We start from the raw sequence: 113,144 nt of genomic DNA, 5'->3' as shown, positions 1-113,144 counted from the left end.
CGGTCGTGGGCGACGCCGCGGCCAGCGCAGGCCGCGGGGCGCGTGCGCAGCGGCTGGCGTTCGGGCGCAAGCTGTCGCAGCGCGAGCAGGCGATCCTCACGCGCCAACTCGCAAGCCTGCTGATCGCGGGGCTGCCGCTCGACGAGGCGCTCGGCGTGCTGACCGAGCAGGCCGAGCGCGACTACATCCGTGAACTGATGGCCGCGATCCGCGCCGAGGTGCTCGGCGGCCATTCGCTCGCGAATGCGCTGGGCCAGCATCCACGCGATTTCCCCGAAATCTATCGGGCGCTCGTCGCCGCGGGCGAGCACACCGGCAAGCTCGGCATCGTGCTGTCGCGCCTGGCCGACTACATCGAGCAGAGCAATGCGCTCAAGCAGAAGATCCTGCTGGCGTTCACGTATCCGGGCATCGTCACGCTGATCGCGTTCGGCATCGTCACGTTCCTGCTGAGCTACGTCGTGCCGCAGGTCGTGAACGTGTTCGCGAGCACGAAGCAGCAACTGCCCGTGCTGACGATCGTGATGATGGCGCTGTCGGACTTCGTGCGGCACTGGTGGTGGGCGATCCTGATCGCGGTCGCGCTGGTCGTGTGGTTCGTGAAGTCGACGCTGTCGCGCGACGGGCCGAGGCTTGCGTTCGACCGCTGGGTGCTGACCGCACCGCTCGCGGGCAAGCTCGTGCGCGGCTACAACACGGTGCGTTTCGCGAGCACGCTCGGCATTCTCACCGCGGCCGGCGTGCCGATCCTGCGCGCGCTGCAGGCGGCCGGCGAGACGCTATCGAACCGCGCGATGCGCGCGAACATCGACGATGCGATCGTGCGCGTGCGCGAAGGTTCCGCGCTGTCGCGCGCGCTGAACAACGTGAAGACCTTTCCGCCGGTGCTGGTGCACCTGATTCGCTCCGGCGAGGCGACGGGCGACGTGACGACGATGCTCGACCGCGCAGCGGAAGGCGAGGCGCGCGAGCTCGAGCGTCGCACGATGTTCCTGACGAGCCTGCTCGAGCCGCTCCTGATCCTGGCGATGGGCGGCATTGTGCTCGTGATCGTGCTGGCCGTGATGCTGCCGATCATCGAACTGAACAACATGGTGCAGTGACGGCCCGACGGTCGGTCAGGCCGGCGCCGTTCAGCGCATGTAGATCGCGGGGGACGGCGTGTTCGCGGGGAGCTGGATTTCGGCGCGGGCGCCGTTGCGGTCGACGATGATCGAGCGGCTGCGGACTTCGGCGAGTTTCGCGCCGGGCGTGACTTCCGCGCCGAGCGGCACCGCGCGCGGCGGCTCTCCGCCGACGCCGACGATCGCGGCGGCGCCGTGAGCGAGCGCGAGAATGCCGAACAGGTGGATGTCCTGCACGGGATTCTTGTCGAGCTGTCCGCCGAAGAGCGCGGCGGCGTCCTCGGTGCGGATCGGCAGCCGCGCGGCGGCGGCGGGCAGCGGCGCTTCACGGGCGGACAGCGTGACGACCCAGTAGGTGGCCGTCGCGCACAAACCCGCGAAGAGGGCGAGGGATAGGATCCGGATCGAGAGCGCGTTCATGCGCGCTATTGTACGGATGTATATGAAATTTGCGTTGGGTGAAAGCCCTCGGCAATGCGCGCCTTACAATGCGTGCTCCGTGCCCGGGGTGTCGGAAGCTTGTCGTCAGGCAAGCATTCCGGAATGCACACCGGGTGCGTCACTCAATCGACGACATTTTTTTGGAAAGAGGTAGTCAGTCATGCAAACGTGGATCACTCGCCGTAATGCGGCCGTGCGCCGTCAGCGCGGTTTCACGCTGATCGAGATCATGGTGGTGGTCGCGATCCTCGGGATCCTGGCGGCACTGATCGTGCCGAAGATCATGAGTCGCCCCGACGAGGCGCGCCGTATCGCCGCGAAGCAGGACATCGGCACGATCATGCAGGCGCTCAAGCTGTACCGTCTCGACAACGGCCGCTATCCGACCCAGGAACAGGGCCTGACCGCGCTGATCCAGAAGCCGACCACCGATCCGATCCCGAACAACTGGAAGGACGGCGGCTATCTCGAGCGCCTGCCGAACGATCCGTGGGGCAACGGGTACAAGTACCTGAACCCGGGCGTGCACGGCGAGATCGACGTGTTCAGCTACGGCGCCGACGGCAAGGAAGGCGGCGACGGCAACGACACCGACATCGGTTCGTGGCAGTAAGCGTGCGCTGACCGGCCCGACTTCCGTTCCCGTTCTTCATTTTCATGCCCGCCCTTCGCACGCCGTTGCGCTCAGCTCGCGACAGTCGCGCCGGCCATGTGCGGCGCGGCGCGGCCATGGCTGCCGCGCCAACGCGCGCACACGGCTTCACGCTGCTCGAGATGCTCGTCGTGCTCGTGATCGCGGGCCTCCTGGTGTCGCTCGCGTCGCTGTCGCTCACGCGCAATCCGCGTACCGACCTGCGCGAGGAGGCGCAGCGCATCGCGCTGCTGTTCGAGACCGCCGGCGACGAAGCACAGGTGCGCGCACACCCGATCGCGTGGCAGCCCACCGCACACGGCTTCCGTTTCGACGTGAGCTCGCCCGACGGCTGGCGCACGCTGCGCGACGACCTGCTGCGCCCGCGCGACTGGGACGGCGGCGTCACGAGCGCCGAGATCGACTATCCGGGGTCCGACACGCATGCGAGCCGCGTCGTGTTCGGCACCGAAAGCATCGACACGCCAGTGCGCGTGACGCTGCATTCGGCCGTCGGCAGCGCGACGATCGTCGGCACCGGCAACGGTCGTTACGAGGTGCAGTGACGATGCGTCGTCGTATGCCCTTCCCGCTTGCTTCGTTCCGCTTCTCGAAAGGGTTTCGCTCGGGGCGCGCCAACGGCACTTTCTCCGGCGCACGCGGCTTCACCATGATCGAGGTGCTCGTCGCGCTCACGATCATCGCCGTCGCGCTCGCCGCGTCGATCCGTGCGGTCGGCACGATGGCGACCAATGCGTCCGATCTCCATCGCCGGCTGCTCGCCGGTTGGAGCGCGGACAATGCGCTCGCGCAATTGCGGCTCACGCATGCGTGGCCGGAGGTCGGCGAGCAGAGTTTCGACTGTTCGCAAGGCAACGTGCAGCTCGTCTGCACGCAGCGTGTGAGCACGACGCCGAACCCCGTGTTCCGGCGCGTGCAGGTTTCGGTGAGCATGCCGGGGCGCGCCGGCGTGCTCGCACAGATGGTGACGGTGGTCGCGAATGAAACCAGCCGTCCGCTCTGACGCGCCGCCGCGGCGCCGGCCCGCGCGTTTCGTCGGCTCGCGCCGCGTGCGCGGCTTCACGCTGATCGAACTGATGATCGCGATCGCGATCCTCGCGGTGGTCGCAATCCTCGCGTGGCGCGGGCTCGACCAGATCATGCGCGGTCGCGACAAGGTCGCGTCCGCGATGGAAGACGAGCGCGTGTTCGCGCAGATGTTCGACCAGATGCGCATCGACGCGCGGCTCGCCGCGACCGACGACGAGGCCGGCCAGCCGGCGATCGGCGTCGCCGGCAACACGTTGCAGATCGTTCGCGAGCTCGACGTGCCGGGCGCCGCGCCGCGGCTGCAGGTGGTCCGTTACCGGATCGCCGGCGGGCGCGTCGTGCGTTATGCGTCGCCGCCGATCGACGATGCGAACCGGCTGCACGACGTGCTGAAGGACAGCAGCGTCGACGGCTGGAGCGGGGTCGCATTGATGGGCGGCGTCGGTGCGATCGACGCGAAACTGTACGTGCCGCGCGTGGGCTGGACCACCAATCTGCAGACGGCCAACGACGCGCTCGCGCAGAACAACGATGCGCTGAAGGTGCCGCAGATCGGCAACGCGCCGCCGACGCGCGCGGTGACGGGGCTGCAGGTCAGCATCGGCGCGACGTCGCTGCGCGTGCCCGTCACGCGTATCTTCCTCGTCGGGGAATGACGATGCCCGCGCGCCCTCCCCGTTTCCGGTTCGCCGCCCGCGCCGCCACGCGCGTGCCGGCGCGCGGACGCCGCGAACGCGGCGCGGCGATCATCACCGCGCTGCTTGTCGTCGCGCTGTCGGCGATCCTCGTGTCGGGCATGCTGTGGCGCCAGCAGGTGCAGATTCGCCGCATCGAGAACCAGCGCGTGCTTGCGCAGGCGCAGTGGGTCGCGCGCGGTGCGCTCGACTGGACGCGGATGATCCTGCGCTCCGAAGGCGACACGGCGCCCGGCATCACCTATCTCGGCGGGATCTGGGCCGTGCCGATCGCGAAGACCAAGCTGTCCGACTTCCTCGGCCGGATCGGCGCGCCCAACGACGGCGGTGGCGAAGACACCTACATCTCCGGATCGATCGAGGATGCGCAGGCGAAGTTCAACCTGCGCAACCTCGTGTCGTCGCCGGCGCCCGGCGTGCTGCAACTCAACGTGATGCAGCTCCAGGCGTTCCAGCGGCTGCTGGCGACGCTCGGCTACGACGGCGCGCTCGCGAAGCGGATCGCGCTGCAGATGCGCGCGGGCCTCATGCATTCGGCAACGCGTTTCCAGACGCCGACGCTGCCCGGCGCCGGGACGGCCGCCACCGCGCCGGTGCCCGGCGGCGACATGGCAGGCAACTTCACCGATGACCCGGGGATGTCCGGCGGCGACCGCGGGCCCGCCCCGCTCATGATGACGGGCGTCGACAGCCTGCTCGACGTCGACGGCGTGACGCCCGAGATGGTCGCGCGGCTGCGCCCGTTCGTCACCGTGCTGCCGACCACGACGCCCGTGAACATGAACACCGCGCCGGCCGAGGTGATCGCCGCACTCGTGCCGGGGATGAGCGTGTCGTCGGCGCAGGCGCTCGTGTCGCGCCGCGAGACCGTGTTTTTCCGCAACGTCGGCGACGTGCAGCTCGCGCTGCGCGGTGCCGGCGCGCCGAACGTGACGATCGACTCGAGCCTCGTCGACGTCAATTCGAGTTACTTCATCGTGCATGGCCGGATCCAGCACGATCGCGCGGAGGTCGATCGCACCTCGCTCGTGTATCGTGATCCGACCACGCACTCGACGCGGGTCGTGCGCATCCGCGACCAGCTATAACGACGCCATCCGGGAGAGGAGCTCTTGAGCACGCTGATTGTTTCTTTGCCGCCGCGCGAGCCGGCCGTGCCGTTACAGGAATGGCAGTGGCCCGAGCTGCCGTTTACGCTCGTCGACAAGGCCGGCCACGTGCAGCGTGCGGGCCGCGCCGCGCTCACGCTGTTGCCGCGCGCGAACGCGACGGTGCTGATCGTCGCCGCGCGCGACGTGCTGCTGCTGGCCGCGACCGTGCCGCCGCTCAAGGGGCCGAAGCTGCGCCAGGCGTTGCCCAACATCGTCGAGGATCAGCTGATCCAGGATCCGGCAGGCTGCCACATCGCGCTCGATCCGGCCGCACTGCCCGACGGGCGCCGTGTGCTGGCCGTCGTCGACCGCGCGTGGTTCCGCACGATCTGCGACGCGTTCACCGCAGCCGGCCACCGGCACCTGAGCGCGGTGCCGGCGACGCGCTGCCTTCCAGCGCCGCGCGCCGCGGCGGCGCAAGCTGCCCCGGACACGCCTGCCGACGGTGACACCGCGCAAGCCACCGCGATCACGGATGCGGCCGAGCCGCTCGCGCGCCCGACCGCGGTGGCCACTGTGCTTGGCCTCGCGACCGCAGTCGAACCGGTGCTCGTCGAAGCCGGCGCGCAGCCGGCCGCGGCCGGTGCGCCGCGCCTCGAACTCGCGATCGCGCGCGGCGCGCTCGGCGAAGGCTTTGCGGCGCCTGCCGCGCGCGCCAGCGGCACGCTCGCCGCGCTCTCGGGCGGCGGCGATGTCGAGCTGTACGAACTCGGCGAACCGGGCGCGGAGCCGCGGCTCGCATCGGTCGGCCCCAGCGACGGCCCGCTGCTGCCGGGTGCGCAGCCGCTGTCGTTCGACGCATTTGCGCGACGCGCGCTGAGCGAGCGCCTGGATCTGTGCCAGTTCGAATTCGAATCGCAGCCGTGGCGCTTCGACCGGGCGACGCTGAAGCGCCTGCGCGTGCCGATCGCACTCGCCGCGGCGACGCTCGGCGTCGCCGTGATCGGGATGAACCTGCACTGGTGGAAGCTGTCGCGCGAACGCGATGCGCTGTCCGCACAGATCACCGAGACGTTGCTGTCCGCATTCCCGAAGACGACCACGGTGCTCGATCCGCCCGCGCAGATGCAGCGCCAGCTCGATCAGTTGCGCCTCGCGGCGGGCGAGCTGTCGCCGAACGATTTTCTCGCGCTGTCGAGCGGGCTGTCGCGTTCGATGGGCGCGCTGCCGCTGAACGGGATCGCATCGCTCGATTATCACGACCGGCGGCTTGACGTCGGCTTCAAGCCGGAGGTCAAGGTGGACCCCGATTTCCCGCAGCGTCTCGCACGCAACGGGCTGGCCGGCGAAGTCGACAGCAGCACCGGCAAATGGACGATCCGGAGCCGCTCATGAACACCGAACAACTGAACCAGGCATTCGCGCAGTTCTGGGGCGAGCGCTCGCAGCGCGAAAAGATGCTGCTCGGCTGGGGCGGCGCCGTGCTGGCCGTCGCGATCGCGTATTCGGTGCTGTGGTCGCCCGCGCAGGAAGGCAGCGCGCGGATCCGCAACACGCTGCCGACGATGCGCCGCGAGCTCGCGGAGATGACCGCGCAGGCCAACGAGGCGAAGTCGCTGACGGCCGCCGCGCAAGGCGTCGCGCCGACCGGGCTGGCGCTGAAGGACGCGCTTGCCGCATCGCTGTCCGATCACGGGCTGCAGGGCGCGCAGGCGCAGGTCGTCGGCAACGGCGTGCAGATCCAGATGAAGAACGTGCCGTTCCCGGTGTGGACGCAGTGGCTCGACGACGCGCGCCGGCAGTTCAAGGTGCAGGTCGGCGAAGCGCACGTGACCGGGCTGAAAGAAGACGGCCAGGTCGACCTGACGGCCGTGATGCAACCCTCGATGCAGAAATGACGCAGTGGATGAAACACGCAGCAGTCGGCCGATGAGGCCGGGGATCAGGCGGCTCGTCGCCGCATTGCCGTGGGTGGCGGCAGGCGGGCTCGCGACGGCGGTGACGCTCGTCGCGCTCGCGCCGGCCGCATGGATCGCGCCGCAGTTCGCGCGCGCGACCGGCGGGCACGTGAATCTCGTCGATCCGGACGGATCGCTGTGGCAGGGTTCCGGCACGCTGATGCTCGCGCCGGGCGCGGACCAGAGCGCAGCGACGCTGCTGCCGGGCCGCGTCGAATGGACGACGCGCTTCTGGCCGCTCCTCACCGGCCGCGTGCGGATGCACATGCGGCAGACCGAGGCGATGCCCGATGCGGTCACGCTCGACGCGACGTGGCGCGGCGCGGTGCTGTCGGCGGGCACGATGGCCGTGCCCGCGTCGCTGCTCGCCGGGCTCGGCACGCCGTTCAACACGCTCGACCTGCAGGGCGACATGCGGCTCGGCTGGACCGACTGGCGCCTGCTCGGCAACAACGCGTACGGCCAGCTGACGGTGACGATCGATTCGATGAGTTCGCGCGTGTCGCGCGTGAAGCCGCTCGGGTCGTACCGTGCGGTGCTGCAGGCGAAGGGGACGGGGGCCGATCTCGACCTGTCGACGACGCAGGGGCCGCTGTTCCTCGAGGGGCACGGCAGCTTCGGCCCCGGTCAGGGATCGTTCCGCGGCACCGCGCATGCGGCGCCGGAGCAGCAGGCGAACCTCGCCGGGCTGCTGAACCTGCTCGGTCATCCGATCGGCAACAACCAGGTGTCGCTGATCTTCGGCGACGCGATGCGCTGACGCGCACAGCAGCGTCGCCTTTTCCGTTCCTGCTTCTACTCTACTTCTGCGCGAGCGGCGCGGTGGCCACTGGCGCGGTTGCAGCCGGCAACGCGGCCCCCGACGCCGGTGCCGGCGCGGCCATGTCGCCGGTTTCGCGCGCCATCTCCGACGTATTCCAGCCGCCGCCGAGCGCCTTCACGAGCCCGACCGACGACACCATCCGCTGGCCGGCGATCGTCGCGAGCTTCTGCTGCGCGGTGAACGCCGTGGTCTGTGCGCTCAGCACGTTCAGATACGCGACCGTGCCGGCCTTGTACTGGTTCGTGACGATCGCGAGCGAGTGCTCGGCGCTGTCGACGGCCTGCCGCTGCACGTCCACTTCCTGCGCGAGGATGCGTTGCGACGCAAGGTTGTCCTCAACGTCCTGGAATGCGGTGAGCACCGCGAGGCGATACGCGGCGACGTTCTCGTCGTAGGTCGCGCGGGCGGCGTCGGTCTGCGCGGCGCGCAGGCCCGCGTCGAACAGCGTCGCGGCGAGTTGCGGGCCGACCGTCCAGAACCGTGCGGGCAGCGTGAACAGTTGCGACCACACGGAGCTCTGGAAGCCGCCGCTCGCCGACAGCGTGAGCGTCGGGAAGAACGCGGAAATCGCGACGCCGATCTGCTCGTTCGCGGAGGCCGCGCGGCGTTCGGCCGCCGCGATGTCGGGCCGGCGCTCGAGCACTGCGGACGGCACGTCGACCGGCGTGATCGGCGGTTCGGCCGTGAGCGGGGCCGGTGGCAGCGAGAACGTGGACGCAGGTTCGCCGACCAGCGTCGCGATCGCATGCTCGTACTGCGCGCGTGCGACGCCGTTGTCGATCGACGCCGCCTGCGCGCTCTGCAGCTGCGTCTGCGCCTGGATCACGTCCGCGCGCGCGGCCACGCCTTGCGCGTACTGGTTCTGCGTGAGCTTCAGCGATTCGCCGTACGACTTCACGGTGTCGTCGAGCAGTTTCTGCAGCGCATCGGACGTGCGCAACTGGAAATAGGTTTGCGCGAGCAGCGCCTGCTGCGACAGCCGCGCGTTCGCGAGATCGGCCGCGGCGGCCGCTTCGCCGGCGCGCTGCGCGCTGACGGTGCGGCTCACCTTGCCCCACAGGTCAGGTTCCCAGCTCGCATCGAGGCCGACACTGTAACTGTTGCTGATCGACGAGCTGCTGCTGAAATTCGACGACGTGCCCGACGACACCGACGTACGGCCCGCGCGGGAACGCGAGCCCGATGCGGTCAGCCCGACGGTCGGGAAATACGCGGCGCGCGCCTCGGTGACGAGTGCACGGGCCTGCCGGTACGCGGCGGCCGATTGTGCGATGGTCTGGTTCGACGCGTTGAGCTTGTCGATCAGCGCGTCGAGCTGCGGATCGTTGTAGACCGTCCACCACGGGCCGCGGTCGGTGCGGTCGGCAGGCTGCGCGACCTTCCAGCCGGCCGGCGCTTCTTTGTATGCGGCGGGGATCGACGTGTCGGGCCGATGGTAGTCGGGCCCGACGGCGCAGCCGGCGAGCAGCACGGCCGTCGCAACGGCGACGGCGGCGCTCAGCGGGCGAAGGGCGCGCGGGAGGGGGGCGTACGGCATCGTGGTTTTCCTGTCTGGGCGCGACGGCCGGCGAGCGGCGTCGCGCGATGCGGTCGTTGTGCCGCTGGCGGACAAATGGTAACTGACGGCGGGGTTGCTGCGCAGCCCCAAGGGTACGGTGTGCAACGGCACGAATGTGTTACCGGCGCGACCGGCCGGTTTACCGGCCATTACGGATCGCTTGCGGGTGTGACAGGCGCGCGGCGGGCACGACGACGGGCCGCGCATCGCGCGGCCGGTGCCCGGTCAGGATGGCGGGAGCGGCGTGATGACGGTGGCGTCAGTGGCAGCGCACGGGCACCGGGACGGATTCGGCGGCGGACCGCCATGACGACGGCTCCGTGGCCGACGGCTGGCCCGTGCGGCGGACGGCGCCCTTCGCATTGCGCTGCCGGCGATGATCGAACCATGCGAACCCGAGCGCCGCGAGCGACCCTCCCGGCACCACCAGCATCGTCACGTACAGCGCGATCTTCCAGCCGCGGTGCGGCCCGGAAACCACGTGATGAGCGGTATCGGTCAGGTTGCGGCGCAGCGCGCCGGCGGCATTTTTCAGGGACAGCATCGCGAACATCCTCGGGGTGCCCGGCAGCGCGGGCGAAGCGGTCAGAACATCGTCTCCGGCAGTGCAACATGCACGTCGTAACTGATTGACTGAAATAATATTGACTAAGCAATCATTTTTCAAGATACTGGGCGCGTTTTGACCTGAAACGCACTGTTGCTGCGCGCGCAAATCGCATGAACGGCGGCCTCTACGATCCCGACACCATCGCACTGGAAACGAGCCTCGGTTATTACCTGACCAAGGCCCGGCAGGCGCTCGTCGAGCGGATGGACCGCGCGCTCGAGCCATTCGACCTCACCGCGCAGCAGATCGGCGTGATCCTGCTGTTGTCGCGCGGCTATGCCCGCACGCCGTTCGAGCTGTCGCGCAAGATGTCGTACGACAGCGGATCGATGACGCGGATGCTCGACCGCCTCGAGCGCAAGGGCCTGGTCGCGCGCTCGCGCAGCGAACAGGACCGCCGGATGATCGAGCTGACGCTCACCGAGCGCGGCGCCGACGCGGCCCGCGCGCTGCCGTCGCTGATCGCCACCGCGCTGAACGCGCAACTCGCCGGCTTCTCGGCCGACGAACTCGCGATGCTCACCGGCCTGCTGCAACGCTTCATCGCGAACGGGCCCGGCGACGCGGGCTGTCCGACTCCCGACGACCCCGATCGCTGAGCGCACGGAGACACGATGTCTAGGTTAAGCATTCGCTTATTTATCTGTCTGGGCAGAAGATGACGAGGCACGTGGTCTTTCGCTTCCCTGCTACCCTGTTCCATCCGGACGGGCCGCGCGGTATCGCGCGCCCGTGCGTTGTGCCGGCGCGTCGCGCGCGCCGCGTCTAGGAGATTCCGATGTCCGCCACCACGGCATCCGCCGCGCCGTCCGCGGCCGAACCCGCACCGCTCACCGGTGGCGCGCTCGCGCTGCTTACCGTCGGGCTCGCGCTCGGTACCTTCATGGAAGTGCTCGACACGTCGATCGCGAACGTCGCGGTGCCGACCATCTCGGGCAGCCTCGGCGTCGCGACGAGCGAAGGCACGTGGGTGATCTCGTCGTATTCCGTCGCGTCCGCGATTGCGGTGCCGCTCACGGGCTGGCTCGCCCGGCGGGTCGGCGAGGTGCGCCTGTTCACGTTGTCGGTGCTGGCGTTCACGATTGCATCGGCGCTGTGCGGCTTCGCGTCGAACTTCGAGACGCTGATCGCGTTCCGGCTGCTGCAGGGTCTCGTGTCGGGCCCGATGGTGCCGTTGTCGCAGACGATCCTGATGCGCAGCTATCCGCCCGCGAAACGCGGGCTCGCGCTCGGGCTATGGGCGATGACAGTGATCGTCGCGCCGATCTTCGGCCCGCTACTGGGCGGCTGGATCAGCGACAACTACACGTGGCCGTGGATCTTCTACATCAACCTGCCGATCGGCATCTTCTCCGCGGCCTGCGCGTATTTCCTGCTGCGCGGCCGCGAGACGAAGACGACCAAGCAGCGGATCGACGCGATCGGCCTCGCGCTGCTCGTGATCGGCGTGTCGTGCCTGCAGATGATGCTCGACCTCGGCAAGGACCGCGACTGGTTCAACTCGACCTTCATCGTCGCGCTCGCGCTGATCGCGGTCGTGTCGCTCGCGTTCATGCTCGTTTGGGAAGCAACGGAGAAGGAGCCGGTGGTCGACCTGTCGCTCTTCAAGGACCGCAACTTCGCACTCGGCGCGCTGATCATCTCGTTCGGCTTCATGGCGTTCTTCGGCTCGGTCGTGATCTTTCCGCTGTGGCTGCAGACGGTGATGGGCTACACGGCCGGCAAGGCGGGCCTCGCGACCGCGCCGGTCGGGCTGCTCGCGCTGGTGCTGTCGCCGTTGATCGGGCGCAACATGCACCGGCTCGACCTGCGGATGGTGGCGAGCTTCGCGTTCATCGTGTTCGCGATCGTGTCGGTCTGGAACTCGACGTTTACGCTCGACGTGCCGTTCAACCACGTGATCCTGCCGCGGCTCGTGCAGGGTATCGGCGTCGCGTGCTTCTTCGTGCCGATGACGACGATCACGCTGTCGAGCATCCCGGACGAGCGGCTCGCGAGCGCGTCGGGGCTGTCGAACTTCCTGCGCACGCTGTCGGGCGCGATCGGAACCGCGGTCAGCTCGACGTTCTGGGAGAACGACGCGATCTACCACCACGCGCGGCTGTCGGAATCGGTGAGCGTCTACGCGCAGAACACGACCGACTACCAGGGAGCGCTCGCGCAGCTCGGCATCGTCGGGCAGACGGCCAATGCGCAGCTCAACCAGCTCGTCACGCAGCAGGGCTTCATGATGGCGACCAACGATTTCTTCCACCTGTCGGCGGGCGTGTTCATCGTACTGGCGGCGCTCGTATGGATCACGAAGCCGAAGAAGGGCGCGGGGCCGGCGATGGGGCATTGAACGCGCGGCGGGCGGGCGCTCCCCGTCCGTTCGCCGCCGCGCTCGCCCGCCCGCGTGGCCGGCATCACTCCCTCGCGCGCAATCCCCCGAACGCGAGATCGTCGCCCGACGCGATCGGCAGCGTCGCCCGCGCGACCTCGAGCCATGCCCGCGCCGCGTGCGACAGATACCCCTTCTTCAGCCAGCCGAGCGCGATCGCCCATGTGATCTCCGGCTCGACGATCGGCCGGCACGTGAACTGCCGCGTGTCGAGCCGGCGGCAGTACGGCTCCGGCAACAGCGCGATGCCGACGCCCGCATGCACGAGCGCCGCCATGAAATCCCAGTGACCGCTGCGGCTCACGATCGACGGCGTGAAGCCGGCCTGCCGGCACGCGTCGAGCACCGCGTCGTGCAGCGCGAGGCTTTCCGCATAGAACACGAACGACTCGCGGGCGAGGTCGGCGAGCGGCACGGCCGCGTGATCCTCCCAGCGCGACTCGCGCGGCGCAACGAGCCACAGCGGTGCATGCACCATCGGCAGCCGGTCGAATGTGCCGGGGTCGACCGGCTCCAGCAGCCCGCCGAGTTCCAGCTCGCCCGACGTCAGCGCGGCCTCGATCATCCGCGCGCCCTGCTCGAACAGCTTCAGCTCGATGTTCGGATAGCGCTGCTTGTAGGCGGCGATGATCGGCGTGAACAGCGACCCTCCGAGCGGCGGAATGCCGATCGTCAGCTCGCCGCGCCCTAGCGTGCCGAGATCGTTCAGCTCCGACTGCAGTTGCGCCTGCGCGGCGAGCACGTCCTGGCCGCGCTGGAACACGATCCGCCCCGCGTCGGTCAGCACCATCTGCCGGCCGTCGCGCAGCAGCAGCGGCGAGCCGATCTCGTCCTCGAGCGCCTTCACCATCTTGCTGATGGTCGGTTGCGTGACGAACAGGCGGTCGGCGGCCGCTGTGAAGCTCTGCTGACGGACCACCTCGACGAAGTACCGCAGCGCGCGCAATTCCATCGATCACTCCCCAGATTGGTGCGGCAAGCCGCAACTGAATTCCGAATTGGAATGACAAGGATAGAGACAAGTCATTTTATTTATGGTTAGGGGAAACCCTATACTGAGGCCATCGACAGACTTATCCGTATGGAGCCCGCCATGAACAAGCCGACCGCTACGACCGTCGCCCGCCCCGCCGCTTCAGGCAACGTTGCGCGCACCGGCCGGATCGTGCTGCAGGCCGCCGCGCTCGGCGTGCTGTGGATGGGGGTCGACTGGGCCGTGCGCGCGGTCGGGCTGCCGGTGCCGTCCGGCGTAATCGGTCTCGCGGTGCTGCTCGCGCTGCTGTTCTCGGGCCGCGTTGCGCCGGCATGGGTGAAGGACGGCGCGAACTGGCTGCTATCCGACATGCTGCTGTTCTTCGTGCCGGCCGCCGTCGCGGCGGTCCAGTACGGCGGGCTGTTCCGCGAGGACGGCTGGCGCATCGCGCTGGTCATGCTTGCTGGCACCGCATTCGTGATGGTCGCGGTGGCCGTCGCGGTCGACCTCGCCGCGAAGCTCGAACGCCGGCTCGCCGCGCAGCGCGTGTTTGCCGAACGCCGCCGCGCCCGCCTCGCCGCCGTGTCGGTCCACTGAGCCGGAGCCCGCGATGTTTACGCTGCCGTCGAACCTGTCCGCCGACCACGTGAATACCGCGATCTCCGTCGGCTGCTTCGTGCTGACGGTCGTGCTGTATTTCGCGTCGAAGCGGCTCTACGCGTACAAGAAGACGCTGCTGTTCTCGCCGCTCGTGTTCGTGCCGGGCGTGCTGGTGCTGCTCGTCCTGCTGACCGGCACGCCGTATTCGGTCTATTTCCGCGACACGCGCTGGCTGATGTGGCTGCTCGGCCCGGCGACGATCGCGTTCGCGGTGCCGATCTACGAGTATCGCGACCTGATCCGCCGCCACTGGCTGTCGCTGTCGGTCGGCGTCGCGGTCGGGATCGGCGCGGGCGTGTGCGGGTCGCTGCTGCTCGCGAAGCTGCTGCATCTGTCGCCGGAGCTGCAGCGCTCGCTGATGACGCGTTCGGTCTCGACCCCGTTTGCGCTCGCCGTGTCCGACAAGATCCACGCGCCGAAGGACCTCACCGCGCTGTTCGTGATCGCGACCGGCATCTGCGGGATGCTGCTCGGCGAAATCGTGCTGGCGCTGGTGCCGATGCGCACGCGGCTCGCGCGCGGTGCGCTGTTCGGCGCCGCTGCCCACGGCGTGGGCACTGCGAAGGCGCGCGAGATCGGCAGCGAGGAAGGCGTCGTGTCGAGCCTCACGATGATGATCGCGGGTGTCGCGATGGTGCTGATCGCGCCGCTGCTGTCGTTGCTGCCGACCTGACGATGTCCGGGCGGGCGCCGTTGCCGGCCCGGCCCGCCGTTTCCATTCGCAGCCCGGGCGCCCGCCGGCCGTGCCGCGTTCCGCATGGCCGCTTCCCCGCCGCTGCCACCCTGCATCGAGCCGACACCCGGCCGACAATCGGCTGAGATAGCCGCAAATCCCCCCTCTTTTCCACCCATCGCGCCCGGCCCGGATGCCGAACAATGCATGCTACGAGATATCACGCAAGCATTCACATGGCCTCCACGACCGCAAACCCGACTGCCGACAAGCCGGCTTCGTCGGGCAAGTTCAAGCGCATCGCGCTCATCGCCGTCATCGCGCTGGGCGCTGCCGCCGCTGCCGCCGCCGGCATGTACGTGTTCATGAGCAAGGCAGGCGTCGGCCATCCGGGCACGCACGCCGAGCCTGCGCCGCTCGCCGCGCCGGTGTTCTTCCCGCTCGACCCGCTGACCGTGAACCTGCAGTCGGACGACGGCATGCAGCACTACCTGCGCGTGGGCCTGTCGCTGAAGCTCACCGACCCGAAGGCGCAGGAGCAACTGACCGCGCGGATGCCCGAAATCCGCAGCCGGATCCTGCTCGCGCTGTCGAACAAGCATCCCGAGGATCTCGCGACGCCGGACGGCAAGCGTGCGCTCGCGAAGGAACTGCGGGATCTGATCGGGCAACCGACGCAGCCGGGCAACGAGCGCGCGAAGGTCGACGACGTGCTGTTCACCGAATTCGTCGTCCAGTAACGCGGCCGAAAAAGGAGCGCGCATGGGCCACCAGGAGTTCATGTCCCAGGAGGAGGTCGACGCTCTCCTCAAGGGCGTCACGGGCGAAACCGATACAGTCGACGAGCAGCGCGACACGTCGGGCGTCCGCCCCTATGACATCGCGACGCAGGAACGGATCGTCCGCGGCCGGATGCCCGGCCTCGAGATCATCAACGACCGCTTCGCGCGGCTGCTGCGGATCGGCATCTTCAACTTCATGCGGCGCACGGCGGAAATTTCCGTGAGCCAGGTGAAGGTGCAGAAGTACAGCGAGTTCACCCGCAACCTGCCGATTCCGACCAACCTGAATCTGGTGCACGTGAAGCCGCTGCGCGGCACGTCGCTGTTCGTGTTCGATCCGAACCTCGTGTTCTTCGTCGTCGACAACCTGTTCGGCGGCGACGGGCGTTTTCACACCCGCGTCGAGGGCCGCGATTTCACGGCAACCGAGCAGCGGATCATCGGCAAGCTGCTGAACCTCGTGTTCGAGCAGTACGCGAGCGCGTGGAAGAGCGTGCGGCCGCTGCAGTTCGAATTCCTGCGCTCGGAGATGCACACGCAGTTCGCGAACGTCGCGACGCCGAACGAGATCGTGATCGTCACGCAGTTCTCGATCGAGTTCGGGCCGACCGGCGGCACGCTGCACATCTGCATGCCGTACTCGATGATCGAGCCGATCCGCGACGTGCTGAGTTCGCCGATCCAGGGCGAGGCGCTCGAAGTCGACCGCCGCTGGGTGCGCGTGCTGTCGCAGCAGGTACAGGCCGCCGAGGTCGAGCTGAGCGCGGATCTCGCCGAGATCTCGACGAACTTCGAGAAACTCCTGAACCTGCGTACGGGCGACGTGCTGCCGCTGGAAATCGCGGACACGATCGTCGCGAAGGTCGACGGCGTGCCGGTGATGGAGTGCGGTTACGGCATTTTCAATGGTCAATATGCGTTGCGCGTGCAGAAGATGATCAGCGCAAGCGACACGATGAAGGAAGGTGGATATGAGTGAGCTGAACCAGACGCCCGATCTCGACCCGCAGGCGCTCGCCGACGCCGCACTCGCGGAATCGGCCGCCGCCGCGCAGGCAGATCCGGGCATGGACGACTGGGCCGCCGCGCTCGCCGAGCAGAACCAGCAGCCGGTGCAGGCAGGCGCGACGGGCGCCGGCGTGTTCCAGCCGCTGTCGAAGGCCGCGCCGAGTTCGACGCACAACGACATCGAGATGATTCTCGACATCCCGGTCAAGATGACCGTGGAGCTGGGCCGCACGAAGATCGCGATCCGCAACCTGCTGCAGCTCGCGCAGGGGTCGGTCGTCGAGCTCGACGGCCTCGCCGGCGAGCCGATGGACGTGCTCGTGAACGGCTGCCTGATCGCGCAGGGCGAAGTGGTCGTCGTCAACGACAAGTTCGGCATCCGGCTGACCGACATCATCACGCCGGCCGAACGCATCCGGAAGCTGAATCGATGAAAGCCGCGCCGTTCGGCCGGCGCATGTGCCGCGCGACTGCAGCGGCGGCGGCCGGCGCCGCATCGCTCGCCTGCGCGCCGGCCGGCGCGGCCGACATGAACGCGGTGAACCACGCCGGCGCGATCGCGTCGGGCGTGATCGTCGGTTCGGCCGCACCGTCGCTCGGTGTCGGCGCGGTGCTGCAGACGCTCGTCGGGCTCGCGGTCGTGATCGGTCTCGTGTTCGGCTGCGCGTGGCTCGCGCGCCGCTTCGGGTTCCAGCCCGCGCGACGCGGCGGCCCGCTGAAGGTCGTGTCGAGCGTCGGGCTCGGCGCGAAGGAAAGCGCGACGATCGTCGAGATCGGCGACACCTGGCTCGTGCTCGGCGTCGCGCCGGGCAACGTGCGGCTGCTGCATACGCTGCCGGCCGGCTCGGCCGCCGCATTGACGGCGGCGTCGGCCCCGGCCGATGCACCCGCCGGCGCCGCACCGGCCGACCGCGGACTGCCCGGCACGTTCGGCGCGCGCTTTCGCGACGCGCTCGCGGGCGAAGCCGCGAAGCGACTCGGGCGCGGCAAGGACCGCTGACATGCCGCCGTGCCCTCTTTCCGTTCCTGCATTCCGATGAAACACGAATTCCTGCGCTGCACGGCGCGCTTCGCGCCCGTGCTGATCCTCGGCCTCGCCCCCGCGCTTGCCTGCGCGCAGGCGGCCGGCCTGCCCGCGTTCAACACGAGCCCGGGCCCGAACGGCGGCACCACCTATTCGCTGAGCGTGCAGACGATGCTGCTGCTCACGATGCTGTCGTTCCTGCCGGCGATGCTGCTGATGATGACGAGCTTCACGCGCATCATCATCGTGCTGTCGCTGCTGCGCCAGGCGCTCGGCACCGCGACGACGCCGCCGAACCAGGTGCTGGTCGGCCTCGCGATGTTCCTTACCTTCTTCGTGATGTCGCCGGTGCTCGACCGTGCCTACACCGACGGCTACAAGCCGTTCTCCGACGGCGCGATGCCGATGGAGCAGGCCGTGCAGCGCGGCGTCGCGCCGTTCAAGACCTTCATGCTGAAGCAGACCCGCGAGACCGATCTCGCGCTGTTCGCGAAGATCTCGAAGGCCGCGCCGATGCAGGGCCCGGAAGACGTGCCGCTGTCGCTGCTGGTGCCCGCATTCGTCACGAGCGAGTTGAAGACCGGCTTCCAGATCGGCTTCACGATCTTCATCCCGTTCCTGATCATCGACATGGTCGTCGCGAGCGTGCTGATGTCGATGGGGATGATGATGGTGTCGCCATCCACCGTGTCGCTGCCGTTCAAGCTGATGCTGTTCGTGCTGGTCGACGGCTGGCAGCTGCTGATCGGCTCGCTCGCGCAGAGTTTCATGTGAGCGGCGGAGGAATCGCGCGATGACACCCGAACAAGTGATGACGCTGGCGCACCAGGCGATGATGGTCGGCCTGCTGCTCGCCGCGCCGCTGCTGCTGGTCGCGCTCGCGGTCGGCCTGGTCGTGAGCCTGTTCCAGGCCGCGACGCAGATCAACGAATCGACGCTGTCGTTCATCCCGAAGCTGCTCGCGGTGGCCGCGACGCTCGTGATCGCCGGCCCGTGGATGCTGACGACGATGCTCGACTACCTGCGGCAGACGCTGCTGCACGTCGCGACGCTCGGCGCCGGTTGACCGGCAGGCCAGGCCCGGTTCCACGGCGATGTTCTCGGTTACCTACGCGCAGCTCAACGGCTGGCTGACCGCCTTCCTGTGGCCGTTCGTGCGGATCCTCGCGCTCGTCGCGACGGCCCCCGTCGTCGGTCACGCGTCGGTGCCGGTGCGCGTGAAGATCGGCGTGGCCGCGTTCATGGCGCTGGTCGTCGCGCCGACGCTCGGTGCAATGCCCGGCGTCACCGTATTCTCCGCGCAGGGCATCTGGATCATCGTCACGCAGTTCCTGATCGGCGCGGCGATGGGCTTCACGATGCAGATCGTGTTCGCGGCCGTCGAGGCGGCCGGCGACTTCATCGGGCTGTCGATGGGGCTCGGCTTCGCGACCTTCTTCGACCCGCATTCGAACGGCGCGACGCCGGTGATGGGCCGGTTCCTGAACGCGATCGCGATGCTCGCGTTCCTCGCGGTGGACGGCCACCTGCAGGTCTTCGCGGCGCTCGCCGCGTCGTTCCAGTCGCTGCCGGTGTCCGCCGGCCTGCTGCACGCGCCCGGCTGGCGCACGCTCACCGCCTTTGGTGCGACCGTGTTCGAGATGGGGCTGCTGCTCGCGCTGCCGGTGGTCGCGGCGCTCCTGATCGCGAACCTCGCGCTCGGGATCCTGAACCGCGCGGCGCCGCAGATCGGCATCTTCCAGATCGGCTTTCCGGTCACGATGCTGGTCGGACTGTTGCTCGTGCAACTGATGATCCCGAACCTCGTGCCATTCGTGTCGCATCTGTTCGACATCGGGCTCGACGCGATGGGGCGGGTGCTGCTGGGCTGGCGCTAGGCGCGGGTCATTCGACCCGAGATACAGGCGCAACCGAGTCATCACGATTTCGTGCGAGTTCAGGGCCTATCGAACCGGCCGATTGGCGACGAATCCATCGATCGACCCGGGGATGATGCATTCATGTCAGATAAGGAAACTTGCTAGCGTGTTGCGGGCAGCGTGGGCGGTGGCGATCACCAAAAAGGGATGGCCACCGGGGTAATCACGCAGCACGAAGACCGTTGCGAAAGTCAGCCCTCCCCATAACAGGCCGTTGAAATCCCCCCGCCGATCCGTCACGATGTAGCGAACCCGATCCCAAGGCACGAAGGCAGCATGCGAGGCACCGACAGCTACAACGAATCCCTGTTCAGTACAGTCAGACTGGAGGAGTTCGTACCGCAAACGCATCCGCTGCGCCCGATCCGGACTTGGATGAACGAGGCGCTGTCGAATATGGATGCCAAGTTCTCGGCGATGTACGAAGCGGACATCAAAGGCGGTCGGCCGAGCATTGCGCCGGAGAAGCTGATGCGGGCGATGCTACTTCAGGTGCTATACAGCATTCGCAGCGAGCGGCAACTGGTCGAGCAGATCTCGTACAACCTTTTGTTCCGTTGGTTCGTCGGCCTGTCGATCGAAGACGCGGTGTGGAATCACTCGGTGTTCAGCAAGAACCGGGATCGACTGATCGAGTTCGACGCAGTGACTGACCTGTTCAACGCGACGGTGGAAACGGCGCATAAACGCGGCTTGCTGTCGGGCGAGCACTTCAGTGTGGACGGCACCTTGATCCATGCGTGGGCCAGCCACAAGAGCATCCGGCGCAAGGATGGCGGGGACGATGATCGTCCGCCTGACAATTGGCATGGCGAATCGCGCAGTAATGAAACGCACGAATCGAAGAGCGACGGTGAGAGCCGGCTCTATCGCAAGAGCAATGCCGCGCCAGCCTTGCCGAGTTACCTGGGCCATGTGCTGACGGATAACCGGCACGGTCTGGTCGTGAACGTTCAGGCCAGCGAGGCGAATGGCCGAGCGGAACGCAAAGTGGCGACGGACATGCTGCGCGATGTGTCGGGTTCGGACGTGCGTATTACGGTGGGCGCAGACAAGGCGTACGACACGCGTGGATTTGTGAAGGCCTGCCGCGAATACAACGTGACGCCGCACGTCGCACGCAACACGAAGCGCACCGGCGGAAGTGCAATCGATGGTCGGACGACGCGGCATCTCGGTTACGCACTGAGCCAGCGCAAACGGAAATGCATCGAACAGTGCTTCGGCTGGGGCAAACGGATCGGGCCGATCCGGCAGGTGATGGTGAGAGGCTTGGAGAAAGTTGATCAGTTGCTCACGCTGACGATGGCGGCCTACAACCTGACGCGGCTGAGAACGTTGGGATTCGTGCGTCCGCAGGGCGCGTAATGCAGGAAATCTGGCGGGAAATACCTTCGCCGGCCGGGCTCTACCGCTGAACCCGGCGTGACGCAACAAAATTGCCGAGCCGTTGAGCGAATTCATGTCATTTGCGAGAGTGGTCTGAATCCGGTCGATGGGTATTTCAACGGCCTATTAGACTCATTGGATCATCGAAGTGAAATATCAAGGCAGAAGGCGAATCGAACAGATCACGAGGAACCAAAGGCGGCAAGTTGCCAACGCGATGAGTCCTCGTCGGCCACGGCTTTTGCCGTGGAGCTGTACTTCCGTAGTCGGCCCGGGCTCAGCTCAATGAATAATTCTCTTCGTGCTTGCCAAAGCGTAATGCTGAGAAATCAGCATAGATAGGCCTGTTGCCATTCAAACCTGCGGCGCAATCCGGCTGGGGGGCGCTCTTCGGGCATTCGCGTCGGATTCGTGGAAAACCCCTAACTGATCCGCCCCCCCGCGAAAGGTTGCAGAAGGTTTCGTGTCCCTATACTCGTCAGGACGATGCAGCAAGCATCGCGCCATACGATTACAACGAAGGAGACGACCCGATGCGACCCATCCTGCGCACCCTCGCCGTGGCAGCCAGCCTGAGCTGCGCGCTCGCCGCTCACCCCGCTTTCGCCGACGACGGCGGCAAGATCACGATCATGGTCGGCGGGATCGCGAAGCTGATCTACCTGCCCGCGCGGCTCACGCAGGAGCTCGGCTACTTCAAGGACGAAGGGCTCGACGTCGAACTGCTGTCGCAGCCGGCCGGCGTCGACGCCGAGAACGAGCTGCTGGCGGGCGCCGTGCAGGCCGTCGTCGGCTTCTACGACCACACGATCGACCTGCAGAGCAAGGGCAAGGACGTGAAGGCGATCGCCGTGTTCGGCCAGGTGCCGGGCGAAGTCGAGATGGTGTCGACCAAGGCGGCGCCGACCTTCAGGTCGATGGGCGATGCGAAGGGCAAGACGCTCGGCGTGACGGGCCTCGGCTCGTCGACGAGCTTCCTCACGCAGTACCTCGCGCTGCAGCACGGCGTGCCGTCGACGCAGTACACGATGCTGCCGGTCGGCGCCGACGCGAGCTTCATCGCCGCGATCAAACAGGGTCGCATCGACGCCGGGATGACGACCGAGCCGACGGTGTCCGCGCTCGAGAAGATGGGCGACGCCAAGGTGCTGGTCGACATGCGCACCGTCGACGGCACGCGCGCCGCGCTCGGCGGCACCTATCCGGCCGCGAGCCTGTACGTGCAGTCGGCCTGGGCCGATTCGCACAAGGCGCAGGCGACCAAGCTCGCGCATGCCTTCGCAAAGACCATGCAGTTCATCCACACGCACAGCGCCGAGGAAATCGCCGCCAGGATGCCGGCCGACTACCAGAAGGACAAGGCGCTGTACGTGGCCGCGCTGAAGGCGTCGCTGCCGATGTATACAGCCGACGCGAAGATGCCGGCCGACGGCCCGGCGACCGTGCTCAAGGTGCTGTCGGCGTTCAACCCGTCCGTGAAAGGCAAGCACATCGACCTGGCGCGCACCTATACGAACGACTTCGTGAACGCGAAGTAACCCACATCGGTACCGGCGCCGGCGGCGGCGATCCCGCCGCCGTGCGTGCCCCGTTCCGGCCCGGCTGACCGGCCCGGCGTCGCCACGATGCGGCGCCCTCTTCACCCGCAGGACGAATGCGATGAACCAGGCAGTCTCCCCGAGCACACCGGCGATCGAGTTTCGCAACGTGTCGTGCCGCTTCATTTCGCCGGAAGGCAAGGCCACCGTCGCGCTGCGCGACTTCAGCATGAGCGTCGCGCGCGGCGAGTTCATCGCGATCGTCGGGCCGACCGGCTGCGGCAAGTCGACCACGCTGAACCTGATCACCGGGCTGCTCAAGCCGGTGTCCGGCGAAGTGCGCGTGATGGGCCGCCCGGTCGACGGGATCGACCCGCGCATCGGCTTCGTGTTCCAGGCCGACGCCGTGTTCCCGTGGCGCAACGTGATCGACAACGTCGCGGCCGGCCCCCTGTTTCGCGGCCGCTCGAAGGACGTCGCGTATGCGCAGGCCGAGGAATGGATCCGCAAGGTCGGCCTCGACAAGTTCACCAAGCACTACCCGCACCAGCTCTCCGGCGGGATGCGCAAGCGCGTCGCGCTCGCGCAGACCTTCATCAACCAGCCGGAAATCCTGCTGATGGACGAGCCGTTCTCCGCGCTCGACATGCAGACGCGCACGCTGATGCAGGACGAACTGCTGCAGCTGTGGTCCGCCAACAAGGGTTCGGTCGTGTTCGTCACGCACGATCTCGAGGAGGCGATCGCGCTCGCCGACCGCGTGTTCGTCCTGACCGCGCGCCCCGCGACGCTCAAGCGCGTGTACGAGATCGACCTGCCGCGCCCGCGCGTCATGTCGGAAGTGCGCTACGACCCGCGCTTCATCGAAATTTCCAAGGACATCTGGCACGACCTGCGCGAAGAAGTGCAGATCGGCTGACCGCACGAGCCGCACGGCAGGCCATGGCAACAAACAGCAAGGACAGGAGCATGACCGACATGACGCTTCCCACCACCGCCCTTCCGGCGACCACGCTCGAGGACGACGAGCGCGCCGCGCAACGCCGGCTGCGCCGCCGGCGCAACCTGATCGTCGGGCTGCGGATCGCCGTGCTCGTCGTCGTGCTGGGCGGGTGGGAACTCGCCGCACGGCTGAAGTGGATCGATCCGTTCTTCTTCTCGATGCCGTCGCTGATTTTCGAGCAGATCCAGGACTGGTTCGTGAACGGCACGTCGCAGGGCCCGCTGCTCACGCAGGTATGGGTCACGCTCGAGGAAACCGCGATCGGCTTCCTGATCGGCTCGGTCGCCGGCGTGATCTGCGGGATCGTGCTCGGCCGCAACAAGCTGATGGCCGACGTGTTCGGCCTGTACATCCAGATCGCGAACTCGATTCCGCGCGTCGTGCTCGGCTCGATCTTCGTGATCGCGCTCGGCCTCGGGATGGCGTCGAAGATCGCGCTGGCCGTCGTGATGGTGTTCTTCGTCGTGTTCGGCAACGCGTTCCAGGGAGTGCGCGAAGCCGACCGCTACCTGATCGCGAACGCGCAGATCCTCGGCGCGTCGCGCCGGCAGATCACCACGGCCGTCGTGATCCCGTCCGCGCTGAGCTGGATTCTCGCGAGTCTGCATGTGAGCTTCGGCTTCGCGCTGGTCGGTGCGGTGGTCGGCGAATTTCTGGGTTCCAAGCAGGGCATCGGCCTGCTAATCTCCACCGCCCAGGGCGCGTTCAACGCGAGCGGCGTGTTCGCGGCGATGATCGTGCTGGCCGTGGTCGCGCTGGCCGCCGACTACCTGCTGACCTGGGTCGAGAAGCGCTTGCTGAAGTGGCGTCCCGCCGCGTTCTGAGCACCGCCCGCATCACATGACACGCCCGAACCGCGCCGGCCGCCCCCGGCGCGGTTCGGCATTGAGGAGAAGGCATGGCGCACAGCCTGCGCGGGCGGCTTCTGTGGTGGCTGCTGCTGCCGCTCGCGGCTTTCGTGCTGATCGCGGGCGCGATGTCGTACGACACCGCGCGGCGCACGGCCGGGCTCGTGCAGGACAGCGCGCTCGTCGCATCCGCGCGCACCATCGGCGAGGACGTCGAATGGCGCAACGGGCTGCCCGTCGCCGACGTGCCGCCGGCCGCGCTCGAGATCTTCGAATCGCCGTCGCGCGATTCGGTGTTCTACAAGGTGATCGACAGCCACGGACGCCTGCTCGCGGGTAACCCGGCGCTCGAGGTGTCCGGGCAGCACGGCGTCGAGCCGACGCTGTACGACACGTCGCTCGACGGTGTGCCGCTGCACGCCGCAGCGTACGATCGCCAGCTGTACGACGAAGGGCAGATCGAGACGGTGACGGTGGTGGTCGCGAAGACGACGCGTTCGCACGATGCGATGGTGGCGACGATCTGGCGCCCGCAGCTCATGCGCCTGTCGCTGATGCTGGTGCTCGCGGTGGTGCTGGTCTATCTGGGCCTCACGCTCGAACTGCGGCCGCTGATGAAGCTGAAGGACGACGTCGCCGATCGCGGACCGATGGAGCTCGAGCCGATCCGCCCCGAGCGGCTGCAGCACGAGTTGCGGCCGATCGTCGATGCGATCAACCAGTGCATCGCGCGGCTGAATACGCACACGGCCACGCAACGCCGCTTCATCGCGGACGCCGCGCACCAGCTGCGCACGCCGATCGCGGTGCTCGACACGCAGATCCAGTACGCGCAGCAGCGCGGGCGCGACGATCCGGCGCTCGCGTCGGTGCTCGACAGCATGCAGCGCAGCAGCCGCAAGATGGCCGACGTGACCGACAAGCTGCTGCTGCTCGCGCATGCGGAAGCGACGCCGTCGACGCTGCTCACGCATCGCGTCGATCTCGCGGCCGTGGTGTCGAGCGTGCTGGAGGAGACGATCGTGCTCGCGCAGCGGCGCGACATCGATCTCGGCGCCGATCTCGGCGAACGGCTCGACGTCGCGGGCAGCGACAGCCTGCTGACCGCGCTGGTGATGAACCTCGTAGACAATGCGGTGCGTTACACGCCGTCGGGCGGCTGCGTGACGGTCGCCGCGCAACGCCACGGCGATGCGATCGTGCTAGACGTGATCGACAACGGCCCGGGCATTCCGGCCGAAGCCCGGCCGCACGTGTTCAAGCGGTTCTACCGCGTGTCGGCCGACACCGAAGGCTCAGGCCTGGGCCTTGCGATCGTGCGCGAGATTGCGCAGGCGCACGGCGGCAGCGCGTCGCTCGCGCTGGGGCCGGGCAATCGCGGCGTCGTCGTGACCGTACGGCTGCCCGCTTATGATTGAGAACGTGATGCCGTCATGAAACTTCTATTGGTCGAAGACAACGCCGAACTCGCGCACTGGATCGTGAACCTGCTGCGCGGCGAGGATTTCGCAGTCGACTGCGTCGGCGACGGCGAGCGCGCGGACACGGTGCTGAAGACCGAACGCTACGACGCGGTGCTGCTCGATATGCGGCTGCCCGGCATCAGCGGCAAGGAAGTGCTCGCGCGGCTGCGGCGCCGCAACGACAACGTGCCGGTGCTGATGCTGACCGCGCACGGCTCGGTCGACGACAAGGTCGACTGCTTCGGCGCGGGCGCCGACGACTACGTGGTCAAGCCGTTCGAATCGCGCGAACTGGTTGCGCGGATCCGCGCGCTGATCCGCCGGCAGGCCGGCGTCGGCACGACCCGGCTTGTATGCGGCGATCTCGTCTACGCGTTCGGCACGCGCGAATTCCGCTGCGGCGACGCGGTACTCGCGCTGCGCCGCCGCGAGCATGCGATCCTCGAGACGCTGATGCTGCAGCAGAACAGGACCGTGTCGAAGGCGCGGCTGATGGACAGCGTATTCGCGCTCGACGACGAGCCGAGCGCCGACGCGATCGACATCTATATCCACCGGTTGCGCAAGCATCTGGCCGGCAGCACGGCCGAGATCATCACGCTGCGCGGGCTGGGCTATATCCTGCGCGCGAAGAGCGTGCAGGACTGACGCGGTCGCACTCCCCGCCTTCGTCAATCCCTTCGCATGACGAACTTTCTCTGAAACCCCGACGGCCGTCCGCCGGGTTAGCGGCCGTTCGTCCGCCCGGTTCGTGATCGTCGCGCGTTCGGTGTTTTCACCAATCCGATTCTTGCGGCCGGGAAAGCGGCATGAAGGATTGCACCCCCTACCATGCTACGCGTCGGCCCTCTCGCTGTGGCCGGCAACAGCCGGCATACATTACGTAGTGCCAATGAACATTTCAATGCGGCAGCCAGGAGGAGACGATCTTGAAACGAAAAACCCTTGCCCTTTCCATCGCGGCGGCGGGCCTCTGTGCCGGCACCCAGGCGCAGGCGCAGTCGAGCGTGCAGCTCTACGGCCTGATGGACCTCAGCTTTCCGACCTACCGGACCCACGCCGATGCGAACGGCAATCACGTGATCGGGATGGGCAACGAAGGCGAGCCGTGGTTCAGCGGCAGCCGCTGGGGCCTGAAAGGCGCCGAGGACATCGGCGGCGGCACGAAGGTCATCTTCCGCCTCGAAAGCGAATACGTGGTCGCGAACGGCCAGATGGAAGACAACGGCCAGATCTTCGATCGCGACGCATGGGTCGGCATCGAGGACGAGCGCTTCGGCAAGCTGACGGCCGGGTTCCAGAACACGATCGCGCGCGACGCGTCGGCGATCTACGGCGACGCATACGGCTCCGCGAAGCTGTCGACTGAAGAAGGAGGCTGGACCAACTCGAACAACTTCAAGCAGATGATCTTCTACGCGGCCAGCCCGACCGGCACGCGCTACAACAACGGCCTCGCGTGGAAGAAGCTGTTCAGCAACGGCATCTTCGCGAGCGCCGGCTACCAGTTCAGCAACTCGACAGCGTTCGCGACCGGCTCCGCATACCAGCTCGCGCTCGGCTACAACGGCGGGCCGTTCAACGTGTCCGGCTTCTACAACCACGTGAACAACGGCGGCTACACCAACCAGACGTTCTCGGTCGGCGGCAACTATACGTTCGGCATCGTGCGCCTGAACGCCGGCTACTTCCGCTACAACGGCGACCAGGGCTCGCTCGGCCAGCGTCACGACGACGCATGGACGGTGTCGATGAAGATCCAGCCGAAGGGCGTGCTCGACTACGAGCTCGGCTATCAGCAGATGCGGGTCAAGAACGCCGCGTACACCTCGGACGGCTTCATCCCGAACGCGAACCTCGGCGCGTTCAGCCTGACCAGCGGTGTCGGCAACGGCTTCAAGGAAACGCTCTACGGGTCGGTGTTCTACCACCTGAGCAAACGCACCGAGCTTTACCTCGCCGGCGACTACATGAAGCTGCACGGTGGTTACACGGTGTCGTCGACGTTCGGTGCGAAAAACCAGCTCGAGCTGACGACGGGCGTCCGTACGCGTTTCTGATTCGGCGGCCGGGGCGCGCCGCGCCCCGCCGTTTTCTTCGTTCGGGACTTCTCCATGCGGGCACGCCGCCGCATTGCGCTGACCGTGCCCTTTTTTTCGTCGTTTTCGGCGGGCGCCGGTGCCCCGGGAAACGCCTGCCGGCCGGCCCTGCGACAACCGGCCCGAAGCCGCTTGCGGCCCGTCTGGCGGGCGATCGCGGCCGATGTGCGCACGCTCGCCTTGCATCGGTGCTTGACCTGCGCCGACCGACTCGCTAGCGTTTCGGGTTTGCCCGGGTGGCCATTGCCGCCGGAGCCGTGAGTGCGCCCGACGTCCTGGCGCACGCGGCCGGGTTCCGATGGAAAAAACGATGCAGAAACTCGATGCGGCGAGCCCGCAGGCGATGTCGACGGATTTCACCGCCGACAACGTCGCGCGCCTGAAGGCGCTGTTCCCCGAACTCGTGACCGAAGGCCCGAACGGCGCGTCGGTCGACGTCGACGTGCTGAAGGCGCTGGTCGGCGAGCGCACCGTCGGCGACGCCGACGAGCGCTACGGCTTCCACTGGCACGGCAAGCGCAGCGCCCGCCAGGCCGCGCTCACGCCGTCGACAGGCACGCTGCGCCCGTGCCCCGACGACAGCGTCGCCTGGGACGACACGCGCCATCTCGTGATCGAGGGCGACAACCTCGACGTGATGAAGCTGCTGCACAAGAGCTACGCGGGCAAGGTGAAGCTCGTCTACATCGACCCGCCGTACAACACCGGCAGCGATTTCGTCTATCCGGACGACTTCAGCGACAGCATCCGCCACTACCTGGCGATGACGGGCCAGACCGACGCCGGCGTGAAGCGCAGCACCAATACCGAGGCGAACGGCCGGTTCCACACCGACTGGCTGAACATGATGTATCCGCGCCTGAAGCTCGCGCACGCGCTGCTGTCCGACGAAGGGCTGATCGCCGTGCACATCGACGAGCACGAAGTGCATGCGCTCGTGCTGATGCTGCGCGAGATCTTCGGCGAGGAGAACGAGCTCGGCGTCGCCGTGTGGGACAAGCGCAACCCGAAGGGCGACGCGCGCGGCGTCGCGTACCAGCACGAATCGCTGGTGCTGTTCGCGCGCAACGCCGAGACGCTGCTCGAACAGGCGCCGCTCAAGCGCCCGAAGCGCAACGCGCAGCGCATGCTCGACGCCGCGCACGACGCGATGTACCGCAGCGGCAACGCGAAGGACGCGCAGAAGGCGTACCGCGCGTGGATGAAGGCGCAGACCAACCTGTCAGGCGGCGAGGTGATGTACGACCGGCTGTCGGAAGAAGGCCGCGTATACCGCCTCGTATCGATGGCGTGGCCGAACAAGAAGAAGGCGCCGGAAGAGTATTTCACGCCGCTGATCCACCCGGTCACCGGCAAGCCATGCGCGATGCCGGCGCGCGGCTGGCGCAATCCGCCCGCGACGATGCAGGCGTTGATCGAGCGCGGCCAGATCGAATTCGGCCCGGATGAAACCACGCAGCCGCAGCGGATCTACTACCTCGACGAGAACATGTACGAGAACGTGCCGTCGGTGCTGCCGTTCGCCGGCTCCGACGACGCGCTGCTCAAGACGCTCGGCATCCCGTTCGACCTGCCGAAGCCCGTCGATTTCGCCGCGGCCGTGATCGGCTGGTGCACACGCGGCGACGACATCGTGCTCGACTGCTTCGCCGGCTCCGGTTCGACCGGCCATGCGGTGATGCAGGTGAACGCGACCGACGGCGGCGCGCGCCGCTACATCCTCGTGCAGCTGCCCGAGGCGCTCGATCGCCGCGACAAGACGCAGCTGGCCGCCGCCGATTTCTGCGCGAAGCTGAAAAAGCCGCTGACGCTCGCCGAAGTCACGAAAGAGCGCCTGCGCCGCGCCGCGCAGCAGGTTGCGCGCGACTATCCGGAAAGCTATGGCGACCTCGGCTTCCGCGTGTACAGGCTCGACACGACCAACGTGATCGAGTGGGATCCGCGCCGCGACGACTTCGACCATGCGCTCTTCGCGTCCGTCGAGCACGTGAAGACCGGCCGCACCGAGGACGACCTGCTCGCCGAACTGACGCTGAAGCTCGGGCTCGACCTGTGCACGCCGGTCGAGCATCACCGGGTCGCCGGCAAGACCGTGCACCTGATCGGCCGCTCGATCGTCGCGTGCTTCGATGCGCGCATCGCGCGCGACGACGCGGGCCCGCTCGCCGACGGTATCGTCGACTTGCTCGACGCGACCGGCGCGACGCGCGACGTCACCTGCCTGTTCCGCGACAGCGGCTTCGTCGACGACGTCGCGAAGCTCAATCTCGCCGCGCTGCTCGAACAGCACGGCGTGAAGCGCGTGCGGAGCCTGTGATGCGGCTGCATTTCGAAGCGGATCTCGACTATCAGCGCGAGGCGATCGACGCCGTCTGCGACCTGTTTCGCGGTCAGGAATCGTATCGCGGCGACTTCAGCGTGCTCGCGAACGCCGCGCCCGGCACGACGGCCGCCGCGCAAGGCTCGCTCGGCTTCGCGGTGTCGGAGCAAGGCGTCGGCAACCGGCTGTCGCTGACCGACGACGCGCTCGCGCGCAATCTGGCCGACGTGCAGCTGCGCGGCGGGCTGCCGCCGTCCGGCCTGCCCGGCTCGCGCGATTTCACCGTCGAGATGGAGACCGGCACCGGCAAGACCTACGTGTACCTGCGCACGATCTTCGAGCTGAACCGCCGCTACGGCTTCACGAAGTTCGTGATCGTCGTGCCGTCGATCGCGATCAAGGAAGGCGTGCACAAGACGCTGTCGATCACCGAGGACCATTTCCGCGCGCTGTACGCGGGCGTGCCGTACGACTACTTCCTGTACGACTCCGCGAAGCTCGGCCAGGTACGCCATTTCGCGGCGAGCGCGGCGATCCAGATCATGGTGATGACGGTTGCCGCGATCAACAAGAAGGAGATCAACAATCTCTACAAGGACAGCGAGAAAACCGGCGGCGAGAAGCCGATCGACCTCATCCGCGCGACGCGGCCGATCGTGATCGTCGACGAGCCGCAAAGCGTCGACGGCGGTCTCGAGGGGCGCGGGCGCGAAGCGCTCGCCGCGATGGCGCCGCTCTGCACGCTGCGCTATTCGGCCACGCACGTCGACCGGCACCACATGGTGTACCGGCTCGATGCGGTCGACGCGTACGAGCGCAAGCTCGTCAAGCAGATCGAGATCGCGTCGGCGATCGTCGAGGATGCGCACAACAAGCCGTATGTGCGGCTCGCCGGCGTGTCGAACCGGCGCGGCGCGATCAGCGCGCGCATCGAGCTCGACGTCGCGACGGCGGCCGGCGTGAAGCGCCAGATCGTGTCGGCCACCGACGGCGACGATCTCGAGCGCCTGACCAAACGCGCGTTGTACGCCGGGATGCGGATCGGCGAAGTCCACGCGGTGAAGGGCGCCGAATACGTCGAGCTGCGCCATCCCGAAGGCGAGGCATTCCTGTCGCTCGGCGAAGCGTTCGGCGATATCGACACGCTCGCCGTGCAGCGCGAGATGATCCGCCGCACGATCCGCGAGCATCTCGACAAGGAATTGCGCCTGGCGGAGCGCGGCGTGAAGGTGCTGTCGCTGTTCTTCGTCGATTCGGTCGAGCGCTATCGCCGCTACGACGAGAACGGCGTGCCCGTGAAGGGCGACTACGCGCTGATCTTCGAAGAGGAATATGCCCGCGCGGCGCGCGTGCCGGCCTACCGTGCGCTGTTCGACGGCGTCGACGTCGCGCTCGAAGTCGAGCGCGCACACAACGGTTACTTCTCGATCGACCGCAAGGGCGGCTGGACCGACACGAGCGAGAGCAGCGCCGCGGCCCGCGAGAACGCAGAGCGCGCATACGGCCTCATCATGCGCGAGAAGGAAGCGCTGCTGTCGTTCGACACGCCGCTGAAGTTCATCTTCTCGCACTCGGCGCTGAAGGAAGGCTGGGACAACCCGAACGTGTTCCAGATCTGCACGCTGCGCGACATCCAGACCGAACGCGAGCGCCGCCAGACGCTCGGCCGCGGGCTGCGCCTCGCCGTCGACCAGGATGGCGAGCGCGTGCGCGACCCGGGCGTGAACACGCTCACCGTGATCGCGACCGAGCGCTACGAGTCGTTCGCCGAGAACCTGCAGAAGGAAATCGAGGCCGACACCGGCATCCGTTTCGGGATCGTCGAGGAGCACCAGTTCGCGGCGCTGCCGGTGCAGGAAGGCGATGGCCCCGCGCATGCGCTCGGCATCGAGCTGTCGCGCGTGCTGTGGACGCATCTGCACGAGCAGGGCTACGTCGACGCGCAAGGCAAGGTGCTCGACCGGCTCAAGGATGCGCTGCGCCAGAGCGCGCTCGTGCTGCCCGACGCGTTCGAGACGCTGCGCGCGCCGATCGTCGCGACGCTGCGCAAGCTGTCGGGCCGCTTCGCCGTGCGCAATGCGGACGAGCGCCGCGCGATCGCATTGCGGCGCGACGCGTCCGGCAAGGCCGTCGTGTTCGGCGACGACTTCCGCGCGCTGTGGGACCGTATCCGCCATCGCACCGTGTACAGCGTCGAATTCGACAACGCGAAGCTCGTGCGCGACTGCACGGCCGCGCTGCGCAACGCGCCGGACATCGCACGCGCACGGTTGCAATGGCGCAAGGCCGAGATCGACATCGGCAAGGCCGGCATCGAGGCGATCGAAGTGGGCGGCGCGGGCACCGTGCTGATCGACGAAGGCGAGCTGCCGCTGCCCGATCTGCTCACCGAGCTGCAGGACCGCACGCAACTCACGCGCCGTTCGCTCGCGACGATCCTGGCCGACAGCGGCCGGCTCGACGATTTCCGCGTGAATCCGCAGCAGTTCATCGCACTCGCGGCCGATGCGATCAACCGCTGCAAGCGGCTCGCGCTGGTGGCGGGCATCGCGTATCGCAAGCTCGGCGAGCGCCACGTGCATGCGCTCGAGTCGTTCGAGAGCGAGGCGCTGACCGGCTACCTGCGCAACCTGCGGCCCGATGCACGGAAGGCGATCCACGAGGCAGTCGTGTGCGACACCGATGCGGAACGCGCGTTCGCCGACGCGCTGGAAGCGCACGACGGCGTGAAGCTGTACGCGAAGCTGCCCGCGTGGTTCCGCGTGCCGACGCCGCTCGGCAGCTATCACCCGGACTGGGCCGTGCTCGCGGAGCAGGATGGCGGCGAGCGGCTGTACTTCGTCGTCGATACGCCGAATGCGGATGGCGATGTGTCGAGCGAGCACGAACGTGCGAAGCTCGCGTGCGGCGAAGCGCATTTCCGCGCGCTGGTGGACGGCGGGGACGCCGCGCGATTCATGCGCATCCGGCAGGCCGATGCGTTGTTCGAGCCTGTCGCGTCCGTTGCGCCCTGTGCGAACGCGCGGCGCTGAAACGAAGGGCGGCCGATGAGCCGCCCTTTTTTCATGGTGCAGGCGCGATGCCTGTCTCTACGGAGGCGAATCCACCTGTCATTCGCCTGAAGGCGATTCGTATCCTCGCGCGTTCGTGCGTGCGGTTACGGCTGGTTGCAAATCCGCGACGAAGCGATGTTCGGGCGCGACACCCCACGACACGCCCTTTTCCCGCATGCGCGGCGTTGTAAATGATCGTAATGTTGCGCGTGGCGCGCGTTCGTCAGATCGATTCGCCCGGGTTCGGCTGCATGCGCGAACTGCGCAGCCGGCCGTCATGAAATCAGGATGATGAAAGGCGGAGCGGCGCCCTGGCGCCGCTCCGTCGATGAACGCACTACTGCGCCGGCTGCATGTCGTGTGCCGCCGCTGCCTTGCGCTGCGCTGCCAGCTCCTGCTCGTGCTTCTTCGCCATGTGGTGGCCGACGATACAGCCGCCGACCGCGCCTACTACCGCATGGTGTCCCGCGTAGTGGCCGGCGACGCCGCCTACTACCGCGCCTTTCATGCAGCCCGCCGCATGCGCGCTGCCGATCGTTGCCAGGGCAACGACGGCGGCGGCCGTGCACAGCCTGATGTGTCGAATGGGCTTCATGGATTCACTCTCCTGTTGTCGTGTTCATGCGAGTCGATCAGTTCCAGCGGTCGCCGTGTCCGCGCCACTCGTGCTCGCGCCATTCATGGCGACGCCACTCGTGTTCGCGCCACTGACGCGCGCGCCAGTCATCATAGCGATAGCCGACCGGCGCGACCATCACCGGCGGAGGCGGCGCCACATAGACGGGGGCCGGTGCCGCGTAGACGCCCGGCACGCCGATCCCGACAGACAGGTCGACGTGGGCCGATGCGACGCCCGAAGCTGCCAGCGCCGCTACACCGAGAACTGCACCGAGAAGGAATTTCTTGTTCATCTCGCGACTCCCTGCACGTGTCGTGCTTCATGTGAATACGGTTCGGAGTCTAGGCATCGGGCGCTGACACAGGTGAAACCGGTCTGCGAGACCGGTAACGGACGTTTACGGAGGGGCGCAGAGCCTTACCGGACAAGGGCGAGGACCGATTCGACACGCCGTTGCAACGGCGCATCGAATCGGCGAAGCGGTAAAGGCGGAATTTTTTGCCGGCATGCGATTCGCCGGCGGCGCGCTACGCGCGAATATCGTCGACGCTGCGCAGCCAGTGCACGCTGAACAGGCTGTCCGCGTCGGTCCACACGGTATCGGGCTCGAAACCCGCGCGGCGCGCGATTGCATGGAAGCCGTCGATCGTGAACTTGTGCGAGTTCTCCGTGTGGATGCGCTCGCCGGCCTCGAAGCGGAATGCGTGACCGCGCACATGCACGGTCTGCGCGACGTCGCTGACCAGATGCATCTCGATGCGTTGCCGCGCGGCGTCGTAGAACGCGCAATGCGAGAACGCGTCGAGATCGAAGTCCGCGCCGAGCTCAGCATTCGCGCGGGCGAGCAGGTTCAGGTTGAACCGCGCGGTCACGCCTTGCGCGTCGTTGTACGCGTGATGCAGCGTGCGCTCGTCCTTCACGAGATCCGCGCCGACGAGCAGTCCGCCGCCGCGCAACAGGCGCGCCGCATCGCGCAAGAACGCGTCGGCTTCCTCCGGCGAGAAGTTGCCGATCGTCGAGCCCGGGAAGAAGCCGATGCGCCGCCGCGGCGTCGCGGTCAGCTCGGCCAGTTGCTCGGCCTTCGTGTAGTCGGCCGCGATCGGCGCGACGTCGAGCCACGGATACGCGGTACGCAGCCGCGCGGCCGCACCGTGCAGATAGTCGGCCGAGATGTCGATCGGCACGTAGCGCGCCGGCGCGTTCGCGTAGTTGTCCGCGCACGCGTCGAGCAGCACGCGGATCTTTTCGAGCGAACCCGCGCCGAATTCGACGATGTCCGCATGCGGGCCGACGCGCTGCACGATCTCGGCCGCGCGATCGCGCAGGATGCCGAGCTCGGTGCGCGTCGGATAGTACTCGGGCAGTTCGCAGATGCGATCGAACAGCTCGGAGCCCGCCGCATCGTAGAAGTATTTCGGCGAAATGCTGCGCGGCGTACGCGACAGTCCGTCGATCAGGTCGCGCTCGAACGCGCTGGGCCGCGAATCGCGGGCGGGTTGCAGGCCACCTCTCGCGGCCCTGAGGTCAGACGTCTCGCGCAAGTCGCACTCCCGTGAATTGCCAGCGCGCGGCCGGCGGAAAGAAATTGCGGTACGTCGGCCGTTCGTGCCCCGGCGGCGTCGCGATGCTGCTGCCGCGCAGGACCTGCTGGCCGACCATGAACTTGCCGTTGTATTCGGCCGCAACACCCGCGAATGGCCGAAAGCCCGGATACGGCTCATAGGACGAGCGGGTCCACTGCCATACGTGCCCGAGCATCTGCCGAATGCCGTCCGCCCCGAATGCGGCCTCCCATTCGAATTCGGTCGGCAGGCGTGCACCCGCCCATTCCGCGTACGCGGCCGCTTCGTAGAAGCTCACGTGGCACACCGGCGCGTCGGGCGCGAACGACTCCACGCCGTGCAGGCCGAACGTGCGCCATGCGCGCGCGGTGCCGGCACCGATACCGTCGTCGTGCGGGATCCAGTACGCGGGTCCTTGCCACCCTTCCCGCTGCACCGTCGCCCAGCCCTCGGACAGCCAGTATTCGGGTCGCGCATAGCCGCCGTCCGCGATGAAGGCGGCGAATTCCGCATTCGTCACGAGACGGTTCGCGATCTCGCAAGGGCGCACGAGCGCCGTGTGGCGCGGCCGTTCGTTGTCGAACGAGAACGCGTCGCCGTCGTGCCCGATCTCGACGAGTCCGCCGGGCTGATACAGCCAGCGCAACGGGCCGGCGTCTCTCGCAGCCAGCGAGGCTTGCGTATCGGCGCCGTTGCGCGGCCGGAATGCCGGTTTCAGCGGATTGCACGAGAACGCGTGCAGCATGTCCGTGACGAGCAGTTCCTGGTGTTGCTGCTCGTGATGCAGGCCGAGTTCGATCTCGGACGCGATCGCTTCGAGCAACGTCGGGTCGGCGCTCGCGAGCGCGTGCAGCATCGCTTCGTCGACGTGCTGCCGGTAAGCATGCACTTCATCCAGCGACGGACGCGTGAGCAGCCCGCGCTGCGGCCGCGGATGGCGCGGGCCGAGCGCTTCGTAATAGGAATTGAAGAGGAACTGGAACGCGTCGTCGAACGGCGCGTAGCCGTGCATGCGGCGCATCAGCACGACGGTTTCGAAGAACCAGGTCGTATGCGCGAGATGCCATTTCGCCGGACTCGCGTCCGGCATCGACTGCACGGCCTGGTCTTCGGCGGACAGCGTCGCGGTCAATGCGACGCTATGGGCGCGCACGTCCTGGTAACGGCGCTGAAGCTGGGATGCAAGGAGGCTCATCGGTTTACCGTTCACGTCGCGATTCGCTGCGTTGCGTTGCCGGAAAAAGGAAAGCCTTGCGCTCGGATGCGCGCGGCTGACGTGCGACCTTCGGTGCTGCGTCGTCGGGCAACCGGCGCGCGCGCCGGGCCGCTGGTGCGGCGTCACTTCGTCTGCCCGTGCAGAACAGTATGGTCCAGAAATGTGAACGTCGCGAATCGGATTTCGGGCGAAACAAAACAGAAAGAAAAATGAAAGTATCCGCCGCGCGGCGCATCGGTGTGACACACCGACGGAGCCTCATGTACGGTGGGGCTGCACAGAGGGTCGCAACGCGCATGCCTGCCCGTTGCGCTGCTGACGGCAGATGACATTCGCGCAGCGCCCGTGAAAGCTGCGCGAGGCGGCTTCACCCGAAGAACGCGGTCGTGCCGCCGATATCGACCGCGATCCACGCATAGCGATCGCGGTCGTCCACGCGCTGCTCGACAGCGCTGCCCTTCGCCCGGTGCCAGGCTTTTCTCCTGGCTTTGAAAATTTTTTGCGTCGATGTCACGCGCGCGGGTGCTCGCTCGTCATATCACCGGAACCCACACGAAAGGAGAAGGAACCATGACTGCGAAACTCAATCCGTTTGCCGCCGCGCCCGCGCTCATGAAGAACTGGATGACCGTATCGGTCGCCGCTGCCGGGAGCCTCGAGCCGACGCTGATCGAGCTGGTCAAGATCCGCGCATCGCAAATCAACGCGTGCGCGAACTGCCTTAACATGCACACCGTCGAGGCACGCGAGCAAGGCGAGACCGAGCAGCGCATCAACCTGCTGGCCGCGTGGCGCGAAGCGCCCTGCTACACCGACCGCGAACGCGCGGCGCTCGGCTGGACCGATGCGCTCACGCGGCTGTCGGAAGGCCATGGCGCGCGCGAAGCCGCGTATGCCGCGCTGAACGATCACTTCAGCCAGGAGGAACAGGTGAAACTCACGGTGATGATCAATGTGATCAACGGCTGGAACCGGCTCGCCGTCGGCTTCGGGCTGTGGATCGATCCGGCCGAGGCGAAGGCCGCCGCCAAGGTGGTGGCCTGATGACGATCCTCGATCCGGCTGCAGGCAGTGCCGAAGACCGGGCCGACGCAGCGGCGAGCTTCGACCCGCTGCGCCGCACGCTGATCCGCGTCGCGTACCGGATGCTCGGTTCCGTCGCGGATGCCGAGGACATGGTGCAGGATGCGTTCGTCCGCTGGATGGACGTCGATCGCACCGAGGTGCGCGTGCCCGAGGCGTTCCTGCGCCGCATGGTGATGCGCATGTGTCTCGACCAGCTGAAGTCCGCGCGACACCAGCGCGAGACGTATATCGGCCCGTGGCTGCCCGAGCCGGTCGTCGAGGAAGATGAACAGGAGGACGTCACGCTGCCGCTGATGCTCGCGCTCGAACGGCTGTCGCCGCTCGAACGCGCGGCGTTCCTGCTGCACGACGTGTTCGGCCTCGAGTTCGACGAGATCGCAACGACGATCCAGCGTGATCCGGCCGCGTGCCGGCAGCTCGCCGCGCGGGCGCGCACGCATGTCCGCGAGGCACGGCCGCGGTTTCATGTCGAGAAGCAGCGCGGGATCGAACTGGCCGAGGCGTTCTTCGCAGCGTCGCGCAGTGGCGACATGCGCGCGCTCGGCGCGATGCTCGCCGAGGACGTCAGCCTGCATGCGGACGGGGGCGGCAAGCGGACGGCCGCCGGCACGCCGGTGTTCGGCTACGAGGGCGTGATGAAGGTGCACGAATACCTGGCCAAGCTGTTCGCCGCGCACACATCGAAGCTCGTGCGGGCCGGGTTCATCAACGGGTTGCCCGGGTTCGTCACGCTGGAAGCCGACGGCGAACTGCAGACCACGGCGCTCGAGATCGGCGACGGGAAGATCGTTGCAATCTATGTCGTACGCAATCCTGACAAGTTGAAACACCTGCACTGAGGGCTGCGGTGCGGCGGATGCCCGAAACGGCATCATCGCCGCCCTCCTTTCCGCGGCTTCGTTACCCCATCGCGACCACGATGTTGCGAATCACGAGCATTGCGTAGCCGAGCACGGGCGTCGCGATCGCGAAGCCGAGTGCCGCGAGCCAGTTCGTGCCGCCCTGCGCTTCGAGCAGTGCGAGAAACGATTCGCGGGTCGTCGCATTCGGGCGCAGCTTTTCGATCCGGCGCTCGACGTGCGCCCTGTAGAGGCCGTTTCCGAACCAGCCGATCGTCACCGCGATCGCGATCGTGAACGGATCGAGCGCGCTCGACTGAAGAGACTGCGGAAAATACAGCAACTGGATCAGCGTGACCCCGAGCGACGCGCCGAGCACGGCCGCCGCCTGCCAGTACATGCATCGATACGCCATCCATACCGGGCCGAGAAAACAGGCCGCCCAGTTCCAGGCCATCCGGTTCTTGCGCGACGCGGCGATCGCCCATTTCTTCTCGAACCAGTCGGCCTTCTTGCCGACGTACGCGGCGATTTCGTCGTTGCTCGCGGACGATGCGATGGTCGTAACCTCGGACATGGTCGTGCGCTCTCCCGGTCGCGCCGTTCGCGCGTTGTCGTTTTGACGGATTGAATTCGCGACGTGCGCAGCGTGTGCCGCTTGTTCTCGTGGACGATTCGCAGACGATTCTACCCGGCGTGCGGTGGCCGTCGAAGTGCGCGCGAGATGATCGGATGAAGTGCGATGCCGTTCGGGGAACGTGCAACGCATCGGGGCTGCATGCGTTGTTTCGGCCGCAAAAAGAAAAACGCCACGCGATGTTGCCGCGTGGCGTTTGTATGTTTGGCGAGCCGGATTGCCTGTAGGCAATTCACGCTGCCGGACCCCTTCATTTTGTTCGTTGGTAGGCTCGATTGGATTCGAACCAACGACCCCCACCATGTCAAGGTGGTGCTCTAACCAACTGAGCTACGAGCCTAAGAAGCCGCGAATTATAGAGAGGGTTTTTGAGGAGCACAACCCCCTTCGTGAAAATTTTTTGAATCGAGTGCGCGCGGGGGCTGGCGATCGATGTTGCGTGGCGCTGCCAGGGACGTTGACTTCATCTCTTCGTGTCACAGTAAAACGTGTCGGTGCGCTGTGCGGTTATCCACATTCGCCTCTGGATAACCGTCCGGGAAGCCTCTGAATTCACAGTGGAACGATTGAGGATATGTCGGCGCGGCTGCAGATCGGCGAAAAGTTGTTCTGTGCTTCACAGCGCTTTTCGTGTGCATTGCCTGTGGTTATGCATTCCGCTTCGCGCTGAAAATTCAGGGAGTTACGGAGGTTATCCACTGTGAGGCGGCGCGCTTGTTAACTATCACTACGTATATATACGAACTCTGTTAACACCTTTGGATAAGCACAGTCCGCCGACTGTGACCCCGGCGGAATATGCACTGCGTGCGACAGACGGACAACCGGATCGGCAGGCTGTGAGGCCTGCGGCCGATCAGTGAACGGCTTGGTCTGTAGAATCGCCGGGGTTCAGATTCGACAAGCAGCCGACATGACATTGGCGATCCGGGTTGACTGGGAAAGCGGCGCGATTTGCGCTGACCGCACGCGTATCGAGGTCGGCAACGACGGGCGATTGAGTGAGGATGTCCTGCGCCTGTGTTCGCCCGTGCAGATATCGAAGAACGGCACGACGCGTTATCGCGTCTCGCAGCAGATAGCCTTCGGCGGTCACACAGGCGAATGCCTGGTCGACATGGCTCAAGGGAGGCTGACGAGCGTCGCGATCCTGTTCGATCCTGTTCGCTTCCTCGTTGCGAGCATCACGGAGTCGAAGATCGTCCGGTCGATCGCGAAGTCGTCCGGCTTGACGGCTGTGAGTGGACATCCCACAGAGGTACGACTCGAACCGTGCTCATGGGGAGCCGCGGTGTTTCGTTACGATCCTGTGCAAGGTACCTTGAGTTTCGAGGTGCGATTCCGTGACGACTGAATCATCCGAGGCAAAGCGGCTGACGTATCAGGTCCTGATGATCTCGCGCGGTGAGATCGTGCTGTCCGACGGCGCGCGAATCGTCCGGGTGCCTGGCGAAGCGCTGTTGCCGGTCATCAAGGACAGCCATGCCTTCGTCGTCTACGTCGATTCGATGCAGTACCTGGGGGCGATACGAGACGGCGAGAAGGTCGATGTCGCCACACGGCAAGCCGTGATCTCGGCGATTACCGCGCATTTTTCGGCCAAGGGATCAACGGTCGATTTTGAATCCTGATGCGGCAACGATGAATAGAAACCGACAGGGCGATGCGATCCGTACTCGCAATGGGAGCAACCGATGGGACCGACAGTTTGCCGCCGTCACGGATACGATCGCGCGATGATGACGTCGACAGGTGTTGCCGCATGCATCCTGTCGCGAGGACAGTTCGATTCTGGCGAACTCGTGAAGGTCTCGCTCGATCGGCCGAAATACAGCCGGGAGATGTGGATGCTGCGTGCCGAACTCGACGAACACGCGGCCGAATTCGTCTTCGTCGACAACGTTGCGCATGTGAAAGCCTTTCCGAAGATTGCGGCGCTGGAGCGTTTGCGGGCGTACGTGTGTTCGGTATGCCTCGACGAACTGCTCGTGCGCTCTGGCGAGGCGCCGTATCGACCGACGACGAAGGAGCGGGCGTTTGACGCGTCCGTTGTCGCGGCAAATGCGAAGTGGCCATCCAATCATGCGCGATGCGAGCGTCACGGGCTGATTCTGCCGACGCGCACGTCGCCTGATATCGAGGCGGCGATCCTGTCGATGGATGTCGTTCGCGATTGTCGCGTCGTACAGGTGATTGACGGAAGCATGAAGCATGAACCGAAGCACTGGTTCGACGAAGTGTTTCTGCGAAAGGTGTTCGGGCCTGAAATCGACCTCGTCGAACCGACGTTCCGGATCGACGACCGGGCCACGTTCGTGAAGCTGTGGGATGCCGGCGAGCGGGTATGTCCTGTGTGTCTTCTAGACGTATTGAAGCGAAGCGGCGTGACGAACGACAACGTGCCGGCGTGAACCGGCGAAAGCGATCATGACCTTCATGCAGCCCGCGCCGTTGTGTGTCCACCTCAGCGCTATCGTTCGCGCGGACTGGCCGACGAAAGGGAGTGTATTCGCAGCACTACGTGACGATCTTCATTTGCACGGACCCACGTTGGCTGCGCATGTGTGGCACTCGGTATGTGCGGATCCGCATTACGGCTGGCATGACGAGTGTTTCTGCGAGCAGCACGGGCATTTGCTGGTAGCAGGGCGCACCAAGCCACCGAAGCGCTGACGCGCAAGCCGGGCTGGCAGATCGCGAACGCACCGCAATGAATGTGGACAACCTCGGCAAACCCGATCGAAAACGCCGTGGCACACTCGCGGTCCGCGTGCGTTGCGCGTTTCACGATACGTGCAGACGTGGCACGTTCAGTTATTCGCGCAACGTGTCATGTTGAAAAGCTTGTTGATAATCCCGCACCGGAATCAATCAAAATACTGTGCAACAAATGCGTGAGTGCTTCGTGGGCGGATGAATTCATCGCGCCGCGAAGCCCATATGGCGGGGCTTTGAGCGTCTTGACGCGGTGAGGCGATCAACGGGCGGGCAATCGATCGCAGTAACGTTCGAAATGTGGATATCCCGCAGCCAAATTCACTCGAAACTCTGTGATGAGCGAAGGTGAGGGCGACGGTGCTCGTTCAAAACATCGGTCGGCCTGCTATGTGGACAAGCGACCCCGAATCGACTTCAAACGCTGTGTGCTCGAATGACGAGCGGGGCACGCCGATGACCGGCCGCCCGTACAACGGCACATCCAGGCGGCCGTTCGGCGAGGCCGCGCATCGTATCACTTACGTCTGCGCATCAAGCGCCCGCACAACCGCCGTCTCCCCAAGACTATCCGCCGGCCCGACCACCGCGAAGTTCAGCCCGCGCACGGACCCATACCGCGCCAGCAACGCGCCATCCACGCGTTGCCCGGCCGGCAGCAACCGATGTTTCGATTCCGCTGGCCGCAGATAGAAGCTCAGCGTCCGCCCTGCATCGTCCTCATAGAGCACCATCGCAGCCGTGGCTCCGCTGTCCGTCGTAAACAACCGTCCGCCGACTGGCCTGAACCCAGCCGTGCTCAAATCCGGCAATCTCGCCGACGCCCCCACGCGCCTGGTGAGCCACCCCTGCAAATCCCCCGCACCCGTCGGCCGGTAATCGACCTTTGCCGTCTGATCGACCACCATCATCCGGTAAGCCTCGACCGCATCGCTCATTGGCGCGATGGGCGGCGCCGCGTTCCACCCGCGTGCCTGCCACCCGCCGAAAGTCCCCAGCCCGATGCAGAGAACGAACGAAGCCGCCATCGCGAAACGCATCCGCGCGCGCTCCGCACGCCGCGCCCGGATCGAGACCGGATCGAGCGCAGGATTTGCGCCGGGCATCCGCACGCTCTCCAGCGCGGCGCGCAATCGCTGCGCATCCTGCTGCCATTGCTTCACCTGTTCCGCGCTCTCCGGATGCAGCGCGAGATATCGCTCGACCGCGGCGCGCGCATCGTCGCCGAGCTGGCCATCGACATAGGCCTGGAGATCGTGTTCGTCTGGGCGGAGGTCGTTCATTTCATCAATCGAAGGGAAGGTGCGGGAAGCTCGCCGTCGCTGAGCTGGCGCAGCGCCTGGCGCGCGCGGGAGAGTCGCGACATCACCGTGCCGATCGGCACGTCGAGCAGGTCGGCGACTTCCTGATACGTGAAGCCCTCGACCGCGACGAGCAGCAGCAGGCTGCGCTGCTCGTCAGACAGACGGCCGAACGCTTCGAGCGTCGCACGCGCGGCCATCTCGCGTTCGGCGGACGGCCAGTGCGGCTCGTCGTCGGTGCGGATGCGGCCGAGCAGCCACGCGTAGCGTTTCGCACTGCGTTTGCCGTCGAGAAACTGCCGGTACAGGATCGTGAAGAGCCAGCTGCGCAGCGACGCGTCGTCGCGGCGGCTCGCCCAGCGCGACAGCGCGCGCTCGAGCGTCGACTGGACGAGATCGTCGGCCGCATGGACGTCGCGCGCCAGCCAGAGCGCGAAGCGTCGCAGCCTGGGGATGAGTTCGCGCAATGCGTCGTCGTCGAGGGCGTTTGAGGGCATGGCCGGGCCGTAGCCGAAAGGCGTGGAGATGCCGCGTAGGACGCCGGTCGGCGCCGTTTATTCCATCAGCATACGAAAAAATTCTTCATGGAATAAAGCGGCGCGGGTGGCGTCCTACGCCCGTTCGACAATGATCTGACGATCGGGAGTGCATCCATGAAGCAATCTTCCTCTTCTTCGCCGCCGCGCGAGCCCGGCCGCGAGTGGTGGCGCTGGGCCGTGATCGGCGGCGCGGTGGCCGGCGTGGCCGTTGCGTTCGGGTACGTCGGCGGCTGGCTCGCGCCAGCGCGTCTGACCCCGCACCGGCTTGTCGACGCGCTGCAGACGGCCGGCGGCGTGCATCCGGGCTTTCGGCGCAATCACGCGAAGGGCGTATGCGTGACCGGTTACTTTGAAGGCAACGGCGCCGCGAGCGCGTATTCGGTCGCGCCGTTTTTCAAGGCTGTGCGTACGCCGGTGGTCGGCCGGTTCGCACTGCCGGGCGGCAATCCATATGCGCCCGACAGCAGCGTGCCGATCCGCAGCCTGGCACTGAAGCTCACCGCGCCCGATGGCCAGCAATGGCGGACCGGGATGAACGCGATGCCGGTGTTTCCGGTTGCGACGCCGAAGGCGTTCTACGCGCAACTGCTCGCGACCCGGCAGGATCAGGCGACGGGCAAGCCCGATCCGGCGAAGGTGAAGGCATTTTTCGGCGCGCATCCGGAGACGGCCGCATTCCTCAAATGGGTGAAGGGTGCGAAGCCGAGCGCGAGCTACGTCACCGAAAGCTATTACGGGCTGAACGCGTTTTATTTCGTCGACGCGGCGGGCAAGCGCCAGGCGGTGAGGTGGCGGGTCGTGCCGGAGCAGACGGCCGGCGCGGGCGACGTCGCGACGGCCGCCGATCCGAATGTGTTGCAGGAGGACCTGACGCGGCGCATTGGGGACGGTGCGCAGAAGTGGAAACTGCTCGTCACGCTTGCCGAGCCTGGCGACCCGGTGGACGACGCGACGAAGACGTGGCCCCCGCAGCGGACAACGATCGATGCGGGGACGCTCGTGCTCGATCGCGTGGAGCCGCAGGACAGCGGTCCATGCCGCGACGTGAATTACGACCCGACGGTGCTGCCGCAGGGAATTCGGGTGTCGGGGGATCCGTTGTTGGCGGCGCGGTCGGCGGCGTATGCGGATTCGTATCTGCGCAGGACGAGTGAAGAGGCCGGTGTGGCCGGCGCGGCGCGATTGAGTGCGGAGGGACGGTGATGAGCGCTTCTACGACCTTTAGCTTGCCGGCGAGGCTGTTGCATTGGGTGATGGCCGCGATGATCGTCGCGATGCTGTTCATCGGTGTGGGGATGGTGGCGTCGGTCTCCGAGCGACACGATTTCCTGGTGGCTTTACATAAGCCGCTGGGGATCGCCGTGCTAGTGCTGGTGTGTGTGCGGATCGTGGTGCGGTTCGTGTCGAAGCCGCCGGCGTTGCCCGCGGATCTGCCTGGGTGGCAGAAGGCCGCCGCGCATGGGTCGCATCTCGTGCTGTATGCGCTGATGCTCGCGATGCCGCTGATCGGGTGGGCGATGCTGTCGGCTGGCGGGTATCCGGTGACCCTGGGTGGCGGCGTGCAGTTGCCGGCGCTGGTTTCGGCTGATCCGGCGGCGTTTGCCTGGCTCCGGGTCGCGCATCGGGTGCTGGCCTATCTGTTCTTCGTGACGTTCCTCGCGCACTTTGCCGCTGCGCTGTATCACGGCTTGATCCGGCGGGATGGGGTGGCGAGAGCGATGGTCGGGCGGTGAGCGATGGAAGGTTGCGCAGGATACGGCAGGGCTGCTCACAAACTACCGAGGGTGCTTCTGCCGCATCAATTCCATGATTACTGGGGCGGCTCAACGAACCGCCCCGCACTCTTTTTCAAAATATTTTCACAAAGGGCTTGCGGAGATGGGGGCGGGTGCATAGAATCACGCCTCTTTCGCGCTAACGGAAACACGGCGCGGGGGAAGAAGGGAAGCGGTGCGGTCGAGGTTGTTGCAAAGCCTTGGCGCACACGGAGTTGAACCCCAGCCGTCGCGACGAAGCAGTTAAAAAAGTTGTTGACGATCTGGAAAAAGCGGTTCATAATCTCGCTTCTCTGCTGCTGAAAACGCAGCGCTGCTGAGAAAGATAGATTTCTCGCGGAAATGCTCTTTAAAAATTAACAGCCGATAAGTGTGGGCGCTTGATGGCCGCGAGCTGATCTTCGGATCAGATAGCGAAAGTATCAAGAGTCTCACACTAAAGTAAGTCAGGTTTATGAAGCAATTCATATTCCTGTCAGCTTTGAGTGAGCGACCGGTTCGAAAGAACCGAAAACAGTAACAGGTTTAAACTGAAGAGTTTGATCCTGGCTCAGATTGAACGCTGGCGGCATGCCTTACACATGCAAGTCGAACGGCAGCACGGGTGCTTGCACCTGGTGGCGAGTGGCGAACGGGTGAGTAATACATCGGAACATGTCCTGTAGTGGGGGATAGCCCGGCGAAAGCCGGATTAATACCGCATACGATCTACGGATGAAAGCGGGGGACCTTCGGGCCTCGCGCTATAGGGTTGGCCGATGGCTGATTAGCTAGTTGGTGGGGTAAAGGCCTACCAAGGCGACGATCAGTAGCTGGTCTGAGAGGACGACCAGCCACACTGGGACTGAGACACGGCCCAGACTCCTACGGGAGGCAGCAGTGGGGAATTTTGGACAATGGGCGAAAGCCTGATCCAGCAATGCCGCGTGTGTGAAGAAGGCCTTCGGGTTGTAAAGCACTTTTGTCCGGAAAGAAATCCTTGGCTCTAATACAGCCGGGGGATGACGGTACCGGAAGAATAAGCACCGGCTAACTACGTGCCAGCAGCCGCGGTAATACGTAGGGTGCAAGCGTTAATCGGAATTACTGGGCGTAAAGCGTGCGCAGGCGGTTTGCTAAGACCGATGTGAAATCCCCGGGCTCAACCTGGGAACTGCATTGGTGACTGGCAGGCTAGAGTATGGCAGAGGGGGGTAGAATTCCACGTGTAGCAGTGAAATGCGTAGAGATGTGGAGGAATACCGATGGCGAAGGCAGCCCCCTGGGCCAATACTGACGCTCATGCACGAAAGCGTGGGGAGCAAACAGGATTAGATACCCTGGTAGTCCACGCCCTAAACGATGTCAACTAGTTGTTGGGGATTCATTTCCTTAGTAACGTAGCTAACGCGTGAAGTTGACCGCCTGGGGAGTACGGTCGCAAGATTAAAACTCAAAGGAATTGACGGGGACCCGCACAAGCGGTGGATGATGTGGATTAATTCGATGCAACGCGAAAAACCTTACCTACCCTTGACATGGTCGGAATCCTGCTGAGAGGTGGGAGTGCTCGAAAGAGAACCGGCGCACAGGTGCTGCATGGCTGTCGTCAGCTCGTGTCGTGAGATGTTGGGTTAAGTCCCGCAACGAGCGCAACCCTTGTCCTTAGTTGCTACGCAAGAGCACTCTAAGGAGACTGCCGGTGACAAACCGGAGGAAGGTGGGGATGACGTCAAGTCCTCATGGCCCTTATGGGTAGGGCTTCACACGTCATACAATGGTCGGAACAGAGGGTTGCCAACCCGCGAGGGGGAGCTAATCCCAGAAAACCGATCGTAGTCCGGATTGCACTCTGCAACTCGAGTGCATGAAGCTGGAATCGCTAGTAATCGCGGATCAGCATGCCGCGGTGAATACGTTCCCGGGTCTTGTACACACCGCCCGTCACACCATGGGAGTGGGTTTTACCAGAAGTGGCTAGTCTAACCGCAAGGAGGACGGTCACCACGGTAGGATTCATGACTGGGGTGAAGTCGTAACAAGGTAGCCGTATCGGAAGGTGCGGCTGGATCACCTCCTTTCCAGAGCTTCTCGCAAAGTTGAGCGCTCACGCTTATCGGCTGTTGATAAAGACAGAAAGACTGTCTGTTGGCGGTTTTATCGGCTATAATGCCGGCCGCTTTCGATAATCATCAATGACAAGCGTTCGAACGAAGCGTTGTTCGAGTCTTTGTCATTGGCGATTGAGCCAGTCAGAGTGATACGTCTTACGTATCGGCTGTCGTTCTTTAACAATCTGGAAGAAGTAAGTAATTTGGATAGCGGAAGCGTCTTGAGATGGACGTGGAAGTTATCCGGGTTGTGATTGTATCGATGTATCTCAAGATGATTCGAACTCTATGTTTGACTCAATTGGAATACGGCACAACGCGAGAACTCAACCTGTAACGACTGTCGATGAGACAGACTCGTTATAGGGTCAAGCGAACAAGTGCATGTGGTGGATGCCTTGGCGATCACAGGCGATGAAGGACGCGGTAGCCTGCGAAAAGCTACGGGGAGCTGGCAAACGAGCTTTGATCCGTAGATGTCCGAATGGGGAAACCCACTCCTTTTGGAGTATCCATGGCTGAATACATAGGCCATGCGAAGCGAACGCGGTGAACTGAAACATCTAAGTAACCGCAGGAAAAGAAATCAACCGAGATTCCCAAAGTAGTGGCGAGCGAAATGGGATGAGCCTTGCACTCTTTATTTGTATTGTTAGCCGAACGCTCTGGAAAGTGCGGCCATAGCAGGTGATAGCCCTGTAGGCGAAAACAGTATGAAAGAACTAGGTGTGCGACAAGTAGGGCGGGACACGTGAAATCCTGTCTGAAGATGGGGGGACCATCCTCCAAGGCTAAATACTCGTGATCGACCGATAGTGAACCAGTACCGTGAGGGAAAGGCGAAAAGAACCCCGGGAGGGGAGTGAAATAGATCCTGAAACCGCATGCATACAAACAGTCGGAGCCTCGCAAGGGGTGACGGCGTACCTTTTGTATAATGGGTCAGCGACTTACGTTCAGTAGCAAGCTTAACCGTATAGGGCAGGCGTAGCGAAAGCGAGTCCGAATAGGGCGTTCAGTTGCTGGGCGTAGACCCGAAACCAAGTGATCTATCCATGGCCAGGATGAAGGTGCGGTAACACGTACTGGAGGTCCGAACCCACTAACGTTGAAAAGTTAGGGGATGAGCTGTGGATAGGGGTGAAAGGCTAAACAAACTTGGAAATAGCTGGTTCTCTCCGAAAACTATTTAGGTAGTGCCTCGTGTCTCACCTTCGGGGGTAGAGCACTGTCATGGTTGGGGGGTCTATTGCAGATTACCCCGCCATAGCAAACTCCGAATACCGAAGAGTGCAATCACGGGAGACAGACATCGGGTGCTAACGTCCGGTGTCAAGAGGGAAACAACCCAGACCGCCAGCTAAGGTCCCCAAATATAGCTAAGTGGGAAACGAAGTGGGAAGGCTAAAACAGTCAGGAGGTTGGCTTAGAAGCAGCCACCCTTTAAAGAAAGCGTAATAGCTCACTGATCGAGTCGTCCTGCGCGGAAGATGTAACGGGGCTAAGCTATATACCGAAGCTGCGGATGCGAGCTTTGCTCGCATGGTAGGAGAGCGTTCCGTAAGCCTGCGAAGGTGCGTTGAAAAGCGTGCTGGAGGTATCGGAAGTGCGAATGCTGACATGAGTAGCGATAAAGGGGGTGAAAGGCCCCCTCGCCGTAAGCCCAAGGTTTCCTACGCAACGTTCATCGGCGTAGGGTGAGTCGGCCCCTAAGGCGAGGCAGAAATGCGTAGCTGATGGGAAGCAGGTCAATATTCCTGCACCATTGTTAGATGCGATGGGGGGACGGATCGCGGAAGGTTGTCCGGGTGTTGGAAGTCCCGGTCGCTGCATTGGAGAAGGCGCTTAGGCAAATCCGGGCGCAGGATTCAAGGGTGTGGCGCGAGCTCCTTAGGGAGCGAAGCAATTGGAAGTGGTTCCAAGAAAAGCCTCTAAGCTTCAGTCTAACGATGACCGTACCGCAAACCGACACAGGTGGGCGAGATGAGTATTCTAAGGCGCTTGAGAGAACTCGGGAGAAGGAACTCGGCAAATTGGTACCGTAACTTCGGGATAAGGTACGCCCTTGTAGCTTGATGCGCCTGCGCGCAAAGGGTGAAGGGGTTGCAATAAACTGGTGGCTGCGACTGTTTAATAAAAACACAGCACTCTGCAAACACGAAAGTGGACGTATAGGGTGTGACGCCTGCCCGGTGCCGGAAGATTAAATGATGGGGTGCAAGCTCTTGATTGAAGTCCCGGTAAACGGCGGCCGTAACTATAACGGTCCTAAGGTAGCGAAATTCCTTGTCGGGTAAGTTCCGACCTGCACGAATGGCGTAACGATGGCCACACTGTCTCCTCCCGAGACTCAGCGAAGTTGAAGTGTTTGTGATGATGCAATCTACCCGCGGCTAGACGGAAAGACCCCATGAACCTTTACTGTAGCTTTGCATTGGACTTTGAACCGATCTGTGTAGGATAGGTGGGAGGCTATGAAACCGGAACGCTAGTTTCGGTGGAGCCGTCCTTGAAATACCACCCTGGTTTGTTTGAGGTTCTAACCTTGGCCCGTGATCCGGGTCGGGGACAGTGCATGGTAGGCAGTTTGACTGGGGCGGTCTCCTCCCAAAGCGTAACGGAGGAGTACGAAGGTACGCTAGGTACGGTCGGAAATCGTGCTGATAGTGCAATGGCATAAGCGTGCTTAACTGCGAGACCGACAAGTCGAGCAGGTGCGAAAGCAGGTCATAGTGATCCGGTGGTTCTGTATGGAAGGGCCATCGCTCAACGGATAAAAGGTACTCTGGGGATAACAGGCTGATACCGCCCAAGAGTTCATATCGACGGCGGTGTTTGGCACCTCGATGTCGGCTCATCTCATCCTGGGGCTGTAGCCGGTCCCAAGGGTATGGCTGTTCGCCATTTAAAGAGGTACGTGAGCTGGGTTTAAAACGTCGTGAGACAGTTTGGTCCCTATCTGCCGTGGGCGTTGGATATTTGAAGGGGGCTGCTCCTAGTACGAGAGGACCGGAGTGGACGAACCTCTGGTGTACCGGTTGTCACGCCAGTGGCATCGCCGGGTAGCTATGTTCGGAAGAGATAACCGCTGAAAGCATCTAAGCGGGAAACTCGCCTTAAGATGAGATATCCCTGGGGACTAGATCCCCTTGAAGGGTCGTTCGAGACCAGGACGTTGATAGGTCAGGTGTGTAAGCGCAGTAATGCGTTCAGCTAACTGATACTAATTGCCCGTAAGGCTTGATCCTATAACAAGTCTGCCTTGTAGATCGGCGCCGTGCGCAAGCACCGGCTGCGATCCAGCGCGACATGTTGGATTCTCGTGTGTGATACACACAACCTAAATTACTGCTTCTTCCCAGATTGGTTCTGTTGGCCGCGCCAGCAGAACAACCCTCTTTGCCTGATGACCATAGCGAGTCGGTCCCACCCCTTCCCATCCCGAACAGGACCGTGAAACGACTCTACGCCGATGATAGTGCGGATTCCCGTGTGAAAGTAGGTAATCGTCAGGCTCCCTAAGCCAGAAACCCCCGCCCGACTAGGCGGGGGTTTTTGCATTTGAGCGACGGAATGCGTGTGGAGTACTCGGCATGGATGCTTGTCGTGCTGCATGCGCTGATGCTTGCGATACCGTCGAATGCCGAGAGAGCGGAGCGCAACTTTTCGTCTGTTGTGACGATTGTTGAAGTTACTCGCAGCGCCGCTGCGGACCATTTGAATCAAGGCGCGTGCAGAAGTGCTTCACGCTGAGCCATCACCAGGCAACAGAGCGGCGCAAAGGGGCCTGCGCAGCGTATTCCTGATCCTTTTCCTCTTCTTGGGCAGCTGCACCATAGGGCTGCTTTCGCCAGTCCAGCGCGTTGTAGTCGGGCGTGATGATGACCCTTCGGGAATCAAAGTTGAACCGAAGTGACCTGCCCCCTGCAAACCGGGCCAGCCGGAGTCTAGTAAAGTTCGTTTTCGGAGAAGAAGACGAACATGAAGAAGCGCTTTACGGAACAGCAAATCATAGGGTTTCTGAAGGAAGCTGAAGCCGGCATGCCGGTCAAGGAACTGTGCAGGCAGCACGGGTTCAGTGACGCGTCGTTCTACACGTGGCGCGCAAAGTTCGGCGGCATGGAAGTCTCGGAAGCCCGCCGGCTCAAGGACCTCGAGGTGGAGAATGCCCGGCTGAAGAAACTGCTGGCCGAAGCAATGCTCGATATGGAAGCGTTGAAGGTCGTCGTCAAGGGAAAGCCCTGAGCCCGCAAGCCAAACGCGAAGCAGTGTCGGCGATTCGGGAGAAGGTCAACATCTCCGAGCGCCGCGCCTGCCGGCTTGTCGGGCTTTCTCGCAGCGTGCTGCATTACGACGCGAAGCCGGACCACGAGAATGAGGTGCTCGCGGCGCGTCTGGTGGAGTTGGCGCACGAACGTCGTCGATTCGGCTACCGTCGACTGCACGCCCTGGTGGAGCGCGAAGGCACGCACGCCAATCACAAGCGCATCTATCGCCTGTACCGTGAGGCAGGGCTGGCTGTGCGGCGCCGTCGCAAGCGCCAGGGCGTCATGATTGAGCGCGAGCAACTGGCATTGCCGGGCGCGCCCAACGAGGTGTGGTCAATCGATTTCGTGATGGATGCGCTTTCCAACGGCCGGCGCGTGAAGTGCCTGACCGTCGTCGACGACTTCACGAAAGAGGCTGTCGACATCGTCGTCGACCACGGCATCTCAGGTTTGTATGTCGCTCGGGCATTGGACCGTGCAGCTCGCTTCCGTGGCTATCCCAAGGCGGTGCGAACCGACCAGGGACCCGAATTTACGAGCCGCGCGCTTGACCAGTGGGCGTATGCGAACGGCGTCACGCTGAAGTTGATTCAGGCGGGCAAGCCAACGCAGAATGCGTACATCGAATCGTTCAACGGCAAGTTCCGCGACGAATGCCTTAACGAGCACTGGTTCACGACGCTCGCGCACGCTCGGGCAGTCATCGCGGCATGGCGTCAGGACTTCAACGAGCAAAGGCCGCACAGCGCACTGAATTACCTTGCGCCGTCAGAGTTTGCGGCGAAACATCGGGCAACCGCGGATGCTCCTGCCGCTTTCCAGGAGCTGGTTTAAAGGGACTTTGCTAGAAGCCCATTGGCCCGATTGAAGGGGGCAGGTCAGAAGATACCCTAGCGGAGATAGCCGTGGAGAAAGGTGCTAAGTCGTTGCTCTTACCAGTGTCGTGCCGGCGCCAATTGTTTGACCTGTCGGACGAGATGGCAACCAAGTTGGATGTTGAGTTTTATCAGGACGGACGGGACGCATTGTTGAAGGCGCTTGCCGAATAACGGCCTCACCGAGCCTATCCGGTCTTTTGTGTGTGATGCATAAACTGACGGCCAAGGAGCCACTTTTATGCCACGCAAACGCAAGGAAGAAGTGACGATAGAACCGGGCAAGGGCTTGAACCTGGACCCGGAACTGATCAAGCAACTGGTGCCCGGAACGCTGGACCGGGCGACGATCAACGAGCAGCTCGCGGCGCTCAAGAAGGCGATCTTCGAGCGCGCACTGGGCGGCGAGTTGGCCCACCACCTCGGCTACGAGAAGGGCGAAGCCAAGCCGGCCGGCAGCACGAACCATCGCAACGGCACCAGCCGCAAGCGCATCGCGACCGATGACGACCTGCTCGACGTCGAGATTCCGCGCGACCGCGAAGGCACCTTCGATCCGGTGCTGATCGCCAAGGGCGAACGGCGCTTTACCGGCTTCGACGACAAGATCATCGCGATGTACGCCCGCGGCATGAGCGTGCGGGAGATTCAGGGCTTCCTGCAGGAGATGTACGGCATCGAAGTGTCGCCGGACTTCATCAGCACCGTCACTGACGCGGTGATCGACGAAGTGCGTGAGTGGCAGCAGCGGCCGCTCGAGCCGATGTATCCGGTCGTGTTCTTCGACGCCTTGCGCGTCAAGATCCGCGACGAAGGCGTTGTGCGCAACAAGGCGATCTACCTGGCGCTGGGCGTGCGCCGCGACGGCACGCGTGACGTGCTGGGCCTTTGGATCGAGCAGACCGAGGGGGCCAAGTTCTGGCTGCGGGTGGTGAACGACCTGAAGCTGCGCGGCGTGCAGGACATCCTGATCGCCGTGGTCGATGGCTTGAAGGGCTTCCCGGAAGCGATCAACACGGTGTTCCCGGAAACGACGGTCCAGACCTGCATCGTGCATCTGATCCGGAACTCGCTGGACTTCGCCAGCTGGAAAGACAGGAAATCGGTTGCAGCGGCGCTCAAGGAGGTCTATCGGGCACCGTCGGCCGAAGCGGCCACCGTGGCGCTGGATGCGTTCGACGCGAGCCCGTGGGGTACGAAATACCCCCCGATTGCCGCCCTCTGGCGCCGGGCCTGGGATCAGGTGATTCCGTTCTACGCCTTCGCACCTGACATCCGGAAAATTGTATACACGACCAACGCGATCGAGTCGCTGCACATGCAGCTTCGGAAGATCATCAAGGCGCGCGGCCACTTCCCGTCGGACGAGGCCGCGCTCAAACTGATCTGGCTGGCGCTGCGCAACGTCGTGGCCAAGTGGACCGGTTCCCGGCACGATTGGAAGAGCGCGATGACCCAGTTTGCGCTGCTTTACCCGGAACGATTCAACATTGGAGTCTGAATCTCAACCCGCCTCACACACTAAATTCCGGATACCTCCGCCTCACCCGCAATAAATATCACCCCTATAGAAAAATGGGTCTGTAAGTATCTCGACTTACAGACCCGGCGGTCTCTGTACAGAGCTCTCTATGCCACCAAATATCAGCGGCTATTGAAAAGCGAAATCCATAAATTTCTCAGTTTATGCGTCCGTCTACATACTGGTTCAAACGTCAATATTCCCCGCCCGCAACGCATTCGATTCAATAAACGCCCTACGCGGCTCTACATCATCCCCCATGAGGGTAGTAAAGATCCCATCCGCCGCAATAGCGTCCTCGATCTGCACACGCAGCAGTCGCCGCACCGCCGGATCCATCGTCGTTTCCCACAGCTGCCCGGGGTTCATCTCCCCCAGCCCCTTATACCGCTGCTTCGACACGTTCCGCTCGGCATCCGCGAGCAGCCACTTCATCGCGCTCTTGAAGTCGGTAACAGCCATACTGCGCTCACCACGCTTGATAACCGCCCCTTCCCCAATCAGTCCCGTGAACGTATTCGCCGTAGCCACGAGCTGCTGATAATCGGCCGTGTGCTGGAACTCCTGATCGATGACCGAAACCCGCACATTCCCGTGATGGGTGCGTTCGACATTGAGCGACCGCTGCTCCCGAACCGGGTCATACGAAGGCACCACGCGTACTTCGTTCTTCAAAGCCTCGTCATGCAACGCAGCGTGCAGCGCCTTCGCCGAAGCCTCCGTCGAAGCCTCGGTGGAGAGGTCGATCGCCACCCCGTCCATGATCGCCTCGAGCGCCGCCGGGTCATACAGCCGGCTCAACCGATCGATCACGCTCTGCGACAGCAGATACGACCGCGCCAGTTCCCCGAGCGCGTCGCCGGAAATCGCCGCCGCATTCTCCCCAGGCACCAGCTCCGACCCTTGCAGCGCCAACCGCAGCATATGCGCGTTCAGCTCCACATCGTCCTTCAGATACCGCTCGTCCTTGCCCGCCTTGATCTTGTAAAGCGGCGGCTGCGCGATATACACATACCCGCGCTCGATCATGTCCGGCATTTGGCGATAGAGGAACGTGAGCAGCAGCGTCCGGATGTGCGCACCGTCGACGTCCGCGTCGGTCATGATGATGATGCGGTGATAGCGCAGCTTGTCGAGGTTGTAATCGTCCTTGCCGATCCCGCACCCGAGCGCCGTGACCAGCGTCACGATCTGCTCCGACGACAGCAGCTTGTCGTAGCGCGCCTTCTCGACGTTCAGCACCTTGCCGCGCAGCGGCAGGATTGCCTGGAACTTGCGGTCGCGCCCTTGCTTCGCCGACCCACCTGCCGAGTCGCCCTCGACGATGTAGATTTCGCACTTCGCCGGGTCTTTTTCCTGGCAGTCCGCGAGCTTGCCTGGCAGGCCGACGCCGTCGAGCACGCCCTTGCGGCGCGTCATCTCACGAGCCTTCCGGGCAGCATCGCGCGCCCGAGCAGCCTCAACGATCTTCCCGCAGATGATCTTCGCGTCGATCGGCGTTTCCAGCAGGAATTCTTCGAGCGCCTTCGCGACGACTTCCTCAACCGGCGCCCGCACTTCGGACGAAACCAGTTTGTCCTTCGTCTGCGAGCTGAACTTCGGCTCCGGCACCTTCACGGAAAGCACGCACGACAGCCCTTCGCGCATGTCGTCGCCGGTCGTCTCGACCTTCGCCTTCTTCGCGATTTCGTTATCGGTGATGTACTTGTTGATGACGCGCGTCATCGCGGCTCGCAGGCCGGTCAGGTGAGTACCGCCGTCACGCTGCGGAATGTTGTTCGTGAAGCACAGCACGTTTTCGTTGTAGCTGTCGTTCCACTGCATCGCGACTTCGACGCCCACACCGTCCTTCTCGCCGATGGCGTGGAAAACCGTCGGATGCAGGTTGGTCTTCGTCTTGTTGATGTACTCGACGAAGCCCTTCACACCGCCGGCGAACGCGAAATCGTCTTCCTTGCCGCTGCGCAGGTCGGTCAAACGAATCCGCACGCCGTTGTTCAGGAACGAAAGCTCGCGCATCCGCTTCGCGAGGATGTCGTAGTGATACTCGACCGTGCCGAAAATGGTCGGATCGGCCATGAAGTGCACTTCGGTGCCGCGGTTCTCGGTATCGCCGGTCACCAGCATCGGCGACACTTCTACGCCGTCCACCTTCTCGAGCACGCGGTCCTGCGCGATGCCGCGATGGAACTCCATGAAATGCTTCTTGCCGTTGCGGCGCACGGTGAGGCGCAGCCAGCTCGACAGCGCGTTCACGCACGACACGCCCACGCCGTGCAGGCCGCCGGACACCTTGTAGCTGTTCTGGTCGAACTTGCCGCCGGCGTGCAGCTCGGTCATCACGATCTCGGCGGCGCTGCGCTTCGGCTCGTGCTTGTCGTTCATCTTCACGTCGGTCGGAATGCCGCGGCCGTTGTCGGTCACGGTAATCGAGTTGTCGACGTGAATCGTCACCTGGATGTCGTTGCAGTACCCGGCCAGCGCTTCGTCGATCGAGTTGTCGAGCACCTCGAACACGAGGTGGTGCAGACCGGTGCCGTCCGACGTGTCGCCGATGTACATCCCGGGGCGCTTGCGCACCGCTTCCAGACCTTCGAGGATCTGGATCGACGAGGCGCCGTAGCTGCTGTTATCGGGTTGCGAATTGTGCTGTTCACTCATGGATATCTTCCGGTTCTGCGAGGCCACTCTCGTGGCGGCGCGGTGCGTTTCAGCGAGAGAAATCGCCGGGCCGCTCCAGTTTCCTGGCCCGTTCGAGGTGCCGTCAGGGCACCAAAGGGACGGGTTGTCGGTTCACCATAAAAACGCCAAAGGGGCTTGACGCCCCCTGGTGTGTGTCGCGATGTCGAGCGCGTCAGATGCGCATCGGCATCACGACATACTTGAACTCGTCGTTCTCGGGCACGGTAATCAGCGCGCTCGAGCTGGCGTCGCCGAGACTCACCTGCACGGTGTCGACCTTCAGGTTCGCGAGCACGTCGAGCAGATACGTGACGTTGAAGCCGATGTCGACGGTATCGCCCTGGTACGCGATTTCGAGTTCTTCCTGCGCCTCTTCCTGATCGGCGTTGGTCGACATGATCTTCAACTGGCCCGGCGCGATGATGCAGCGCACGCCCTTGAACTTGTCCGAGGTCAGAATCGCCGCGCGTTGCAGCGAACGCTGCAGTTCTTCACGGCCGATCTCGAACGTGTTCTTGTGCGCCTTCGGGATCACGCGCTGGAAGTCGGGGAACTTGCCCTCGACGAGTTTCGACACGAGCTCGACCTGGCCGAACGTGAACTTGGCCTGGGTTTGCGCGATGTCGATGGTGACGGTGTCATCGATGTCCTCGAGCAGGCGCTGCAGCTCGAGAATCGTCTTGCGCGGGACGATCACTTCCTGGCGACCGAACGTGCCGCCTTCGAGCTTCATCGACGAGAACGCGAGGCGGTGGCCGTCGGTGGCCACGGCCATCAGCTGGTCGCCGTCGACGACGAGCAGCATGCCGTTCAGGTAGTAGCGGATGTCTTGCTGCGCCATCGCGAAGTGCACCATGCCGAGCAGCTGGCGGAACGACTTCTGCGGGACGGTCAGGGTGGCGCCGAAATCCTTGGCCTGCGCGACGGTCGGGAACTCGTCGGCCGCGAGCGTTTGCAGTGCGAAGCGGCTCTTGCCGGACTGAACGGTGAGGCGCTTGTCGGCGAGCGACAGCGTGACCTGGCCGTCGGGCATCGCGCGCAGGATGTCGAGCAGCTTGCGGGCCGCGACGGTGGTGGCCACCTGGTCGCCGCCCACGCCGAAATCGGCGCGCGTGGTGATCTGCAGCTCCAGGTCGGTCGACAGGAACGAAACGTCCGGGCCGTTCTTGGTGATCAGCAGGTTGGCAAGGATCGGCAACGTATGGCGGCGTTCGACGATGCCGCTGACCGTTTGCAGCGGCCTGAGGAGTGTGTCTCGTTCGGTCTTGACCAGTTGCATAGAGTTCCTTCGTTGAGTAACGGCCTGCAGCGCAGCAGCCTCGCAGCGCCCCGCCGGCCGGGCTCTTGGCCCGCCACCACCGGGGCGGTCAAACCAGTATTGTGCCTCAAAACCGAACCGCCCCCCTTAAATTGGGGCGGAGGCCGAATTATCAAGCGTACCCGCGCGCTCAGCCCTTCAGCGTCTGTTCCAGCACGTGCAGCTCGTGGTTGAGCTGTGCATCCTTGCTGCGCTCGTCGGCGATCTTGCGCACGGCATGCAGCACGGTGGTGTGATCGCGCCCGCCGAACAGCTCGCCGATTTCCGGCAGGCTCTTCTGCGTGAGCTCCTTCGCCAGGTACATCGCAATCTGCCGCGGCCGCGCGATGTTCGCGGGACGCTTCTTCGAATACATGTCGGCGACCTTGATGTTGTAGAAGTCGGCGACGGTCTTCTGAATGTTCTCGACCGAAATCTGCCGGTTCTGCACGGTCAGCAGGTCCTTCAGCGCTTCCTTGGTCAGCTCGATCGAGATCTCGCGGCCGTGGAACTTCGAATACGCGAGGATCTTGCGCAGCGCGCCTTCGAGCTCGCGCACGTTGGAGCGCAGGTGCTTCGCGACGAAGAACGCGACGTCCTCCGACAGGTTCACGTATTCCGACTGCGCCTTGCGCATCAGGATCGCGACGCGCATCTCGAGCTCGGGCGGCTCGATCGCGACGGTGAGGCCCGAGTCGAAACGCGAGATCAGGCGATCGTCGATGCCCGAAATCTCCTTCGGATAGGTATCGCTGGTGATGATTACCTGCGCCTTGTTCGCGACGAGCGCCTCGAACGCGTAGAAGAATTCCTCTTGCGTGCGCGACTTGCCGGAGAAGAACTGAATATCGTCGATCAGCAGCAGGTCGAGCGAGTGGTAGTAGCGCTTGAAGTCGTCGAACGCCTTGCGCTGGTACGCCTTCACCACGTCGGACACGTATTGCTCGGCGTGGATGTAGCGGATCCGCGCGCCGGCCTTGTCGAGCAGCAACTGGTTGCCGATCGCGTGGATCAGGTGGGTCTTGCCGAGGCCGACGCCGCCGTACAGGAACAGCGGGTTGTACGAAATGCCGGGGTTGTCCGCAACCTGGATCGCGGCGGCGCGCGCGAGCTGGTTGGCCTTGCCGGTCACGAAGTTGTCGAACGTGAGCACGGGGTTCAGCTTCGAACGTTCGTACATCGAATCGGCTTCGCCGCCATTGGCGGGCGCGGCACCGGGGCCCGGACGCCAGGTTCGGCGGCCGGCGGCCGCTTCGTGCGCGGGCAGGCTCGGCAGGTCGATGTCGGCGTCGTCGACGTTCAGGCGGTGTGCTGCAGCCGCCGACGGCGTCATCGGCACGTCGGCCGGCGCGCTGGGTGCGGCGGCGGCATTCGCGGTCAGGTTGGCGGCGATCGCGGCCACGGTGGCGGCGGGGCCGCTCGGTGCAAGCGGCGCACGCGGGGCAGCCGGCGCGGCGCCTGCAGCGGCGCTGCGCATGCCGGCCTTCGGATCGAGGACGAACTGGACTTCGATCGGCGCATTCCAGAAATCCCGGGCCAGATCGGAGATGCGGCCCGAAAACTGGCTCTTGACCCAGTCCAGCTTGAAGCGGTTCGGCGCGGCGATGGACAGCGTGTTCGCCGACGCATCGAAGGCCACCGGGGCCAAGGGTTTGATCCACGTCACGTACTGCTGGGGCGTTAGCTCGCGCTCCAGCAGTGCGGAACAGTGTTGCCAGAAATCGTTCATCAAGTAACTGTCGTTTTTTGCGTGCACAGCGCGGCTCGCCGGCGCCCTTGTGGCGGTTGCGCAACAAGGCCCGAAGCGGTCGTGCGAGCGTGCCTCGGACGCCTGCGTCACAGTCGTGGAGAGGCAGGCGGGCGCCGAAGCGGCGTGCGGGATTCTTGGAGATAAGGCGAGATTCTAACGCCAAACGCGGCCACAGCGGGACTTATCCACAGGCTGTGGCTGTGGGGCGCGGGGCCGGATCGGCGGGGGCCGGCACAGGCGGACGACTCCTAAAGTATTGACCGCCAAGAGAAAAACGGTTTAAATAGCGGGTTCCGCGAAAACCAATCCTGTATTCCCGGCGATTGCGTTCGCCCGAATGCCTCCGGTTAAGGGCACGCGGTCCCCTGAATTTCGACATTCTCGAACAAGTGAGAACATCATGAAACGTACTTACCAACCGTCCGTGACGCGCCGCAAGCGCACCCATGGCTTCCGTGTCCGCATGAAGACGGCAGGTGGCCGCAAGGTCATCAACGCTCGCCGCGCGAAGGGCCGCAAGCGCCTGGCCATCTAAGGCAGGTTGCGCGCTGTGTCCGCCGTCCGCAGTCCTGCGGAAGGTGCCGTCGAGTCGGGTGCGAATCCGTCGCAGACGAAAGCCGCCTTCCCGAAAGCTGCGCGACTTCTGAAAACGGATGAATTTTCATCCGTTTTTCGTTTGCGCCCCTGGCGGCGTTCCGCGCACTTCGTGATCTACGGCAAGCCGACCGGTCAGCCTGCTCGTCTGGGGCTCGTCGTCGGCAAGAAGTATGCGCCGCGTGCAGTCACGCGTAACCTCGTGAAGCGGCTGGCGCGCGACGCGTTTCGCTTGCGCCGGGCCGAATTCGCCGGTTACGACCTGCTGCTGCGGCAGCACACGCGCTTCGACAAGAAAGCGCTGCCGAGCGCGGCTTCCGCCCCGCTCGCGGCGATGTGCGCGGCCGAAATCCGCGAGCTGCTCGACAGGGCGGCCCGGGAAATCGCGCGCCGGGCGTCGAAGCCCGCGTCCGAGTGACGCATCCGTCCATGGTGCGGCGTTCGCGCCCGCCCGGCCGGTTTTGACGCGGCGTCGTACGGCGCCGCCCAAGGTATGGAAACGGTATTGATCGCCTTGCTGCGCTTCTACAAGGTTGCCGTGAGCCCTATGCTCGGCAACCGTTGCCGTTTTTATCCTTCCTGTTCGGATTACGCGCGCGAGGCAATCCAGTATCATGGCGCCGCGCGCGGCACGTATCTCGCCGTCAGGCGCGTGTGCCGATGCCATCCGTTTTCCGCGGGCGGCGTCGACCTCGTCCCGCCGCCCAACTCCGACACTCGCGCTCGCGGCGAAGCCGACGCGCGGTCCCATCGACTCTGAGACAACGCATGGATATCAAACGCACCGTCCTATGGGTGATCTTCTTCATGTCAGCTGTCATGCTGTACGACAACTGGCAGCGGTCCCATGGACGCCCGTCGATGTTCTTCCCGAGCGCTACGCAGACGGCCCCCGCGGCCGGGGCAGGCGGTGCATCGGGCACGGGCGCGACGACGACCGCAGGTGAAGTGCCTGCCGCCGCAACCGGCGCAGCACCGTCGACGACGGCACCGGCCGCGCAGGCGCAGCTCGTGAAGTTCTCGACCGACGTGTACGACGGCGAAATTGACACGCGCGGCGGCACGCTGGCGAAGCTGACGCTAAAGAAGCAGGGCGACGGCAAGCAGCCCGACCTGTACATCACGCTGTTCGACCACACGGCGGGCCACACGTATCTCGCGCGCACTGGCCTGCTCGGCGGCGACTTCCCGAACCACAACGATGTCTACACGCAGGTCAATGCGGGCCCGACGTCGCTGACGGGCGACCAGAACGCGCTGAAGCTGTCGTTCGAATCGCCGGTGAAGGGCGGCGTGAAGGTCGTGAAGACCTACACGTTCACGCGCGGCAGCTACGTGATCGGCGTCGACACCAAGATCGACAACGTCGGCACGGCGCCTGTTACGCCGACGGTCTACATGGAACTGGTGCGCGACAACACGGCCGTCGAAACGCCGATGTTCTCGCACACGTTCCTCGGGCCGGCGGTCTATACGAACCAGAAGCACTTCCAGAAGATCAACTTCAGCGACCTCGACAAGAACAAGGCCGACTACGAGACTTCCGCCGACAACGGCTGGGTCGCGATGGTGCAGCACTACTTCGCGTCGGCCTGGATTCCGCAGCAGGGCGTGAAGCGCGACATCTACGCCGAAAAGATCGATCCGGCGCTGTACCGCGTCGGCGTGAAGGAGCCGGTCGCGACGATCGCCCCGGGCCAGTCGGCTGACGTGCAGGCGCGCCTGTTCGCCGGTCCGGAAGAAGAGCGCATGCTCGAAGGCATCGCGCCGGGTCTGGAGCTCGTGAAGGACTACGGCTGGGTGACGATCATCGCGAAGCCGCTGTTCTGGCTGCTCGAGAAGATCCATGGCTTCGTCGGCAACTGGGGTTGGGCGATCGTGCTGCTCACGCTCCTGATCAAGGCCGTGTTCTTCCCGCTGTCGGCTGCAAGCTACAAGTCGATGGCGCGCATGAAGGAAATCACGCCGCGGATGCAGGCGCTGCGCGAACGCTTCAAGGGCGATCCGCAGAAGATGAACGCGGCGCTGATGGAGCTGTACAAGACCGAGAAGGTCAATCCGTTCGGCGGTTGCCTGCCGGTCGTGATCCAGATCCCGGTGTTCATCTCGCTGTACTGGGTGCTGCTCGCATCGGTCGAAATGCGCGGTGCGCCGTGGATTCTGTGGATTCACGACCTGTCGCAGCGCGATCCGTTCTTCATCCTGCCGGTGCTGATGGCCGTCTCGATGTTCGTGCAGACGAGCCTGAACCCGACGCCGCCGGACCCGGTCCAGGCAAAGATGATGAAGTTCATGCCGATCGCATTCTCGGCGATGTTCTTCTTCTTCCCGGCAGGTCTGGTGCTTTACTACGTCGTGAACAACGTGCTGTCGATTGCACAGCAGTACTACATCACGCGCAAGCTTGGCGGCGGCAAGAAGAAGCCGGCCTGACGCTCGTGGCACACGCTGGCGGCAAGCCGCCAGCGATGCACGTAAAAAAGCCGCATGGTTTGATCCATGCGGCTTTTTTGTTTCTGGTGGGGAGCGCGTACGTCGATCGTGCCCGGTCAGGCCTTCTTCGCTTCAAGCTTGGGGTCGCCGCCGTAGAACTGCTCGATCAGTTCCTGAACGAGGTAACGCTGATGCGGTGGTAGCGCCTCGATCTTCGAGGCGAGTTCGATCGTCTCGGGCGTCGGCGGATAGCGCTCGTCACGCGGCAGCGGTTGCGGCGTCGTATGCTCGTTCACGCTCGGCGACGGGCCGTAGTGCAGCCAGTGCAGTTCGACGCGCAACCAGTTGGCGAGCGTTTCGAGTTTGTCGGGTGTCGGAATCGTGCGGCCCGTCAGCCATTTGTGCGCGGTTTGCGGTGACACCGGCTGCGCACCGCGATGGCGCAGATTGAACCGGTTCGCGAGCTCCGTCGCACCGGCGACCTTGTCGGGGCTGCGCCGCAAGGCGAATTTCAGGCGTTCCGAGAACGCTGCTTTTTCTTCGGGTGTCGGCATGGGGGTGATTGTGCAATTCCGCCGACGCGTCTCAGACAACCATATAGGATAAAGATATCCTATTCAGACGAATCTCAACCCGATCCGGAGCAGGCGGTGCAATTGGGGGCCTCAGCGTTGGGCCACCACATCGGGCATACTCGTCCGAAACAGGCCGCGCGTGACGGCGCCCCATTGATACTCGACTTAGCTCCGGCGGGATAAATTCGGGCGAGTCCGAAACCGACGTGGCGCCCGGTGGCGCGCGGGCCGGCACGCTACAATGCCGGCGTTCCGGTGCCCGAACTGTTGCGCGGGCGCACCGTTCACCCTCTGATTACCCGATTCCCATGCTTGCTACCGACTCCGATCCGATCGTCGCCATTGCCACCGCTGCCGGCCGGGGCGGCATCGGCGTCGTCCGCGTGTCGTTCGGGCGCGGCGGCGAGGCGGCCGCGCTGCCGCTGATCGACGCGCTGTGCGGGCAGCGGCTTGCGCCGCGCCATGCGAGCTACGTGCCGTTCCTCGATGAACGTGGCGCGCCGCTCGACCGCGGGATCGCGCTGTATTTCCCCGCGCCACATTCGTACACCGGCGAGCATGTTCTGGAACTGCAGGGGCACGGCGGGCCGATCGTGATGCAGCTGCTGCTGCAGCGCTGCCTCGATGCAGGGCGCGGTTTCGGGCTGCGGCTCGCGGAGCCGGGCGAATTCACGCGGCGTGCGTTCCTGAACGACAAACTCGACCTTGCGCAGGCCGAGGCAGTCGCCGACCTGATCGAGGCGAGCACCGAAGCGGCGGCGCGCTCGGCCGGGCGCTCGCTTGATGGCGCGTTCTCGCGGCAGATCCATGCGCTCGTCGAGGACGTGATCACGCTGCGGATGCTGGTCGAGGCGACGCTCGATTTTCCGGAAGAGGAAATCGACTTCCTGGAAGCGGCCGATGCGCGCGGCAAGCTCGCGAAGATTCGCGAGCAACTGGCGCACGTGCTCGGCGATGCGCGGCAGGGGGCGCTGCTGCGCGAGGGGCTGTCGGTGGTGCTGGCGGGGCAGCCGAACGTCGGCAAGTCGTCGTTGCTGAATGCGCTGGCCGGCGCGGAGCTGGCGATCGTCACGCCGATTGCGGGCACGACGCGCGACAAGGTCGCGCAGACGATTCAGGTCGAAGGGATTCCGCTGCACATCATCGATACGGCCGGGCTGCGCGAGACGGAGGACGAGGTCGAGCGCATCGGGATCGCGCGCACGTGGAGCGAGATCGAGCGCGCGGATGTCGTGCTGCATCTGCTGGATTCGCGCACGGGGATGACGGCGGACGACGAGACGATCGCCGCGCGGTTCCCTGGCGGCGTGCCGGTGGTGCGCGTGCTGAACAAGACGGATCTCACCGGAGTGCCGGCGTGCGTCGAGCATCCGGCGGCCGAAGGCGATCTGACGGAAGTGCATCTGTCGGCGAAGCGCGGCGACGGGATCGACATGCTGCGCGTGGAACTGCTGCGGATCGCGGGGTGGCAGGCGGGGGCCGAAGGTGTCTATCTGGCGCGCGAGCGGCATCTCATTGCGCTGCGCGCCGCGCAGGAACATCTAGCGCAGGCGGCCGATCATGCGGAGCAAAGGGCCCAGTCGCTCGATCTCTTTGCCGAGGAGCTTCGGCTCGCGCAGGAGCAACTCAATGCGATTACGGGGGAGTTCACTTCCGATGATCTGCTGGGGGTGATTTTCAGCAGGTTTTGTATCGGGAAATAACCGGTCGTCGCAAGGTTGCGGAGCAAGTCTACGGACGCGAGGTGCTCGTCGAGGTGGGCAGGGGCGCAGCTTGCACGAGCACATCAATACCCATCCGCTGGTTGGGTATTCAAGAATGTGACTGGCGGCAAGCGAGATTACATGCCATCACAACAGTTGTCGGGACACCCTGGGCTCACTTGAACGGTAACTTCACGGGCATCTGAGGTCGCTTCGGCTATGCTGCTCGCCGAATAAATCTCCGTCTGTATTTGAAATGGTGCATTTATCAGACCATTGCCTATGGCGATTTTTGCCACCTCGGTGGCTCGCTTCCGTGCAAGTAGGTCGTAGTTGACTTCATTTTTTGATGCGCTGCCAATCACATCGATCCAATTTTGAATTGGATATCTTGAATTAATTTTTGAAATCCATTGATTCAATTTGACTTGTTCGGATTCTGAAATCTCAAAACTATTTTGTGAAAAAGAAACGAAGAATTGTTGCGATGGTAGATTTTGTGAGCCACGGCATTCTGCCGTCGCAAGCGTGGGCAGGGAAAGTGAGATTGCAATAGAGGCTGCTACCGTTGCGATCCGAGTCATCATATTTAATGCGCTCATTTATTTTGTAAATTTTTCTTCGCCATAGATCACATACCCGGTGAGTGTATCCGCGTTTCGCAGTGCCAGGTCTGGATTTTCTCGTGCCCACATAACCGCAGTGGGATCGAGCCCGTATCGAGGGTCGCCACTTCCGAAGGTATCCGTGAAATGTGTTACTTCGTGAATGAGGGTGGATAGACGGGAATCTCTGAACATGCTCTGATCATGTAAGCCGTCGCAAAATTTCATGCTGATACTTATAAGTCTGCGTTCAGTATTTGGGCCGCACACGTGAGCGGCCTCAAGGTCCAGATTGCTCGTGTTGGGTACGCAGCCGAGCATTCGATCCAGGTTCGGGTCGGATCGAACGAGATTGTGTGGTGAAAGCGTTTTGAGAACGGATAGGTGGCGTGTAAAGCCTTCGAGAAGATATTGTTGTGTATTTTTATCGCATCGGTTGAACCAATACATCATCCTATCTTTTGTTTTTTCGTTGTATAGATTTAAATCAGCGACTCTGCGCTCAACCAAAATGATGGCCCATTTTATCAGCCGTGACGCCATAATCCTGAATTCTCTATCAGTCATGTTCGGGCAAATCGGCGTCGTATCAATTGATACGTAGACCATCGATCCTGGGTTTGTGTTCGTGACAGCGCCAGAATGAACAAGAAACCATTCCTTGTTTTCGCCAACGTCGAAATCGTATTCGCTTTTGTCCGAAAAGTTGTTCATTTCGTCAATGTCCGGTTGTATAGATTTTCAACGATGCTGCTGCGTCTGTAGCGATTCGAGAGGTTTGCCCAGCGGAGTCTGTGGTCCCCGTGAAGATTTGCCCCGTCTCGGCGACGATTCGATAGCAGACGTTTGCAAGTCGGCGGCCCGTTTGATCGAGCAAGATGTATTGCTCATCGTGCGTGGCATCCGGTGGCACGGGCGACAAGTGGGCGGCGCCGGGCCTTTGTCCGTTCAACGCCTCGACCTCGGCGGCGGTGAAGATCATTCGCATGCCGCGCTCGGCGTAGAAGACCGGCGACGGATTGCAGCCGCAGACATTGATATCCCCGCTCAATGCCCACTGCTTGCCGTTCGGGCCTGTACCCGGCCAGCGCGGCCCCACCGGTGCGATGTATCCGTCGCGCTCGCACGCCGTACAGTAGGTTTTCATATCGAGCGTGGCGATACTGACGCTCGGAGGTGGGTTCGAACACGTCACACTGTCGAGCCCTTCGACAATCACCGCATTCCTGGCGCGATCACCTTTGGCGAGAAAGTAGCGAATCATCGCGACGACCTCAGCGCGGCTGGAGTGAACTGAAGACGATTTCAAAAACAACGGAGGAGGCAGTCCCCTCTCGCTCGGGACTATCAGTGATCGTGTCGCCGTTATCGAGTTCGCTGCCGACAAAGGCAAGTAGCGTGAAGTCAGGACGATCGGTTAAACCCAGTCCACTCACAATGTGCGCGGTCGAACCGTCGGGATAGTGGATTGCGTCGCCTACGGTCGCCGCCTTACCCAGGTGCTGCCCTGCCTCCAATGTGCCAGACGGCTCGCACAATACGCCACCGCGTGCCGTCGTCGCACCACGTACCGCTGTCGGTAAGTGCGCGGTGGGGGCGGCGGCACATAGGCAGGATCGAACAGTCCGGGAACGCGCTGCCCCTGCGGCACATGAATGCCCCATGAGGTGCGCAGCGTTTCGGTAATGCGGTCGCCGTTGCTCAAGCGACTGCCGACCAACGCAAATGGTTTGCCGTTGCTGTGGGTACTCCCGGCCCCGTCAACAATTGCGGCTTCGCTGCCGTCGTCGTAGGTCACTACGTCTCCCACGCGGGCCACTTGCAGTCCGGCCAACTCGAGGCCGCTGGTCGCTGTACTGACGCGTCCTCCGCGTTCCGTGAGTGAACCAATGGTCACGAAAAGATGCGTTGGTGCTTTGTGTTCGTTTTTCATCCGATTTTCCCGTCTCGGTAAGTGGAATGGCTCGCCTAGGGAAACACTGATCAATTCGGCTTGGCGGTCATCGCTGACGAGGCCAAGGGCGTTGTAGAAAGAAGCTCACGGAACGGACCCACGACGATGCAGCGGCAGATCGGTTTTGCGGAAGCGGAAAGTGCGGGCAAGAAGCGGGTGACCAAGCGTCAACGCTTTCTGGCCGAGATGGAGAAGGTCGTCCCTTGGTCGCGGCTGCTGTCGGTGATCGGGCCGTATTACCCGAAGGGCGAGCGTGGCCGGCCGCCGATTGGCCTGGAACGGATGCTGCGGATCTACTTGCTGCAGCAGTGGTACGGGTTGTCGGACGAAGGGCTTGAAGATGCGCTCTACGACAGCATCGCGATGCGCGCCTTCGCGGGCATCGACCTGGCGCGCGAGAACGTGCCGGACGCCACCACGCTGTTGAAATTCCGGCGCCTGCTGGTCGAGCACGCACTGACGCGAAAGCTGTTCGACGAGATCGGCATCGAGTTGTGCGAGCGCGGGCTGATGATGAAGGAAGGCACGCTGGTGGATGCGACGATCTTCGAGGCTGCGCCGTCCACGAAGAACGCCGGGAAGAGCCGTGACCCGGAGATGCATCAGACGAAGAAGGGCAACGACTGGTATTTCGGCATGAAGGCCCATGTCGGCGTCGACGCCGACTCGGGTCTGGTGCATAGCGTGGTCACCACGGCGGCCAACGAGCCGGACGTATCGCAGGCCCACGCCCTGCTGCACGGTCATGAGCAGGAAGCGTTTGGCGATGCGGGCTACACCGGCGTGGACAAGCGCGAGGAGATGAAGGGCAAGACGGTGAAGTGGCACGTGGCGCTCAAGCGCGGAAAGATCAGGGCGATGCAGGAAGGTCCGCTGAAGGACCTCGTGATCGCGGTCGAGCGAACCAAGGCGCAGATCCGCGCCCGGGTCGAGCATCCGTTTCATGTCGTGAAGAACCTGTTTCGTCATCGCAAGGTGCGCTACAAGGGTCTAGCCAGGAACACGGCACAGCTGTTCAGTCTGTTCGCGCTGGCGAACCTGGTGATCGCGAAAAATCAGCTGTTGTCGACTCATGGGAGCAATCCGTCATGTGTGTGAAAAACGCGGGAAGTGAGGCCCGAATACGAGCGAAACTCACCTCGCATGTCGTCAAATTCCTACGTCAATCTGAAAATTGCAACCTGCCTCGTCCGTTATGCGGACGACAGGCTCATTGATCAGCGTTTCCCTAGAGACGCTATTCCAGGTAAGAAACTTGGATCAATCAGACGAATATGATTAGGAATCTATAACTACTAGGAATTGTTCCGTTTTACGGGTTGTGTCGGCCGGGTGCATGAAATCGCATCGATTGAGCGGCAAGATTTGATGAGTTGCTCAGAGGCGCAAACTGGACGACGGTCGATGTGCAAGCGATCGACGATGTGTTGGGCGAAGGGGATTTCTGGCCGATGTCCTATATCGACGGCAAGCGGCCGTACGGCGACCACACCTACTATCAGTTCGACATGGCCGAACTGCTGGGCGAGCCGTACGAACGGGATGCGCGAGGCAACCCGATCAAGGACGCGAAAAAGGATGCGCGGCTCGAGCGTTTCCACTGCGAAACGCTCGCTGCGCTAGAGGTATTTCTGATGCACGCGGGCGTGACCAAGGCGGCTTGATTGCGTCGCGATCCGGATCGTCGATCGTGCCTCGGAAGACGCTCATCGACGCATCCGGATCCGTGCCTGCATCAATCCCAATGACGATGGTGGTAATACCCGCCACCGCCGTAATACCCGCCACCGTCAGGCACCACGATACAACCGCTCAGCAACACGGCGACGCTGGCAATCAGCAAAAGGGTTTTCTTCATCGCGTTCACCTGCTTGGATTCGAGATAACCCAGCATAGCGAGCGTCGTCAACACCGGCTGTAAGCGATCGTTTCCCCGTTCCGCAATCCGTAACGGCGGATTATTCCGGTCACAATGACCGTAACAAATTGCCAATCCGCAGACGTTTTCAGGCCACCGCGACCCGGTTTCGCCCCGCATCCTTCGCGCGATACAACGCGGCATCGGCGGCCTCGATCAATGCGTCGGGCGTCGACAACGCATCCTGCGACACGGTCGCGCATCCGACGCTCACACTCAAACGCCCAGCAGGTTCAGCGTCGTGTCGGTGAGGCAGGCGAGCACCGCGATCGCGAGCCACATGTCGAGCGTCGTGCGCAACCGGCCCGCAGCCAGCACGGCAACGAGCGCGAGCGCATTGAGTATCCAGACGACGAGCGCGATCCCGTTCACGGGCAGCACGGCCGCGCTGCCGGGCGGACGGAACGCGGGCGGCAGCGTCACGTTCAGCGCGAGCGCGCACAGCAGCGCGGCGGCATGCAGCCGGCCGCTGCGCGATCCGGTGCGGCCCGATCCTATCGCGTTACTGGCGCGCGCTCAAATACCGAGGCCAGGCCCGAAGTTGCCGGCGACCCAGTGCGTGACGGCATCGACGTCCGCGTAATCCTGCTCGGGCAGGCCGTCGAGCATCGACAGCACTTCGTTACTCGCGCCGGCGTCGCGCGCGGCGTCGACGATCGCATCCTTGTTTGCCGGATAGCGGACCGCCGAGAGCACGTCTGCGATCTGCAGATCGATCGCTTCGTGAGGGATATCGTGCGCCGGGGGTAAGGGTTTGTCGTTCACGTCGTCGTCTCGCTGGTTGAGCGGGAATCGGTTCGATGCGGAAGGTGTTGCACCGTTCGGGGCGGCCAGCACGGGGATGTCGATTGGCTCAGTGCCCGCGCCGCGCGCGGCGCCACGGATGCTTCCAGTCGATGTGCGGCGCGTTTTCGTCGCGCGGGTGCTGGCGCCGATGCTCCTGCCAAAGCTCGTCGGAGAACAGTGCAGCCACGATCACGAGTGGCAGCACGAGGAAAATGCCGAGTATGACTTGCTCGATCACGATAGCCTCCTTGCGGTGGCAGGAACCGTTGCCCCCATTCTAGGCTCTGAACTCGGCCCGCGGTCAACTTCTTACAACGCGAAACGCGCGGCGTTCGGCGCAGTGCCGCCGGCGCGTTTCGCACGCGCGCGGACATCAAAAAAGGACACGAACATGCAACTCCAGAACGACAACCACACGCTCGCATTGCGGCCGCTGGAGCGCCAGGATCTGCGCTTCGTCCACGAATTGAACAACGACGCAAAAATCATGCGCTACTGGTTCGAGGAGCCGTATGAAACCTTCTCGGAGCTGTCGCAACTGTATGACCGCCACGTGCACGACCAGCGCGAGCGCCGCTTCGTCGCGGTCGATACGCAGGACGAACTCGTCGGCCTCGTCGAGCTGATCGAGCTCGACTACATCCACCGACGCGGCGAGTTCCAGATCATCATCGCGCCGCAATGCCAGGGGCGCGGCTATGCGGGCCAGGCGACGCGTCTCGCGATCGAGTACGCATTCAAGGTGCTGAACATGCGCAAGCTTTACCTGATCGTCGATACGTCGAACGCCGCGGCGATCCACGTGTACGAGAAATGCGGATTCCAGCACGAGGCGGAATTGAAGGAAGAATTTTTCGGAAACGGCGCGTATCACAACGCATATCGCATGTGCATCTTCCAGCGCGATTATTTCGAGCGCGCACAAACGGACTGAATAAATCCGGGTAGAAACACATGACGGAATTCACCGCGCTGCCGCGCTGCCGCGGGTGCGACGCATGCGGGGAAATCCGGGTAAATACGAGAACGCTTATACCTGGCATTTTTCTTGTATCAGGTAATTACTGCCTCGCATTGCGGTAAATTCATGTCGCATCGGACGACTTTAGGGAAACGCTGATCAATGAGCCTGTCGTCCGCATAACGGACGAGGCAGGTTGCAATTTTCAGATTGACGTAGGAATTTGACGACATGCGAGGTGAGTTTCGCTCGTATTCGGGCCTCACTTCCCGCGTTTTTCACACACATGACGGATTGCTCCCATGAGTCGACAACAGCTGATTTTTCGCGATCACCAGGTTCGCCAGCGCGAACAGACTGAACAGCTGTGCCGTGTTCCTGGCTAGACCCTTGTAGCGCACCTTGCGATGACGAAACAGGTTCTTCACGACATGAAACGGATGCTCGACCCGGGCGCGGATCTGCGCCTTGGTTCGCTCGACCGCGATCACGAGGTCCTTCAGCGGACCTTCCTGCATCGCCCTGATCTTTCCGCGCTTGAGCGCCACGTGCCACTTCACCGTCTTGCCCTTCATCTCCTCGCGCTTGTCCACGCCGGTGTAGCCCGCATCGCCAAACGCTTCCTGCTCATGACCGTGCAGCAGGGCGTGGGCCTGCGATACGTCCGGCTCGTTGGCCGCCGTGGTGACCACGCTATGCACCAGACCCGAGTCGGCGTCGACGCCGACATGGGCCTTCATGCCGAAATACCAGTCGTTGCCCTTCTTCGTCTGATGCATCTCCGGGTCACGGCTCTTCCCGGCGTTCTTCGTGGACGGCGCAGCCTCGAAGATCGTCGCATCCACCAGCGTGCCTTCCTTCATCATCAGCCCGCGCTCGCACAACTCGATGCCGATCTCGTCGAACAGCTTTCGCGTCAGTGCGTGCTCGACCAGCAGGCGCCGGAATTTCAACAGCGTGGTGGCGTCCGGCACGTTCTCGCGCGCCAGGTCGATGCCCGCGAAGGCGCGCATCGCGATGCTGTCGTAGAGCGCATCTTCAAGCCCTTCGTCCGACAACCCGTACCACTGCTGCAGCAAGTAGATCCGCAGCATCCGTTCCAGGCCAATCGGCGGCCGGCCACGCTCGCCCTTCGGGTAATACGGCCCGATCACCGACAGCAGCCGCGACCAAGGGACGACCTTCTCCATCTCGGCCAGAAAGCGTTGACGCTTGGTCACCCGCTTCTTGCCCGCACTTTCCGCTTCCGCAAAACCGATCTGCCGCTGCATCGTCGTGGGTCCGTTCCGTGAGCTTCTTTCTACAACGCCCTTGGCCTCGTCAGCGATGACCGCCAAGCCGAATTGATCAGTGTTTCCTTAGGTGCGACGCATCAAAGTCGCGCCGCTATTGAAATGAATTATCCAAACCGTTCAATCGGGGTGTTGTAACTTTGCTGAAAGCCTTGTCGGCCAGTGCTTTGCGCTCGACGGCGCGGGCCTGTGCGCCGCACGCCAGGCGTCGCCGCGCATGCGCGGCACGCGAAAATCCGGCGGTGCGCAGGGTGCGACAATCGGCCGCTATTGCGATCGCACAACAAATGTGCTTGATATCGCTTGCCGGTCTTCTAAAGTGAAAAACGCGGGTTCACGATCACCTTTAAACACATAGCTAACCCAGCCTGGTGCCCGCAAGCCTGGAGACAAATATGATGAAGCGAGCCGGTGTCCTTTTCGCCCTTGTCGGCGCATTTTCCTTCGTGTCGATTGCCCAGGCAGACGGAGATTCGGTCGTCAAGCCGAAGCAGGAAATCCAGCTGACGAAGAATGCATGGGGCTGTCTGTCGAAAGACAATCTGGACTCCGTACTGAGTCATGAGCGTGACGGCAAGTCGCAGGCGAGGCAGCAGTACTTCGACGACTACCGTTGCCTGTCGGTGCCGGAAGGCCAGCGTTTCCGCGTGGTGTCGGTCGATCAGGGCGACGTGCAGTTCGTGAGCGCCGACAACAGCGACCAGCAAGGCCTCTGGACCGATTCGCGCTTCGTCAAGCAATAACCCGCAGCGCACCTCTCGCCATCGCGCACCGGCCGTGCACGCCGGTGGCGCGGCCTGAATGCGGCCCGGCCGATGCCGGGCCGTCGTGCTGTGGCGCACACATCGCGCGCCGGGCGGCGCGCATTCGGTATCATCACGACCCGACCGAACCGAATGCCCGCCCGGGCCGTATCCGCATGGCGCTGAAATCCACGATCTACAAAGCCGAACTGCAAATCGCCGACATGGATCGGCATTACTACGCCGATCACGCGCTGACGGTCGCGCGTCATCCGTCGGAAACCGACGACCGGATGATGGTGCGCATCGTCGCGTTCGCGCTGTTCGCGCACGAGCGTCTCGAGTTCTGCAAGGGGCTGTCGGACGTCGACGAACCGGATCTGTGGCAAAAGGACCTGACGGGCGCGATCGACGTCTGGATCGAGGCAGGCCAGCCCGACGAGCGGCGCATCTCGAAGGCCGCCGGCCGAGCCGGACAGGTCACGGTGATCGCATACGGCGGCAAGACGTCGGATATCTGGTGGCAGGGCGTGCGCAGCAAGGTCGAACGGTTGCGCAACGTGCAGGTGCTGTCGCTGGCCGATGGCGTCGCGACTGCGCTCGGGCGGCTGGCCGAGCGCACGATGCGCCTGCAGTGCACGGTGCAGGACGGCGCCGCATGGATCTCGAGCGCCGACCACGATCCCGTTGCGGTCGAATGGACCGTGCTGAAGGCGCGCGCGGACGCGTGAGCACCCACGCTCAGCCGAGCGCGGCGGGCGGCCCCTTGAATTCCAGCATGTTGCCTTCCGGATCGAACAGATAGATCGACGGCCCGTAGCCGCCCGCACCGTAGCGTTCGGCGGGGGCGCCGGGCCGCGCGCCGCAGGCGGCGAAATGCTCGGTCAGCGCGGCGGGATCGAACGGCTCGACGCGCAGGCACAGGTGATCGAGGTTGCGTCCCGTGCCCGGCGGGCCGCTGTCAGGGCGATCGATCGGACCGCCGACCGACAGCAGGTCGATCAGCGCGTCGCCCGCGCGCAACTGCACGAGGCCGAGGTCGGGCTGTTCCTTCTCCACGTGGCAGCCGACGGCATCGCAGTAAAAGCGCGTCATCGCGGCCATGTCGGTCACGCGCAGCACGACGTGATCGATTGCGCGGATGGTCGGTTTCATGAACGGGCACTCCTTCGCGGACAGCGTGCACCGAGTGTAGACCGCACCGGCGACGCGCGCCGGAACAGCCACGATCGAGGGACGAAAAAAAGCCCGTTCACGCAGAGCGGAACGGGCTTAATCCATATCAGGAGGAGACATGGAGGAGACAGTTCCAACTATACACACGGCGATGGTGCGTTGCAATATTTCGAGTGTAAAAAATCGTGAGGATGGCGATTTGTCGCAGCCGCACTGCAGCAAAAGGGTGACGGAACGATGACGAAGGCGGCGCCCGGGCAGCAGCGGCGCGGCTTTTCGTCTGATCGACCGATTTCGATATGCCCCCGGTTTATGTCCCGCTTTCGCCGACGCGAATCACAGAGCAAGATTCAGGGCGCGACGGGATGTGCCGATGTCTAGAGTAGGTACCATCTACACTAGAGCGTGCGAGGTTCAGATGAAAACCGCCTATCCGACCGACGATGCCCGCTGGGGCGCCGTGACCGCCCGCGATCCGCATGCGGACGGCGCGTTCTTCTATGCCGTGCGCACGACCGGCGTGTTCTGCCGCCCGAGCTGCGCGTCGCGGTTGCCGCGGCGCGAGCACGTGTCCTTCTTTGCCGATCCGGCCGCCGCACGTGCAGCCGGGTTCCGGCCGTGCAAGCGCTGCCAGCCGGAAGGGCTGCCGCGCGAGCTGGAAATCGTCAATCGCGCGTGCGCGGTGCTCGACGCGCATGCCGAGCGGCTCACGCTGCAACAACTGAGCGACGCCGTGCACGTGAGCCCGTTCCACCTGCAGCGGCTCTTCAAGCGCGTGGTCGGCGTGTCGCCGCGGCAGTACCAGGCCGCGCAGCGCGGCGCCGCGCTGCGGCAGGCGCTGCAAAGCGGACAACCCGTCACGCAGGCTGCCGTCGACGCGGGCTTCAATTCGCCGTCGCGGCTCTATGCATCGGTGCCGCGCGAGCTCGGGATGGCGCCGTCCGCGTTCCGCCGCCAGGGCGCCGGCCTGCGGATCGACTATGCGACCGCGGCGACGCCGCTCGGCACGGTGCTTGTCGCCGCGACCGAACGGGGCATTTGCCGGATCGCGTTCGGCGACGCGTCGGGCGCGCTCGTCGCCGAGCTGAAGGACGCGTTCGCGCGCGCCGAGCTGGTTGAAGCGCCGTCGAGACTTGCGCCGTTCGTCGCGCAGATCCGGGCATACCTGGACGGCACGCGACACGCGTTCGACCTGCCGCTCGACATCGCGCCGACCGCGTTCCAGCAGCGCGTGTGGGAAGCGCTCACGCATATCCCGTACGGCGAAACGCGCAGCTATTCGGAGATCGCCGAGGCGCTTGGCTCGCCGCGCGCGGTGCGGGCCGTCGCGTCGGCATGCGCGTCGAACCCGGTCGCGCTCGCGATCCCGTGTCACCGTGTCGTGCAGAAGGGCGGCGCGCTCGCCGGATATCGCTGGGGCGTGCGCCGCAAGGCGACGCTGCTCGCATCCGAGGCGCGCCATGTGCATGGCGATGAAACCGATGTCGTTGCAGAGGGAAACGCAGTTTGAGCATTGAAAAAACCGCGATCACGTCCACCACGGACGGCGGCCATGTGCCGCCGTCCGCGCAGATGGAACTGCGTTTCAAGGCGCCGTACGACTGGGCGCGCGTGCTGCGCTTCTTCAGCGGACGTGCGATTCCGGGCGTCGAGCAGGTCGTCGACGGCATGTATCGCCGCATCGTCGATCTGAACGGCGGCGCGGGCCGGCTCACCGTCACCAAGCATCCGCGCAGGCATTGCCTGATCGCGACGGTCGAAGGGGCGGCCGCGCGTCATGTCGACGACACATTCGCGCGCCGTATCGCGTCGATGTTCGACCTCGGCGCCGATCCTGCCGCGATCGGCGGCGCTCTCGCGCGCGATCCGTGGTTCGCGCCGCTCGTCGAGGCCGCGCCGGGATTGCGCGTGCCGGGCGCCTGGTCGGGGTTCGAACTCGCGGTGCGCGCGATCGTCGGCCAGCAGGTGAGCGTGAAGGCGGCGACGACGATCGTCGGCCGGCTCGTCGAACGGGCGGGCGAGCGCGTCGTGCATGAGGACGGCATGGCCGCTTCGCACGGCGGCCCCGCGTGGCGTTTTCCGACGCCGGACGCGCTTGCCGCGTGCGATCTCGAGAAGATCGGGATGCCCGGCAAGCGGGCGGCGGCGCTGACTGGCATGGCGCGCGCGGTGGCGGCCGGCGACGTGCCGCTCGAACCCGCGCATGCCGATCTCGGCACGCTGCGCAGCGCGTGGCTCGATCTGCCCGGCATCGGTCCGTGGACCGTCGAATACATCGCGATGCGCGCATGGCGCGACCCCGACGCTTGGCCGGCGTCCGATCTCGTGCTGATGCAGTCGATCACCGCGCGCGATCCGTCGCTCGACCGGCTGGCAAGTCAGAAGCGCCGCACCGAAGGCTGGCGGCCCTGGCGCGCGTACGCGGCAGCGCTGCATCTGTGGAACGACGTGGCGGACCGGGCCGGCGGCGCGCGGGGCGGGTGAGGGGTGTGTGGTAGCTGGTCACCCGGGGAGCGGGCAACGCCGCGATGCAGCCCGCGCGGGCCGAACGCCGGGCGGATCGGTCGGCCTCCTCATGGTTGCGCCCGCTGAGCGCGATTCGGCGAATCCGGCGCGGGCTGTGTTGAATGCACGGCGCGGTTCGCGTACGGCGAGCATGGGTTGACGGGTTCGGAAGCGCCGGTTGCACCTGTCGCCGCAGAGGTGCACGCCGTGTTCCGTCCGACGAATTCGCACCGATCGCCACGCTCGTCGGCATCGACGCGAAGCCGGCCGCGTACGACGCGATGGCTGCCATCGCCCCGTCCGGCGGCCCGCTGCGCCGCGCGCGGCCTGCCCTGAGCCGCCTCAAGCGCGTGTTACGGCGAGATGTTAAAGTGCCCGCTACCAACGAAGCGACCAATAATCCAGCCGGCCGCGCGCGGCGTTCTGCACGCGGCCGTCACGCACTTGCGTCTCCATGTCGAACACCATGACTCACCGCCAGTCCGAACTGCTGCTGAATCGTCTCGAAGCGCTGAGCTCGGGCCCGACGCGGCAGCATCTGCCCGACGGCCTGCGCGGCATCGAAAAGGAAAGCCTGCGCGTGACGCGCGACGGGATGATCGCGTTTACGCCACATCCGCGCGCACTCGGTTCGGCACTCACGCACCCGTCACTGACCACCGACTATTCCGAAGCGCTGATCGAGCTGATCACGCCGGCGGAACCCGACGCATCGATCACGCTCGAGCGTCTCGACGATCTGCACCGCTACGTGTATGCGTCGCTCGGCGACGAGATGCTGTGGAACGATTCGATGCCGGGCTTGTTGCCGGCCGACGATGAAATTCCGATCGCCGATTACGGCACGTCGAACATCGGCCGCCTGAAGACGGTGTACCGCCGCGGCCTCGCGTATCGCTATGGCCGCACGATGCAGTGCATCGCGGGGATTCACTACAACTACTCGCTGCACGAGGAAGTGTGGCGGCGCCTGCATGCGGAAGAAGGGTCGACGGCCACGCTCGTCGATTACCAGTCGGAGCGCTATCTCGCGCAGATCCGCAACTTCCGCCGCCGCAGCTGGTTGCTGATGTACCTGTTCGGCGCATCGCCGGCGCTCGACGCGAAATTCCTGCGCGGCAAGCCGCACAAGCTCGACGCGTTCGATGCCGATACGCTGTATCGGCCGTATGCGACGAGCCTGCGGATGAGCGACCTCGGTTACTCGAACACGACCGCGCAGGCCGCGCTGCACGTCGACTACAACACGCTGCCCGGTTATCTCGACGCGCTGTCGAAGGCCGTGAGCGAAGCGTATCCGCCGTACGAGGCAATCGGCACGCACCGCGACGGCGAGTGGATCCAGATCAACACGAACGTGCTGCAGATCGAGAACGAGTTCTACTCGACGATCCGGCCGAAGCGCGTCACGTATTCGGGCGAGCGTCCGCTGCATGCGCTTGCGTCGCGCGGCGTGCAGTACATCGAAGTGCGCTGCCTCGACATCGACCCGTTCGAACCAACCGGCATCGCGCTCGAAACTGCTCGCTTCATCGACGCGTTCCTGCTCGCCTGCGCGCTCGACGACAGCCCGGTGCTCGACTGCGATGCGTACAAGGAAGCGAATGCGAACTTCAGCAGCGTGACGATGGATGGCCGCAAGCCGGGGCTCACGCTGACGCGCGACGGCCAGCCGGTCACGCTGCAGGCCTGGGCGGACGACCTGATGGCCGACATCGAGGCCATCGGGCGCCGGCTCGACGAGATTCGTGGCGGCGACGAGCATGTGCGCGCGATCGCCGCGCAGCGCGAGAAGCTTGCGGATCCGGAGCGCACGCCGTCGGCGCGCGTGCTGCGTACGATGCGCGAGAACGGGCAGTCGTTCCTCGACTTTGCGCTCGCGCACAGCGAAGTGCATGCCGCGCACTTCCGTGCGAACCCGCCGTCGGCCGATACGATGCGCACCGAGCAGGCGCTTGCCGCGAAGTCGCTCGCCGAGCAGGCCGAGCTGGAAGCGAAGGAGGCCGGATCGTTCGACGCGTTCGTCGCGGCTTATCGTGCGTACACGCTGAACCGCTTCAGCGTGTGACCGCGGCAGCCCGCTGCGCGTCGCGCGGCGGGCACGCCGACTGCGGGCCGGGGCGCCGCGCGTTCACGCGCGCGCCACGGTTTCTCCCGCTTCAGTGATGCGCGTAAGTGTCGCGATCGACCACCTGTGGCAGTGCGGGCTTTCCCGATTCCACATTTGCACGGCCGTCGCTGCCGTAGCCGGCCGCGTCGCCGCGCGTCTGCGCGGCACGCTGCATGACTTCCTGCATGTTTTGCGGAAAGTCGGGACTGCTGGCGAGACTCGTCCGATAGCCGGCGGCCTGCAATTCCACGAGTTCCTGACGAACTTCGGCACGCGTCAGCGTCGATGTGGCCTGTGCCTGTGCCTGGGCGGCCACGGCCGAGCCGATCAGCAGTAACGCACAGGCCGCAAGTTTCATGGTTTTCATCGTGTTTGCTCCGTGAAGTTCCGGAGCCGCGCATTCGTCGGCGCGGGCGGAATCGATGCAGCCAGTCTAGGCTTCGGACGCCAAACGAAACATCCCGCTCGCCGTCAGGCACCTTTGCCGGCTGAGCAACATTGCGACGGCGGCTGACTGGCGCGCTCGTCAGCCAGCCGCCATTCGCCGTTCATCGTGCGGCCGGCGGCTTGTCGCGGGCGCCGCGCATCGGGCTTGTCCCCCCTTGTGCAAGCGCGATGCGCCTCCTAACCTCTTTTAAGCGACCGGTCGGTCGGCGCTGTCGCATGGTTGCATGCGCAAGCGTCGGACGATCTTCACCGCCGTGGAACGCACGTTTGATACGGGACGGGGTCGGGCGCTGACGCGCATCATCCCGCCGACATCCGATCGACAACGGAGACACGATGAATCCTACTGCCGCCCTGCCGCCCGGCATCCTGTTCGCACAGCCGTTGACGCCCGTCGCCAACTCGCTGTTCCTTTCGTTTCTCGTTGCGGTGATCCCGATCGCGGTCGCGCTGATCGCACTCGGCGTGCTGCGCCGGCCGGCGTGGCAGGCGTCGCTGGCCGGACTCGTCGCCGGCCTCGCGGTCGCGATCGGCGCGTGGGGCATGCCGGCCGGCCTCGCGTTCAACGCGGTCGGCGCCGGCATGGCGCTCGCGGTCGTGCCCGTGATGTGGATCGTTTTCAACGCCTTGCTGCTTTACAACATCGCGGTGAAGTCGGGCCGCTTCGACCAGTTCCGGCAGTGGATGCTCGACAACCTGCCCGACGACCGGCGCCTCGTGCTGCTCGTCGTCGCGTTTTCGTTCGGCTGCCTGCTCGAAGGGATCTCGGGCTTCGGCACGCCGGTCGCAATCACCAGCGCGCTGCTGATCGCACTCGGCTTCCCCGCGCTCGAAGCGCTCACCTACACGCTGCTGTTCAACACGGCGCCGGTCGCGTTCGGCGCGCTCGGCGTGCCGATCACCGTGCTCGGCGCGGTCACGTCGCTGCCGCCGACCACGCTTGCCGCGATGGTCGGCCGGCAACTGCCGTTCTTCGCGCTGCTGCTGCCGTTCTACGTGGTCGGCGCGTACGGCGGCCTGCGCTCGATTGCGAAGCTGTGGCCCGCGCTGCTCGTGTCCGGCGGCAGCTTCGCGATCGCGCAGTTCGTCACGTCGAACTTCCTCGGCTATCAACTCACCGACGTGCTGTCGTCGCTCACGTCGCTGATCGTCACGATCGGTTTCCTGCAGGTGTGGAAGCCGCAGCCCGATCCGCAATACGCACTCGCGCGCAGCGTGCCCGCCACGGCCGGCGCCGCGCGCGCGGGCTTCGGCGGCTGGCTGCCGTGGATCGTCGTTTCGGTGGTCGTGATCGTCTGGGTGCACGCGAACATCGCCGCGATCGGCGACGTGAAGATCAAGTGGCCGGGCCTGCACAACACGGTGTTCGTGTCGCTGTACCACAAGCCGTATGCGGCGATCTGGGACTTCCAGCCGCTCGGCACCGGCACCGCGATCCTCGTGGCGGCAATCATCACGGCCGTGCTGACGCGCACGGGCATCGGCGCGTTCCTCGAATGCGTGGTCAAGACGTGGCGGCAAACGTGGATCGCGATCGTCACGGTGATGATGATCGTCGGCCTCGCGTACCTGCTGAACTACTCGGGGATCAGCTACACGCTCGGCACCGGCGTCGCGTCGACCGGCGCGCTGTTCCCGCTCGTGTCGGCGTCGCTCGGCTGGATCGCGGTGTTCCTGTCCGGCAGCGACACGTCGGGCAATGCGCTGTTCGGCAACCTGCAGGTCGTCGCCGCACGGCAGCTCGGCTTCGACCCGGTGCTGATGGCCGCGACCAACTCGTCCGGCGGCGTGATGGGCAAGATGATCTCGCCGCAGAACATCGCGACGGGCGTGTCGACGACCGATCTGAAAGGGCAGGAGGGCGTCGTGTTCGCGCGTACCTTCTGGCACAGCGTGATTCTCATGCTGCTGCTCGGCGTGCTGGTGTTCCTGCAGCAGCACGTGCTGACATGGATGATCCCGGCGCTGCCGAAGTGATGTGCGCCGGCCGGCGTGGCGCGGGCGACGGTGTCCGCACGCGCATTCAGCGCGCGGTCACCCGCAGCGCCGTGCGCGCCCTGCGCGTCGTATCGGCCGCTTCATTGCCGGCCGGCAGGATGCACGCGAGGAACGCATCGATCGCGGGGCTGTGGCGGCGCGCCTTCAGGTAGTACACGTATTCGTCGATCGTCGTCTCGACACCGCGCAGTTCGATGACGCGCAGGTCCGGATGACGCTCGGCCTCGCCGCGTGGAAAGAGGCTCCCGCCGACGCCGTGCAGGATGGCCTCGCGGATCGCTTCGCGGCTGCCGATCTCGGCGACCGAGGTGGCCGCGACGCCGGCCGATGCGAGGATCGTCTCCGTGCAGCGGCGCGTGACCGAGCCTTCCTCGCGAATCAGCAGCCGCACGTCGGCGAGCTGAGCGGCGTCGATCGCGTCGAAGCGCGCGAGCGGATGGTCGCGATGCACGACGAGCACCAGCGGATCGGTCGAGATCACCTTGCGCTCGAGGCCTTCCGCGTCATTGCGCTGCGACGACACCGCGAGGTCGATGCGGAATTCGTGCAGCGCCTGCAGGATTTCCTCGGAATTGCCGATCCGGCACGTGAGCGCGATTGACGGATGCGCATGCGAGAAACGGCCGACCGCATCCATGATGTAGTACGGCCCGGTCGCGCCGATCCGCAGCTGACCTTCGAACAGGCCGCCGATGTTGCGCAGCATGATGTCGGCCTGCGCTTCGAGTGCGATCATCTTCTCGACGAGCGGCAGCAGCTCGATGCCGGTCTCGGTGACCTCGAGCTTGCGGCCGCTGCGGTAGAACAACTCGACGCCGTACAACTGCTCGACCTGCCGGATCTGCGCGGCGATCGTCGGCTGGCTCACGCCGAGGTGGCGCGCGGCGCGCGTGATGCTGCCCTGCCGGACGGTCGCATGGAACGCCTTCAGCTGATCGAACACGACTCGGCTTCTCCCCTCTTCATCGCGCGTCAGCGTAGCGTGCGCATGTGTCGGCCGGATGAAAGGCGCGTCGTGCGCCGCTTCGCAAAAAAGCTGGGGGTGAGCGCAAGAAACCTGCTGGAACCGGTCACGGCCGGGACATGCCGGTGCGGACTAATAGCGGCAACGCACCGACCGCCGGCCCTGCTCGACCGGCGCCATCCCTCCTACGACAAACAGGATCTTCTTCATGTCCGCCACCAATCGACGCGATTTCCTGCGCCTCGCCGCCCAGTCGGCCGGCGCGATGGCCGCCTACGCCGGCTTCCCGCCGGCCATCCGCAACGCGCTGGCCATGCCGGCCGCGTATCGCACCGGCACGATCCGCGACGTCGAGCACGTCGTGATCTTCATGCAGGAAAACCGCTCGTTCGACCATTACTTCGGCGGGCTGCGCGGCGTGCGCGGCTTCAACGACCCGCGCCCGCACCTGCTGCCGAGCGGCGCGCCGGTGTGGCAGCAGCCGCCGGCGTCGGTGTTCACGAAGAACTACCATTCGCGCGGGCTCGATCCGGCCGCGCCGTACGTGCTGCCGTTCTACCTCGACCCGAAGCAGACGACCGAATTCCAGCCTGGCACCAACCACGGCTGGAGCAGCGGCCACCTGTCCTGGAACAACGGCCAGTGGGACCAGTGGGTGAACCAGAAGCAGGACGTGCTGACGATGGGCTACCTGAAGCGCCAGGACCTCACGTACCACTACGCGCTCGCCGACGCGTTCACGATCTGCGATTCGTATTTCTGCTCCGCGCACGCCGACACGGCGCCGAACCGCATCTACCTGTGGACCGGCACGATCGACCCGCGCAACGTCTACGGCAACCCGCCGAACGGCCCGGGCATCGGCGAGCGCGACGACGTGAACGGCTACACGTGGACGACCTACGCGGAACGCCTCGAGAACGCGAAGATCAGCTGGAAGGTGTACCAGGGCGGCACCGGCATCCCGGGCGACCCGACCGACAACTACACCGACAATTCGCTGATGTTCTTCAAGCGCTTCCAGGTCAAGGAAGGCGCGAGCGGCCCGCTCGTCGACAAGGGCGCGTCGGATCACACGCTCGCCGAACTGAAGGCGGACGTGCAGGCGAACCGGCTGCCGCAGGTGTCGTGGATCGTCGCGCCGTACAAGTACAGCGAGCACCCGCAGGCGTCGCCGACCGACGGCGCGTTCTATATCAACATGGTGCTCGAAGCGCTGACGTCGAACCCCGAGGTATGGGCGAAGACGGTGTTCATCCTGAACTACGACGAGAACGACGGGCTGTTCGACCACGTCGTGCCGCCGGTGCCTCCGGTCACGAGCGGCGTGGGCGGCCAGGGCATCGTGTCGTCGAACCTGCTGTCGAGCCTCGGCGACGAACAGCTCGACCTGAACAAGTACCCGGGCGAGATGAGCCCGCTCGTGCCGGGTGCGGACCCGGGCGGCATCCAGCCGATCGGCCTCGGGCCGCGCGTGCCGCTGATCATCATTTCGCCGTGGACGAAGGGCGGCTGGGTCTGCTCGGAGACGTTCGACCATACGTCGGTGCTGCGTTTCCTCGAAGCGCGCTTCGGCGTGAAGGAGCCGAACATCAGCGCATGGCGCCGGTCGATCTGCGGCGACCTCACGTCGGCGTTCGACTTCTCCGCGCGCCCCGACACGCGCACGGTGAGCTTCACGGTGCCGCAGCACATCGCGACGGCCGGCCAGGCGTACCAGGTGCCCGCGCAGCAGTCGATGCCGGCGCAGGAAGCGGGCACGCGTCCGGCACGCGCGCTGCCGTACGAGCTGTTCGTGCATGCCCGCGTGAACGGCCGCGACGACAGCGTGTCGCTCGATTTCGCGAACTCGGGCGATGCGGGCGCCGCGTTCTACGTGTACGACCGCCGCAATCCGGCGACGCCGCCGCGCCGCTATGCGGTGTCGTCGCACGACCGATTCGCCGATACGTGGAGCACGTCGGCCGCGGGCGGCGACTACCATCTCGCCGCGTACGGCCCGAACGGCTATCTGTGCGAATTCCAGGGCAATACGCGGCTGGCTGCTGACGCCCGCCACGCGAACCCGGAAGCGAAGATCGGCTACGACGTGCGCAACCGCCACGTGTACCTGCAACTGCGCAACAGCGGCCGCGCGAGCTGCAGCGTGGTGGTCGACAACGCGTACAGCCACGCGCATGCGCGCAGCTACACGCTGGCGCCGGGCGAGCGCATCGAGGATCACTTCGAGCTGTCGTCGAGCCACGGCTGGTACGATCTGACGATCACCGCGACGACGCTGCGCGGCGGCGACGACAAGGTCATGCGCCGCTTCGCGGGCCACGTCGAGACGGGCCGGCCGAGCCAGAGCGATCCGGGGCCGGTCAAGCAGACGGCCTGACGGCAGGCAGGTGCTGCGCGCTTCGGCGGGGCCGTCCGCCGAAGCGCGTTACCACGCGTGCCGATCGGTTCCGTTCGCATTCCGGCACGCGGGATTGGTTTTTGGAAACTGAAAACTGTTGACAATGTATCGGAGCGAGGGTATACAAGGATCATTCGCCGATATGGCGCCCTCGTTTTCATTCGCAGCTTTGCTGCCTGCCGACCATGACTGCCCTGAACGCGCTCAACGCCATCGAACTCCTGCAAAGCCAGTCGCTTGCGATGATTGTCCAGGACATGCTCGAGCGCGCGATCGTGTCAGGCGAGTATGCACCTGGCGAGAAACTCAACGAAGTCGATATCGCGACCAGGCTGAACGTGTCGCGCGGCCCCGTGCGCGAGGCATTCCGCGCGCTCGAGCAGGCCGGGCTGCTGCGCAACGAGAAGAACCGCGGCGTGACGGTGCGCATCGTGCCGCTGCGCGAAGCCGAGGAGATCTACGAAGTTCGCGCGATGCTCGACGAATCGGTCGCGCGTGCGCTCGCGAAGCGCATTTCGCCCGATACGCTGAAGGTGCTGAAGGGCATCATCCAGTCGATGAAGGATGCGGCGAAGACGCACGACGTCACGCGCTATACCGAACTGAACGTGCAGTTCCACGATGCGATGGTGGTCGGTGTCGGCAATACGCATCTCACCGATACCTACCGCCGGCTCGTGCGCCAGCTTGGGCTGCTGCGCCAGGCCGCGATCGAAGCCGAGGAGGATGCGATCGCGGTGTCGGCGGCCGAGCACGACAAGATCGTGCAGGCGCTCGCCGGCGGCGACGAGGAGAAGGCGGTTGCGCTCGTGCGCGAGCACGTCGCGCACGGTCTCGCGCGGATGCGCCGCACGCACGAACAGGGGTTGCCCGCAACGGGCAAGGCGGCGCGAGAGAAAGCTCGCGCGTGAGCGGCTGCGTGACTTGTCCTGCACATGGCGACGCAAGGGCGGGGCGGCCGTGGATCATTTTCGTTGTTGAGTCGCCGGTTTGCACGGCCCTGCTTGTCTGGCGGCGCCTGACGGCCGTCGGTTCGAAGTTGATGATGTTCGGCGTGCGAGTCGCCGGCGCACTAGTGATCACGCCTTGTCTGCCTTCCCTGCCGCACTCGCAAACTTCGCGAGCCACGTGTCGACCATCGCCGGCTGCCGGCTCTCGTCCTCCGCGCGTTCCTTGCGGCGGATCGCGTTGCGCACGATGTGCGCGCCGACATAACGAATCGGCTCCGGCGGGAAAGCCCCGAGCGGGCCGCGCACGATCGGGCTGCGCGTCCACGCGTTGTCGAGGCCGAGCACCAGCGACGACAGAATCTGCCCGCCCATGTAGGTCGGCCCGACGCCGTTGCCCGAATAGCCGAAGCCGTAGAACACATTCGGCGCGTCGTCGAGGCGGCCGAAGAACGGGAAGCCCGTCACCGAGCGGTCCGACGGGCCGTTCCAGCTCGCGGTGACCGGCACGCCCGCGAGCGACGGGAAGAATTCGCGCAGGCTCCGCGTGAGCTGCGCCTCGTACGGCGAGCGCCGGTCGAACACCGGCGCGATGCGGCTGCGCCACGAGAACGTGTTGCCGCCCTTGCCGAGCATCAGCCGGCCGTCGGCGGTCGTGCGGTAGTAGTACACGAAGATCCGCGAATCGAGCACCGACACGCCGTCCACGAGCCCGGTCTGCTCGAGCAGCGCCGGGCATTTCTCGGTGATGACCATGTCGCTCGACACCACCGCGATCGTGCGCTCGAACTGCGGGAAGCGGCTCGCCATCCACGCATTGATCGCGAATACCAGCTTGCCCGCGCGCACGCTGCCGGACGGCGTGCGCACGACGGCCGGTTGCCCCGCCGTGAAGTCGACGAGCGGCGTGCGCTCGTAGATCCGGATCCCCATCGCGAGCGCGACGCGGCGCAGCCCGCGCACCAGCTTGCCCGGATGCACGGTCGCGGCGATCGGCGAGTACACGCCGTCGAGATTGCGCGCGGAACCCGAGCGGCGCGCGACTTCGGCTGCCGGCAGCGGCTCGTAGCTGTGGATCCCGCACGCGGCGAGCGCGTCGAGGACCGGCGCGAGCGTGCCGACCTGCGCGCGGGATGTGGCGGTGTACAGCGTGCCGTCGAGCCGCAGCTCGGCATCGATGCCGTGCGCACGGCAGAAGTCGGCGATGTGCTGGACGGCCGCTTCCGACGCCTTCACGAGCCGGATCGCCTCCGCTTCGCCGAACAGCCGCCGCAGCGTCAGGAATTTCGCGGACCACGTGAGCAGGCACCCGCCGTTGCGCCCGCTCGCGCCGGCGCCGCACAGGTCGGCCTCGAGTATCGCGATGTCGAGCGCAGGGTTCTGCTGCTTTGCCTGGATCGCGGTCCAGAGTCCCGTGAAGCCGCCGCCGACGATACAGACGTCGGCTTGCGTCGCGTCCTGCAGGGCGGGTGCGAGATCGCCGTCATTGAACAGTGCTTGTTCGATCCAGAAGGGTCGCATCGGGTGTCGTGCCAGTAGAAGTCGGTCTGCCGTGCCGCGCACGGGGGAGAAAAACGAAAGCGAAACCGCCGCATGGCGACGCGCGGCGGGAAGCCGTGCGCCGCCGTGCGGCCCGGTACAGCGCGTTCAGGCGGCTGCTTCGGCGGATACGCGGCGCACGCCCATCGCCTTCAGCGTGTCGGCGATCGCGGCGACGGCGCCCGGAATGCCGGCTTCGCCGAAGTGGCCGATGCAGCCGACGCGGAACGTGTCGACTTCGGTCAGCTTGCCCGGATACAGAATGTACCCACGCTTTTTGACCTCCTGATAAAAGCGCTTGAAGTCGTAATTCGGATCGTCCGGCGCATGGAACGTGACGATGATCGGTGCCTGGATCGCCGGATCGAGGAAGGGCCGGAAACCGAGTGCGAGCATCCCGTCGATCAGCGCGCGGTAGTTGCGCTGATAGCGGCCCCCGCGCGCGGCGAGGCCGCCTTCGTCGACGTATTGCTCAACGGCGGCGTCGAGCGCCGCGACCACGTGCGTCGGCGGCGTGAAGCGCCATTGCGTCGTGCGCTGCATGTACACCCACTGGTCGTACAGGTCCATCGCGAGCGAATGGCTGTTGCCTTCGCAACGTTCGAGCGTGCTGCGCTTCGCGATCACGAAGCCGAGCCCCGGCACGCCTTCGAGGCATTTGCCGGACGCGGCGATCACCGCGTCGAACGGTGTCGTGCGCGCGTCGATGTCGATCGCGCCGAACGAGCTCATTGCATCGACGATCAGCCCGCGGCCGTGCTTCGCGACGACCTGCGCGACGTCGTGCAGCGGGTTCAGTACGCCGGCGCCGGTTTCGCAGTGCACGAGCGCGACGTGCGTGATGGTCGGATCGGCGGCGAGCGCGCGCTCGACGTCGGCCGGATCGACGCGGCGGTCCTCGCTGTAGTCGATCGTCGTTAGCTGGCGGCCGAGCACGCGGCAGATCTTCGCGAGGCGCTGGCAGTACGCGCCGTTGTTCGGCACCAGCACGTGGCCGTCGTGTGCCACGAGCGTGCCGATGGCCGCCTCGACCGAGAATGTGCCGCTGCCTTGCAGCGGCACGCATTCGTGCGTGCCTTCGCCGTGCACGATCTGCAGCAGCCGATCGCGCAGCCGTGCGGTGATCGCATTGAAGTCGCTGTCCCACGATCCCCAGTCGCGCAGCATCGCGTCGCGCGTGCGGTCCGAGGTCGTCAGGGGGCCGGGGGTGAGCAGGATGGGCTGGGTGGCGAGCGTCATGGTGTCTCCTGGGTGAAGTCGGGACGTCACGTGAATGCGGCTAATGGATCAACGGCGATGCGGATTGCGCCAGGCCTGCGTGCGGCGCAACAGACGGTGCGAGATGCAGGCGAACAGCACGCACGCGAGCGACGAGGTCGCGAGCACGAGCGTCGCCATTGCGGCGGCCGGTCCCATCTGGCCCGCGTCGTCGAGGTTCAGGATTGCGACGGATGCGGGTTGCGTGTCCGGCGAATAGAGGAACGCGACGGCGGAGACGGTCGTCATCCCGTTGACGAACAGGTAGCGCGCGATCAGCAGGATCGCGGGCAGGCATACGGGCACGGTCACGCGCACGAAGGTTTTGTAGAACGGCACCTTCAGCGACGCCGACACGGCCTCGAACTCGCTGTCGATCTGCCGCAGCGCGGTGACGGCGGTCAGGTGGCTCGACGCGTAGTAGTGGACGACCGTGACGATCGCGAGCAGCCACAGCGTCCCGTACAGCCCGTTCAGCGGATTGCCGGGCGCGTTGAACAGGAAGATGTAGCTGATGCCGAGCACGAGGCCGGGCACGCCCATCGGCAGGATCGCGCACAGGCTGATGAAGCCGCGCAGCCAGCGCGCGCCGCGCGTCTTCTCGATCAGGTAGGCGCCGCCGAACACGACGATCGTGCCGCCGAGCGCGACGGTTGCCGCCATCCGCAGGCTGTTCTTGTACGCGTCGAAGATGCCGGCACCGATCAACCCCATCTTGTAGTGCTGCAGCCCGAGGCTCATCTGGTACGGCCAGAACTTCACGAACGACGCGAACACCGAGATGCCGACCACCGCGATGAAGAACGCGCACACCAGCGCGCAGTACGCGAGCATCGCGGCGTCGAAGCCGCGCGACGGCTTCGGCTGGTACGGCGTCGAGCGCGCGCCGAGCTGCGACTGCTGGCGGCGGCGGATGAAGTAGTCCACGCCGAACGCGACGAGCGCCGGGCACAGCAGCATCAGGCTCACGACCGCGCTGCGGTTGAAGTCCTGCAGCCCGATGATCAGCTTGTAGATGTCGGTCGACAGCACGTTGTACGAACCGCCGATCACCACCGGCACGCCGAAGTCGTTGATGCACATCGTGAACGCGACCATCGTCGCGCTGATCAGCCCGTACTTCGCGCCGGGCAGCGTGATCGTGAAGAACTTGCGCGTGCGGCTCGTGCCCATCGCGTCGGCGGCCTCGTAGAGCCGACCGTCCGCAAGCGACAGCGCGGTGACGAGGATCATCAGCACGTGCGGGAACGACGCGTACACCATGCTTGCGACGATGCCCGGCAGCCCGTAGATCGAATGGCCGTGCAGCAGCGGTTTGAGCAGCCCCGCGTTGCCGAACCAGTAGATGAACGACACGGCGGACAGCAGCGTCGGCGCGAGCAGCGGCAGCAGCGCGATGGTGCGCGCGGCATGCTTCAGCGGCATGCACGAGCGCGTCAGCGCATACGCGAACGTGAACGCCATCGGCACGACGATTGCCGTGACGAGTGCGCCGACTGTCAGCGAATGCAGCATCGAGCGCAGCACGCCGCTGTCCTCGAGATACTCGACGAAGTTGTGCGCGCCGACGAAGTGCCCGTTCGCATCGACGAAGCATTTCTGCACGACGAGCGCGAGCGGCAGCAGCAGGAACAGCGACATCAGCGCGGCCATCGCGACGAGCGCGAGCTGCGCGACGCGGTCGTGCCAGTGCGTGATCTGCCGCACGTCGGCGGGGGCGGCCGCGCTGCGGCGGCGTTCGGTGAGGACGGCGCTCATTGCAGTCGCTCCTTCGCACTCGGAAACACGCGCACATGCTCTCGATCGAGCGCGAGGTCGACCCGCGCGCCGGCCTGCACGCCGGTGCGATCGACGTCGTGATACGACAGGTCGGCGACGATCTCCTGGCCGTCGAGCCCGTCGATCCGGAAGCTCACACGGCAGAATGCGCCGAGGAATTCGAGCTTCTCGACGCGGCCGGCCAGCACGTTGTCGGCCGTCTCGCCCGGAATGCGGATGCGCAGATCCTCGGGGCGCACGTAGACCGACACGGCCGTGCCCTGCGCTGGCCGGGTGACGCCATGCCGGCAGTCGAAGCCGACGCCGCCGGCGCGCAGCGTGCCGTCCTGCGCGACTTCAGCGGGAATCGTGTTGACGCGGCCGATGAAGTCCGCGACGAATGGCGACGCGGGCTGCCGATAGATTTCGAGCGGCGTGCCGATCTGCTCGATCACGCCGTGGTTCATCACGACGATGCGGTCGGCCATCGACAGCGCTTCTTCCTGGTCGTGCGTGACCATGATCGTCGTCACACCGAGCCGCTGCTGCAGCGCGCGGATCTCCTGGCGCAGCCGCACGCGCACGCGTGCGTCGAGCGCCGACAGCGGTTCGTCGAGCAGCAACAGGCCGGGCGACGTCGCCAGGGCGCGCGCGAGTGCGATGCGCTGCTGCTGGCCCCCGGACAACTGACCCGGATGCTTGCGATGGCTGTCGGGCAGGCCGACGAGCGCGAGCAGCGTGTGCACGCGCTCGTGGATCACCTCGCGCTTCATCTTGCGGTTCACGAGCCCGTACGCGACGTTGTCGTAGACGGTGAGGTTCGGAAACAGCGCGTACGACTGGAACACGATCCCGTAGTCGCGCAGTTGCGGCGGCAGCCGCGAGATGTCGCGGCCGTCCTGCATGATGCGGCCGGCGTTTTGCGCCTCGAGCCCCGCGATGATCCGCAGCAGCGTGGTTTTCCCGCAGCCGGACGGCCCCAGGAAGCAGATCATCTCGCCCTTCATCACGCTCAGGTTGATGTCGGTGAGGACCTGTGTGTCGTTGTACCGCTTTTCGATGCGTTCTACGCTCAGATAGGGTGCCATGCACGCCTCCACGCTGCGGGCGGCCCGCCGGCGGCCCGGATACGACGATGGGAAGGGATGCGGGGCGGCGCGCGACGCGGCCCCGCTGCCGGGTGCGGCGTTACTGCCGGGTCATTGCTGCGCCTTCGCCCCGTAGCGCTTCTGCCAGGTGTCGAGAATCGACAGGCGGTTCTTCGCGGACCACACGAAGTCGTTCTTCACGAGCAGGTCCGAATAGTTGTCGGGGATGCCGGAGAGCTTGCGCGCGACACCCGGGTACGCGACGATCGCCCACCAGCGCGCGGTGATCTCGTTCGCTTCCTTGCTCGCCATGAAGTCGGCAAGCTTCTTCGCGGCGTCCGGCTGTTTGGTCGTCTTCATGATCGCCGTGCCTTCCATGTCCCAGCCGAGGCCTTCCTTCGGGAACACCAGGTCGATCGGTGCGCCCTGCGCCTGCAGTTCGTGGCCGCGGAATTCGAACGAGATGCCGATCGGGAACTCGCCGGTGCCGGCGAGCGTGCACGGCTTCGAGCCCGAGTGCACGTACTGCGCGACGTTCTTGTCGAGCGCGTCCATGAATTTCCAGCCGCGGTCGTCGCCAAAGGTCTGCAGCCACGCCGTGACGTCGAGATAGCCGGTGCCCGACGACACCGGGCTCGGCATCACGATCGCGCCCTTGTAGATCGGTTTCGTCAGGTCTTCCCACGACGTCGGCTTCGGAATGTTCTTCGCCTGCGCGGCGACGCGGTTGTAGCAGATCGTCGCGCCCCATACGTCCATGCCGACCCAGTGCGGCGGCGTGTTCGCGTCGCTGTACTTGCGCGTGAGCTGGTCGAAGCCCTTCGGTGCGTGCGGCATCAACATCCCCTGCAAGTCGAGCAGCGTGAGGCTCGATGCGGCGAGGCCGAGCACGACGTCCGCGCGCGGGTTGTTCTTTTCGGCGAGCAGCTTCGCGGTGACCGAGCCGGTCGAGTCGCGCACCCAGCGGATCTCGACGCCGGGGTTCGCCTTCTCGAACGCGTCCTTGTAGGGCTTCATCGCCTCGTCTTCCAGCGCGGTGTAGACGAGCAGCGAAGTCTTCGCGTGCGCCGCCTGCGCCGCGCCGAGCGCGACCACGGCGGCAAGCGCAAGACGCGCCGCGCCCGTCGCCCATCCGTTCAAACGCTTGTGTACCGGCACTTCGTTCATCTTCAGACCCCTTGACTATGGCGCCGCGGCACGCGGCGGATGAGTGGAGACCAGCCCTCTTCGTACTTCCTCGTGCTTCCGTGGTTTGCTTTTTGTTCTCTGCATGTTGTTGACAATCTACAAATCATCAATTTTAATGTCAAGCATGGAAAACACCTCCTCGGCGCGGCGCGGGCGCCGACAGCTCAACCCCCTTCGAACCGAAAGGACTGAACGTCATGACTGAAACGCCTGTATCCGTGGAAGTGAACGGCCGTCGCTACAACTGGATGAGCCGGCCCGTGGTGGTCGTCTGCGTCGACGGCTGCGCCTATGAATATCTCGAGATGGCGGCCGAGGCCGGCGTTGCGCCGTTCCTGCGCACGCTGCTGAAGCCGGGCACGGCGCTCAAGGGCGAGTGCGTGGTGCCGAGCTTCACGAACCCGAACAACCTGTCGATCGTGACCGGCGTGCCGCCGGCGATCCACGGGATCAGCGGCAACTATTTCTACGATCGCGACACCGGCGCCGAGGTGCTGATGAACGATCCGAAGTACCTCGTCGCGCCCACCGTGCTCGCGACCTTCGCGGAACAGGGCGCGCGCGTCGCGGTCGTCACCGCGAAGGACAAGCTGCGCCGCCTGCTCGGCAAGGGGCTCAAGGGCATCTGCTTCTCGTCGGAAAAGGCCGACGAGGCGAGCATCGAGGAAAACGGCATCGACAACGTGCTCGAACTGGTCGGCAAGCCGGTGCCGAGCGTGTACAGCGCAGACCTGTCGGAATTCGTGTTCGCGGCCGGCGTGCGCCTGCTCGAGACGCGCCCGATCGACCTGATGTACCTGTCGACCACCGACTACGTGCAGCACAAGTGCGCACCCGGCACGGACGGCGCGAACGCGTTCTACCAGATGATGGACAAGTACCTGAAGCGCCTCGACGAACTCGGCGCGATCGTCGCGATCACGGCCGACCACGGGATGAACGCGAAGCACGACGGCGAGACCGGCGAGCCGAACGTGATCTACCTGCAGGAGCTGTTCGACGAGTGGCTCGGCCACGATGCGGCGCGCGTGATCCTGCCGATCACCGATCCGTACGTCGTTCACCATGGCGCGCTCGGCTCGTTCGCGACGGTCTACGTGCCGGATTCCGCCGATGCCGACGCGCTGCGCGCGCGGCTCGCCGCGGTGGACGGCATCGAGGTCGTGCTGACGGGGGCCGAAGGCTGCGCGCGGTTCGAGCTGCCGCCGGCGCGGATGGGCGACCTGATCGTGATCTCGCAGCAGGACGTCGTGCTTGGCACGCGCCGCATCAAGCACGACCTGTCCGGCCTCGACGTGCCGCTGCGCTCGCACGGCGGGCTATCCGAGCAGATCGTGCCGCTGATCTTCAGCAAGCCGGTCGCGACCGACGTCTCGGGCCGCGCGCGGCTGCGCAACTTCGACATCATCGACATCGCGCTCAACCATCTGCAGTGATACGCAGGTATCCGCCAGGGAGACACTCATGAACGCCATTGCAGCATCGACGGATGTTCGCGCGCTTCATCGTGAAGCACTGCGAATCGATGGTGAACGGATCCATCGCGACGCGGTGATCGAGATACGAAACCCGTACGACGGCTCGCTCGTCGGCACCGTGCCGAAGGCGACGCTCGACGACGTGCGGCGCGCATTCGCGGTCGCCCGCGCGTACCGGCCGTCGCTCACGCGCCACGAGCGGGCGGCGATCCTGCGCCGTGCGGCCGACATCGTGCGTGCGCGCACCGCCGAGATCGCCGAGCTGATCACGGCCGAAGCCGGGTTGTGCATCAAGGATTCGACGTATGAAGCGGGGCGCGTCGCCGACGTACTCACGTTCGGCGCGGGTGAAGTGCTGAAGGACGACGGGCAGATCTTCTCGTGCGACCTGACGCCGCACGGCAAGAAGCGCCGTGTATACACGCAGCGCGAGCCGCTGCTCGGCGTGATTTCCGCGATCACGCCGTTCAACCATCCGATGAACCAGGTCGCGCACAAGGTCGTGCCGTCGGTCGCGACCAACAACCGGATCGTCGTGAAGCCATCGGAGAAGGTGCCGCTGTCGTGCTACCTGTTCGCGGACATCCTGTACGAAGCGGGCCTGCCGCCGCAGATGCTGCAGGTGATTACCGGCGACCCGAAGGAAATCGCGGACGAACTGATCACGAACCCGGCGATCGACCTGATCACGTTCACCGGCGGCGTGTCGATCGGCAAGTCGATCGCGTCGCGGATGGGCTACCGGCGCGCGGTACTCGAGCTCGGCGGCAACGACCCGATCATCGTGATGGAGGATGCCGATCTCGACGAGGCGAGCACGCTTGCGGTGTCGGGCTCGTACAAGAACTCGGGGCAGCGCTGCACCGCGATCAAGCGGATGCTCGTGCACGAGGCGGTGGCCGATCGTTTCACCGAGCTGGTGGTCGAGAAGACCCGCGCGTGGGCGTACGGCAACCCGGCCGATCCGTCGGTCGACATGGGCACGGTGATCGACGAAGCGGCCGCGAAGTTCTGCGAGCAGCAGGTGAACGATGCGATTTCACGCGGCGCGCGCCTGCTGGTCGGCAACGTGCGCGACGGCGCGCTGTATTCGCCGACCGTCGTCGATCGCGTGACGCCGGACATGCCGCTCGTGAAGTACGAGACGTTCGGGCCCGTGTCGCCGATCATGCGCTTTCGCGACATCGACGAGGCGATCCGGATGTCGAACAGCACCGACTATGCGTTGTCGTCGTCGGTCTGCACGAACCGCTTCGACAGCATCACGCGCTTCATCACGGAGCTCGAAGTCGGCAGCGTGAACGTGCGCGAGGTGCCGGGCTTCCGGCTCGAACTGACCCCGTTCGGCGGCGTGAAGGATTCGGGTCTCGGCTACAAGGAAGGCGTGCAGGAAGCGATGAAGAGCTTCACGAATACGAAGACCTATTCGCTGCCGTGGTAAGTCGCACGTAATGTGTCGACATTCGCGCCCGCACCGGTTTCACGGCCGGTGCGGGCGTTATTCGATCGGCTCATATCGTTAGCCGATTTGCGTTTTTGCCGGGCTTGCCCGCATCGGTAGAATTCGCGGACCTCTCGAACGGCGCACGTGCGCCGGCGGGATCACTCCCTTCAATCATTCGGGGTCCGCATCATGAAAATCCTCCGCTCCATCCTGGTCGTCGCGATGCTGCAGGCCGTCGCGGCCACGAGTGCGCTCGCTGCCGACGACCTGGCGCAGATCAAGTCGGCCGGCGTGTTCCGGATCGGCACCGAAGGCACGTATGCACCGTTCACGTATCACGACGCGACGGGCAAGCTGACCGGCTTCGACGTCGACATCGCGACCGCGATTGCGCAGCGGCTCGGCGTGAAGCCAGAATTCGTCGAGGGCAAGTGGGACGGGCTGATCGCAGGCCTGGACGTGAACCGCTACGACGCGGTCGTCAACGAAGTGTCGATCACCGAGGCGCGCAAGGCGAAATACGATTTCTCGACGCCGTACATCACGTCGCACGCGGTGCTGATCGTGCGCGCGGACAACACGTCGATCCGCTCGTTCGACGATCTGAAGGGCAGGAAATCCGCGAACACGCTGACGAGCAATTTCGGCAAGCTCGCGGCCGCGCACGGCGCGGACGTGGTGCCGGTGCAGGGCTTCAACGAGTCGATCGATTTGCTGAGCTCGGGGCGCGTCGACGCGACGATCAACGACTCGCTGTCGTACCTCGATTTCCGCAAGCACAAGCCCGATGCGAAACTGAAGATCGCGGCGACCGACACGACCGGCGCCGGCGATGCCTCGGGCGTGCTGCTGCGCAAGGGCAGCCCCGCGCTGGTGGCCGCGATCGACAAGGCGCTCGCGGACATCAAGGCCGACGGCACCTACGCGAAGATCTCGCAGAAGTATTTCGGCCGCGACCTGTCGCAGCCGTGATGCGAGGCTGAACGATGCCGCCCTGGCTGCACTTGATGGCGGAATCGCTGCGGCCCCTGCTCGTCGCGGGGCTCGTGTTCACGGTTCCGCTCACGCTCGTGTCGTTCGCCATCGGGCTGCTGCTGGCGTTCGGCGCGGCGCTCGCGCGCCTGTTCGGGCCGCGCTGGGCGCAGGCCGGCGTACGCTTCTACATCTGGCTGTTTCGCGGTTCGCCGCTGCTCGTGCAGTTGTTCGTGATCTTCTACGGATTACCGAACGTCGGCATCGTGCTCGATCCTTTGACCGCCGCCGTGATCGGCTTCTCGCTGAACGTCGGTGCGTACAACGCCGAGGTGATTCGCGGCGTGATCGAATCGATCCCGAAGGGGCAATGGGAAGCCGCATATTCGATGGCGATGACGCGCGCGCAGGCGCTGCGCCGCGCGATCCTGCCGCAGGCCGCGCGCGTCGCGCTGCCTGCGCTGTCGAATTCGTTCATCTCGCTCGTGAAGGACACGTCGCTCGCGGCCGTGCTGACCGTGCCGGAGATCTTCCAGGCCGCGCAGCGCATCGCGGCCGTGACCTACGAGCCGCTGATCCTCTACACCGAAGCCGCATTGATCTATCTGCTGTTCAGCTCGGTGCTGTCCACGCTGCAACGTCGCCTCGAACTCCGTTTCGGCCGTCACGCGCTGTTTCACGCGGAGTTGCGATGATTCGTCTCGAACGCATCGACAAGTCGTTCGGCGCGCATCGCGTGTTGAGCGCGATCGACCTCGCATTGCAGCCCGGCAGCGTGACGGCGCTGATCGGGCCTTCCGGCAGCGGCAAGAGCACGCTGCTGCGCTGCGTGAACCTGCTCGAAGTGCCGGAGACAGGCACGCTCGCGGTCGGTGACGTACGCATCGAATTCACGGCGGAGCACCGGCTGTCGCGCGACGCTGTGTTCGCGGTGCGGCGGCAGACCGGCATGGTGTTCCAGAATTTCCAGCTGTTTCCGCACCTGAGCGTCGTGCAGAACGTGATGGAAGGGCTCGTGACCGTGCAGCGCTGGCCGCGCGAGCAGGCACGTGAACGCGCGCTCGCGTTGCTCGACAAGGTCGGCATCGCGGACAAGGCCGACGCGTGGCCCGCTACGTTGTCGGGCGGGCAGCAGCAGCGCGTCGCGATCGCGCGTGCGCTCGCGCCGTCGCCGCAGGTGCTGCTGTGCGACGAACCGACGTCGGCGCTCGATCCCGAGCTGTCCGTCGAAGTTGTCGAGGTGCTGCGCCAGCTCGCGCGCGAAGGCACGACCATGCTGATGGCCACGCATGATCTGCGTCTGGCCGCATCGGTTGCGCACGATGCGGTGTTTCTCGCGGAAGGCCGCGTAGTCGAAGCCGGTGCATCGCACGAGTTGTTCGGCCGGCCGCGCGATCCGCGCACCGCGAAGTTTGTCGCGACGCTCGCGCAAGGCGCGCCGGCCCTCTGACGTGCCGCGCGGCAGCGGCGGCGATCAACCGCGCGTGTGCCCGTCTAGCACCGCCGCGACGATCGCTTCCGGCGCATCCTCCTGAACGAGGTGCCCCACGCGTGGTACGCGGATCAGCTTGCCGCCCGCGATGCGATCGGCGAGTGCCTGCCCCTGTTCGAGCGGAATCCATCCGTCGTCCTCGCCCCACACGATGCGTACCGGAAAGTCCGGCCGCGCATAACGGGCTTCGGCTTCCTCGACGTAGCGCTGGCGCATCTGCGCGATTTGCCGATAGAACGCGGATTGGCCGGCGGGCGTGAGCCATGGCGAACGGTAGATCGACAGCACGTCGTCGCTCAACGGCCGCGCGACCGCATTGCCGATATAGGCCGACACGAGCGCGTGATGCGCATAGGCCGGCAGGCCGGCGAACGCGGCTTCATGCTGCGCGACGTGCCGCACGAACGGCGAGCCTTGCGGCGCGATCGCGACCGGGTTCACGAGCGTCAGGTCGGAATACGCAATGCCGTCGAGGAAATGCGCACGCAGCACGGTTGCCCCGCCGTAGTCGTGTGCGAGCACGCGCGGGCGAACGATGTTCCATGCGTCGAGCATCGCGCCGAACAGCGCGTTCTGCCGGCCGAGCGATACGTCCGCATCCGGCATGTCCGACTGACCGTAGCCGAGCAGGTCGTAGAAGAACACGCGATGGCGCCGCGCGAGCCACGGGGCGATGCGTCGCCACACCTGCGACGAAAACGGCGTGCCGTGAACGAGCACCAGCGGCGGCCCTTCGCCGAGCGTTCCCCATGCGATCCGGTGGCCTGCGAAATCGAAGCGGTTCGGAAGTTCGAGCATCGGCATCTCCGTGCTAACCTGTTTTGGTTGTTAATAGGTTACGCCGGTTTGTTCGGATGTGAAACCGATAGGTGAAAATAAATGGTTACTCGATGCGACCCTGAGCGACAGGCGCATGCATGGAGCGCGGCCGATTTCGTCGGCGGCCATCCGGCGCTCGACTTCCTGAACACGGTAGCCGACACGGGCAAGACGCGCGACGAGGACAAGTTCGTCGACTGGCCGGCCGTGCGCGCGTGGGCCGGGAAGTCGGGCTTGCTGACGGAGGCGGACCTGACGCGGTTTCTGAGTCACCCCCGGCAGGATGGTGTGGACGAGCTCGCCTCGCTGCGCTGTTTTCGCGACGACGCTTATGTCGCGCTCGCGCATCTGACGGCCGGCGACGGCGGCAGTGCCGGCGCGCGAGCGGTGCACCGTCTCACGGAGGCGATTCGCGATGCGATCGGGCGCAGCACATTCGACGCGATCGACGGCCGCTTCGCCTGGCGGCCCGATGCGCGTGCGGCGTCTGGCTGGCTCGATGCGGCCGCGCTCGGGTTCGAGCATCTGCTGCGCGGCGACGATTTCGCGCGCGTTCGGCAGTGCGGCCGCTGTACTTGGTTCTTCGTCGATCGCGGCCGAGGCGTCGGACGACGGTGGTGCGACATGCGCACGTGCGGCAATCGCGCGAAGGTGGAGGCGTTCAGGGAGCGGTGAAGCAGGAACCGCGCCGGTTTACCGGCCCGGCTCCGTATTCGTCATTCGGCGACTTCGTGCAGCCGATGCTCGGGCCACAGCCTCGCGGCGACGAACAGCCCGGCAACGAAGAGCGGCGCGCCGATCGCGAACAGGATGCCCGCGACGCGCCAGCGATCCCAGAACCGGTCGACGACCGCTTGCTCCGGCGTGACGGGGTCGTACAGCACGTTGACCGCGTCACCTTCATGCAGCCCCAGGAACGATGACGCCGGGCCTTGCGTGAACGTGATCGGACGGCCGCTGTCGGTGGTGAACGCGACGATCGCCGAACGGAGCGACGAGCGTGCGGTGCCGGCCACCTCGACGACGTGGCCGATCGAGCGTGCGTAACGATGGGCGATCTGCCACTGGCGCAGGCCCGCGGCGCCTGCGCCCGCCAGAAGGCCGGTGCCGATCGCGATCGGGATCAGCACGACCGCGATGTTCCAGCGGCGCCGCACCGGTTTGCCGGCGGCGCGGCGCGGCAGGGCGCCGGACGGCCGGTTGCGGCGCTCGTTTACGTACAGCAGGCTGCCGATCGAGAGCGACACGACCGCGAGCAGCGCAGGCACGGCAGCCGGAAACCAGCGTTGCGCGAAATCGTCGATCAGGGCGGGGCGCCCGGGATGGGCGGGGTCGAGCAGGACGTCGACGCTTTCGCCGATGTCGTACGCAGGGACGCTCGACGCGGTATTGCCGGCGACTTCGCGGCGCTGGCCGTCGTTCGAGAGGTAGGCGACGATCGGCCGGTACGCGCGCATCGCGTCGCTGTCCTGCACGATGCGCACGACCGTGCCCGGTGTGCGAACCAGCTGGCCGGCCGTGCTGCTGGCCGTGACGGCGAGCGCGGCTGCGAGCGTGAGCAGTGCAACGCCGAGTGCAAACGCGACGAGCGTGTCCTTACGTGGCATGACCGGATTCGCTGCGCGCGTTGTGCGACGGATCCGGATGCGTTCGGATGGGGGGCGCGCGTCGACTTGCGCGCTGCTGCCGGCGTGACCATGCCCTCTGAATGGTCCGGTCTCGTTCACATGATTCCATGTTTGACGTCCCATGCTCTCTCAGTGCCGACAGCGATACGGCGATCGCGATGCCGGTCGTGTGATATTTGTCGGACGATTCTAGCGGAAACGGTGCGGGAGAGGCATGCGGCCGGATACCGCGATGCAGGCGGGGCGAGTCGGCAGCGGAAATGGAAAAAGGCCGGTTAGCTTGCGCTAACCGGCCTTTGAAATTCCTGGTGGGGCGTGAGTGACTCGAACACTCGACCTACGGATTAAGAGTCCGCTGCTCTACCAACTGAGCTAACGCCCCCAACAGAAGAAAGATTATGCCCGGGTATTTCGCCCTTGGCAAGTCCTTTCTGCAAATTTCCTCAAAAAATTTCGTCACGACAACGGCAGCTGTCAGCGCGGTAACGAGCCATCGCTATCGGCGCGGTCCCGGTATGATGACGTCCACACGCGTTGCGCGGCGGTCGCGCAACGTTTTCTGGACATCCGAAGATGGACGAAAACGCAGTCCGCGAATTGCTCGATCGCCTGCTGGCCCCATGGGTTCGCTCGCTCGGTCTGGTCCCCGTATCGATCGGCGACGACACCGTCACGATGCGTCTGCCGTTTTCCGGCGAATTCCGTCATTCGGGCGGCATCATCTGCGGCCAGGTGTTCACGGCTGCGGCCGACACGGCGATGGTGGTCGCGATCTCGGCCGCGCTCGGCGAGTTCCGGCCGATGACGACCGTTTCGCTGAACACCAACTTCATGCGTCCGGTGCGCAAGGGCGACGTGCTCGTCACTGCGCGCGTGCTGCGGATGGGCCGCAACCTCGTGTTCGGTGAAATCGAGTTGTTCGACGAGGACGGCAAGATGGCCGTTCACGCGACGTCGACCTACGCGCTCGTCAGCTGAGCGGCGCGATGTTCGACCAGATCGTCTTTGCGGGCGGCGGCAATCGCTGCTGGTGGCAGGCCGGCTTCTGGGACGTCGCGCAGCCGGCGCTCGGGCTGCGCCCGCGCGTGATCGCGGGCATTTCGGCCGGCGCCGCCACTGCCTGCATGCTGTATACGCGCGATGCCGCGTGGGTGATGCGCTATTACGAGGAAGCGCTGCGCCACAACCGCAAGAACGCGTACTGGGGCAACCTGTTCAGCCGCGAGCCCGTGTTTCCGCATTACCGGATCTACCGCCAGGCGCTGCTCGACATCTACGGCGATCCGTTCCCGCAGCTCGCCGACGCACCGGAGATCCGCATCGGCGTGTCGCACGTGCCGCGCTGGCTTGGCGCGCGCAGCGCGGTCGCGGCGGGCCTCGTCGCGTACAACATCGAATACGTGCGCAAGACGCTGCACCCCGACGCTCAGCCGCACACTCGGCTTTCGTCCCGAGTTCGTGCGCGCGCAGGCCTGTGCGACTGTCGACGAACTCGCCGACCTGATCCTGCAGTCGTCGTGCACACCGCCGTTCACGCCGGTGCTGCGCCGCGGCGGGCGGCCCGTGCTCGATGGCGGGATGGTCGACAACGTGCCGGTCGGCGCGCTCGACCCGTCGCCGGGCGATGTGCTGGTGCTGGTCACGCGGCTGTATCCGCGTCCGCAGATGTTCACTGTCGCGCACGGCGACCAGCGGCGGCTGTACGTGCAGCCGTCGAGCAAGGTGCCGATTTCGAGCTGGGATTACACGAGTCCGTCGCAGATGCGGCATGCGTACGACCTCGGACGGCGTGACGGCGAGCATTTTCTTGCGCGCGTCGACGCGATGACGCGCGGCCGCGTGGCCGCCTGAAGAAAGAAACGGAGAAGCGGGCCGCGCGCCATGCGCGGCCCGCGCTGCGCGGATCAGCGTTTGCGGATCGGCGTCAGCGCTTCCGGGTTCGCGACGCTGGACATGTCGCCCTGGTCGAACGCGAGGATGTTCTTGAATGCCGCGCTGAAATAGAGTTCGTAGCTTTCGCGTTCGACGTAGCCGATGTGCGGCGTGCAGATCACGTTTTCCATCCGCAGCAGGCTGTAGCCCTGCAGGATCGGTTCGCTCTCGAACACGTCGATCGCGACCATCCCCGGACGATTGTGCGACAGCGCGTTGACGAGTGCATTTTCCTCGAGCAGCTCCGCGCGGCTCGTGTTGACGAGCAGCGACGTCGGCTTCATCCGCATCAGGTCTTCCTGCTTGACGATCCCGCGCGTGTCGTCGTGCATCCGCAAGTGCAGCGACAGCACGTCGCTCTGCTCGAACAGCGCTTCGCGGCTTTCGGCAGCCGCGTAGCCGTCGGCGCGCGCGGCCTCGAGCGAATGCTCGCGGCCCCAGATCAGCACGTTCATCCCGAATGCCTTGCCGTAGCCGGCGACGAGCCGGCCGATCTTGCCGTAGCCCCAGATGCCGAGCGTCTGGCCGCGCAGCACCTGGCCGAGGCCGAAGTTCGGCGGCATCGCCGACGTCTTCAGGCCCGACTGCTGCCATGCGCCCTGCTTGAGGTTCGCGACGTATTGCGGAATGCGGCGCTGGGCGGCCATTACGAGCGCCCAGGTGAGTTCGGCCGGCGCGACCGGTGAACCAGTGCCTTCGAGCACCGCGATGCCGCGGTCGGTACAGGCTTCGAGGTCGATGTGGCTCGACACGCGCCCGGTCTGGCTGATCATGCGCAGATTCGGCAGCTTCGCGAGCAACTGCGACGTGATCGGCGTGCGCTCGCGGATCAGCACGAGCGCCTCGACTTCCGCCAGACGGCTCGCGAGCTGTCCCAGGCCGCGCACCGTGTTGTTGAAGACCTTCACGTCGTGATCGGCAAGCATCTCGAAGCAGTTCAGCTTGCGGACGGCGTCCTGGTAGTCGTCGAGGATGGCAATTTTCATGGTCAGCGGGAATCGCGCGTTGAAAGCGGCGGCGGTGGCGGCGGCGCGCGTCGCGCACTCGCCCCGCCCGGCCGGGGCCGACATGATGCTACGTCGGCGTGCTCCGTGGTGTCTTTTTAACAGGTTGTTACGCTCCGCCGCAATTGGCGCCGGCCTGATCCGGCGCCGCTTCCGTGCGATGCCGCCGGGTGCGCTGCTGTGTCGCATCAAACACGTCTTTCCTGATTCGACCGTTTCCCCGACGAGGTTCACCCAATTGTTGCTGCAATCAGAATAATTGGATCAATTATCCGCAACAGGTGAGGATTTTTGACTGTTTTTATCTCGTTTCACGGTCTCGTTAGGCAACTCTGCATCTTTTTCGCTGTCGTAGGAGAATTACGCATTTGCTTCAACTTTTTGAAGTTGTAACAGCGGCAGGAGTCGTTTATGGATCATTTGCAGTCGATGCGCGTGTTCGTCAAGGTTGCGGATCTCGGTAGTTTCGCGCGGGCCGCAAGTGCAATGGATATCTCGAACGCGGTCGCGACGCGTCACGTCGCTGACCTGGAAGGCCGTCTCGGTACGCGTTTGCTGAATCGCACCACACGCAGCCTTTCGCTGACGGAGTCGGGCCAAGTCTATCTGGAGCGGGCGCGCCAGATTCTCGATGAACTCGAGGATGTCGAACAGATGGTCGTCGCGCGCAACCACGAGCCGGTCGGCACGTTGCGCATCGTCGCGCCGGTGGTATTCGGCCTGCATAACCTCGCGCCCGTCCTGCAGTCGTACACCGAGAATTTCCCGAAAGTGGTGCCGGATCTGACGTTGGTCGATCGCCAGGTCGATCTCGTCGAGGAAGGTTTCGATGTCGGCATCGTCGTCACGCGCCAGATGCGCAGCGCGAGCATCGTCACGAGGCGACTGACTACGGGCTGCATGACCGTGTGTGCGACGCCGAGCTATCTGGAAAAGCACGGCGTGCCGACTCATCCGGAGCAACTCGCCGAGCACCCGGCTCTGAGCCTGCCGGCCGAATACTGGGGCGACGAGCGCGTGTTCACGGGGCCGGACGGCGAAGTGCGCGTGCGGCCGACCAACGTGATCGTCGCGAACAACACCGCGATGCTGCGCCAGTTCGCGCTGCTCGGAATGGGTGTCGCGATCCTGCCGAGCTACCTGATCGGCGGCGACATCGCCCGTGGTGCGCTGGTGCGGTTGCTGCCGGATTTCCGGCTGCCGCAGGTCGAGATCAACATTGCGTATCCGAGCCGGCGCCATTTGCCCGCGAAAGTCCGCACGTTCATCGATCATCTCGTCGAGCATTTCAGCCACTCGACCGACGCGATGATGGGCGAACAATGGGCTTCGCAGGGTGCTGCGCCTGCGCCGATCGGTGTGGAAATGCGTGCCGAGCCGGCCGAATCGACCGACCCGAACCTGCAGCCGCGTCTCGCGCGTTCGCTGCGCCCGCGCGTGGCGGTGCCGTCGCCGCTGTAACGGCGCGTCGCCGGACAACGATTGCCGTCGGCACAAAGAAAAAACGCGGATCGAGCGATCGATCCGCGTTTTTTTGCGCCGTCTGACGGCGTGTGATGCACCGGGGAAGCCCCGGCGATCAGGTCGCCATTACGAACCCGTCTTGCGCGCCGTCGTCTTGCGGGCGGCGGTCTTGCGGGCCGGTGCCGGTTTCTCTTCTGCGCCTTCCGTCACGGCTTCTGCATCCTTCGCTGCCGATTTCGCTGTCTTTTTCGCGGCTGCCGCCTTCGGCTCCTTCTTCTCGAACTCGAAACCGATCTTGCCGTCCGGCTGCTTCACGAGGAACGCCTTGAAGTTGCGGCCCGTGCGCGACGACTTGAAGCCCGGCAGCAGATCCGTGCGGCCGTCGGCGAGCAGCTTGGCCATCTGCTCGCGCGCGATTTCCTGCTGCAGGATCACCTTGCCCGAGCGGAAGTCGCACGTCTTCGGGTTCGCGACCGAGTGTTCGCACACATAGCTCATCCCGTGCTCGAACACGCGGCCCTTGCACTTCGGGCACGCGCCGACCGGCTCCTGCGCGGAGAAGTCGGGCGCTTCGCCTTCCTCGCCGCCCTGGTCCTGGCCGAAGTCGAACTCGAGCTTGTAGTTCTTCGTCTCGTCGTCGAACGAGAGCTTGAGGATCGCCGAGAACGGGCGGCCCATCTTGCTGCGGAAGCCGGACAATGGGCCGATGGTCTTCTCCCGCAGCAGCTCTTCGACTTCCGCGATCTCGAACTGCCGGCTGCCCGGAATCTTCGAGATCGAGAACTCGCACTTCGTGCAGGCGAAGCGGCGGTAGTTTTCCTTCACCTGGCCGCCGCAGTTCGGGCACGGCGTCTCGAGCGTCGCATAATCCCCGGGGATCGTGTCGGAATCGTATTCCTTCGCGCGCTTGACGATCTGCTGCGTCATGCGGGCGATTTCCTGCATGAATGCGTCGCGCCCGAGGTTGCCACGCTCCATCTGCGACAGCTTGTATTCCCATTCGCCGGTGAGTTCGGGCGCGGTCAGTTCCTTCACGCCGAGCCCGCGCAGCAGCGTCATCAGCTGGAATGCCTTCGCGGTCGGGATCAGCTCGCGGCCTTCGCGCACGAGGTATTTCTCGCCGAGCAGGCCTTCGATGATCGCCGCGCGCGTCGCCGGCGTGCCGAGACCCTTCGCGGCCATCGCTTCTCGCAGCTCGTCGTCCTCGACCAGCTTGCCCGCGCCTTCCATCGCGGACAGCAGCGTTGCTTCCGAGTAGCGTGCGGGCGGTTTCGTCACGAGTGCGACTGCAGCGATCTCGTCGGTCTTGACCTTCTCGTCCTTTTGCACCGGCACGAGGTTCGCGTCTGCGCCTTCGGCGTCGCGGCCGTACACCTGCAGCCAGCCCGGCTCGACGAGCACCTTGCCTTCGGTCTTGAAGTGATGGCCGGCAACTTCGGTGATCCGCGTCGTGACGCGGAATTCGGCGGCGGGGAAGAACACCGCGAGGAAGCGCTTCACGACCATGTCGTACAGCTTCTGCTCGGGCTCGGACAGCGACTTCGGTGCCTGCAGCGTCGGGATGATTGCGAAGTGGTCGCTGATCTTCGAGTTGTCGAAGATCCGCTTGTTCGGCTTCACCCAGCCCTTGTCGAGCACCTGCTTCGCATGCGGCAGGTAGTTGTGGCTCTCCTTGAGCATCTCGAGCGTGGACTGCACCGTCGAAATGTAGTCTTCCGGGAGCGCGCGCGCGTCGGTACGCGGGTACGTCAGCACCTTGTGCTTTTCATACAGCGCCTGTGCAAGACCGAGCGTGTTCTTTGCCGAGAAGCCGAAGCGGCTGTTCGCCTCGCGCTGCAGGCTCGTCAGGTCGAACAGCAGTGGCGACAGTTGCGTCGACGGCTTCGATTCCTCGGACACCGTGCCGACCTGGTCGCGGCACGCGGCAACGATGGTCTCGGCGGCCGGCAGGCTCCATAGGCGGGAGTCGCGCTTTTCCGGATCGAATTCGTCTCGCTTGAATTTCGGGTCGAACCACTTGCCTTCATAGAAGCCGCCCGCGCATGCGAATTCGGCCTTCACTTCCCAGTAGTCGCGCGGGACGAAGCGGCGGATTTTCTCTTCACGTTCGACGACGATCGACAGCGTTGGCGTCTGAACGCGGCCGACGGTCGTCAGGAAGAAACCGCCGCCCTTGCTGTTGAACGCGGTCATCGCGCGCGTGCCGTTGATCCCGACGAGCCAGTCGGCTTCCGAGCGGCAGCGAGCGGCGTCGGCGAGCGGCTGCATGTCCGTGTCGCTGCGCAGGTTCGCGAAACCGTCGCGGATCGCCTGCGGTGTCATCGATTGCAGCCACAGGCGCTGGACCGGCTGCTTCGCCTTCGCGTGCTGCGCGATCAGGCGGAAAATCAGCTCGCCCTCGCGCCCCGCGTCACATGCGTTGATCAGGCGATCGACGTCCTTGCGCTTCATCAGCTTGGTGAGGACCTTCAGCCGCGATTCGCTTTTTGCGATCGGGTTGAGGTCGAAATGCGGAGGGATGACGGGGAGATGGGCGAAGCTCCATTTTCCGCGCTTGACCTCGTACTCTTCAGGAGCGGCAATTTCCAGCAGGTGGCCGACCGCGGACGAAAGGACGAATTCGTCGCTCTCGTAGTATTCGTCATGCTTGGTAAAGCCGCCCAAAGCGCGTGCGATGTCGTTCGCGACAGAAGGCTTTTCCGCAATGATCAGTGCTTTGGACATGACAGGTGTGTGTTGGTAGACCGGGTTCGCCGGTGTGGGTCCCTTTTACGACGGCTTTATAGCACACGCCGCAGCGAGGGCGGCGCGGCGTGTAAAAAGCGGCCCATCATAGAGGGGGGCTGCAACGGCGGCAAGCGCCCGGCGCGGCGGCGCGTGCAACGGCACGAAAAGCCGCCCGGCCGGTGCGCGGTTCACGCCTCGACGTTCAGGACGTTGCGCAATTTCGGTGCGTGCGGCGTGCCGGGCACCGCACTCAGGTCGGACAGCATCCGTTCGACGATCGCCGCGTGCGGCAGCACCGTGCCGAAGAAGCGCGCGGTGTTGGCGTCCTCGATCAGGATGGTCGGGAAATTCTCGACGTCCAGATCGTCGAACTGGTCGGCGTGGGTTTCGATGTCTATCCACGCGAAGCAGGCATCGGGATGGGCGTCGGCGAGCTGGTCGAAGGCCGTCCGGTAGTCGCGGCACGTACCGCACCATTCGGCGCACAGGCAGGCGACCAGTAGCGTGTCGGGATCGGCGAGGCGCTCGGCGATCCGATCGGCATCGGTGTCGAGATTCAGCGCAGGCATGGAATTCCTTGGAGATCGTCGGCGGCGCGGCCGCCCTTATGCCGGGGAATGTAGCACGCCGGACGCAGGCGGGGTGGGCGCCGCATCAAGCCGCGCGAAGCGTCCGCCGGGGGCGCTCGCGATGCGACCGGCCAGCTCGAGCGCGAGCAGCGACCCATGCAGCACGTCGTCGGACAGGCCGGTGTGCTCGGCGAGCCATTCGTAAGTAACGGGGCCGTATCCGAGGGCGACGAGCACCGATCGCTCTGCCGGAGACTCAGGCGGCGCGGCTTCGATCCGGGCGGCCGCCGCTGGATCGACCGACGCTGCTTGTACAGGATGTGCACTCGCGCGCCTGCCGGCATTGCAGGATTCATCGCTGGCGCCCGGGATCGTGCCCGGATTCACGGAGCTCGCTGCGCCGTCGGCGGCGTGAGCCCGAGCCTGAGTCCCTGGCTCATCCAGCCCGTATTCCTCGAGCACGTCGAGCGGCGTCGCGGCGAGCTTCGCGCCGTCGCGAATCAGCGCATGGCAGCCCTGCGCGAGCGGCGCATGGATCGAACCGGGCATCGCGAACACGTCGCGGCCCAGCTCGTTTGCGGGCCGCGCGGTGATCAGCGAACCGGAGCGCGGCGCGGCTTCGACGACGAGCACGCCGAGCCCGAGCGCGGCGATCAGCCGGTTGCGCTGCGGGAAATGCGACGCCCGTGCGGGCGTGCCGAGCGGCCATTCCGACACGATCGTGCCGTGTGCGGCGATTTCGTGGGCGAGTGCGCGGTGCCGCGCCGGGTAGACGAGATCGGCGCCGGTCGCGATCACCGCTGTCGTGCCGAAGCAGCCGTCGAGCCCGCCGCGATGCGCGGCCGCGTCGATGCCGAGCGCGAGGCCGGAAACGATCACGAGCCCTGCATCGGACAACGCGCGGGCGAAGCGCGTCGCGTCGGCGAGCCCTTGCGGTGTGGCGTGGCGGCTGCCGACCACGGCAAGGCCGCGGGCATGCAGCAGGTCGAGCCGGCCCTTTACATATAGCAGCGGCGGCGGATCGTGCAGGTCGCGCAGCCGCGCCGGGTACGCGGGATCGGTAAGCGTGACGATCGCGTTGCCCGGCGCATCGAGCCACGCGAGCGCGGCGTCGGTGCGCGCGTCGAGATCGTCCCGCTCGCTTGCGCGTACCGCCTGCGCGGCAGCGGCGCTACTCGCCGCGGTAATGGCGTCGTTGGACGCATGCAGCAGTGCCGTGGGCGTGCCGAATGTATCGAGCAGAATCTGCAGCACGGGCGGCGCGAGGCCCGGCGCATGCGCGAGTTGAAGCCACGCGCGCAGCGCGGAAGTGGTCAGCGCTTGCGGCGACATGAGGTTCCCCTCGAATGCGACGTCCAGCGAACGACGTGGCGCCATGATAAAATTTTCATCATCCGAAATACTCGACAGGGCCGCGCGCACAGGCGTCCGGCCGATTGCAGGAGGCTTGACCCGCGGCATTGATATGCCGCTCGTTCGCCTCATCTTCATTGCATCCCGGCGGCGGCGCCAGCCGGCCGGATGGCCGATGCGGCACGCCGCTCCACCGAATACCGAACACCATGGCTTTGCTGAACATTCTTCATTACCCCGACAAGCGGCTGCACAAGGTCGCCAAGCCCGTCGACAAGGTCGACGACCGGATCCGCAAGCTCGTCGCCGACATGGCCGAAACCATGTATGCAGCACCGGGCATCGGCCTGGCGGCCACGCAGGTCGACGTGCACGAGCGCGTGATCGTGATCGACGTCTCCGAGGAGAAGAACGAACTGCGCGCGTTCATCAATCCCGAGATCGTCTGGTCGAGCGACGCCAAGCAGGTGTACGAAGAGGGCTGCCTGTCGGTGCCGGGTATCTACGACGAAGTCGAGCGCCCCGACCACGTGCGCGTGCGTGCGCTCAACGAGCAGGGCGAGACCTTCGAGCTCGACTGCGAGGGCCTGCTGGCCGTGTGCGTGCAGCACGAGATGGATCACCTGATGGGGCGCGTGTTCGTCGAATACCTGTCGCCGCTGAAGCAGACCCGCATCAAGACGAAGATGAAAAAACTCGAACGCGCGATGTAACGCGCGTTCGCCAAGCCCTCCCGAATGCTGTCATGACCCATACGTTGCGCGTGATTTTTGCCGGCACGCCGGAATTCGCCGCGGCTGCACTCGCCGCGATCCACGAGGCCGGTTTTCCGGTGCCGCTCGTGCTCACCCAGCCCGATCGCCCTGCCGGGCGCGGGATGAAACTGCAGGCGAGCGCGGTGAAGCGCTATGCCGTCGAGCACGGGATGCCCGTCGCGCAGCCCCCGTCGCTGCGCCGCGCGGGCAAGTACCCGCAGGAAGCCGCCGACGCGATCGAGCTGCTGCGCGCGACCCCGCACGACGTGATGGTGGTCGCGGCATACGGGTTGCTGCTGCCGCAGGAAGTGCTCGATATTCCGCGCGCGGGCTGCATCAATATTCATGCGTCGCTGCTGCCGCGCTGGCGCGGCGCGGCGCCGATTCACCGCGCGATCGAGGCCGGCGACGCCGAGACGGGCGTCACGCTGATGCCGATGGATGTCGGCCTCGACACCGGCGCGATGATCGAGGAAGCGCGTATCGCGATCGCACCCGACGATACGACCGCGACGCTGCACGACAGGTTGGCCGCCGACGGCGCGCGGCTGATCGTCGACGCGCTCGTGCGGCTGGAGCGTGACGGGGCGTTGCCCGCCACGCCGCAGCCGGCCGACGGCGTAACCTACGCGGAGAAGATCGGCAAGCACGAAGCGGTGCTCGACTGGCGCAAGCCGGCCGATGTGCTCGCGCGCCAGGTGCGCGCGTTCGATCCGTTCCCGGGCGGCGTCGCGACGCTCGATGGCGCGGCAATCAAGCTCTGGGCGGCCGAGCCCGTGGCAGCACGCGGCGATTCGGCGCCCGGCACGATCGTCGAAGCCGCCCCGGAAGGCGTGATCGTCGCCTGCGGCAGCGGCGCGCTGCGCGTGACGCAACTGCAGAAGCCGGGTGGCAAGCGGCTGCCGGCGCGCGAATTCCTGGCCGGTTCACCGCTCGCTGCCGGCCAGCGTTTCACGTTGCCCGACGCGGCCTGAGTGCCATTCGACACGGTGTGCCGGCCGCGCACAATCGGCCGGATGGCCGAGTCGCGCGGCGCGGCCGGCGCGCGTAGAATTTCCCTGCGCTTTTCGGTTTTGAGGTTTTCATGTTTGGCATCACCCATTTCGGTTTCTTCGTGCTCGCGGTTTTCCTGCTGAACGTCACGCCCGGCCCGGATACCGCGTATATCGTCGGCCGCAGCGTTGCGCAGGGCCGCGGCGCGGGGCTGATGTCGGCGCTCGGCATCTCGGCCGGCTGCTGCGTGCACGCGCTTGCATGCGCATTCGGGCTGACCGCGCTGCTCGCGGCGTCGGCCGCCGCGTTCACGGTGATCAAGCTGGTCGGTGCCGCCTACCTGATCTACCTCGGCGTGCGCATGATCGTCACGAAGCAGGCGGCCGCGCCGGCGAATGCCGATGCGCGGGCCACTGCCGCGAAGCCGCTGCGCCAGCTGTTCATGCAGGGTTTCTGGACCAACGTGCTGAATCCGAAGGTCGTGCTGTTCTTCGTGTCGTTCTTCCCGCAGTTCGTGTCGGCCGACAGCCCGCACAAGGCTCTGGCGTTCCTGGCCCTCGGGTCGGTGTTCGTCGTGATGAGTACCATCTGGACCAGCGTCGTCGCGTGGGTCGCCGGCAGCGTCACACAGCGCTTTTCCGGCAAGCCGGGCGTCAAGAAGTGGCTCGACCGCATGGTCGGCAGTGCGTTCGTCGGCCTTGGCCTGCGGCTGGCCGCGTCGCAACGCTGAAATTGAATTTTTCCGGCAAGACCTTATCTAACAAATCGCTTACAATTTCTCGCCGTGCCTGTTGATATGCGGCGGTCCCCTGACGGATAAGGAGTGGGTATGTTCAATTGGGTCAAAACGGCGATGCTGATGGCCGGGATCACGGCCCTGTTCATCGTGATCGGCGGCATGATCGGTGGCTCGCGCGGCATGACGATCGCACTGTTGTTCGCGCTCGGCATGAATTTCTTCTCGTACTGGTTCTCGGACAAGATGGTGCTGCGCATGTACAACGCGCAGGAAGTCGACGAGAACACGGCGCCGCAGTTCTATCGGATGGTGCGCGAGCTGGCCACGCGCGCGAACCTGCCGATGCCGCGCGTCTACCTGATCAACGAAGATGCGCCGAACGCGTTCGCAACAGGCCGCAACCCCGAGCACGCGGCGGTCGCCGCGACGACGGGCATCCTGCGCGTGCTGTCCGAGCGCGAAATGCGCGGCGTGATGGCGCACGAGCTCGCGCACGTGAAGCACCGCGACATCCTGATCTCGACGATCACCGCGACGATGGCGGGCGCGATTTCGGCGCTGGCCAATTTCGCGATGTTCTTCGGCGGTCGCGACGAGAACGGCCGGCCGGCCAATCCGATCGCCGGGATCGCGGTCGCGCTGCTCGCACCGATCGCCGGTGCGCTGATCCAGATGGCGATCTCGCGTGCGCGGGAATTCGAGGCCGACCGCGGCGGCGCGCAGATCTCCGGCGATCCGCAGTCGCTCGCCACCGCGCTCGACAAGATCCATCGCTATGCGGCCGGCATCCCGTTCCAGGCGGCTGAAGCGCATCCGTCCACCGCCCAGATGATGATCATGAATCCGCTGCACGGCGGCGGCCTGCAGAACCTGTTCTCCACGCACCCGGCCACCGAGGAGCGCATCGCGCGCCTGATGGAGATGGCCCGTACCGGCCGTTTCGACTA

107 protein-coding genes, 2 tRNA genes, 3 rRNA genes and 2 pseudogenes are annotated in these 113,144 nt (G+C 65.0%); 72 read left to right on the top strand and 42 right to left on the bottom strand.

Features of this window, described 5'->3' with window-relative positions; all coding sequences use genetic code 11:
- The coding region (gene gspF, locus J7024_RS11530) for a type II secretion system inner membrane protein GspF (protein ID WP_234745048.1) at positions 1 to 1,103 on the top strand (1,103 nt) is incomplete at its 5' end.
- A 30-nt stretch (positions 1,104 to 1,133) separates the two neighbouring features.
- On the opposite strand, the gene J7024_RS11525 is transcribed toward gspF, so the two are convergent.
- Positions 1,134 to 1,544 carry a general secretion pathway protein GspC gene (locus J7024_RS11525; RefSeq protein ID WP_124830283.1) on the bottom strand — a complete coding sequence of 137 codons (411 nt, stop codon included), beginning with the start codon at positions 1,542 to 1,544 and terminating at the stop codon, positions 1,134 to 1,136.
- A gap of 181 nt (positions 1,545 to 1,725) precedes the next feature.
- Between J7024_RS11525 and gspG the strand changes: the two genes are divergently transcribed.
- From gspG to J7024_RS11485, 8 genes are read left to right on the top strand one after another with little or no spacing between them, the layout of a single operon-like run.
- Positions 1,726 to 2,178: a type II secretion system major pseudopilin GspG gene (gene gspG / locus J7024_RS11520; RefSeq protein ID WP_124830282.1), complete on the top strand. Its 453-nt coding sequence runs from the start codon at positions 1,726 to 1,728 to the stop codon at positions 2,176 to 2,178.
- A 44-nt stretch (positions 2,179 to 2,222) separates the two neighbouring features.
- Positions 2,223 to 2,762: a GspH/FimT family pseudopilin gene (locus tag J7024_RS11515; protein ID WP_124830281.1), complete on the top strand. Its 540-nt coding sequence runs from the start codon at positions 2,223 to 2,225 to the stop codon at positions 2,760 to 2,762.
- 2 nt (positions 2,763 to 2,764) lie between these two features.
- Positions 2,765 to 3,220 carry a type II secretion system minor pseudopilin GspI gene (gene gspI, locus J7024_RS11510; protein WP_261323699.1) on the top strand — a complete coding sequence of 152 codons (456 nt, stop codon included), beginning with the start codon at positions 2,765 to 2,767 and terminating at the stop codon, positions 3,218 to 3,220.
- On the top strand, positions 3,198 to 3,902 hold the full coding sequence (locus J7024_RS11505; protein WP_124830280.1) for a PulJ/GspJ family protein: 705 nt from the start codon (positions 3,198 to 3,200) through the stop codon (positions 3,900 to 3,902). The genes gspI and J7024_RS11505 overlap by 23 nt, the downstream gene beginning before the upstream one ends.
- 2 nt (positions 3,903 to 3,904) lie before the next feature.
- Positions 3,905 to 5,029, top strand: a complete 1,125-nt coding sequence (gspK, locus tag J7024_RS11500) for a type II secretion system minor pseudopilin GspK (protein WP_124830279.1) — start codon at positions 3,905 to 3,907, stop codon at positions 5,027 to 5,029.
- Positions 5,030 to 5,053: 24 nt separating this feature from the next.
- Complete coding sequence (gspL, locus tag J7024_RS11495; RefSeq protein WP_234745047.1) at positions 5,054 to 6,427, top strand: type II secretion system protein GspL; 1,374 nt, start codon at positions 5,054 to 5,056, stop codon at positions 6,425 to 6,427.
- A complete protein-coding gene (gene gspM / locus J7024_RS11490) occupies positions 6,424 to 6,930 on the top strand; it encodes a type II secretion system protein GspM (protein WP_124830277.1) in 507 nt (168 codons plus the stop codon). Before gspL ends, gspM begins: the two co-directional genes overlap by 4 nt.
- A 31-nt stretch (positions 6,931 to 6,961) precedes the next feature.
- Positions 6,962 to 7,750, top strand: a complete 789-nt coding sequence (locus J7024_RS11485) for a type II secretion system protein N (RefSeq protein ID WP_234745046.1) — start codon at positions 6,962 to 6,964, stop codon at positions 7,748 to 7,750.
- 40 nt (positions 7,751 to 7,790) lie between these two features.
- Here the strand turns inward: J7024_RS11485 and J7024_RS11480 are convergent, their stop codons facing one another.
- Entirely contained in the window at positions 7,791 to 9,350 is a 1,560-nt protein-coding gene (locus J7024_RS11480) for an efflux transporter outer membrane subunit (protein ID WP_124830275.1), read from the bottom strand.
- A gap of 280 nt (positions 9,351 to 9,630) precedes the next feature.
- Positions 9,631 to 9,915 carry a multidrug ABC transporter ATPase gene (locus tag J7024_RS11475; RefSeq protein WP_124830322.1) on the bottom strand — a complete coding sequence of 95 codons (285 nt, stop codon included), beginning with the start codon at positions 9,913 to 9,915 and terminating at the stop codon, positions 9,631 to 9,633.
- 176 nt (positions 9,916 to 10,091) lie between these two features.
- Between J7024_RS11475 and J7024_RS11470 the strand changes: the two genes are divergently transcribed.
- Both J7024_RS11470 and J7024_RS11465 read left to right on the top strand, forming a co-directional pair.
- Positions 10,092 to 10,580: a MarR family winged helix-turn-helix transcriptional regulator gene (locus J7024_RS11470; protein WP_096506756.1), complete on the top strand. Its 489-nt coding sequence runs from the start codon at positions 10,092 to 10,094 to the stop codon at positions 10,578 to 10,580.
- A 179-nt stretch (positions 10,581 to 10,759) separates the two neighbouring features.
- Positions 10,760 to 12,322 carry a DHA2 family efflux MFS transporter permease subunit gene (locus J7024_RS11465; protein WP_124830274.1) on the top strand — a complete coding sequence of 521 codons (1,563 nt, stop codon included), beginning with the start codon at positions 10,760 to 10,762 and terminating at the stop codon, positions 12,320 to 12,322.
- Between the two features lie 64 nt (positions 12,323 to 12,386).
- Here the strand turns inward: J7024_RS11465 and J7024_RS11460 are convergent, their stop codons facing one another.
- Positions 12,387 to 13,313 (bottom strand): LysR family transcriptional regulator, encoded by a 927-nt coding sequence (locus J7024_RS11460; RefSeq protein WP_124830273.1) that lies wholly within the window; start codon positions 13,311 to 13,313, stop codon positions 12,387 to 12,389.
- A gap of 141 nt (positions 13,314 to 13,454) precedes the next feature.
- Here J7024_RS11460 and J7024_RS11455 point away from each other — a divergent pair, with 141 nt between their 5' ends.
- From J7024_RS11455 to J7024_RS11370, 18 genes are all read left to right on the top strand, one after another.
- A complete protein-coding gene (locus J7024_RS11455) occupies positions 13,455 to 13,931 on the top strand; it encodes a CidA/LrgA family protein (RefSeq protein ID WP_124830272.1) in 477 nt (158 codons plus the stop codon).
- A gap of 13 nt (positions 13,932 to 13,944) precedes the next feature.
- The gene (locus J7024_RS11450; RefSeq protein WP_124830271.1) at positions 13,945 to 14,667 is read left to right on the top strand and encodes an LrgB family protein; all 723 of its coding nucleotides are present in this window, start codon (positions 13,945 to 13,947) and stop codon (positions 14,665 to 14,667) included.
- 203 nt (positions 14,668 to 14,870) lie between these two features.
- A complete protein-coding gene (fliL, locus tag J7024_RS11445) occupies positions 14,871 to 15,407 on the top strand; it encodes a flagellar basal body-associated protein FliL (protein ID WP_175761982.1) in 537 nt (178 codons plus the stop codon).
- Positions 15,408 to 15,429: 22 nt separating this feature from the next.
- Positions 15,430 to 16,428, top strand: coding sequence for a flagellar motor switch protein FliM (gene fliM, locus J7024_RS11440; RefSeq protein ID WP_124830269.1), 999 nt, complete (start codon positions 15,430 to 15,432; stop codon positions 16,426 to 16,428).
- Positions 16,421 to 16,891, top strand: a complete 471-nt coding sequence (gene fliN / locus J7024_RS11435; RefSeq protein ID WP_096506765.1) for a flagellar motor switch protein FliN — start codon at positions 16,421 to 16,423, stop codon at positions 16,889 to 16,891. The genes fliM and fliN overlap by 8 nt, the downstream gene beginning before the upstream one ends.
- Positions 16,888 to 17,457, top strand: coding sequence for a flagellar biosynthetic protein FliO (gene fliO, locus J7024_RS11430; protein WP_124830268.1), 570 nt, complete (start codon positions 16,888 to 16,890; stop codon positions 17,455 to 17,457). Before fliN ends, fliO begins: the two co-directional genes overlap by 4 nt.
- Positions 17,458 to 17,493: 36 nt before the next feature.
- Complete coding sequence (fliP, locus tag J7024_RS11425; RefSeq protein WP_124830267.1) at positions 17,494 to 18,255, top strand: flagellar type III secretion system pore protein FliP; 762 nt, start codon at positions 17,494 to 17,496, stop codon at positions 18,253 to 18,255.
- A 19-nt stretch (positions 18,256 to 18,274) separates the two neighbouring features.
- Positions 18,275 to 18,547, top strand: coding sequence for a flagellar biosynthesis protein FliQ (fliQ, locus tag J7024_RS11420; protein ID WP_006750427.1), 273 nt, complete (start codon positions 18,275 to 18,277; stop codon positions 18,545 to 18,547).
- Between the two features lie 28 nt (positions 18,548 to 18,575).
- Positions 18,576 to 19,358, top strand: a complete 783-nt coding sequence (fliR, locus tag J7024_RS11415) for a flagellar biosynthetic protein FliR (protein WP_124830266.1) — start codon at positions 18,576 to 18,578, stop codon at positions 19,356 to 19,358.
- Positions 19,359 to 19,676: 318 nt separating this feature from the next.
- Positions 19,677 to 20,768 (top strand): IS5 family transposase, encoded by a 1,092-nt coding sequence (locus J7024_RS11410; protein WP_108064617.1) that lies wholly within the window; start codon positions 19,677 to 19,679, stop codon positions 20,766 to 20,768.
- A 554-nt stretch (positions 20,769 to 21,322) separates the two neighbouring features.
- The gene (locus tag J7024_RS11405) at positions 21,323 to 22,327 is read left to right on the top strand and encodes an ABC transporter substrate-binding protein (RefSeq protein WP_124830803.1); all 1,005 of its coding nucleotides are present in this window, start codon (positions 21,323 to 21,325) and stop codon (positions 22,325 to 22,327) included.
- A gap of 121 nt (positions 22,328 to 22,448) precedes the next feature.
- Entirely contained in the window at positions 22,449 to 23,246 is a 798-nt protein-coding gene (locus J7024_RS11400; protein ID WP_096506768.1) for an ABC transporter ATP-binding protein, read from the top strand.
- 59 nt (positions 23,247 to 23,305) lie between these two features.
- The gene (locus tag J7024_RS11395; RefSeq protein WP_175752587.1) at positions 23,306 to 24,154 is read left to right on the top strand and encodes an ABC transporter permease; all 849 of its coding nucleotides are present in this window, start codon (positions 23,306 to 23,308) and stop codon (positions 24,152 to 24,154) included.
- Between the two features lie 74 nt (positions 24,155 to 24,228).
- Positions 24,229 to 25,596: a sensor histidine kinase gene (locus tag J7024_RS11390; protein ID WP_175770733.1), complete on the top strand. Its 1,368-nt coding sequence runs from the start codon at positions 24,229 to 24,231 to the stop codon at positions 25,594 to 25,596.
- Between the two features lie 15 nt (positions 25,597 to 25,611).
- On the top strand, positions 25,612 to 26,289 hold the full coding sequence (locus J7024_RS11385; protein ID WP_124830806.1) for a response regulator: 678 nt from the start codon (positions 25,612 to 25,614) through the stop codon (positions 26,287 to 26,289).
- 281 nt (positions 26,290 to 26,570) lie between these two features.
- Entirely contained in the window at positions 26,571 to 27,701 is a 1,131-nt protein-coding gene (locus J7024_RS11380) for a porin (RefSeq protein ID WP_124830807.1), read from the top strand.
- A gap of 337 nt (positions 27,702 to 28,038) precedes the next feature.
- The gene (locus J7024_RS11375; protein WP_124830808.1) at positions 28,039 to 30,057 is read left to right on the top strand and encodes a site-specific DNA-methyltransferase; all 2,019 of its coding nucleotides are present in this window, start codon (positions 28,039 to 28,041) and stop codon (positions 30,055 to 30,057) included.
- Entirely contained in the window at positions 30,057 to 33,092 is a 3,036-nt protein-coding gene (locus J7024_RS11370) for a type III restriction-modification system endonuclease (protein WP_124830809.1), read from the top strand. Before J7024_RS11375 ends, J7024_RS11370 begins: the two co-directional genes overlap by 1 nt.
- Before the next feature lie 358 nt (positions 33,093 to 33,450).
- Here J7024_RS11370 and J7024_RS11365 read toward each other — a convergent pair whose 3' ends face one another.
- From J7024_RS11365 to J7024_RS11345, 5 genes are all read right to left on the bottom strand, one after another.
- Positions 33,451 to 33,708, bottom strand: coding sequence for a hypothetical protein (locus J7024_RS11365; RefSeq protein ID WP_124830810.1), 258 nt, complete (start codon positions 33,706 to 33,708; stop codon positions 33,451 to 33,453).
- A gap of 37 nt (positions 33,709 to 33,745) precedes the next feature.
- Positions 33,746 to 34,024: a hypothetical protein gene (locus J7024_RS11360; protein ID WP_124830811.1), complete on the bottom strand. Its 279-nt coding sequence runs from the start codon at positions 34,022 to 34,024 to the stop codon at positions 33,746 to 33,748.
- A 235-nt stretch (positions 34,025 to 34,259) separates the two neighbouring features.
- Complete coding sequence (egtD, locus tag J7024_RS11355) at positions 34,260 to 35,273, bottom strand: L-histidine N(alpha)-methyltransferase (RefSeq protein ID WP_175752583.1); 1,014 nt, start codon at positions 35,271 to 35,273, stop codon at positions 34,260 to 34,262.
- Positions 35,257 to 36,489, bottom strand: a complete 1,233-nt coding sequence (gene egtB / locus J7024_RS11350; RefSeq protein ID WP_234745045.1) for an ergothioneine biosynthesis protein EgtB — start codon at positions 36,487 to 36,489, stop codon at positions 35,257 to 35,259. The genes egtD and egtB overlap by 17 nt, the downstream gene beginning before the upstream one ends.
- A 388-nt stretch (positions 36,490 to 36,877) precedes the next feature.
- Entirely contained in the window at positions 36,878 to 37,024 is a 147-nt protein-coding gene (locus J7024_RS11345) for a hypothetical protein (RefSeq protein WP_175752579.1), read from the bottom strand.
- 56 nt (positions 37,025 to 37,080) lie between these two features.
- On the opposite strand from J7024_RS11345, the gene J7024_RS11340 reads away from it, so the two are divergent.
- Both J7024_RS11340 and J7024_RS11335 read left to right on the top strand, forming a co-directional pair.
- A complete protein-coding gene (locus J7024_RS11340) occupies positions 37,081 to 37,554 on the top strand; it encodes a carboxymuconolactone decarboxylase family protein (RefSeq protein ID WP_124830814.1) in 474 nt (157 codons plus the stop codon).
- The gene (locus J7024_RS11335; protein ID WP_175762504.1) at positions 37,554 to 38,435 is read left to right on the top strand and encodes a sigma-70 family RNA polymerase sigma factor; all 882 of its coding nucleotides are present in this window, start codon (positions 37,554 to 37,556) and stop codon (positions 38,433 to 38,435) included. Before J7024_RS11340 ends, J7024_RS11335 begins: the two co-directional genes overlap by 1 nt.
- Positions 38,436 to 38,496: 61 nt before the next feature.
- Here the strand turns inward: J7024_RS11335 and J7024_RS11330 are convergent, their stop codons facing one another.
- On the bottom strand, positions 38,497 to 39,012 hold the full coding sequence (locus tag J7024_RS11330; protein WP_175752577.1) for a DUF2628 domain-containing protein: 516 nt from the start codon (positions 39,010 to 39,012) through the stop codon (positions 38,497 to 38,499).
- Positions 39,013 to 39,335: 323 nt separating this feature from the next.
- Positions 39,336 to 39,412: transfer RNA gene (locus tag J7024_RS11325), tRNA-Val, on the bottom strand.
- A gap of 573 nt (positions 39,413 to 39,985) precedes the next feature.
- Here J7024_RS11325 and J7024_RS11320 point away from each other — a divergent pair.
- The 3 genes from J7024_RS11320 (at position 39,986) to J7024_RS11310 (ending at position 41,483) form a co-directional block, all read left to right on the top strand.
- The gene (locus J7024_RS11320; protein WP_124830817.1) at positions 39,986 to 40,426 is read left to right on the top strand and encodes a hypothetical protein; all 441 of its coding nucleotides are present in this window, start codon (positions 39,986 to 39,988) and stop codon (positions 40,424 to 40,426) included.
- Entirely contained in the window at positions 40,416 to 40,703 is a 288-nt protein-coding gene (locus tag J7024_RS11315) for an Imm74 family immunity protein (protein ID WP_233409933.1), read from the top strand. Before J7024_RS11320 ends, J7024_RS11315 begins: the two co-directional genes overlap by 11 nt.
- Before the next feature lie 105 nt (positions 40,704 to 40,808).
- Entirely contained in the window at positions 40,809 to 41,483 is a 675-nt protein-coding gene (locus J7024_RS11310) for a hypothetical protein (RefSeq protein WP_124830818.1), read from the top strand.
- 825 nt (positions 41,484 to 42,308) lie between these two features.
- Here the strand turns inward: J7024_RS11310 and J7024_RS11305 are convergent.
- Together J7024_RS11305 and J7024_RS11300 are read right to left on the bottom strand one after the other, a co-directional pair.
- On the bottom strand, positions 42,309 to 43,070 hold the full coding sequence (locus J7024_RS11305) for an anti-sigma factor family protein (protein WP_124830820.1): 762 nt from the start codon (positions 43,068 to 43,070) through the stop codon (positions 42,309 to 42,311).
- Positions 43,067 to 43,585 carry a sigma-70 family RNA polymerase sigma factor gene (locus J7024_RS11300; protein WP_124830821.1) on the bottom strand — a complete coding sequence of 173 codons (519 nt, stop codon included), beginning with the start codon at positions 43,583 to 43,585 and terminating at the stop codon, positions 43,067 to 43,069. Before J7024_RS11300 ends, J7024_RS11305 begins: the two co-directional genes overlap by 4 nt.
- Before the next feature lie 156 nt (positions 43,586 to 43,741).
- On the opposite strand from J7024_RS11300, the gene J7024_RS11295 reads away from it, so the two are divergent.
- The 8 genes from J7024_RS11295 (at position 43,742) to J7024_RS11260 (ending at position 54,136) form a co-directional block, all read left to right on the top strand.
- Entirely contained in the window at positions 43,742 to 44,830 is a 1,089-nt protein-coding gene (locus J7024_RS11295) for a catalase family peroxidase (RefSeq protein WP_175752575.1), read from the top strand.
- Positions 44,830 to 45,360: a cytochrome b gene (locus tag J7024_RS11290; RefSeq protein WP_124830823.1), complete on the top strand. Its 531-nt coding sequence runs from the start codon at positions 44,830 to 44,832 to the stop codon at positions 45,358 to 45,360. The genes J7024_RS11295 and J7024_RS11290 overlap by 1 nt, the downstream gene beginning before the upstream one ends.
- Positions 45,361 to 45,929: 569 nt before the next feature.
- A 16S ribosomal RNA gene (locus J7024_RS11285) occupies positions 45,930 to 47,462 on the top strand.
- Between the two features lie 396 nt (positions 47,463 to 47,858).
- Positions 47,859 to 50,740, top strand: a 23S ribosomal RNA gene (locus J7024_RS11280).
- 154 nt (positions 50,741 to 50,894) lie between these two features.
- Positions 50,895 to 51,007, top strand: a 5S ribosomal RNA gene (gene rrf, locus J7024_RS11275).
- The 16S, 23S and 5S rRNA genes sit together here, the layout of an rRNA operon.
- Before the next feature lie 466 nt (positions 51,008 to 51,473).
- Positions 51,474 to 52,594 (top strand): IS3-like element IS407 family transposase gene (locus J7024_RS11270; RefSeq protein WP_199568652.1). Its coding sequence is split into 2 segments (ribosomal slippage): positions 51,474 to 51,732 and positions 51,732 to 52,594, totalling 1,122 coding nucleotides; the frame shifts between segments, so codons are not numbered across the junction.
- Between the two features lie 71 nt (positions 52,595 to 52,665).
- Complete coding sequence (locus tag J7024_RS11265) at positions 52,666 to 52,809, top strand: hypothetical protein (protein WP_175762662.1); 144 nt, start codon at positions 52,666 to 52,668, stop codon at positions 52,807 to 52,809.
- Positions 52,810 to 52,876: 67 nt separating this feature from the next.
- The gene (locus tag J7024_RS11260; RefSeq protein WP_175762639.1) at positions 52,877 to 54,136 is read left to right on the top strand and encodes an IS256 family transposase; all 1,260 of its coding nucleotides are present in this window, start codon (positions 52,877 to 52,879) and stop codon (positions 54,134 to 54,136) included.
- 207 nt (positions 54,137 to 54,343) lie between these two features.
- Here J7024_RS11260 and gyrB read toward each other — a convergent pair whose 3' ends face one another.
- The 3 genes from gyrB to dnaA form a co-directional block, all read right to left on the bottom strand.
- Positions 54,344 to 56,818 carry a DNA topoisomerase (ATP-hydrolyzing) subunit B gene (gyrB, locus tag J7024_RS11255; RefSeq protein WP_124828250.1) on the bottom strand — a complete coding sequence of 825 codons (2,475 nt, stop codon included), beginning with the start codon at positions 56,816 to 56,818 and terminating at the stop codon, positions 54,344 to 54,346.
- Positions 56,819 to 57,011: 193 nt separating this feature from the next.
- The gene (gene dnaN, locus J7024_RS11250) at positions 57,012 to 58,118 is read right to left on the bottom strand and encodes a DNA polymerase III subunit beta (protein ID WP_006756934.1); all 1,107 of its coding nucleotides are present in this window, start codon (positions 58,116 to 58,118) and stop codon (positions 57,012 to 57,014) included.
- A 169-nt stretch (positions 58,119 to 58,287) separates the two neighbouring features.
- Complete coding sequence (gene dnaA, locus J7024_RS11245; protein WP_199568544.1) at positions 58,288 to 59,865, bottom strand: chromosomal replication initiator protein DnaA; 1,578 nt, start codon at positions 59,863 to 59,865, stop codon at positions 58,288 to 58,290.
- 421 nt (positions 59,866 to 60,286) lie between these two features.
- Between dnaA and rpmH the strand changes: the two genes are divergently transcribed.
- From rpmH to yidC, 4 genes are all read left to right on the top strand, one after another.
- Positions 60,287 to 60,421, top strand: a complete 135-nt coding sequence (gene rpmH / locus J7024_RS11240) for a 50S ribosomal protein L34 (protein ID WP_004198824.1) — start codon at positions 60,287 to 60,289, stop codon at positions 60,419 to 60,421.
- 15 nt (positions 60,422 to 60,436) lie between these two features.
- Complete coding sequence (gene rnpA / locus J7024_RS11235) at positions 60,437 to 60,898, top strand: ribonuclease P protein component (RefSeq protein WP_124828248.1); 462 nt, start codon at positions 60,437 to 60,439, stop codon at positions 60,896 to 60,898.
- Positions 60,899 to 60,973: 75 nt separating this feature from the next.
- On the top strand, positions 60,974 to 61,240 hold the full coding sequence (gene yidD / locus J7024_RS11230) for a membrane protein insertion efficiency factor YidD (protein ID WP_040142602.1): 267 nt from the start codon (positions 60,974 to 60,976) through the stop codon (positions 61,238 to 61,240).
- A gap of 8 nt (positions 61,241 to 61,248) precedes the next feature.
- Positions 61,249 to 62,913: a membrane protein insertase YidC gene (gene yidC / locus J7024_RS11225; RefSeq protein WP_124828247.1), complete on the top strand. Its 1,665-nt coding sequence runs from the start codon at positions 61,249 to 61,251 to the stop codon at positions 62,911 to 62,913.
- A 116-nt stretch (positions 62,914 to 63,029) separates the two neighbouring features.
- On the opposite strand, the gene J7024_RS11220 is transcribed toward yidC, so the two are convergent.
- Positions 63,030 to 63,467: a helix-turn-helix domain-containing protein gene (locus J7024_RS11220; protein WP_124828246.1), complete on the bottom strand. Its 438-nt coding sequence runs from the start codon at positions 63,465 to 63,467 to the stop codon at positions 63,030 to 63,032.
- Positions 63,468 to 63,796: 329 nt separating this feature from the next.
- On the opposite strand from J7024_RS11220, the gene mnmE reads away from it, so the two are divergent.
- Complete coding sequence (mnmE, locus tag J7024_RS11215) at positions 63,797 to 65,191, top strand: tRNA uridine-5-carboxymethylaminomethyl(34) synthesis GTPase MnmE (protein WP_124828245.1); 1,395 nt, start codon at positions 63,797 to 63,799, stop codon at positions 65,189 to 65,191.
- 137 nt (positions 65,192 to 65,328) lie between these two features.
- Here the strand turns inward: mnmE and J7024_RS11210 are convergent, their stop codons facing one another.
- The 4 genes from J7024_RS11210 to J7024_RS11195 form a co-directional block, all read right to left on the bottom strand.
- Positions 65,329 to 65,793, bottom strand: coding sequence for an OmpA family protein (locus J7024_RS11210; protein ID WP_124828244.1), 465 nt, complete (start codon positions 65,791 to 65,793; stop codon positions 65,329 to 65,331).
- The gene (locus J7024_RS11205) at positions 65,794 to 66,510 is read right to left on the bottom strand and encodes a M35 family metallo-endopeptidase (RefSeq protein ID WP_124828243.1); all 717 of its coding nucleotides are present in this window, start codon (positions 66,508 to 66,510) and stop codon (positions 65,794 to 65,796) included.
- A 4-nt stretch (positions 66,511 to 66,514) separates the two neighbouring features.
- Positions 66,515 to 67,060: a hypothetical protein gene (locus J7024_RS11200; RefSeq protein ID WP_124828242.1), complete on the bottom strand. Its 546-nt coding sequence runs from the start codon at positions 67,058 to 67,060 to the stop codon at positions 66,515 to 66,517.
- A gap of 213 nt (positions 67,061 to 67,273) precedes the next feature.
- Positions 67,274 to 67,729 carry a PAAR domain-containing protein gene (locus J7024_RS11195; RefSeq protein ID WP_234745044.1) on the bottom strand — a complete coding sequence of 152 codons (456 nt, stop codon included), beginning with the start codon at positions 67,727 to 67,729 and terminating at the stop codon, positions 67,274 to 67,276.
- Between the two features lie 126 nt (positions 67,730 to 67,855).
- Between J7024_RS11195 and J7024_RS11190 the strand changes: the two genes are divergently transcribed.
- Positions 67,856 to 68,848: an IS5-like element ISBmu23 family transposase gene (locus tag J7024_RS11190; RefSeq protein WP_007182917.1), complete on the top strand. Its 993-nt coding sequence runs from the start codon at positions 67,856 to 67,858 to the stop codon at positions 68,846 to 68,848.
- A gap of 308 nt (positions 68,849 to 69,156) precedes the next feature.
- Positions 69,157 to 69,414, top strand: coding sequence for a hypothetical protein (locus tag J7024_RS11185; RefSeq protein ID WP_124828241.1), 258 nt, complete (start codon positions 69,157 to 69,159; stop codon positions 69,412 to 69,414).
- A gap of 71 nt (positions 69,415 to 69,485) precedes the next feature.
- On the opposite strand, the gene J7024_RS11180 is transcribed toward J7024_RS11185, so the two are convergent.
- The 5 genes and pseudogenes from J7024_RS11180 to J7024_RS11165 all read right to left on the bottom strand — a co-directional run bounded on the left by J7024_RS11180 (position 69,486) and on the right by J7024_RS11165 (position 70,692).
- A complete protein-coding gene (locus J7024_RS11180) occupies positions 69,486 to 69,644 on the bottom strand; it encodes a hypothetical protein (protein WP_175751034.1) in 159 nt (52 codons plus the stop codon).
- 112 nt (positions 69,645 to 69,756) lie between these two features.
- A complete protein-coding gene (locus tag J7024_RS37490) occupies positions 69,757 to 69,948 on the bottom strand; it encodes a diguanylate cyclase domain-containing protein (RefSeq protein ID WP_199568542.1) in 192 nt (63 codons plus the stop codon).
- Positions 69,894 to 70,124: pseudogene (locus J7024_RS37485) on the bottom strand (hypothetical protein); the annotation flags it as partial. The gene J7024_RS37490 and the pseudogene J7024_RS37485, both read right to left, overlap by 55 nt.
- 60 nt (positions 70,125 to 70,184) lie before the next feature.
- Positions 70,185 to 70,433 carry a DUF2795 domain-containing protein gene (locus J7024_RS11170; RefSeq protein ID WP_124828240.1) on the bottom strand — a complete coding sequence of 83 codons (249 nt, stop codon included), beginning with the start codon at positions 70,431 to 70,433 and terminating at the stop codon, positions 70,185 to 70,187.
- Positions 70,434 to 70,521: 88 nt separating this feature from the next.
- Entirely contained in the window at positions 70,522 to 70,692 is a 171-nt protein-coding gene (locus J7024_RS11165; RefSeq protein WP_162840546.1) for a hypothetical protein, read from the bottom strand.
- Positions 70,693 to 70,845: 153 nt separating this feature from the next.
- Here J7024_RS11165 and speG point away from each other — a divergent pair, with 153 nt between their 5' ends.
- Positions 70,846 to 71,388: a spermidine N1-acetyltransferase gene (gene speG / locus J7024_RS11160; RefSeq protein WP_124828239.1), complete on the top strand. Its 543-nt coding sequence runs from the start codon at positions 70,846 to 70,848 to the stop codon at positions 71,386 to 71,388.
- 305 nt (positions 71,389 to 71,693) lie between these two features.
- Here speG and J7024_RS11155 read toward each other — a convergent pair whose 3' ends face one another.
- A complete protein-coding gene (locus J7024_RS11155; protein WP_007182917.1) occupies positions 71,694 to 72,686 on the bottom strand; it encodes an IS5-like element ISBmu23 family transposase in 993 nt (330 codons plus the stop codon).
- A gap of 416 nt (positions 72,687 to 73,102) precedes the next feature.
- Between J7024_RS11155 and sap1 the strand changes: the two genes are divergently transcribed.
- Both sap1 and J7024_RS11145 read left to right on the top strand, forming a co-directional pair.
- A complete protein-coding gene (sap1, locus tag J7024_RS11150; protein ID WP_124828238.1) occupies positions 73,103 to 73,450 on the top strand; it encodes a surface attachment protein Sap1 in 348 nt (115 codons plus the stop codon).
- 176 nt (positions 73,451 to 73,626) lie between these two features.
- Positions 73,627 to 74,181 carry a YaeQ family protein gene (locus J7024_RS11145; protein ID WP_124455812.1) on the top strand — a complete coding sequence of 185 codons (555 nt, stop codon included), beginning with the start codon at positions 73,627 to 73,629 and terminating at the stop codon, positions 74,179 to 74,181.
- A 10-nt stretch (positions 74,182 to 74,191) separates the two neighbouring features.
- On the opposite strand, the gene J7024_RS11140 is transcribed toward J7024_RS11145, so the two are convergent.
- Positions 74,192 to 74,605, bottom strand: a complete 414-nt coding sequence (locus J7024_RS11140; protein ID WP_124828237.1) for a VOC family protein — start codon at positions 74,603 to 74,605, stop codon at positions 74,192 to 74,194.
- A 439-nt stretch (positions 74,606 to 75,044) separates the two neighbouring features.
- On the opposite strand from J7024_RS11140, the gene ada reads away from it, so the two are divergent.
- The 3 genes from ada to gshA all read left to right on the top strand — a co-directional run bounded on the left by ada (position 75,045) and on the right by gshA (position 79,199).
- The gene (gene ada / locus J7024_RS11135; RefSeq protein ID WP_124828236.1) at positions 75,045 to 76,136 is read left to right on the top strand and encodes a bifunctional DNA-binding transcriptional regulator/O6-methylguanine-DNA methyltransferase Ada; all 1,092 of its coding nucleotides are present in this window, start codon (positions 75,045 to 75,047) and stop codon (positions 76,134 to 76,136) included.
- Positions 76,133 to 77,110, top strand: a complete 978-nt coding sequence (locus J7024_RS11130; RefSeq protein ID WP_234745043.1) for a DNA-3-methyladenine glycosylase family protein — start codon at positions 76,133 to 76,135, stop codon at positions 77,108 to 77,110. Before ada ends, J7024_RS11130 begins: the two co-directional genes overlap by 4 nt.
- Before the next feature lie 475 nt (positions 77,111 to 77,585).
- Positions 77,586 to 79,199: a glutamate--cysteine ligase gene (gene gshA / locus J7024_RS11125; RefSeq protein WP_175751057.1), complete on the top strand. Its 1,614-nt coding sequence runs from the start codon at positions 77,586 to 77,588 to the stop codon at positions 79,197 to 79,199.
- 91 nt (positions 79,200 to 79,290) lie between these two features.
- Here gshA and J7024_RS11120 read toward each other — a convergent pair whose 3' ends face one another.
- A complete protein-coding gene (locus tag J7024_RS11120) occupies positions 79,291 to 79,608 on the bottom strand; it encodes a DUF4148 domain-containing protein (RefSeq protein WP_175762104.1) in 318 nt (105 codons plus the stop codon).
- Positions 79,609 to 80,024: 416 nt separating this feature from the next.
- Between J7024_RS11120 and J7024_RS11115 the strand changes: the two genes are divergently transcribed.
- Positions 80,025 to 81,665 carry an L-lactate permease gene (locus tag J7024_RS11115; RefSeq protein ID WP_124828231.1) on the top strand — a complete coding sequence of 547 codons (1,641 nt, stop codon included), beginning with the start codon at positions 80,025 to 80,027 and terminating at the stop codon, positions 81,663 to 81,665.
- 46 nt (positions 81,666 to 81,711) lie between these two features.
- On the opposite strand, the gene J7024_RS11110 is transcribed toward J7024_RS11115, so the two are convergent.
- Positions 81,712 to 82,629, bottom strand: coding sequence for a LysR family transcriptional regulator (locus J7024_RS11110; protein WP_124828230.1), 918 nt, complete (start codon positions 82,627 to 82,629; stop codon positions 81,712 to 81,714).
- Between the two features lie 229 nt (positions 82,630 to 82,858).
- Between J7024_RS11110 and J7024_RS11105 the strand changes: the two genes are divergently transcribed.
- Positions 82,859 to 85,030 (top strand): phosphocholine-specific phospholipase C, encoded by a 2,172-nt coding sequence (locus tag J7024_RS11105; protein WP_124828229.1) that lies wholly within the window; start codon positions 82,859 to 82,861, stop codon positions 85,028 to 85,030.
- Positions 85,031 to 85,236: 206 nt separating this feature from the next.
- Positions 85,237 to 85,962, top strand: a complete 726-nt coding sequence (locus J7024_RS11100; protein ID WP_124828228.1) for a phosphonate utilization associated transcriptional regulator — start codon at positions 85,237 to 85,239, stop codon at positions 85,960 to 85,962.
- 168 nt (positions 85,963 to 86,130) lie between these two features.
- Here the strand turns inward: J7024_RS11100 and J7024_RS11095 are convergent, their stop codons facing one another.
- The 5 genes from J7024_RS11095 to J7024_RS11075 all read right to left on the bottom strand — a co-directional run bounded on the left by J7024_RS11095 (position 86,131) and on the right by J7024_RS11075 (position 92,807).
- Entirely contained in the window at positions 86,131 to 87,519 is a 1,389-nt protein-coding gene (locus tag J7024_RS11095; RefSeq protein WP_124828227.1) for an FAD-dependent oxidoreductase, read from the bottom strand.
- Between the two features lie 126 nt (positions 87,520 to 87,645).
- Positions 87,646 to 88,776 carry a 2-aminoethylphosphonate--pyruvate transaminase gene (locus tag J7024_RS11090; RefSeq protein WP_234745042.1) on the bottom strand — a complete coding sequence of 377 codons (1,131 nt, stop codon included), beginning with the start codon at positions 88,774 to 88,776 and terminating at the stop codon, positions 87,646 to 87,648.
- A 48-nt stretch (positions 88,777 to 88,824) separates the two neighbouring features.
- Positions 88,825 to 90,552, bottom strand: a complete 1,728-nt coding sequence (locus J7024_RS11085; RefSeq protein WP_234745041.1) for a putative 2-aminoethylphosphonate ABC transporter permease subunit — start codon at positions 90,550 to 90,552, stop codon at positions 88,825 to 88,827.
- A complete protein-coding gene (locus J7024_RS11080) occupies positions 90,549 to 91,640 on the bottom strand; it encodes a putative 2-aminoethylphosphonate ABC transporter ATP-binding protein (protein ID WP_124828224.1) in 1,092 nt (363 codons plus the stop codon). Before J7024_RS11080 ends, J7024_RS11085 begins: the two co-directional genes overlap by 4 nt.
- Before the next feature lie 111 nt (positions 91,641 to 91,751).
- Positions 91,752 to 92,807, bottom strand: a complete 1,056-nt coding sequence (locus J7024_RS11075; RefSeq protein ID WP_234745040.1) for a putative 2-aminoethylphosphonate ABC transporter substrate-binding protein — start codon at positions 92,805 to 92,807, stop codon at positions 91,752 to 91,754.
- 218 nt (positions 92,808 to 93,025) lie between these two features.
- On the opposite strand from J7024_RS11075, the gene phnA reads away from it, so the two are divergent.
- The 5 genes from phnA to J7024_RS11050 all read left to right on the top strand — a co-directional run bounded on the left by phnA (position 93,026) and on the right by J7024_RS11050 (position 98,172).
- Entirely contained in the window at positions 93,026 to 94,264 is a 1,239-nt protein-coding gene (gene phnA, locus J7024_RS11070) for a phosphonoacetate hydrolase (RefSeq protein WP_124828222.1), read from the top strand.
- Positions 94,265 to 94,292: 28 nt separating this feature from the next.
- Entirely contained in the window at positions 94,293 to 95,747 is a 1,455-nt protein-coding gene (phnY, locus tag J7024_RS11065; RefSeq protein ID WP_124828221.1) for a phosphonoacetaldehyde dehydrogenase, read from the top strand.
- Positions 95,748 to 95,939: 192 nt separating this feature from the next.
- Entirely contained in the window at positions 95,940 to 96,722 is a 783-nt protein-coding gene (locus tag J7024_RS11060) for an amino acid ABC transporter substrate-binding protein (RefSeq protein ID WP_124828220.1), read from the top strand.
- Positions 96,723 to 96,736: 14 nt separating this feature from the next.
- The gene (locus J7024_RS11055; protein WP_124828219.1) at positions 96,737 to 97,417 is read left to right on the top strand and encodes an amino acid ABC transporter permease; all 681 of its coding nucleotides are present in this window, start codon (positions 96,737 to 96,739) and stop codon (positions 97,415 to 97,417) included.
- Positions 97,414 to 98,172, top strand: coding sequence for an amino acid ABC transporter ATP-binding protein (locus tag J7024_RS11050; protein WP_124828218.1), 759 nt, complete (start codon positions 97,414 to 97,416; stop codon positions 98,170 to 98,172). Before J7024_RS11055 ends, J7024_RS11050 begins: the two co-directional genes overlap by 4 nt.
- Before the next feature lie 24 nt (positions 98,173 to 98,196).
- On the opposite strand, the gene J7024_RS11045 is transcribed toward J7024_RS11050, so the two are convergent.
- The gene (locus J7024_RS11045) at positions 98,197 to 99,012 is read right to left on the bottom strand and encodes an alpha/beta fold hydrolase (protein ID WP_234745039.1); all 816 of its coding nucleotides are present in this window, start codon (positions 99,010 to 99,012) and stop codon (positions 98,197 to 98,199) included.
- A gap of 81 nt (positions 99,013 to 99,093) precedes the next feature.
- On the opposite strand from J7024_RS11045, the gene J7024_RS11040 reads away from it, so the two are divergent.
- Positions 99,094 to 99,708, top strand: coding sequence for a CGNR zinc finger domain-containing protein (locus J7024_RS11040; protein WP_234745038.1), 615 nt, complete (start codon positions 99,094 to 99,096; stop codon positions 99,706 to 99,708).
- Positions 99,709 to 99,749: 41 nt separating this feature from the next.
- Here J7024_RS11040 and J7024_RS11035 read toward each other — a convergent pair whose 3' ends face one another.
- Together J7024_RS11035 and J7024_RS11030 are read right to left on the bottom strand one after the other, a co-directional pair.
- On the bottom strand, positions 99,750 to 100,640 hold the full coding sequence (locus J7024_RS11035) for a DUF3592 domain-containing protein (RefSeq protein WP_390680294.1): 891 nt from the start codon (positions 100,638 to 100,640) through the stop codon (positions 99,750 to 99,752).
- 327 nt (positions 100,641 to 100,967) lie between these two features.
- Positions 100,968 to 101,043 (bottom strand) — tRNA-Lys (locus J7024_RS11030).
- 191 nt (positions 101,044 to 101,234) lie between these two features.
- On the opposite strand from J7024_RS11030, the gene J7024_RS11025 reads away from it, so the two are divergent.
- Together J7024_RS11025 and J7024_RS37300 are read left to right on the top strand one after the other, a co-directional pair.
- A complete protein-coding gene (locus tag J7024_RS11025; protein WP_124828214.1) occupies positions 101,235 to 101,639 on the top strand; it encodes a PaaI family thioesterase in 405 nt (134 codons plus the stop codon).
- A gap of 8 nt (positions 101,640 to 101,647) precedes the next feature.
- Positions 101,648 to 102,512 (top strand): annotated as a pseudogene (locus J7024_RS37300) (patatin-like phospholipase family protein).
- A 53-nt stretch (positions 102,513 to 102,565) separates the two neighbouring features.
- Here J7024_RS37300 and J7024_RS11010 read toward each other — a convergent pair.
- Positions 102,566 to 103,579 carry a D-2-hydroxyacid dehydrogenase family protein gene (locus J7024_RS11010; protein WP_124828212.1) on the bottom strand — a complete coding sequence of 338 codons (1,014 nt, stop codon included), beginning with the start codon at positions 103,577 to 103,579 and terminating at the stop codon, positions 102,566 to 102,568.
- Here J7024_RS11010 and J7024_RS11005 point away from each other — a divergent pair.
- Positions 103,566 to 103,856 (top strand): hypothetical protein, encoded by a 291-nt coding sequence (locus tag J7024_RS11005; protein WP_124828211.1) that lies wholly within the window; start codon positions 103,566 to 103,568, stop codon positions 103,854 to 103,856. The two genes, J7024_RS11010 and J7024_RS11005, sit on opposite strands and share 14 nt — an antisense overlap.
- Positions 103,857 to 104,008: 152 nt before the next feature.
- Entirely contained in the window at positions 104,009 to 105,058 is a 1,050-nt protein-coding gene (locus J7024_RS11000; RefSeq protein ID WP_124828210.1) for a LysR family transcriptional regulator, read from the top strand.
- Positions 105,059 to 105,187: 129 nt separating this feature from the next.
- Here the strand turns inward: J7024_RS11000 and J7024_RS10995 are convergent, their stop codons facing one another.
- The 3 genes from J7024_RS10995 to dprA form a co-directional block, all read right to left on the bottom strand.
- Positions 105,188 to 107,785 carry a DNA topoisomerase III gene (locus tag J7024_RS10995; RefSeq protein ID WP_124828209.1) on the bottom strand — a complete coding sequence of 866 codons (2,598 nt, stop codon included), beginning with the start codon at positions 107,783 to 107,785 and terminating at the stop codon, positions 105,188 to 105,190.
- A gap of 191 nt (positions 107,786 to 107,976) precedes the next feature.
- Positions 107,977 to 108,357: a thioredoxin family protein gene (locus J7024_RS10990; RefSeq protein ID WP_124828208.1), complete on the bottom strand. Its 381-nt coding sequence runs from the start codon at positions 108,355 to 108,357 to the stop codon at positions 107,977 to 107,979.
- A gap of 36 nt (positions 108,358 to 108,393) precedes the next feature.
- Entirely contained in the window at positions 108,394 to 109,734 is a 1,341-nt protein-coding gene (dprA, locus tag J7024_RS10985) for a DNA-processing protein DprA (protein WP_234745036.1), read from the bottom strand.
- 185 nt (positions 109,735 to 109,919) lie between these two features.
- Here dprA and def point away from each other — a divergent pair, with 185 nt between their 5' ends.
- From def to htpX, 4 genes are all read left to right on the top strand, one after another.
- Complete coding sequence (def, locus tag J7024_RS10980; protein ID WP_107310502.1) at positions 109,920 to 110,423, top strand: peptide deformylase; 504 nt, start codon at positions 109,920 to 109,922, stop codon at positions 110,421 to 110,423.
- A gap of 32 nt (positions 110,424 to 110,455) precedes the next feature.
- On the top strand, positions 110,456 to 111,439 hold the full coding sequence (fmt, locus tag J7024_RS10975) for a methionyl-tRNA formyltransferase (protein ID WP_234745035.1): 984 nt from the start codon (positions 110,456 to 110,458) through the stop codon (positions 111,437 to 111,439).
- Positions 111,440 to 111,549: 110 nt separating this feature from the next.
- Positions 111,550 to 112,188 (top strand): LysE family translocator, encoded by a 639-nt coding sequence (locus tag J7024_RS10970; RefSeq protein WP_234745034.1) that lies wholly within the window; start codon positions 111,550 to 111,552, stop codon positions 112,186 to 112,188.
- 99 nt (positions 112,189 to 112,287) lie between these two features.
- On the top strand, positions 112,288 to 113,144 hold an 857-nt coding region (gene htpX / locus J7024_RS10965; RefSeq protein WP_096508459.1), incomplete at its 3' end, for a zinc metalloprotease HtpX.

Source organism: Burkholderia sp. WTPI3 (genome assembly GCF_021483755.1).
Taxonomy (GTDB): Bacteria; Pseudomonadota; Gammaproteobacteria; order Burkholderiales; family Burkholderiaceae; genus Burkholderia.
The sequence above is the reverse complement of the archived record's forward strand: the minus strand, read 5'-3'. Positions and strand labels throughout refer to the sequence as shown.

Bases quoted from the DNA above. Each gene is read 5' to 3' on its own strand.
- ada (WP_124828236.1), top strand. From the start codon at position 75,045: ATGAAAACCGCCTATCCGACCGACGATGCCCGCTGGGGCGCCGTGACC.
- J7024_RS11260 (WP_175762639.1), top strand. From the start codon at position 52,877: ATGCCACGCAAACGCAAGGAAGAAGTGACGATAGAACCGGGCAAGGGC.
- J7024_RS11515 (WP_124830281.1), top strand. From the start codon at position 2,223: ATGCCCGCCCTTCGCACGCCGTTGCGCTCAGCTCGCGACAGTCGCGCC.
- J7024_RS11155 (WP_007182917.1), bottom strand. From the start codon at position 72,686: ATGCAGCGGCAGATCGGTTTTGCGGAAGCGGAAAGTGCGGGCAAGAAG.
- J7024_RS11180 (WP_175751034.1), bottom strand. From the start codon at position 69,644: ATGCTGGGTTATCTCGAATCCAAGCAGGTGAACGCGATGAAGAAAACC.
- J7024_RS11310 (WP_124830818.1), top strand. From the start codon at position 40,809: ATGATGACGTCGACAGGTGTTGCCGCATGCATCCTGTCGCGAGGACAG.
- J7024_RS11470 (WP_096506756.1), top strand. From the start codon at position 10,092: ATGAACGGCGGCCTCTACGATCCCGACACCATCGCACTGGAAACGAGC.
- fliR (WP_124830266.1), top strand. From the start codon at position 18,576: ATGTTCTCGGTTACCTACGCGCAGCTCAACGGCTGGCTGACCGCCTTC.
- J7024_RS11045 (WP_234745039.1), bottom strand. From the start codon at position 99,012: ATGCTCGAACTTCCGAACCGCTTCGATTTCGCAGGCCACCGGATCGCA.
- J7024_RS11295 (WP_175752575.1), top strand. From the start codon at position 43,742: ATGAAGCAATCTTCCTCTTCTTCGCCGCCGCGCGAGCCCGGCCGCGAG.
- gspI (WP_261323699.1), top strand. From the start codon at position 2,765: ATGCGTCGTCGTATGCCCTTCCCGCTTGCTTCGTTCCGCTTCTCGAAA.
- J7024_RS11040 (WP_234745038.1), top strand. From the start codon at position 99,094: ATGGTTACTCGATGCGACCCTGAGCGACAGGCGCATGCATGGAGCGCG.
- gspK (WP_124830279.1), top strand. From the start codon at position 3,905: ATGCCCGCGCGCCCTCCCCGTTTCCGGTTCGCCGCCCGCGCCGCCACG.
- J7024_RS11010 (WP_124828212.1), bottom strand. From the start codon at position 103,579: ATGAAAATTGCCATCCTCGACGACTACCAGGACGCCGTCCGCAAGCTG.
- J7024_RS11115 (WP_124828231.1), top strand. From the start codon at position 80,025: ATGAATCCTACTGCCGCCCTGCCGCCCGGCATCCTGTTCGCACAGCCG.
- J7024_RS11000 (WP_124828210.1), top strand. From the start codon at position 104,009: ATGGATCATTTGCAGTCGATGCGCGTGTTCGTCAAGGTTGCGGATCTC.
- J7024_RS11460 (WP_124830273.1), bottom strand. From the start codon at position 13,313: ATGGAATTGCGCGCGCTGCGGTACTTCGTCGAGGTGGTCCGTCAGCAG.
- J7024_RS11005 (WP_124828211.1), top strand. From the start codon at position 103,566: ATGGCAATTTTCATGGTCAGCGGGAATCGCGCGTTGAAAGCGGCGGCG.
- J7024_RS11025 (WP_124828214.1), top strand. From the start codon at position 101,235: ATGGACGAAAACGCAGTCCGCGAATTGCTCGATCGCCTGCTGGCCCCA.
- J7024_RS11055 (WP_124828219.1), top strand. From the start codon at position 96,737: ATGCCGCCCTGGCTGCACTTGATGGCGGAATCGCTGCGGCCCCTGCTC.
- egtB (WP_234745045.1), bottom strand. From the start codon at position 36,489: ATGAGCCTCCTTGCATCCCAGCTTCAGCGCCGTTACCAGGACGTGCGC.
- J7024_RS11145 (WP_124455812.1), top strand. From the start codon at position 73,627: ATGGCGCTGAAATCCACGATCTACAAAGCCGAACTGCAAATCGCCGAC.
- J7024_RS11210 (WP_124828244.1), bottom strand. From the start codon at position 65,793: ATGAGCGCATTAAATATGATGACTCGGATCGCAACGGTAGCAGCCTCT.
- J7024_RS11400 (WP_096506768.1), top strand. From the start codon at position 22,449: ATGAACCAGGCAGTCTCCCCGAGCACACCGGCGATCGAGTTTCGCAAC.
- J7024_RS11405 (WP_124830803.1), top strand. From the start codon at position 21,323: ATGCGACCCATCCTGCGCACCCTCGCCGTGGCAGCCAGCCTGAGCTGC.
- mnmE (WP_124828245.1), top strand. From the start codon at position 63,797: ATGCTTGCTACCGACTCCGATCCGATCGTCGCCATTGCCACCGCTGCC.
- J7024_RS11475 (WP_124830322.1), bottom strand. From the start codon at position 9,915: ATGCTGTCCCTGAAAAATGCCGCCGGCGCGCTGCGCCGCAACCTGACC.
- phnA (WP_124828222.1), top strand. From the start codon at position 93,026: ATGACTGAAACGCCTGTATCCGTGGAAGTGAACGGCCGTCGCTACAAC.
- J7024_RS11035 (WP_390680294.1), bottom strand. From the start codon at position 100,640: ATGCCACGTAAGGACACGCTCGTCGCGTTTGCACTCGGCGTTGCACTG.
- J7024_RS11370 (WP_124830809.1), top strand. From the start codon at position 30,057: ATGCGGCTGCATTTCGAAGCGGATCTCGACTATCAGCGCGAGGCGATC.
- gspM (WP_124830277.1), top strand. From the start codon at position 6,424: ATGAACACCGAACAACTGAACCAGGCATTCGCGCAGTTCTGGGGCGAG.
- J7024_RS11100 (WP_124828228.1), top strand. From the start codon at position 85,237: ATGACTGCCCTGAACGCGCTCAACGCCATCGAACTCCTGCAAAGCCAG.
- J7024_RS11200 (WP_124828242.1), bottom strand. From the start codon at position 67,060: ATGATTCGCTACTTTCTCGCCAAAGGTGATCGCGCCAGGAATGCGGTG.
- J7024_RS11095 (WP_124828227.1), bottom strand. From the start codon at position 87,519: ATGCGACCCTTCTGGATCGAACAAGCACTGTTCAATGACGGCGATCTC.
- J7024_RS11360 (WP_124830811.1), bottom strand. From the start codon at position 34,024: ATGAACAAGAAATTCCTTCTCGGTGCAGTTCTCGGTGTAGCGGCGCTG.
- gshA (WP_175751057.1), top strand. From the start codon at position 77,586: ATGTCGAACACCATGACTCACCGCCAGTCCGAACTGCTGCTGAATCGT.
- J7024_RS11410 (WP_108064617.1), top strand. From the start codon at position 19,677: ATGCGAGGCACCGACAGCTACAACGAATCCCTGTTCAGTACAGTCAGA.
- J7024_RS11385 (WP_124830806.1), top strand. From the start codon at position 25,612: ATGAAACTTCTATTGGTCGAAGACAACGCCGAACTCGCGCACTGGATC.
- J7024_RS10995 (WP_124828209.1), bottom strand. From the start codon at position 107,785: ATGTCCAAAGCACTGATCATTGCGGAAAAGCCTTCTGTCGCGAACGAC.
- fliQ (WP_006750427.1), top strand. From the start codon at position 18,275: ATGACACCCGAACAAGTGATGACGCTGGCGCACCAGGCGATGATGGTC.
- fliL (WP_175761982.1), top strand. From the start codon at position 14,871: ATGCATGCTACGAGATATCACGCAAGCATTCACATGGCCTCCACGACC.
- def (WP_107310502.1), top strand. From the start codon at position 109,920: ATGGCTTTGCTGAACATTCTTCATTACCCCGACAAGCGGCTGCACAAG.
- J7024_RS11340 (WP_124830814.1), top strand. From the start codon at position 37,081: ATGACTGCGAAACTCAATCCGTTTGCCGCCGCGCCCGCGCTCATGAAG.
- J7024_RS11195 (WP_234745044.1), bottom strand. From the start codon at position 67,729: ATGAAAAACGAACACAAAGCACCAACGCATCTTTTCGTGACCATTGGT.
- J7024_RS11090 (WP_234745042.1), bottom strand. From the start codon at position 88,776: ATGACGCTCGCCACCCAGCCCATCCTGCTCACCCCCGGCCCCCTGACG.
- J7024_RS11330 (WP_175752577.1), bottom strand. From the start codon at position 39,012: ATGTCCGAGGTTACGACCATCGCATCGTCCGCGAGCAACGACGAAATC.
- J7024_RS11390 (WP_175770733.1), top strand. From the start codon at position 24,229: ATGGCGCACAGCCTGCGCGGGCGGCTTCTGTGGTGGCTGCTGCTGCCG.
- phnY (WP_124828221.1), top strand. From the start codon at position 94,293: ATGAACGCCATTGCAGCATCGACGGATGTTCGCGCGCTTCATCGTGAA.
- fmt (WP_234745035.1), top strand. From the start codon at position 110,456: ATGACCCATACGTTGCGCGTGATTTTTGCCGGCACGCCGGAATTCGCC.
- speG (WP_124828239.1), top strand. From the start codon at position 70,846: ATGCAACTCCAGAACGACAACCACACGCTCGCATTGCGGCCGCTGGAG.
- J7024_RS11085 (WP_234745041.1), bottom strand. From the start codon at position 90,552: ATGAGCGCCGTCCTCACCGAACGCCGCCGCAGCGCGGCCGCCCCCGCC.
- fliN (WP_096506765.1), top strand. From the start codon at position 16,421: ATGAGTGAGCTGAACCAGACGCCCGATCTCGACCCGCAGGCGCTCGCC.
- J7024_RS11365 (WP_124830810.1), bottom strand. From the start codon at position 33,708: ATGAAGCCCATTCGACACATCAGGCTGTGCACGGCCGCCGCCGTCGTT.
- J7024_RS11080 (WP_124828224.1), bottom strand. From the start codon at position 91,640: ATGGCACCCTATCTGAGCGTAGAACGCATCGAAAAGCGGTACAACGAC.
- fliP (WP_124830267.1), top strand. From the start codon at position 17,494: ATGAAACACGAATTCCTGCGCTGCACGGCGCGCTTCGCGCCCGTGCTG.
- fliM (WP_124830269.1), top strand. From the start codon at position 15,430: ATGGGCCACCAGGAGTTCATGTCCCAGGAGGAGGTCGACGCTCTCCTC.
- gspG (WP_124830282.1), top strand. From the start codon at position 1,726: ATGCAAACGTGGATCACTCGCCGTAATGCGGCCGTGCGCCGTCAGCGC.
- dnaN (WP_006756934.1), bottom strand. From the start codon at position 58,118: ATGCAACTGGTCAAGACCGAACGAGACACACTCCTCAGGCCGCTGCAA.
- J7024_RS11300 (WP_124830821.1), bottom strand. From the start codon at position 43,585: ATGCCCTCAAACGCCCTCGACGACGACGCATTGCGCGAACTCATCCCC.
- J7024_RS11455 (WP_124830272.1), top strand. From the start codon at position 13,455: ATGAACAAGCCGACCGCTACGACCGTCGCCCGCCCCGCCGCTTCAGGC.
- J7024_RS11075 (WP_234745040.1), bottom strand. From the start codon at position 92,807: ATGAACGAAGTGCCGGTACACAAGCGTTTGAACGGATGGGCGACGGGC.
- J7024_RS11290 (WP_124830823.1), top strand. From the start codon at position 44,830: ATGAGCGCTTCTACGACCTTTAGCTTGCCGGCGAGGCTGTTGCATTGG.
- J7024_RS11205 (WP_124828243.1), bottom strand. From the start codon at position 66,510: ATGAACAACTTTTCGGACAAAAGCGAATACGATTTCGACGTTGGCGAA.
- yidD (WP_040142602.1), top strand. From the start codon at position 60,974: ATGGAAACGGTATTGATCGCCTTGCTGCGCTTCTACAAGGTTGCCGTG.
- J7024_RS11060 (WP_124828220.1), top strand. From the start codon at position 95,940: ATGAAAATCCTCCGCTCCATCCTGGTCGTCGCGATGCTGCAGGCCGTC.
- J7024_RS10970 (WP_234745034.1), top strand. From the start codon at position 111,550: ATGTTTGGCATCACCCATTTCGGTTTCTTCGTGCTCGCGGTTTTCCTG.
- fliO (WP_124830268.1), top strand. From the start codon at position 16,888: ATGAAAGCCGCGCCGTTCGGCCGGCGCATGTGCCGCGCGACTGCAGCG.
- J7024_RS11220 (WP_124828246.1), bottom strand. From the start codon at position 63,467: ATGCCGACACCCGAAGAAAAAGCAGCGTTCTCGGAACGCCTGAAATTC.
- J7024_RS11450 (WP_124830271.1), top strand. From the start codon at position 13,945: ATGTTTACGCTGCCGTCGAACCTGTCCGCCGACCACGTGAATACCGCG.
- J7024_RS11505 (WP_124830280.1), top strand. From the start codon at position 3,198: ATGAAACCAGCCGTCCGCTCTGACGCGCCGCCGCGGCGCCGGCCCGCG.
- J7024_RS11140 (WP_124828237.1), bottom strand. From the start codon at position 74,605: ATGAAACCGACCATCCGCGCAATCGATCACGTCGTGCTGCGCGTGACC.
- J7024_RS11320 (WP_124830817.1), top strand. From the start codon at position 39,986: ATGACATTGGCGATCCGGGTTGACTGGGAAAGCGGCGCGATTTGCGCT.
- gyrB (WP_124828250.1), bottom strand. From the start codon at position 56,818: ATGAGTGAACAGCACAATTCGCAACCCGATAACAGCAGCTACGGCGCC.
- dprA (WP_234745036.1), bottom strand. From the start codon at position 109,734: ATGGCGCCACGTCGTTCGCTGGACGTCGCATTCGAGGGGAACCTCATG.
- J7024_RS11465 (WP_124830274.1), top strand. From the start codon at position 10,760: ATGTCCGCCACCACGGCATCCGCCGCGCCGTCCGCGGCCGAACCCGCA.
- J7024_RS11190 (WP_007182917.1), top strand. From the start codon at position 67,856: ATGCAGCGGCAGATCGGTTTTGCGGAAGCGGAAAGTGCGGGCAAGAAG.
- sap1 (WP_124828238.1), top strand. From the start codon at position 73,103: ATGATGAAGCGAGCCGGTGTCCTTTTCGCCCTTGTCGGCGCATTTTCC.
- J7024_RS11050 (WP_124828218.1), top strand. From the start codon at position 97,414: ATGATTCGTCTCGAACGCATCGACAAGTCGTTCGGCGCGCATCGCGTG.
- J7024_RS11480 (WP_124830275.1), bottom strand. From the start codon at position 9,350: ATGCCGTACGCCCCCCTCCCGCGCGCCCTTCGCCCGCTGAGCGCCGCC.
- J7024_RS11105 (WP_124828229.1), top strand. From the start codon at position 82,859: ATGTCCGCCACCAATCGACGCGATTTCCTGCGCCTCGCCGCCCAGTCG.
- J7024_RS11375 (WP_124830808.1), top strand. From the start codon at position 28,039: ATGGAAAAAACGATGCAGAAACTCGATGCGGCGAGCCCGCAGGCGATG.
- J7024_RS11335 (WP_175762504.1), top strand. From the start codon at position 37,554: ATGACGATCCTCGATCCGGCTGCAGGCAGTGCCGAAGACCGGGCCGAC.
- yidC (WP_124828247.1), top strand. From the start codon at position 61,249: ATGGATATCAAACGCACCGTCCTATGGGTGATCTTCTTCATGTCAGCT.
- J7024_RS10990 (WP_124828208.1), bottom strand. From the start codon at position 108,357: ATGCCTGCGCTGAATCTCGACACCGATGCCGATCGGATCGCCGAGCGC.
- J7024_RS11120 (WP_175762104.1), bottom strand. From the start codon at position 79,608: ATGAAAACCATGAAACTTGCGGCCTGTGCGTTACTGCTGATCGGCTCG.
- dnaA (WP_199568544.1), bottom strand. From the start codon at position 59,865: ATGAACGATTTCTGGCAACACTGTTCCGCACTGCTGGAGCGCGAGCTA.
- J7024_RS11305 (WP_124830820.1), bottom strand. From the start codon at position 43,070: ATGAACGACCTCCGCCCAGACGAACACGATCTCCAGGCCTATGTCGAT.
- J7024_RS11395 (WP_175752587.1), top strand. From the start codon at position 23,306: ATGACGCTTCCCACCACCGCCCTTCCGGCGACCACGCTCGAGGACGAC.
- rpmH (WP_004198824.1), top strand. From the start codon at position 60,287: ATGAAACGTACTTACCAACCGTCCGTGACGCGCCGCAAGCGCACCCAT.
- J7024_RS11525 (WP_124830283.1), bottom strand. From the start codon at position 1,544: ATGAACGCGCTCTCGATCCGGATCCTATCCCTCGCCCTCTTCGCGGGT.
- J7024_RS11485 (WP_234745046.1), top strand. From the start codon at position 6,962: ATGAGGCCGGGGATCAGGCGGCTCGTCGCCGCATTGCCGTGGGTGGCG.